Source organism: Streptomyces sp. ERV7 (assembly GCF_001653515.1).
Classification (GTDB): domain Bacteria; phylum Actinomycetota; class Actinomycetes; order Streptomycetales; family Streptomycetaceae; genus Streptomyces.
The window spans coordinates 1,237,331-1,348,227 of the sequence record NZ_LYOY01000051.1 but is presented as its reverse complement, the minus strand read 5'-3'; the positions used below and the strand labels follow the sequence as shown (position 1 = coordinate 1,348,227).

At 72.4% G+C, this 110,897-nt stretch carries 106 protein-coding genes, 2 tRNA genes, 5 pseudogenes and 1 riboswitch (2 of these 114 running past the window's edge); of the genes and pseudogenes, 45 read left to right on the top strand and 68 right to left on the bottom strand.

What is annotated here, in order from left to right; translation table 11 throughout:
• A protein-coding gene (lysX, locus tag A8W25_RS28925) for a bifunctional lysylphosphatidylglycerol synthetase/lysine--tRNA ligase LysX (protein WP_067166854.1) crosses the window boundary here: on the bottom strand, window positions 1-1,505 show its beginning. The gene continues 1,783 nt to the left of window position 1, outside the view; only the first 1,505 of its 3,288 coding nucleotides appear in the window; the start codon lies at window positions 1,503-1,505; its stop codon lies off the left edge, out of view.
• On the opposite strand from lysX, the gene A8W25_RS28920 reads away from it, so the two are divergent.
• Window positions 1,504-2,028, top strand: a complete 525-nt coding sequence (locus tag A8W25_RS28920) for a universal stress protein (RefSeq protein ID WP_079126506.1) — start codon at window positions 1,504-1,506, stop codon at window positions 2,026-2,028. The two genes, lysX and A8W25_RS28920, sit on opposite strands and share 2 nt — an antisense overlap.
• Before the next feature lie 233 nt (window positions 2,029-2,261).
• On the opposite strand, the gene A8W25_RS28915 is transcribed toward A8W25_RS28920, so the two are convergent.
• The gene (locus A8W25_RS28915; protein WP_067166850.1) at window positions 2,262-3,473 is read right to left on the bottom strand and encodes a CapA family protein; all 1,212 of its coding nucleotides are present in this window, start codon (window positions 3,471-3,473) and stop codon (window positions 2,262-2,264) included.
• 211 nt (window positions 3,474-3,684) lie between these two features.
• Between A8W25_RS28915 and A8W25_RS28910 the strand changes: the two genes are divergently transcribed.
• Complete coding sequence (locus A8W25_RS28910) at window positions 3,685-4,314, top strand: sigma-70 family RNA polymerase sigma factor (RefSeq protein WP_067166847.1); 630 nt, start codon at window positions 3,685-3,687, stop codon at window positions 4,312-4,314.
• Here the strand turns inward: A8W25_RS28910 and A8W25_RS28905 are convergent.
• Window positions 4,233-4,421 (bottom strand): zf-HC2 domain-containing protein, encoded by a 189-nt coding sequence (locus tag A8W25_RS28905; protein ID WP_067166844.1) that lies wholly within the window; start codon window positions 4,419-4,421, stop codon window positions 4,233-4,235. The genes A8W25_RS28910 and A8W25_RS28905 overlap by 82 nt on opposite strands.
• A gap of 121 nt (window positions 4,422-4,542) precedes the next feature.
• Here A8W25_RS28905 and A8W25_RS28900 point away from each other — a divergent pair, with 121 nt between their 5' ends.
• Window positions 4,543-5,034, top strand: a complete 492-nt coding sequence (locus A8W25_RS28900) for a hypothetical protein (protein ID WP_067166842.1) — start codon at window positions 4,543-4,545, stop codon at window positions 5,032-5,034.
• Window positions 5,035-5,065: 31 nt separating this feature from the next.
• On the opposite strand, the gene A8W25_RS28895 is transcribed toward A8W25_RS28900, so the two are convergent.
• Complete coding sequence (locus A8W25_RS28895; RefSeq protein ID WP_067166839.1) at window positions 5,066-5,818, bottom strand: LytR/AlgR family response regulator transcription factor; 753 nt, start codon at window positions 5,816-5,818, stop codon at window positions 5,066-5,068.
• An 86-nt stretch (window positions 5,819-5,904) separates the two neighbouring features.
• On the opposite strand from A8W25_RS28895, the gene A8W25_RS28890 reads away from it, so the two are divergent.
• A complete protein-coding gene (locus A8W25_RS28890) occupies window positions 5,905-6,552 on the top strand; it encodes a zf-HC2 domain-containing protein (RefSeq protein WP_067166837.1) in 648 nt (215 codons plus the stop codon).
• 27 nt (window positions 6,553-6,579) lie between these two features.
• Here the strand turns inward: A8W25_RS28890 and A8W25_RS28885 are convergent, their stop codons facing one another.
• From A8W25_RS28885 to A8W25_RS34580, 4 genes are all read right to left on the bottom strand, one after another.
• The gene (locus A8W25_RS28885) at window positions 6,580-7,440 is read right to left on the bottom strand and encodes an Fpg/Nei family DNA glycosylase (RefSeq protein WP_067166835.1); all 861 of its coding nucleotides are present in this window, start codon (window positions 7,438-7,440) and stop codon (window positions 6,580-6,582) included.
• 87 nt (window positions 7,441-7,527) lie between these two features.
• The gene (locus A8W25_RS28880; RefSeq protein WP_067166832.1) at window positions 7,528-9,579 is read right to left on the bottom strand and encodes a SpoIIE family protein phosphatase; all 2,052 of its coding nucleotides are present in this window, start codon (window positions 9,577-9,579) and stop codon (window positions 7,528-7,530) included.
• A 36-nt stretch (window positions 9,580-9,615) separates the two neighbouring features.
• Window positions 9,616-10,824, bottom strand: a complete 1,209-nt coding sequence (locus A8W25_RS28875) for a DUF6777 domain-containing protein (protein ID WP_067166829.1) — start codon at window positions 10,822-10,824, stop codon at window positions 9,616-9,618.
• A 169-nt stretch (window positions 10,825-10,993) separates the two neighbouring features.
• A complete protein-coding gene (locus tag A8W25_RS34580; RefSeq protein WP_199831852.1) occupies window positions 10,994-11,164 on the bottom strand; it encodes a hypothetical protein in 171 nt (56 codons plus the stop codon).
• 344 nt (window positions 11,165-11,508) lie between these two features.
• Here A8W25_RS34580 and A8W25_RS28870 point away from each other — a divergent pair, with 344 nt between their 5' ends.
• Window positions 11,509-12,078, top strand: coding sequence for an inositol oxygenase family protein (locus A8W25_RS28870; protein ID WP_067166827.1), 570 nt, complete (start codon window positions 11,509-11,511; stop codon window positions 12,076-12,078).
• Between the two features lie 60 nt (window positions 12,079-12,138).
• Here A8W25_RS28870 and A8W25_RS28865 read toward each other — a convergent pair whose 3' ends face one another.
• Complete coding sequence (locus tag A8W25_RS28865; protein WP_067166825.1) at window positions 12,139-13,665, bottom strand: SDR family NAD(P)-dependent oxidoreductase; 1,527 nt, start codon at window positions 13,663-13,665, stop codon at window positions 12,139-12,141.
• Window positions 13,666-13,782: 117 nt separating this feature from the next.
• The gene (locus A8W25_RS28860; RefSeq protein ID WP_067166823.1) at window positions 13,783-14,475 is read right to left on the bottom strand and encodes a (2Fe-2S)-binding protein; all 693 of its coding nucleotides are present in this window, start codon (window positions 14,473-14,475) and stop codon (window positions 13,783-13,785) included.
• 345 nt (window positions 14,476-14,820) lie between these two features.
• Between A8W25_RS28860 and A8W25_RS34575 the strand changes: the two are divergent.
• The 4 genes and pseudogenes from A8W25_RS34575 to A8W25_RS28845 form a co-directional block, all read left to right on the top strand.
• Window positions 14,821-15,639, top strand: a pseudogene (locus tag A8W25_RS34575) (DMT family transporter); the annotation flags it as partial.
• 84 nt (window positions 15,640-15,723) lie between these two features.
• Window positions 15,724-17,745 carry an NADPH-dependent 2,4-dienoyl-CoA reductase gene (locus tag A8W25_RS28855; protein ID WP_067167367.1) on the top strand — a complete coding sequence of 674 codons (2,022 nt, stop codon included), beginning with the start codon at window positions 15,724-15,726 and terminating at the stop codon, window positions 17,743-17,745.
• 48 nt (window positions 17,746-17,793) lie between these two features.
• Complete coding sequence (locus tag A8W25_RS28850) at window positions 17,794-18,330, top strand: PadR family transcriptional regulator (RefSeq protein WP_067166820.1); 537 nt, start codon at window positions 17,794-17,796, stop codon at window positions 18,328-18,330.
• A gap of 101 nt (window positions 18,331-18,431) precedes the next feature.
• On the top strand, window positions 18,432-18,866 hold the full coding sequence (locus tag A8W25_RS28845) for a MarR family winged helix-turn-helix transcriptional regulator (RefSeq protein WP_067166818.1): 435 nt from the start codon (window positions 18,432-18,434) through the stop codon (window positions 18,864-18,866).
• A gap of 12 nt (window positions 18,867-18,878) precedes the next feature.
• Here A8W25_RS28845 and A8W25_RS28840 read toward each other — a convergent pair whose 3' ends face one another.
• Window positions 18,879-19,547: a response regulator gene (locus A8W25_RS28840; protein WP_067166815.1), complete on the bottom strand. Its 669-nt coding sequence runs from the start codon at window positions 19,545-19,547 to the stop codon at window positions 18,879-18,881.
• A gap of 36 nt (window positions 19,548-19,583) precedes the next feature.
• Window positions 19,584-20,717: a sensor histidine kinase gene (locus A8W25_RS28835; protein ID WP_067166812.1), complete on the bottom strand. Its 1,134-nt coding sequence runs from the start codon at window positions 20,715-20,717 to the stop codon at window positions 19,584-19,586.
• Window positions 20,718-20,862: 145 nt separating this feature from the next.
• On the opposite strand from A8W25_RS28835, the gene A8W25_RS34185 reads away from it, so the two are divergent.
• Both A8W25_RS34185 and A8W25_RS28825 read left to right on the top strand, forming a co-directional pair.
• Complete coding sequence (locus A8W25_RS34185; RefSeq protein ID WP_067166809.1) at window positions 20,863-21,639, top strand: GNAT family N-acetyltransferase; 777 nt, start codon at window positions 20,863-20,865, stop codon at window positions 21,637-21,639.
• Between the two features lie 94 nt (window positions 21,640-21,733).
• Window positions 21,734-22,213 (top strand): NUDIX domain-containing protein, encoded by a 480-nt coding sequence (locus tag A8W25_RS28825; protein WP_067166806.1) that lies wholly within the window; start codon window positions 21,734-21,736, stop codon window positions 22,211-22,213.
• Between the two features lie 96 nt (window positions 22,214-22,309).
• Here A8W25_RS28825 and A8W25_RS28820 read toward each other — a convergent pair whose 3' ends face one another.
• The 5 genes from A8W25_RS28820 to A8W25_RS28800 form a co-directional block, all read right to left on the bottom strand.
• Window positions 22,310-23,674, bottom strand: coding sequence for a GH1 family beta-glucosidase (locus tag A8W25_RS28820; RefSeq protein WP_067166804.1), 1,365 nt, complete (start codon window positions 23,672-23,674; stop codon window positions 22,310-22,312).
• Between the two features lie 35 nt (window positions 23,675-23,709).
• Window positions 23,710-24,567: a carbohydrate ABC transporter permease gene (locus A8W25_RS28815; RefSeq protein WP_067166801.1), complete on the bottom strand. Its 858-nt coding sequence runs from the start codon at window positions 24,565-24,567 to the stop codon at window positions 23,710-23,712.
• A complete protein-coding gene (locus A8W25_RS28810) occupies window positions 24,554-25,390 on the bottom strand; it encodes a carbohydrate ABC transporter permease (RefSeq protein WP_420708533.1) in 837 nt (278 codons plus the stop codon). Before A8W25_RS28810 ends, A8W25_RS28815 begins: the two co-directional genes overlap by 14 nt.
• Before the next feature lie 181 nt (window positions 25,391-25,571).
• Complete coding sequence (locus A8W25_RS28805) at window positions 25,572-26,423, bottom strand: class II fructose-bisphosphate aldolase (RefSeq protein ID WP_067166800.1); 852 nt, start codon at window positions 26,421-26,423, stop codon at window positions 25,572-25,574.
• A gap of 63 nt (window positions 26,424-26,486) precedes the next feature.
• Complete coding sequence (locus tag A8W25_RS28800; RefSeq protein ID WP_067166797.1) at window positions 26,487-27,371, bottom strand: SIS domain-containing protein; 885 nt, start codon at window positions 27,369-27,371, stop codon at window positions 26,487-26,489.
• Window positions 27,372-27,565: 194 nt separating this feature from the next.
• Between A8W25_RS28800 and A8W25_RS28795 the strand changes: the two genes are divergently transcribed.
• Entirely contained in the window at window positions 27,566-28,345 is a 780-nt protein-coding gene (locus tag A8W25_RS28795) for a DeoR/GlpR family DNA-binding transcription regulator (protein ID WP_067166794.1), read from the top strand.
• Window positions 28,346-28,401: 56 nt separating this feature from the next.
• Here the strand turns inward: A8W25_RS28795 and A8W25_RS28790 are convergent, their stop codons facing one another.
• Entirely contained in the window at window positions 28,402-29,001 is a 600-nt protein-coding gene (locus tag A8W25_RS28790) for a TetR/AcrR family transcriptional regulator (RefSeq protein WP_067166791.1), read from the bottom strand.
• 175 nt (window positions 29,002-29,176) lie between these two features.
• Here A8W25_RS28790 and A8W25_RS28785 point away from each other — a divergent pair, with 175 nt between their 5' ends.
• On the top strand, window positions 29,177-30,079 hold the full coding sequence (locus tag A8W25_RS28785) for a phosphatase PAP2 family protein (RefSeq protein ID WP_067166789.1): 903 nt from the start codon (window positions 29,177-29,179) through the stop codon (window positions 30,077-30,079).
• Window positions 30,076-30,960, top strand: coding sequence for a DMT family transporter (locus A8W25_RS28780; protein WP_199831851.1), 885 nt, complete (start codon window positions 30,076-30,078; stop codon window positions 30,958-30,960). Before A8W25_RS28785 ends, A8W25_RS28780 begins: the two co-directional genes overlap by 4 nt.
• A gap of 28 nt (window positions 30,961-30,988) precedes the next feature.
• Here A8W25_RS28780 and A8W25_RS28775 read toward each other — a convergent pair whose 3' ends face one another.
• Both A8W25_RS28775 and A8W25_RS28770 read right to left on the bottom strand, forming a co-directional pair.
• Window positions 30,989-31,297, bottom strand: a complete 309-nt coding sequence (locus A8W25_RS28775) for an AzlD domain-containing protein (protein ID WP_067166786.1) — start codon at window positions 31,295-31,297, stop codon at window positions 30,989-30,991.
• Window positions 31,294-32,001, bottom strand: a complete 708-nt coding sequence (locus A8W25_RS28770) for an AzlC family ABC transporter permease (RefSeq protein ID WP_067166784.1) — start codon at window positions 31,999-32,001, stop codon at window positions 31,294-31,296. Before A8W25_RS28770 ends, A8W25_RS28775 begins: the two co-directional genes overlap by 4 nt.
• Before the next feature lie 68 nt (window positions 32,002-32,069).
• Here A8W25_RS28770 and A8W25_RS35275 point away from each other — a divergent pair, with 68 nt between their 5' ends.
• A complete protein-coding gene (locus tag A8W25_RS35275; protein ID WP_067166781.1) occupies window positions 32,070-32,654 on the top strand; it encodes a CGNR zinc finger domain-containing protein in 585 nt (194 codons plus the stop codon).
• A gap of 52 nt (window positions 32,655-32,706) precedes the next feature.
• On the opposite strand, the gene A8W25_RS28760 is transcribed toward A8W25_RS35275, so the two are convergent.
• On the bottom strand, window positions 32,707-35,367 hold the full coding sequence (locus A8W25_RS28760) for a TIM-barrel domain-containing protein (RefSeq protein ID WP_234386606.1): 2,661 nt from the start codon (window positions 35,365-35,367) through the stop codon (window positions 32,707-32,709).
• 273 nt (window positions 35,368-35,640) lie between these two features.
• Between A8W25_RS28760 and A8W25_RS28755 the strand changes: the two genes are divergently transcribed.
• The 3 genes from A8W25_RS28755 (at window position 35,641) to A8W25_RS28745 (ending at window position 38,537) form a co-directional block, all read left to right on the top strand.
• The gene (locus A8W25_RS28755; protein ID WP_067166776.1) at window positions 35,641-36,651 is read left to right on the top strand and encodes an SPFH domain-containing protein; all 1,011 of its coding nucleotides are present in this window, start codon (window positions 35,641-35,643) and stop codon (window positions 36,649-36,651) included.
• Window positions 36,648-37,541 carry a hypothetical protein gene (locus A8W25_RS28750; protein ID WP_067166774.1) on the top strand — a complete coding sequence of 298 codons (894 nt, stop codon included), beginning with the start codon at window positions 36,648-36,650 and terminating at the stop codon, window positions 37,539-37,541. The genes A8W25_RS28755 and A8W25_RS28750 overlap by 4 nt, the downstream gene beginning before the upstream one ends.
• Window positions 37,542-37,742: 201 nt before the next feature.
• Window positions 37,743-38,537, top strand: coding sequence for an AfsR/SARP family transcriptional regulator (locus A8W25_RS28745; RefSeq protein ID WP_324616353.1), 795 nt, complete (start codon window positions 37,743-37,745; stop codon window positions 38,535-38,537).
• 11 nt (window positions 38,538-38,548) lie between these two features.
• Here A8W25_RS28745 and A8W25_RS28740 read toward each other — a convergent pair whose 3' ends face one another.
• Window positions 38,549-39,469 (bottom strand): phosphatidylglycerol lysyltransferase domain-containing protein, encoded by a 921-nt coding sequence (locus tag A8W25_RS28740; protein WP_067166769.1) that lies wholly within the window; start codon window positions 39,467-39,469, stop codon window positions 38,549-38,551.
• Between the two features lie 171 nt (window positions 39,470-39,640).
• On the opposite strand from A8W25_RS28740, the gene A8W25_RS28735 reads away from it, so the two are divergent.
• Window positions 39,641-40,867, top strand: a complete 1,227-nt coding sequence (locus A8W25_RS28735) for an aminotransferase class III-fold pyridoxal phosphate-dependent enzyme (protein ID WP_067166768.1) — start codon at window positions 39,641-39,643, stop codon at window positions 40,865-40,867.
• Between the two features lie 20 nt (window positions 40,868-40,887).
• On the opposite strand, the gene A8W25_RS28730 is transcribed toward A8W25_RS28735, so the two are convergent.
• Window positions 40,888-41,637 (bottom strand): GDSL-type esterase/lipase family protein, encoded by a 750-nt coding sequence (locus A8W25_RS28730; protein WP_158942762.1) that lies wholly within the window; start codon window positions 41,635-41,637, stop codon window positions 40,888-40,890.
• Window positions 41,638-41,781: 144 nt separating this feature from the next.
• On the opposite strand from A8W25_RS28730, the gene A8W25_RS34180 reads away from it, so the two are divergent.
• Window positions 41,782-41,876: transfer RNA gene (locus A8W25_RS34180), tRNA-OTHER, on the top strand.
• Window positions 41,877-41,913: 37 nt separating this feature from the next.
• Entirely contained in the window at window positions 41,914-43,668 is a 1,755-nt protein-coding gene (locus A8W25_RS35850; protein WP_158942760.1) for a diacylglycerol kinase family protein, read from the top strand.
• A gap of 202 nt (window positions 43,669-43,870) precedes the next feature.
• Here the strand turns inward: A8W25_RS35850 and A8W25_RS28720 are convergent, their stop codons facing one another.
• A complete protein-coding gene (locus A8W25_RS28720) occupies window positions 43,871-45,064 on the bottom strand; it encodes an MBL fold metallo-hydrolase (protein WP_067166760.1) in 1,194 nt (397 codons plus the stop codon).
• Between the two features lie 98 nt (window positions 45,065-45,162).
• The gene (locus A8W25_RS28715) at window positions 45,163-45,603 is read right to left on the bottom strand and encodes a PPOX class F420-dependent oxidoreductase (RefSeq protein ID WP_067166757.1); all 441 of its coding nucleotides are present in this window, start codon (window positions 45,601-45,603) and stop codon (window positions 45,163-45,165) included.
• Between the two features lie 148 nt (window positions 45,604-45,751).
• Between A8W25_RS28715 and A8W25_RS28710 the strand changes: the two genes are divergently transcribed.
• The 4 genes and pseudogenes from A8W25_RS28710 (at window position 45,752) to A8W25_RS28695 (ending at window position 49,140) form a co-directional block, all read left to right on the top strand.
• Complete coding sequence (locus A8W25_RS28710) at window positions 45,752-45,931, top strand: hypothetical protein (RefSeq protein WP_067166755.1); 180 nt, start codon at window positions 45,752-45,754, stop codon at window positions 45,929-45,931.
• Window positions 45,932-46,105: 174 nt separating this feature from the next.
• Window positions 46,106-46,963: pseudogene (locus tag A8W25_RS28705) on the top strand (pentapeptide repeat-containing protein); the annotation flags it as partial.
• A gap of 294 nt (window positions 46,964-47,257) precedes the next feature.
• Window positions 47,258-48,055 carry a polysaccharide deacetylase family protein gene (locus A8W25_RS28700; RefSeq protein ID WP_079126457.1) on the top strand — a complete coding sequence of 266 codons (798 nt, stop codon included), beginning with the start codon at window positions 47,258-47,260 and terminating at the stop codon, window positions 48,053-48,055.
• 92 nt (window positions 48,056-48,147) lie between these two features.
• Window positions 48,148-49,140, top strand: coding sequence for an NAD-dependent epimerase/dehydratase family protein (locus A8W25_RS28695; protein WP_199831850.1), 993 nt, complete (start codon window positions 48,148-48,150; stop codon window positions 49,138-49,140).
• Between the two features lie 84 nt (window positions 49,141-49,224).
• On the opposite strand, the gene A8W25_RS28690 is transcribed toward A8W25_RS28695, so the two are convergent.
• Complete coding sequence (locus tag A8W25_RS28690) at window positions 49,225-50,016, bottom strand: SGNH/GDSL hydrolase family protein (protein WP_067166750.1); 792 nt, start codon at window positions 50,014-50,016, stop codon at window positions 49,225-49,227.
• A 131-nt stretch (window positions 50,017-50,147) separates the two neighbouring features.
• Window positions 50,148-50,528, bottom strand: a complete 381-nt coding sequence (locus tag A8W25_RS35845; RefSeq protein ID WP_420708532.1) for a M23 family metallopeptidase — start codon at window positions 50,526-50,528, stop codon at window positions 50,148-50,150.
• Between A8W25_RS35845 and A8W25_RS35840 the strand changes: the two genes are divergently transcribed.
• The 9 genes and pseudogenes from A8W25_RS35840 to A8W25_RS28650 all read left to right on the top strand — a co-directional run bounded on the left by A8W25_RS35840 (window position 50,521) and on the right by A8W25_RS28650 (window position 58,075).
• Window positions 50,521-50,802 (top strand): hypothetical protein, encoded by a 282-nt coding sequence (locus A8W25_RS35840; RefSeq protein ID WP_420708531.1) that lies wholly within the window; start codon window positions 50,521-50,523, stop codon window positions 50,800-50,802. The two genes, A8W25_RS35845 and A8W25_RS35840, sit on opposite strands and share 8 nt — an antisense overlap.
• Window positions 50,803-50,929: 127 nt before the next feature.
• Window positions 50,930-53,020 (top strand): annotated as a pseudogene (gene kdpB, locus A8W25_RS28680) (potassium-transporting ATPase subunit KdpB); the annotation flags it as partial.
• A 22-nt stretch (window positions 53,021-53,042) separates the two neighbouring features.
• Entirely contained in the window at window positions 53,043-53,717 is a 675-nt protein-coding gene (locus tag A8W25_RS28675; RefSeq protein WP_067166748.1) for a potassium-transporting ATPase subunit C, read from the top strand.
• 53 nt (window positions 53,718-53,770) lie between these two features.
• Complete coding sequence (locus A8W25_RS28670) at window positions 53,771-54,469, top strand: response regulator (protein WP_067166745.1); 699 nt, start codon at window positions 53,771-53,773, stop codon at window positions 54,467-54,469.
• An 86-nt stretch (window positions 54,470-54,555) separates the two neighbouring features.
• Window positions 54,556-54,630 (top strand): 50S ribosomal protein bL37, encoded by a 75-nt coding sequence (locus tag A8W25_RS35835; RefSeq protein ID WP_371657075.1) that lies wholly within the window; start codon window positions 54,556-54,558, stop codon window positions 54,628-54,630.
• 95 nt (window positions 54,631-54,725) lie between these two features.
• Entirely contained in the window at window positions 54,726-55,205 is a 480-nt protein-coding gene (locus A8W25_RS28665; protein ID WP_067167362.1) for a nucleoside deaminase, read from the top strand.
• Between the two features lie 78 nt (window positions 55,206-55,283).
• On the top strand, window positions 55,284-55,736 hold the full coding sequence (locus tag A8W25_RS28660) for a type VII secretion target (protein WP_067166744.1): 453 nt from the start codon (window positions 55,284-55,286) through the stop codon (window positions 55,734-55,736).
• A gap of 3 nt (window positions 55,737-55,739) precedes the next feature.
• Window positions 55,740-57,458, top strand: a complete 1,719-nt coding sequence (locus A8W25_RS28655) for an alpha/beta hydrolase (protein WP_234386604.1) — start codon at window positions 55,740-55,742, stop codon at window positions 57,456-57,458.
• A 26-nt stretch (window positions 57,459-57,484) separates the two neighbouring features.
• Window positions 57,485-58,075: a hypothetical protein gene (locus tag A8W25_RS28650; protein WP_234386634.1), complete on the top strand. Its 591-nt coding sequence runs from the start codon at window positions 57,485-57,487 to the stop codon at window positions 58,073-58,075.
• 16 nt (window positions 58,076-58,091) lie between these two features.
• On the opposite strand, the gene A8W25_RS28645 is transcribed toward A8W25_RS28650, so the two are convergent.
• The 5 genes from A8W25_RS28645 to A8W25_RS28625 form a co-directional block, all read right to left on the bottom strand.
• On the bottom strand, window positions 58,092-58,505 hold the full coding sequence (locus A8W25_RS28645; RefSeq protein ID WP_067166738.1) for a PIN domain-containing protein: 414 nt from the start codon (window positions 58,503-58,505) through the stop codon (window positions 58,092-58,094).
• Complete coding sequence (locus A8W25_RS28640) at window positions 58,502-58,765, bottom strand: CopG family transcriptional regulator (RefSeq protein ID WP_067166736.1); 264 nt, start codon at window positions 58,763-58,765, stop codon at window positions 58,502-58,504. The genes A8W25_RS28645 and A8W25_RS28640 overlap by 4 nt, the downstream gene beginning before the upstream one ends.
• Window positions 58,766-59,291: 526 nt before the next feature.
• Window positions 59,292-59,717 (bottom strand): type II toxin-antitoxin system VapC family toxin, encoded by a 426-nt coding sequence (locus tag A8W25_RS28635; RefSeq protein WP_067166734.1) that lies wholly within the window; start codon window positions 59,715-59,717, stop codon window positions 59,292-59,294.
• The gene (locus tag A8W25_RS28630; RefSeq protein WP_067166731.1) at window positions 59,714-59,917 is read right to left on the bottom strand and encodes a hypothetical protein; all 204 of its coding nucleotides are present in this window, start codon (window positions 59,915-59,917) and stop codon (window positions 59,714-59,716) included. The genes A8W25_RS28635 and A8W25_RS28630 overlap by 4 nt, the downstream gene beginning before the upstream one ends.
• 385 nt (window positions 59,918-60,302) lie before the next feature.
• Window positions 60,303-61,553: a hypothetical protein gene (locus tag A8W25_RS28625; protein ID WP_067166728.1), complete on the bottom strand. Its 1,251-nt coding sequence runs from the start codon at window positions 61,551-61,553 to the stop codon at window positions 60,303-60,305.
• 282 nt (window positions 61,554-61,835) lie between these two features.
• Here A8W25_RS28625 and A8W25_RS28620 point away from each other — a divergent pair, with 282 nt between their 5' ends.
• The gene (locus A8W25_RS28620; RefSeq protein ID WP_079126455.1) at window positions 61,836-62,840 is read left to right on the top strand and encodes an AraC family transcriptional regulator; all 1,005 of its coding nucleotides are present in this window, start codon (window positions 61,836-61,838) and stop codon (window positions 62,838-62,840) included.
• Between the two features lie 429 nt (window positions 62,841-63,269).
• Entirely contained in the window at window positions 63,270-64,781 is a 1,512-nt protein-coding gene (locus tag A8W25_RS28615) for a SulP family inorganic anion transporter (protein ID WP_067166722.1), read from the top strand.
• Between the two features lie 131 nt (window positions 64,782-64,912).
• On the opposite strand, the gene A8W25_RS28610 is transcribed toward A8W25_RS28615, so the two are convergent.
• Window positions 64,913-64,986 (bottom strand) — tRNA-Pro (locus A8W25_RS28610).
• A 106-nt stretch (window positions 64,987-65,092) separates the two neighbouring features.
• Between A8W25_RS28610 and A8W25_RS28605 the strand changes: the two genes are divergently transcribed.
• Window positions 65,093-65,569, top strand: coding sequence for a DUF309 domain-containing protein (locus tag A8W25_RS28605; protein WP_067166720.1), 477 nt, complete (start codon window positions 65,093-65,095; stop codon window positions 65,567-65,569).
• Between the two features lie 44 nt (window positions 65,570-65,613).
• On the opposite strand, the gene A8W25_RS28600 is transcribed toward A8W25_RS28605, so the two are convergent.
• Genes A8W25_RS28600 through A8W25_RS28590 form a run of 3 tightly spaced genes read right to left on the bottom strand, consistent with a single transcriptional unit; the run spans window position 65,614 to window position 68,410 of the window.
• Window positions 65,614-66,243, bottom strand: a complete 630-nt coding sequence (locus tag A8W25_RS28600) for a LutC/YkgG family protein (protein WP_067166718.1) — start codon at window positions 66,241-66,243, stop codon at window positions 65,614-65,616.
• A complete protein-coding gene (locus A8W25_RS28595; RefSeq protein ID WP_067166715.1) occupies window positions 66,240-67,658 on the bottom strand; it encodes a LutB/LldF family L-lactate oxidation iron-sulfur protein in 1,419 nt (472 codons plus the stop codon). Before A8W25_RS28595 ends, A8W25_RS28600 begins: the two co-directional genes overlap by 4 nt.
• Window positions 67,655-68,410 (bottom strand): (Fe-S)-binding protein, encoded by a 756-nt coding sequence (locus tag A8W25_RS28590; protein ID WP_067166713.1) that lies wholly within the window; start codon window positions 68,408-68,410, stop codon window positions 67,655-67,657. Before A8W25_RS28590 ends, A8W25_RS28595 begins: the two co-directional genes overlap by 4 nt.
• A gap of 81 nt (window positions 68,411-68,491) precedes the next feature.
• Between A8W25_RS28590 and cobF the strand changes: the two genes are divergently transcribed.
• A complete protein-coding gene (cobF, locus tag A8W25_RS28585; RefSeq protein WP_067166711.1) occupies window positions 68,492-69,247 on the top strand; it encodes a precorrin-6A synthase (deacetylating) in 756 nt (251 codons plus the stop codon).
• Here cobF and A8W25_RS35830 read toward each other — a convergent pair.
• Together A8W25_RS35830 and A8W25_RS28575 are read right to left on the bottom strand one after the other, a co-directional pair.
• Window positions 69,216-69,647 carry a precorrin-6A/cobalt-precorrin-6A reductase gene (locus tag A8W25_RS35830; protein ID WP_420708529.1) on the bottom strand — a complete coding sequence of 144 codons (432 nt, stop codon included), beginning with the start codon at window positions 69,645-69,647 and terminating at the stop codon, window positions 69,216-69,218. The two genes, cobF and A8W25_RS35830, sit on opposite strands and share 32 nt — an antisense overlap.
• A 4-nt stretch (window positions 69,648-69,651) precedes the next feature.
• Window positions 69,652-69,817, bottom strand: a riboswitch (cyclic di-AMP (ydaO/yuaA leader).
• A 387-nt stretch (window positions 69,818-70,204) separates the two neighbouring features.
• Window positions 70,205-72,337 carry an alpha-galactosidase gene (locus tag A8W25_RS28575; RefSeq protein ID WP_067166709.1) on the bottom strand — a complete coding sequence of 711 codons (2,133 nt, stop codon included), beginning with the start codon at window positions 72,335-72,337 and terminating at the stop codon, window positions 70,205-70,207.
• A 197-nt stretch (window positions 72,338-72,534) separates the two neighbouring features.
• Between A8W25_RS28575 and A8W25_RS28570 the strand changes: the two genes are divergently transcribed.
• The gene (locus A8W25_RS28570; RefSeq protein WP_067166706.1) at window positions 72,535-73,350 is read left to right on the top strand and encodes a tyrosine-protein phosphatase; all 816 of its coding nucleotides are present in this window, start codon (window positions 72,535-72,537) and stop codon (window positions 73,348-73,350) included.
• Window positions 73,351-73,365: 15 nt separating this feature from the next.
• On the opposite strand, the gene A8W25_RS34565 is transcribed toward A8W25_RS28570, so the two are convergent.
• The 20 genes and pseudogenes from A8W25_RS34565 to A8W25_RS28485 all read right to left on the bottom strand — a co-directional run bounded on the left by A8W25_RS34565 (window position 73,366) and on the right by A8W25_RS28485 (window position 93,578).
• On the bottom strand, window positions 73,366-73,512 hold the full coding sequence (locus A8W25_RS34565) for a DUF6126 family protein (RefSeq protein ID WP_199831849.1): 147 nt from the start codon (window positions 73,510-73,512) through the stop codon (window positions 73,366-73,368).
• Between the two features lie 11 nt (window positions 73,513-73,523).
• Window positions 73,524-74,132 carry a helix-turn-helix domain-containing protein gene (locus A8W25_RS28565; RefSeq protein WP_067166704.1) on the bottom strand — a complete coding sequence of 203 codons (609 nt, stop codon included), beginning with the start codon at window positions 74,130-74,132 and terminating at the stop codon, window positions 73,524-73,526.
• Between the two features lie 66 nt (window positions 74,133-74,198).
• Entirely contained in the window at window positions 74,199-75,596 is a 1,398-nt protein-coding gene (locus A8W25_RS28560) for an aspartate aminotransferase family protein (RefSeq protein ID WP_067166701.1), read from the bottom strand.
• Window positions 75,593-77,500 carry a 1-deoxy-D-xylulose-5-phosphate synthase gene (dxs, locus tag A8W25_RS28555; RefSeq protein ID WP_067166699.1) on the bottom strand — a complete coding sequence of 636 codons (1,908 nt, stop codon included), beginning with the start codon at window positions 77,498-77,500 and terminating at the stop codon, window positions 75,593-75,595. The genes A8W25_RS28560 and dxs overlap by 4 nt, the downstream gene beginning before the upstream one ends.
• Window positions 77,501-77,544: 44 nt before the next feature.
• Window positions 77,545-77,679, bottom strand: a pseudogene (locus A8W25_RS33050) (4-hydroxy-3-methylbut-2-en-1-yl diphosphate synthase); the annotation flags it as partial.
• A pseudogene (locus tag A8W25_RS33705) lies at window positions 77,678-77,845 on the bottom strand (4-hydroxy-3-methylbut-2-en-1-yl diphosphate synthase); the annotation flags it as partial. The pseudogenes A8W25_RS33705 and A8W25_RS33050, both read right to left, overlap by 2 nt.
• A gap of 4 nt (window positions 77,846-77,849) precedes the next feature.
• Complete coding sequence (hpnH, locus tag A8W25_RS28550; RefSeq protein ID WP_067166697.1) at window positions 77,850-78,872, bottom strand: adenosyl-hopene transferase HpnH; 1,023 nt, start codon at window positions 78,870-78,872, stop codon at window positions 77,850-77,852.
• A gap of 5 nt (window positions 78,873-78,877) precedes the next feature.
• Window positions 78,878-79,531: a 1-hydroxy-2-methyl-2-butenyl 4-diphosphate reductase gene (locus A8W25_RS28545; RefSeq protein ID WP_067166695.1), complete on the bottom strand. Its 654-nt coding sequence runs from the start codon at window positions 79,529-79,531 to the stop codon at window positions 78,878-78,880.
• Window positions 79,531-81,525 carry a squalene--hopene cyclase gene (shc, locus tag A8W25_RS28540; RefSeq protein WP_067166692.1) on the bottom strand — a complete coding sequence of 665 codons (1,995 nt, stop codon included), beginning with the start codon at window positions 81,523-81,525 and terminating at the stop codon, window positions 79,531-79,533. Before shc ends, A8W25_RS28545 begins: the two co-directional genes overlap by 1 nt.
• 112 nt (window positions 81,526-81,637) lie before the next feature.
• Window positions 81,638-82,741: a polyprenyl synthetase family protein gene (locus A8W25_RS28535; RefSeq protein ID WP_107470810.1), complete on the bottom strand. Its 1,104-nt coding sequence runs from the start codon at window positions 82,739-82,741 to the stop codon at window positions 81,638-81,640.
• The gene (hpnE, locus tag A8W25_RS28530) at window positions 82,738-84,120 is read right to left on the bottom strand and encodes a hydroxysqualene dehydroxylase HpnE (protein WP_067166688.1); all 1,383 of its coding nucleotides are present in this window, start codon (window positions 84,118-84,120) and stop codon (window positions 82,738-82,740) included. The genes A8W25_RS28535 and hpnE overlap by 4 nt, the downstream gene beginning before the upstream one ends.
• Before the next feature lie 136 nt (window positions 84,121-84,256).
• Window positions 84,257-85,207 (bottom strand): presqualene diphosphate synthase HpnD, encoded by a 951-nt coding sequence (gene hpnD / locus A8W25_RS28525; RefSeq protein WP_067166685.1) that lies wholly within the window; start codon window positions 85,205-85,207, stop codon window positions 84,257-84,259.
• Window positions 85,204-86,097 carry a squalene synthase HpnC gene (gene hpnC, locus A8W25_RS28520; protein WP_199831848.1) on the bottom strand — a complete coding sequence of 298 codons (894 nt, stop codon included), beginning with the start codon at window positions 86,095-86,097 and terminating at the stop codon, window positions 85,204-85,206. The genes hpnD and hpnC overlap by 4 nt, the downstream gene beginning before the upstream one ends.
• Before the next feature lie 429 nt (window positions 86,098-86,526).
• Complete coding sequence (locus A8W25_RS28515; protein ID WP_067166669.1) at window positions 86,527-87,327, bottom strand: ABC transporter ATP-binding protein; 801 nt, start codon at window positions 87,325-87,327, stop codon at window positions 86,527-86,529.
• Window positions 87,320-88,201 carry an ABC transporter permease gene (locus tag A8W25_RS28510; RefSeq protein WP_067166666.1) on the bottom strand — a complete coding sequence of 294 codons (882 nt, stop codon included), beginning with the start codon at window positions 88,199-88,201 and terminating at the stop codon, window positions 87,320-87,322. Before A8W25_RS28510 ends, A8W25_RS28515 begins: the two co-directional genes overlap by 8 nt.
• A 117-nt stretch (window positions 88,202-88,318) precedes the next feature.
• Window positions 88,319-89,203, bottom strand: coding sequence for a glycosyltransferase family 2 protein (locus tag A8W25_RS28505; RefSeq protein ID WP_067166664.1), 885 nt, complete (start codon window positions 89,201-89,203; stop codon window positions 88,319-88,321).
• Window positions 89,200-89,979, bottom strand: coding sequence for a CDP-alcohol phosphatidyltransferase family protein (locus A8W25_RS28500; protein ID WP_067167359.1), 780 nt, complete (start codon window positions 89,977-89,979; stop codon window positions 89,200-89,202). Before A8W25_RS28500 ends, A8W25_RS28505 begins: the two co-directional genes overlap by 4 nt.
• A complete protein-coding gene (locus A8W25_RS28495) occupies window positions 89,957-91,018 on the bottom strand; it encodes an iron-containing alcohol dehydrogenase family protein (RefSeq protein ID WP_067166663.1) in 1,062 nt (353 codons plus the stop codon). Before A8W25_RS28495 ends, A8W25_RS28500 begins: the two co-directional genes overlap by 23 nt.
• Window positions 91,006-91,743 carry a sugar phosphate nucleotidyltransferase gene (locus tag A8W25_RS28490; protein ID WP_067166660.1) on the bottom strand — a complete coding sequence of 246 codons (738 nt, stop codon included), beginning with the start codon at window positions 91,741-91,743 and terminating at the stop codon, window positions 91,006-91,008. Before A8W25_RS28490 ends, A8W25_RS28495 begins: the two co-directional genes overlap by 13 nt.
• A complete protein-coding gene (locus tag A8W25_RS28485) occupies window positions 91,740-93,578 on the bottom strand; it encodes a DUF5941 domain-containing protein (RefSeq protein WP_067166659.1) in 1,839 nt (612 codons plus the stop codon). Before A8W25_RS28485 ends, A8W25_RS28490 begins: the two co-directional genes overlap by 4 nt.
• A 440-nt stretch (window positions 93,579-94,018) precedes the next feature.
• Here A8W25_RS28485 and A8W25_RS28480 point away from each other — a divergent pair, with 440 nt between their 5' ends.
• Together A8W25_RS28480 and idi are read left to right on the top strand one after the other, a co-directional pair.
• Window positions 94,019-94,960, top strand: a complete 942-nt coding sequence (locus tag A8W25_RS28480; RefSeq protein WP_067166657.1) for a cation diffusion facilitator family transporter — start codon at window positions 94,019-94,021, stop codon at window positions 94,958-94,960.
• 191 nt (window positions 94,961-95,151) lie between these two features.
• On the top strand, window positions 95,152-95,745 hold the full coding sequence (gene idi, locus A8W25_RS28475; protein WP_067166656.1) for an isopentenyl-diphosphate Delta-isomerase: 594 nt from the start codon (window positions 95,152-95,154) through the stop codon (window positions 95,743-95,745).
• On the opposite strand, the gene A8W25_RS28470 is transcribed toward idi, so the two are convergent.
• Window positions 95,720-96,220 (bottom strand): ATP-binding protein, encoded by a 501-nt coding sequence (locus A8W25_RS28470; protein WP_067166655.1) that lies wholly within the window; start codon window positions 96,218-96,220, stop codon window positions 95,720-95,722. The two genes, idi and A8W25_RS28470, sit on opposite strands and share 26 nt — an antisense overlap.
• A gap of 132 nt (window positions 96,221-96,352) precedes the next feature.
• On the bottom strand, window positions 96,353-97,021 hold the full coding sequence (locus tag A8W25_RS28465; RefSeq protein ID WP_067166654.1) for an HdeD family acid-resistance protein: 669 nt from the start codon (window positions 97,019-97,021) through the stop codon (window positions 96,353-96,355).
• Window positions 97,022-97,096: 75 nt separating this feature from the next.
• Between A8W25_RS28465 and A8W25_RS28460 the strand changes: the two genes are divergently transcribed.
• Window positions 97,097-97,852, top strand: a complete 756-nt coding sequence (locus tag A8W25_RS28460; RefSeq protein WP_067166653.1) for an enoyl-CoA hydratase/isomerase family protein — start codon at window positions 97,097-97,099, stop codon at window positions 97,850-97,852.
• A 6-nt stretch (window positions 97,853-97,858) separates the two neighbouring features.
• Here the strand turns inward: A8W25_RS28460 and A8W25_RS28455 are convergent, their stop codons facing one another.
• Together A8W25_RS28455 and A8W25_RS28450 are read right to left on the bottom strand one after the other, a co-directional pair.
• Window positions 97,859-98,497, bottom strand: coding sequence for a DJ-1/PfpI family protein (locus A8W25_RS28455; RefSeq protein WP_067166651.1), 639 nt, complete (start codon window positions 98,495-98,497; stop codon window positions 97,859-97,861).
• 32 nt (window positions 98,498-98,529) lie between these two features.
• Window positions 98,530-99,492 carry a GlxA family transcriptional regulator gene (locus tag A8W25_RS28450; protein WP_067166648.1) on the bottom strand — a complete coding sequence of 321 codons (963 nt, stop codon included), beginning with the start codon at window positions 99,490-99,492 and terminating at the stop codon, window positions 98,530-98,532.
• A 117-nt stretch (window positions 99,493-99,609) separates the two neighbouring features.
• Here A8W25_RS28450 and A8W25_RS28445 point away from each other — a divergent pair, with 117 nt between their 5' ends.
• Both A8W25_RS28445 and A8W25_RS28440 read left to right on the top strand, forming a co-directional pair.
• Window positions 99,610-100,473, top strand: coding sequence for an SCO6745 family protein (locus tag A8W25_RS28445; protein WP_067166647.1), 864 nt, complete (start codon window positions 99,610-99,612; stop codon window positions 100,471-100,473).
• Window positions 100,474-100,501: 28 nt separating this feature from the next.
• Window positions 100,502-102,895, top strand: coding sequence for a Tex family protein (locus tag A8W25_RS28440; RefSeq protein ID WP_199831847.1), 2,394 nt, complete (start codon window positions 100,502-100,504; stop codon window positions 102,893-102,895).
• A gap of 86 nt (window positions 102,896-102,981) precedes the next feature.
• On the opposite strand, the gene A8W25_RS28435 is transcribed toward A8W25_RS28440, so the two are convergent.
• From A8W25_RS28435 to A8W25_RS28410, 6 genes are all read right to left on the bottom strand, one after another.
• Window positions 102,982-104,310, bottom strand: a complete 1,329-nt coding sequence (locus A8W25_RS28435; RefSeq protein ID WP_067166645.1) for a glycosyltransferase family 2 protein — start codon at window positions 104,308-104,310, stop codon at window positions 102,982-102,984.
• 202 nt (window positions 104,311-104,512) lie between these two features.
• On the bottom strand, window positions 104,513-105,658 hold the full coding sequence (gene wecB / locus A8W25_RS28430; RefSeq protein ID WP_067166641.1) for a non-hydrolyzing UDP-N-acetylglucosamine 2-epimerase: 1,146 nt from the start codon (window positions 105,656-105,658) through the stop codon (window positions 104,513-104,515).
• A gap of 136 nt (window positions 105,659-105,794) precedes the next feature.
• Window positions 105,795-106,487, bottom strand: coding sequence for a response regulator transcription factor (locus A8W25_RS28425; RefSeq protein WP_067166638.1), 693 nt, complete (start codon window positions 106,485-106,487; stop codon window positions 105,795-105,797).
• Entirely contained in the window at window positions 106,484-107,617 is a 1,134-nt protein-coding gene (locus tag A8W25_RS28420) for a PAS domain-containing sensor histidine kinase (RefSeq protein WP_067166637.1), read from the bottom strand. Before A8W25_RS28420 ends, A8W25_RS28425 begins: the two co-directional genes overlap by 4 nt.
• 51 nt (window positions 107,618-107,668) lie before the next feature.
• Window positions 107,669-109,306, bottom strand: a complete 1,638-nt coding sequence (locus tag A8W25_RS28415; protein ID WP_067166632.1) for an ABC-F family ATP-binding cassette domain-containing protein — start codon at window positions 109,304-109,306, stop codon at window positions 107,669-107,671.
• 115 nt (window positions 109,307-109,421) lie between these two features.
• Window positions 109,422-110,438 (bottom strand): oxidoreductase, encoded by a 1,017-nt coding sequence (locus tag A8W25_RS28410; RefSeq protein WP_067166627.1) that lies wholly within the window; start codon window positions 110,436-110,438, stop codon window positions 109,422-109,424.
• A gap of 65 nt (window positions 110,439-110,503) precedes the next feature.
• Here A8W25_RS28410 and A8W25_RS28405 point away from each other — a divergent pair, with 65 nt between their 5' ends.
• Window positions 110,504-110,897 carry the 5' portion of an FAD-dependent oxidoreductase gene (locus A8W25_RS28405; protein WP_199831846.1) on the top strand. 539 nt of this gene lie beyond the right edge of the window, so 394 of the gene's 933 nt are visible here — the first part of the coding sequence; its start codon is at window positions 110,504-110,506; its stop codon lies beyond the right edge, outside the window.

Here is a 110,897-nt window from a genome sequence, read left to right as displayed (position 1 = left end):
CCGATCCGGGCGCCCTCCTCGAAGGCCGAGCGGAAGACGGCGAAGTTGAGCGAGATCCGCCGTACGCCCAGCTTCGGCGCGTACGCGCAGAGCTCGGCCACCATGAACTCCATCACGCCGTTGGGCGCGCTGCGGTCGCGCCGCATCAGGTCCAGCGAGATGCCGTCGGGGCCCCAGGGCACGAACGAGAGCAGCGCGATGAGCTTGCCCTCGGCGTCGAAGGCCTCCACGAGCAGGCAGTCCCCGTCGGCGGGGTCGCCGAGGCGGTCGAGCGCCATGGAGAAGCCGCGTTCGGTCTCGGTGTCGCGCCAGGCGTCGGCCCGGTCGACGATCTGCCCCATCTCCTCGTCGGTGAGCGCCGAGTGGCGGCGGATGCGGGTGGTGGCGCCGGTGCGGGCGACGCGGCGGACGGCCTGGCGGGTCACCCGCATCTCGCGGCCGTCCAGGTCGAACCTGGCGACCTGCAGGATCGCCTCGTCGCCCAGTTGCATGGCGCCCAGACCGTGCCGGGCGTAGACGGTGGCGCCCTCCTCGGAGGCGCCCATCACGGCGGGCGCCCAGGCGTACTTCCTGGCCACGTCCAGCCAGGCGGCGATGGCGGGCCCCCACGCCTCGGGGTCGCCCACCGGGTCGCCGCTGGCCAGCGCCACCCCGGCCTCCACCCGATAGGTGACGGCGGCCTTGCCGCTCGGCGAGAACACGACCGCCTTGTCGCGGCGGGTGGCGAAGTAGCCGAGCGAGTCGTCGCGGCCGTAGGCGCGCAGCAGGGCCCGGATGCGCGGCTCCTCGTCGCCGTGCAGCGCGGCCTCCATGCGCTGTGAGCGGAAGAGCGTGGTGGCCGCGCTGAGCAGGGCGATCGCGCCGAACAGGCCGAGGAAGAAGAAGAGCGGGCGGGGTGGGCGGCCGTCGAACTGGCCGCCGGAGGCGAGGCCGCCGAGCACCCGGTTGCTGGCCCACAGCAGCCGCTGGCCGCGCGGGAGCGTACCGGGGAAGATCTCCACCAGCGCCCAGCCGGCCAGGACGCCCGCGGCGAGCCCCAGGAGCAGGACGAGCAGCGCCCGGCGGACGGCGCCGCGCCGGGTCTCGGCGTAGAACTCGCCGCGCGCCAGGATCAGCACGAGCAGCGCGGCCCCGCACACGACGCCGTTGGCGGCCCACATCCACTCGGTGACGGCGACGAGCAGCACATCGGCGAGGAAGAGCAGCCCGAGGTAGCCGACCACCAGCCACCAGGCGACCTTCTTGCGGGCGCCGATGGCGGCGGCGAGCAGCAGCAGGAAGACGGCGTAGGCGAGGTTGGCGCTGACGGGGACGGTGACCCGGTCGAGGAACCAGGAGACCGGCCGCAGCAGCCGGCGCAGGGCGGGCACCAGCGCGATGACCCCGCAGTAGAGCCCGAGGCAGGCGAAGAACATCGCGAAGGCCTCCGGCACCCGGCTCAGGAACCGGGATCGCGCGGCCGTCGGGACCCGTGCCGGTATGGGCGTCTCCTCGCTGACACTCATGCCTTGCACTCTAGGGAGCGCCGCGCCGGGCCGCCTGTCGGACGCGCCTCGCCGCGGGGCTAGCCTCTTTTGTGTGACAGCACCATTCGAACGTGGTACGGACGGTCCGAAGGTCATCGTCGTCGGGGTGGACGGCTCCGACTCCTCGCTGCGGGCGGCGGCGTACGCGAGCGGTCTCGCGCGGCGGCAGAACGCGCTCCTCGCGGTGGTCTACGTCCAGCCGCTGGTGCCCGCGGGCGCCGCGATGGGGGCGCCGATCGCCGACACCACCGGGGAGATCGCCGAGGGCCTCGCCGAGGAGATCCGCACGGCGGCGGAACGGGTGAGGGACATCTGGACCGTGCGCTGGGAGTTCCACACCCTGCGCGGCGACGCGTACGGGGGCCTGGTGACGGCCGCCGACGACCTCAAGGCGGACGCGGTGGTGGTGGGCGCCTCGGAGTCGGCGGGCCACCGCATCATCGGCTCGGTGGCGGTCCGCCTGGTGAAGGCGGGCCGCTGGCCGGTGACGGTGGTGCCGTAGGTCTGGCCCGGCCTTTGTCTGCGGCTGCGTGGTGGGTTGCTCGCGCAGTTCCCCGCGCCCCTGGAAGCCCTCGTTCAGCCGCGGGCCGTGGGTGGCTGGTCGCGCAGGTCCCCGCGCCCCTAAACCCGTGTTCGACTGCGGGCCGGTGGGGGCTGGTCGCGCAGTTCCCCGCGCCCCCAGGGCACCTGGGGCCGGTGGGAACTGCGCGGGCAACCCACCACCGGGCCGCGGATCTAGCGCTCCGCCATCGTCAAGCCGTCCCGCGCCGCCCCGCGCCCCAGCACCGCCTCCCGGATCTCGGACTGGGCCGTGCGGTAGTCCTCCCGGTCCGGGGAGGTGCGCAGGGCCTCGGGCAAAGCCACCACACGGCCGCGGTCCGCGTCGACCCACTGCGGGATGAACTCCGCCTTGGTGACCTCCCAGCGCGCCCCCGGCCCCGTGGGCGGCGCGAAGGTGAAGCGGGCGATGGAGCTCATGTTGCCGCGCGCGTCGCGCGCGCCGCTGTTGTTGAACATCTCCCCCGCGATCTGGTCGCCCTCGCCGTAGACGATCCAGGTGCCGTTGACCTTCTCGTACGCCTGCGGGATGTGCGCGTGCGTGCCCAGGATCAGGTCGATGTCGGGTCGGCCGCCGGTGCGCGCGGCGGTCAGCGCCTTACCGAGCCGGAGCTGCTGCTCGTCGGGGTCGGTCTGCCACTCGGTGCCCCAGTGGAGGCTGACGACGACCACGTCGGCCCCGGCCCCGCGCGCCGCGCGCGCGTCCGCGACGATCTTCTGCTCGTCGATGAGGTGGACGGCCCAGGGCTGTCCATCGGGCAGGGGATAGCCGTTGGTGTCGTACGTGTACGCCAGCTGGGCGACCTTCGCGCCGCCCGCCTCCATGAGCGCGGGCGTGGCGGACTCGGTGGCCGTGCGGGCCGACCCGGTGTGCTTGAGGCCCGCCTTGTCGAAGGCCCGCAGGGTCCGGGCGATCCCGTCGGCCCCGTCGTCCAGGCTGTGGTTGGACGCGGTGGAGCAGGAGTCGTACCCGGCGTCCCTGAGCGCCGCGGCCACCTGCGGCGGCGACTTGAACGCCGGATAGCCGGTGAAGGGCCCGCCGTCCTGCCCGTACACCGTCTCCATGTGGCAGATCGCCAGGTCCGCCCGGGAGATCACCGGCTTGACGCCGGCGAGCATCGGCCGGAAGTCGTAGCCGTCCCCGGACGCGTCGGTCGAGGCGCGCTCGATGGTCGAGGAGTGCGGCAGGACATCACCGGTGGCGACCAGCGTGAACGGGCGTGCGGCCGCCGTCGCCGCACCGCCGGCCGGCGAGGGCGTGCCGGGCCGCTCGGAGTCCTGGTGGTGCGGCAGGCGCGCGGGGGCGGGGTGCTCCGCCGCGCACCCGGCGGTCGCGGCGAGGGCGAGGGCCGCGACGGCCGCCCTCCGCCGGCTCGTTCTGCTGGTCATGGCACCGGGCTCCATGGGTCGACATTGCCTGATGGATTATCAGATATCCATATAGTGCCTATTCCGCCCGAATCCCTAACCGTTCGCCGCACCATTCGCCGCTTCATTCGACCGTTCGTCGCATGTCGCGGTCCGGCGGCTGTCCCTTCGCGTCCGACTGCGCTCGGATACGGGCTGCGGCCTGCGGACTTCTCGGGAAGGGAGCACCACGGTGAGCACGGGATTCTCGGATGCGGCCCCACGAGGCGCGGCGCCGCCGCGGCGCTACACCCGCGAGCCCGATCTCGCGGCGCTCCAGCGCGAGCACGGCCCCGCCCTGATGCACTTCCTGCTCGGCCTCACCTACGGCGACCGCCAGCGCGCCGAGGACCTGCTCCAGGAGACGCTGGTACGGGCCTGGCAGCACCCGGAGGCGTTCGAGGGCCCGTACGCCTCGATGCGGCCGTGGCTGTTCACCGTCGGGCGGCGCCTCGCGATCGATGCCCGCAGGAACCGGCAGGCGCGGCCGTTCGAGGTCCACGACGCCGTCCTGGACGCGCGCGTGGAGGCGGAGGACGACCACGCCGAGCGGTCGACGGCGGCGCTCGACGTGCGGGACGCGGTGCGCACCCTGAGCCCCGAGCACCGCGCGGTGCTCACGCAGATCTACTTCCGGGGACTGAGCGTGGCCGAGGCGGCCGAGGTCCTGGGGGTGCCGTGCGGCACCGTCAAGTCCCGTTCGTACTATGCTCTGCGGGCCCTGGCGCGGGTCCTGCCGGGCTACTCGTCCGGTGGCCCGTCCGCCAGGTCCTCCTCGGAGAGCAGGGCCAGCATCGAGGGCGTCTCCGCGACCTCCAGGTAGGCCGCGCGGCAGCCCGGGCAGGTGCGCAGATGACCGGCGACCCGGCGGTCCTCGTCCGGTGCGAGGGCGCCGAGGACGTACGCGCCGAGCAGCTGCCGCACATGCATGGGCACCTCGTGTGGGACGACGGATCCTGCCCTTCTGGCCACGGCGGGCGCGCGCCCCCGGTTCAATGCTCCCTGGAGCTCCCTGGAGCGCCTGGACAGTCGATGAAAGAGGCGAGACGGAATGCGTCCGGAGGGTACGAACGGGACCAGTGGTGGCGAGCTGCTGGTGCCGATGGCTTGGATGTACGCGGAGTACATCGCCGACGAATTACTGCGCACCGGCGATCTCATGCCGCCGACGACGCTCGAATTCAGGGCCGGACGCAACGCCTTGGCGTTGACGATCTTCCTGTCGGACGGCGCGGTCGGCGGCGCACGGGTGGTGGCCCGGCTCGACGAGTGGAGCTCGCTGACCGCGGCCGGCCGGCCGTGGCACGGCTGGGTCCGCGAGCGGCTGGAGGAGCGGGAGGCGGCCGGGTCCGGCCCCGACCTGGCACTGGCGCGGGACGCGTGGCGATGGCTGGAGGAGACCGAGCTGCTGGCCGCGGACCTGGACGCGGTGGTGCCGGGCGGAGTGGACCCGCGCGCCGAGACCGAGGACGAGCCGCGGGTGTGGACCCCGGCGTGGGAACTCGGCCTGCCGCTCGGGCATCTGGCGATCCATCTGTTCTGACGAACCACCAGAACGTGGAGTGGGCGGATCGTCAGCGGCCGCCGCGACGCAGCAGCTGGTCGCGGAGGGTACGCGCATGGCGGCGGCTGACGGGGAGCTCGGCCCCGCCGATGCGGACGGTCATGCTGCCCGCGTCCAGGCGCAGTTCGTCGATCCTGGCGAGCGCCACGAGACGGCTGCGGTGGATGCGGACGAACCCGTGGGCGCGCCAGCGGTCCTCCAGCGTCGAGAGCGGCACGCGCACCAGGTGGCTGCCCGCGTCGGTGTGCAGCCGGGCGTAGTCGCCCTGCGCCTCGGCGTACGCGATGTCGGCGACGGCCAGGAACCGGGTGACGCCGCCGCGCTCGACGGGGATGTGGCCCGCCGCGGTCTCCGGGAGCGCCGGGGCGCGCTCGCCCCTCATCTCGGCCACCCGGCGCACCGCCTCGGCCAGCCGCTCCCGGCGGACGGGCTTGAGCACGTAGTCGACCGCCTTCAGGTCGAAGGCCTGGACCGCGAAGCCCTCGTGCGCGGTGACGAAGACGATCAGCGGCGGCCGGGCGAACCCGGCGAGCAGCCGGGCGATGTCGAGGCCGGTGAGCCCCGCCATGTGGATGTCGAGGAAGACGACGTCCACGCCCTGCTCGCCGTCGTGCCCGGCGTCGAGCGCGCCCCCGATCAGGCGCAGCGCGTCGGTGGCCCCGGTGGCGCCCTCGGCACTGCGGATCCGCGGATCGGAGCGCAGCAGGTACAGGAGCTCTTCGAGGGCGGGGGCTTCGTCGTCTACCGCCAGTACGCGCAGCATGCGGTCGGATTGTAGGTGCGCCGACTCCTTACTGTCCCTTCCCGTGTGACTTGAGTGATTGGGCCCTCGTCTGCGTACCAGACGGCATGAGGCCGCTGGAACTCCACCGGGACGTCGGGGCGTACGCGCTCGGTGTGCTCGGTGTCGCCGACACCTTCCGCTTCGAGGAGCACCTGGCGGGGTGCGCGCACTGCGCGCGCCTGCTGGAGGAGCTCGGGAGCGTGGAGGCGCTGCTCGCCGCGTACGTCCGCTGGACGCCTCCCGGGGTGGATCCGGTGGCCACGCCGTCGCCCGCGCTGCTGCACTCGGCGCTGGGCGCGGTGGGCGGGCGGCTGCGGGCGCAGCGCAGAAGGCGGCTCGGACTGCTGGTGGCCGCGGCGGCGCTGGTGGTGGGCGCGCCGTTCGGGGTGCTGAGCCTGGTGGCGGACCCCGCCGCACCGCACTGGACGGCGACCGCTTCGGCGCCCGGGGTGACGGCGACCCTCGCGGCGGCGCCCACCGGGTTCGGCACCGATGTGGGGCTCGACGTGGGCGGGGTGCGCGGCCCGGCGGTGTGCACGCTGGTCGCGGTGGGGCGCGGCGGCGAGGAGAACACGGTGGCGACCTGGGCGGTACGGGACGGGGCCCAGGTGACGATGCGGGGGGCGGCGGCGCTGGCGCCCGCCGACATCTCCCGCTTCGAGGTGCGCACCCAGGACGGGGCGCGGCTCGCGACGCTGACGAGATCCGGGTGAGCGGCGGCCACCCTCTTGTGACGGCCTCTACTTGAGGAGCCTGGACATCCGGCGGTCGGCGAGGATCTTGCCGCCGGTCTGGCAGGTGGCGCAGTACTGGAGCGAGGAGTCCGCGAAGGAGACCTCGCGGACGGTGTCGCCGCAGACCGGGCAGGGTTCGCCGGTCCGGCCGTGCACCCGCATGGCGCTCTTCTTCTCCGCCTTGAGACGGCCCGCCGCGAGCCCGTGCGAGCGCTCCACGGCCTCGGTGAGGGTGGCGCGGACCGCCTCGTACAGCGTGGTGACCTCCTCCTCGGTCAGCCGGTCCACCGGCTTGAACGGCGACAGCCGTGCCACGTGCAGGATCTCGTCGCTGTAGGCGTTGCCGATCCCGGCGATCAGCGACTGGTCGCGCAGCGCGCCCTTGAGCCGGCGCCGCTCCCCCGCGAGCAGCTCGGCGAGCCGGTCGCGGCCGAAGTCCGGGGCGAGCGGGTCGGGTCCGAGCCGGGCGATGCCGGGCACCTCCCGCGGGTCGTGCACCAGGTGGGCGGCGAGGCCCTTGCGGGTGCCCGCCTCGGTCAGGTCGAACCCGGCCCCGCCCTCCAGCGCGACCCGCAGCGCCAGCGGCCCCTTGCCGGGGCGCGGCGGGTCGGCGGGCAGGGCGTCGTGCCAGCGCAGCCAGCCGGCGCGGGCCAGATGGACCGCCAGATGAAGGCCGCCGGCGTCGATGTCGAGGAACTTGCCGTACCGCCCGACGCCGGTGACCGTCCGCCCGTCGAGGGCGCTCAGCGGCGGGTCGTACGTCTTGAGGACGCTGATCGCGACGGGCAGCGCGCGGGCGATCCGCTGGCCGACGAGATGGGTGGCGAGGAAGTCACGGAGCGCTTCAACCTCGGGCAATTCCGGCATACCTCACAGATTAACCGGGTGGAAGCGCGGATTCCGGCCGGCCGACGTCCGGGGCGGCCATCCGTCGTACGCGCCACCGGCGGCGCGTCACGCGTCGGTGGCGGCGCTGCGTTCCGGGACGACGAACTCGCACCACACGCATTTTCCGCTGCCCCTGGACTCCACGCCCCACACATCGGCGAGCCGGTCCACCAGCATCAGGCCGCGCCCCGACACCCCGGAGTCGCCCGCCTCCCGGCGGCGCGGCAGGGCGCTGGAGCGGTCCTCGACCTCGACCCGCATCCGCCGCTCGGGCCCGGCCAGGACCCGTACGGTGACGATGGCGCCGCCATCGGTGTGCATCAGCGCGTTGGTGATCAGCTCGTCGGCGGCCAGCTCGATCTCGTCGGCCCGCTCCCTCGCGCCCCAGGCCCGTACCGCGGCCCGGATCATATGGCGCGAGGAGCTCAGCGCCTCCGGGTCGTTCTGCGCCACGTGCTGCTGGAGCCGGCCGCCGCTCTGCGGGGCCTCCAGGGCGCGCCGGCGCAGGAGCAGCAGCGCCACGTCGTCGTCGCCCGCCCGGTCGTCGACCACGTCGCACAGCCGGTCGGCGAGCTCCTGGAGGTCGCCGGGCCCCGAGCGCACCAGCGCGGCGAGCAGCTGCATCCCGTCGTCGAGGTCCGCGCCTGGCTGCTCGACCAGGCCGTCGGTGTAGAGCAGCAGGGTCTGGCCGGGGTCCAGCTCGACGGTGGAGACGGGGTACTCCAGGCGCCCGAACTCCGCCGACAGGCCCAGCGGGAGGCCGCCCTCGACCGGCAGTCTGCGGCAGCTGCCGTCGGCGTACCGCAGCAGCGGGTCGACGTGCCCGGCCCGCACCAGCTGGACGACTCCGGTCGACAGGTCGGCCTCGGCGTAGGTGCAGGTGGCGAAGCGGTCGGTGTCCAGCTCGTGCAGGAACACCGAGGCGCGGGCCATCACGGTGGCCGGGGTGTGCCCCTCGGCGGCGTACGCGCGCAGCACGATCCGCAGCTGGCCCATCACGGCGGCGGCGTGCGTGTCGTGGCCCTGGACGTCGCCGATGACCGCGCCGACGCGGCCTCCGGGCAGCGGGATGACGTCGTACCAGTCGCCGCCGATGTCCCGGCCGAGCCGGGCCGAGCGGTAGCGCACGGCGATCTGGGCGCCGGGCACCTCGGGGATGCGGCGCGGCAGCATGGCCTGCTGGAGCCCCTCGGCGAGGTCGTGCTCCTGCTCGTAGAGCACCGCCCGCTGGAGGCTCTGCGCGATGGAACTGCCGAGCGCCACCAGGAGGTTGCGCTCGTCGGCGGTGAACCCGGTCTTGTCGCTGTACAGCAGCCCGAGGGCGCCGATCGGGCGGGCCTGGGCGATCAGCGGCAGATAGGCGGCGGCGGTGATGCCGAGACCGCTGATGTGCGGCCAGAGGCGGGGGTAGGAGCGGGCGAAGTCGTCGGCGGTCTGGATGAACCGGGGGGCCAGGGTGCGCACGACCTCGCTCATCGGGTACTGCTCGTCGACCCGGGTCCAGCGGGTGCCGGGCACGAAGCTGTCCTCGGGACCCTCGGCCACCAGATGGATCCGGCCCGCCTCCAGGAGCCCCATCACCAGGCTGGTGGCGCCCAGGTGCTCCAGGCCGTGCGAGCCCTTGAGCACGTCGATGACGTCCTGGACGGTACGGGCGTGTGCCAGGGCCGCCGTGGTGCTGTCCACCACGCTGGTACTGCGGCGGCGGTCCTCGTCGTCGGCGGCGGGGCGGTCGGAGTACTCGGTGAGCTCCTGGGTGGCGTCGCGGACCACGCCGATGATGCGCTGCGGCAGGCCGGTGTCGTTGCGGACCACGTACCCCTGGGTGTGCGTCCAGCGCGCGGTGCCGTCGCGCAGCCGGACGCGGAAGTAGGCGCCGTAGTGGACGCTGCCGTTCTTCAGCGCCTGTGAGACCAGGGCGTCGAGCCGGGCCGCCTCGGCCGGGGTCACCCGGCTGCCCAGCGTCTCGGGCCGGCCGTCGTACTCCTCGGGCACCATGTCGAAGACGGCGAGCGCCGACCGGTCCATGTGCATCTGCCCGCTGGTGAGGTCCCAGTCGAAGGTGCCCATGCGGTTGAGGGCGAGGCCGAGACCGGGGGCCGCGGGCCACTCGTCCATCGTCACTCCGATCCTCGGTCCGATCGGCGGCGTCCGTCAGGAGAATCGGGCGTCCAGCGGCGGCTCGGTGTCGAAGTCGGAGGTGCCCGTGGGTACCTCGCCGCCGCCCGACGGCTCCGGCGGGAAGACCGGCGGCGGCTCGGAGGGCAGCGTGGGCAGCTCGGTGGACGGGGTCGGCACGATCTGCTGGCTCGGGGCCGTCGGTGGCTTCGTGGTCAGCTTGGGGCTGACGGTGACGGTGGCCGTCGGGCAGCCCGAGGGCGGGGGCGTGATCGGCGTGTTGCCGCCCGGCGGCACCGACGGGGGCGACTTCGTCACGGTGACGGTCGGGGCCGGGCTCGGGCAGTTGGTGCTCGGGGAGGTGCTGGACGTGGACGGCGTGGACTCGCTCGGCGAGACGGCCGGGCTGGACTGGTCCGGGCTCACCGGCACGCTCGGCGAGTCGGTGACCACCGGCGCCGTCGGGTCGATCTGGATGTCGGGCCGCTCGCGGTCGTGCTTGCCGTGGTCACCGGTCGGCCGCTCGATCCAGGTGTTGTTGACGACGTTCACGATGATCAGGCTGTTGATGACCGTGGTGGTGCGGTTGATGACGACGGTCCGCTGCGGCTGGTAGCCGGGCCAGGACTGGCCCCGGGAGGCGGCGCCCCGGGTTGCCACCGGCGGCTTGAGCGGATTGCCGCAGGCGCAGCGCACGCGCGGGGAGCCGTGGTCGTCGACCATGACGGCGGTACCGGCCTGGAGCACGGACTGGAAGGCGGTGGCGTGGCCGTCCTTGAAGCCGTGGTTGGTGACCCGGGTGTCGGCCCGCAGCACCACCGGGGTCAGCCCGCGCAGGAACGTCGGGAGGTCGTCCGGGTTGATCCCGGCGGTCTCCGAGAACGCGCGCGCCTTCACCCGGTCGGCGTTGAGGAAGCGGATCTGCTGCTCCACGTCACAGCTGGCCACCGACTGGGTGCCGCCGTAGAGGCCGGGCGTGGAACCCGAGACGGCCCGGACGGTCTGCACGGTCGCCGTGGGGCTGCTGGGGGCGCTGGGCGGCGCCTGGGAGGGCGTGAGCGGCTTGGCGGACTTGGCGGACGACTCCGTGAAGGGGTCGGGGCCGGAGGCCGCGACCGGCTGCAGGAACAGCTCCTTCTGGTCGGAGGCGCTGGTGCCGCTGCTGTCGCCGCCGCAGGCCGCGACGAGCACTCCGAAGGACATGACGACTGCCGCCAGGGTGAACCGGCGCGGGGTCGGGCGCACGTAGATCTCCCACCTGTTCGCCCCGAGTTGTCCCTCATTGTCTGTCGGAGGTCCGCCCGTCCCGCAAGCGGACCGCCGCCGTACGGGAGCCGCCTCCCCGTGTCGCGGGCGCCACCGGACACACGCGTGCCCCCTGCCGGAACAGGGGGCACGCGTCGCGCGACTTCGGTCAGTCGATACCAGGCAGGATGTGCGGCTCGGCCAGGTCGTCCTCGTAACCGGCCAGCCGGATCGGGGCCGAACGGGCCCAGACCTCAAGGTTGCGGAGCTTTTCGGGCCGGCCCGGCCGGTCGCCGCGTTCCGGCGTCCGCTGTTCGCGTTCTGTCGTCTCTGGTGTCACCGCGCACTCCTCTGTGTCGCGTAACCCTGGGCGTACTGGCGGCTCCGGTCTCTTCCCGGTCGCCGGCCGTCCAAGGGGGCAGGGGGCAGGGGCAGTTCTGACGCGGTGGCGCCGGCACTCTGTCGGAAGCTCGGCCCAGTGTGCGGGCCGGTTCCGGAACGGGCATCGAGGACTGGTCGATCCTTTGATGGCTTCCGTCGGGGTCAGAGTAACCAAATGAGCGGGGCCCCGCTCGATGGGGCCATTTCCTTTGCGTCAACTTTCCTTCGCCGCCCGTTCAGCACGGAGTTCATCCAGCCATGATCTGCTGACCCGCGACGACCGCCACCCGGGGAGGAGTTCACATGGACCTGCCGAGCCGGCCCCGGTCCGTCGGGGAACTGATGGACCTGCTGCACGCCTGCCGGGACGCCTGGGACACACCGGACCGCAGCGGCGATCCGGTCGATCTGCACGACCACGCCCTGCAGACCGCCCATCTGCTGCGCCGCGCCCATCCGAGCGACAAGGAGCTCCAGGTCGCGGGGCTCGTCCACGACCTGGGGCATCTACTCCGTCCGGGTGATGACGCCGGGCACGCGGACCGCGCGGCGGAGGCGGTGCGTCCGCTGCTGGGAGCGCGGGTGGCCCGGCTGGTGCGGCTGCACGTTCCGGCCAAGCGCTACCTCGCGGCGGTCGAGCCGGACCGGACGCTGTCGCGGCAGAGCGAGCTGACCCTGCGGGCGCAGGGCGGGGTGATGACGCCCGAAGAGGCGGACGCCTTCGCGCTCGACCCGGAGGCCGAGGCGGCGCTCACCCTGCGCCAGGCCGACGACGCCGGAAAGGTCGTGGGGCTCGACGTGGGCGTGATGGAGGACTGGCGGCCGGTCCTGGAGCTGGTGGCCGCACGGCACGGCAGCGCTCGGAGCGTCTGAACACACCGGTGGCCGGACTCCCCGGGGGAGTCCGGCCACCGTTCGCGTATCCGGCGCGGTCTACCAGTTGCCGGGCGCGTAGTCCTTGAGGAAGACGCTGTGCAGGTCCTCGCCCGACTCGCCGCGCACGATCGGGTCGTAGACGCGCGCGGCGCCGTCGACCAGGTCGAGCGGGGCGTGGAAGCCCTCCTCGGCGAGGCGCAGCTTGTCGTGGTGCGGGCGCTCGTCGGTGATCCAGCCGGTGTCGACCGAGGTCATCAGGATCTTGTCGGTCTCGAACATCTCCTGGCCGCTGGTGCGGGTCACCATGTTCATGGCGGCCTTGGCGGCGTTGGTGTTGGGGTGGCCGGCGCCCTTGTAGCCGCGGCTGAACACGCCCTCCATCGCCGAGACGTTCACCACGTAGGCGCGGCCGTTGGGCGCCTTGCGGGCGGCCTCGGCCATCACCGGGCGGAGCATGCTGATCAGGATGAACGGCGCCGTGTAGTTGCACAGCTGGGTCTCCAGCAGTTCGACCGGGGAGATCTGGTCGATGGACTGCACCCAGGTGTTGGTGTCGACGACGTCCGGGAGCAGGCCGCCCGCGTCGATGGCGGTGCCGTCGTGGTGCCGGGCGATGCTGGCGTTGCCCGCGACCAGGGCGAGGTCGGCGACCCGCTGGGCGTCGAGGCCGGAGGTGCCGAGCGGAAGCGCGGCCAGGCCGTCCACCGCGCCGGAGTTGAAGGCGCCGATGACGTGGTGGGCGGGGAGCTCGCCGGCGGGCAGCGGGGCGCCCTCGCCGTCGACCAGGGCCGCGTAGGCGGAGGGCAGCCGGCGCACGGTCTGGGTGGCGTTGTTGATCAGGATGTCCAGCGGGCCCTGCTCCGCGGTCTGCTCGGCCAGGGCGACCGCCTGCGCCGGGTCGCGCAGGTCGATGCCGACGACTTCGAGACGGTGCATCCACTCCGCCGAGTCGTCCATGGCCTTGAAGCGGCGGATGGCGTCCTTGGGGAAGCGGGTGGTGATGGTCGTGTGGGCGCCGTCGCGCAGCAGCCGCAGCGCGATGTACATGCCGATCTTGGCCCGGCCGCCGGTGAGCAGCGCGCGCTTGCCGCTCAGGTCGGTGCGGGCCTCGCGGCGGAACCGGTTCTCGGCCGCGCACTTCTGGCAGAGCTGGTGGTAGAAGTAGTCGACCTCGACGTACCGCGACTTGCAGATGTAGCAGGAGCGCGGGCGCTGGAGTATCCCCGCGATCTCTCCGGTGGGGGTCGCGGAGGACGGCAGGATGCCCTCGGTCTCGTCGTCGATGCGCTCGGCGGAGCCGGTGGCGGTGGCGTGGGTGACGGCCCGGTCGTGGGCGGTCTTGGCGGCCCGGCGCTCCTGGCGGCGGCGCTGCTTCACGGTCCGGTAGATAGCGGCGGTGGCGCGGCGCACGGCGATCGCGTCCGGGTGGTCGACCTCGATGGTGTCGAGCTCGGCCAGCACGCCGAGGCAGAGGGCGAGCCGCTCCGGGTCGATGCCGGGGCCGTACTCCATGTCGGGTTCGCCGGGCTCCTGGCCGATGCCGGGACCGTACTCCTGGTCCTGGATGTCCTCTGTCACCGTCATCGCCGTCGCCGTTCCTCGGTCATGTGTGCGGTCTCGCCCGCGCGTGGAAGTTCCCAAAAGCGCAATCGTACGGATCGAGGGCGCCGCACACCAAACCGCGAGCCCGGGGACCGGTGGTCAGGCGCGGGCCGGCGGCCGGTCGAAGACGCAGTCACCGCACAGTCCCGCGCCCGGGCAGCGGTAGTAGAGGCAGCAGCTGCGGCGCCGGAAGGCCGGGCCGGGAAGCAGGGTGCCGGTGCCCGCCAGATCGGGGTGGGCGAAGAGCTCGGCGCCGAGCTCCAGGGCCCGCCGGGCCGCGTCGGGACGCCCGCCGCGCAGCGCCCAGCGGTGCAGCTCGCGGACGGCCCCGGCGAGCGCGGAGCCCGCGTTCCCCCACAGCAGGCCGGAGGAGACGGGGGTGTCGCGCCGGAAGGCCTCGGCGAGCGGGACGAGGTGGCCGTACTGGACGCTCTCGCGGATCCGCTCGGCGGTGCCGGGCAGCGCCCGGACCCCGTCGAGCAGCAGGTCGTCTGGGGCGCCGCTGCCGCCGTCCCAGGACAGGGCCCCCGGATCGAGGTCGGGCAGCTCGCCGTGGAGCACGGCGGACCCCAGGGCGATCGACCAGAGCCGGGCGACGAGTCCCAGGTGGGCGATGGAGGCGCCGGTCCGGCGGTCGGGGGCGCGCAGGGCGGCCGTGACGGTGTCGATCCGGGCCGTCAGGGGGGCGTCCTCGCCCGCGTACAGCCGCGCCAGCGGGCGGTGCTCGCCGTCCGCCGGTCCGGTGCGGAGCGCGAAGAACCCGCCCACCGATGACAGCGCCGCCAGATCCACCACTCGTCCCCTTGGTTCGCACCTGCGGGCGACGCCGTGCGCCCCGGACCGCCACCCCCTGGAAGACACCGCGGACACGGCAGGCAGAGCCAGACGTGGCGTGTCCGCGCCAGGATCGGCGCAATTCTTCCAGATTTTCGATCGAACTCACATGCGACTACTACCGGACATCCTAGGTCGTACGGCTGGCCGAAATAACCCGATCCCACCCACCCCCACCAGCAGTTGTACCGAATGTCCGATGTATGGACGACTTCTGGAGTAGGCGCGTACTCCTATGGCAGTACGTGTCAATGCGGTCTCAAGGACGACGACGGAAGGCGATTCGCGAGAGATCGTGGATGCATGAGTGCCCTTGCCCTGTCCGTGCTGCTCTCCCTGGTCTCCGCCGTCGCCTACGCGGCCGCGGCGATCGTCCAGGAGCGCGTGGCCGCGGCCACCCCCGACAGCACCTACCTCCGCCAGAGCGCCTGGTGGGTCTCCGTGGCACTCAACGGTCTCGGCGCCCTGCTGCACGTCGTGGCACTCGCGTGCGGACCGCTGACCCTCGTCCAGCCGCTGGGCGCGCTGACCATAGTCTTCGCGCTGCCGATGGCCGCCGTCTTCGTGCGCCGCAAGGCGGGCGCGGCGGCCTGGCGCGGCGCGGTCATGGCGACGGCCGGCCTCGCCGGGCTGCTGGCCCTCACCACCGACGCGGACGCCGACTCGGTGGGCGGCGGACAGCGCACGCTGCTCGCGGCCGTCACCTTCGGCGGGATGGCGGTGCTCTTCCTCGCCTCGCGCGCGGTGCACCGGCCGGTGGTGCGCAGCGTGCTGCTCGCCGCCGCGGCGGGTGTCTCCTTCGGTATGGCGTCGGTCTTCACCAAGCTGGTGGCCGAGGACTGGGACGCGGGCCTCCAACTGAGCGAGGTGCCCAGCCTGCTGGCCATAGCGGTGCTCGCCGCCGCCGGACTGCTGCTCTCCCAGGCCTCCTACCGGGGCGCCGGGCTCGCGGCGCCGCTGGCGACCGTCACCGTCGTCAACCCGGTGGTCGCGGCGACCGTCGGGCTCACCATGTTCGGCGAGGAGTTCCGCTACGGCACGGCCGGTCTGGTCCTCGCCCTCGCCAGCGGCGTCGTGGCGGCGGGCGGACTGATCCTGCTCACCACGCCTGCCGTGCGCCGACCGCCTTTATGCAACTTGTTGCACAACCGCGTCCCGTGCTCTACAACTGGAGCTGACGACACCGCCGTATCCGGAGGCCCCCCGATGAGCGACTACCCCCACCTGCTGAGCCCCCTCGACCTCGGCTTCACCACCCTCCCCAACCGGGTGCTGATGGGGTCCATGCACATCGGGCTCGAAGAGGCCGAGAACGGGTTCGAGCGGATGGCGGCGTTCTACGCCGAGCGCGCCCGCGGCGGGGTCGGCCTCATGGTCACCGGCGGCATCTCCCCGAACGACGCGGGCCGCCCGTACGAGGGCGGCGCCAAGCTCACCACCGAGGCGGAGGCCGCCCAGCACCGCACGGTCACCGACGCGGTGCACGCGGCGGGCGGGCGGATCGCGATGCAGATCCTGCACTTCGGCCGGTACGCCTACCACCAGGACCTGGTGGCGCCCAGCGCGCTGCAGGCCCCGATCAGCCCCTTCGTGCCGCACGCCCTGACCGACGACGAGGTCGAGCAGACCGTCGAGGACTTCGTGCGCGCGGCCCACCTCGCCAAGTCCGCCGGGTACGACGGCGTCGAGATCATGGGCTCCGAGGGCTATCTGATCAACGAGTTCATCGCGGGCGCCGTGAACCGGCGCACCGACCGCTGGGGCGGCTCGTACGAGAACCGGATGCGCTTCCCTGTCGAGATCGTCCGCCGTACCCGGGAGCGGGTCGGCGCGGACTTCATCCTGATCTACCGGCTCTCCATGCTGGACCTGGTGCCCGGCGGCTCCACCCTGGAGGAGGTCGTCACGCTCGCGAAGGCCATCGAGGCGGCCGGGGCGACCCTCATCAACACCGGCATCGGCTGGCACGAGGCCCGTATCCCGACCATCGCGACCTCGGTGCCGCGCGGCGCGTACACCTGGGTGACCAAGAAGCTGATGGGATCCGTCTCCATCCCGCTGATCACCAGCAACCGCATCAACACCCCCGAAGTGGCCGAGCGGCTGCTCGCCGAGGGCCGGGCGGACATGGTGTCGATGGCGCGGCCGTTCCTCGCCGACCCCGAGTTCGTCGCCAAGGCGGCCGCGGGCCGCTCGGAGACCATCAACACCTGCATCGGCTGCAACCAGGCCTGTCTGGACCACACCTTCAGCGGGAAGATCACCTCCTGCCTGGTGAACCCGCGCGCCTGCAACGAGACCGAGCTGGTGCTCTCCCCCACCAAGCGCCGCAAGAGCCTCGCCGTGGTCGGCGCGGGCCCGGCCGGGCTGGCCTTCGCGGTCTCGGCGGCCGAGCGCGGCCACGCGGTCACCCTCTTCGACGCGGCGGCGGAGATCGGCGGCCAGCTGAACATCGCCAAGCGCGTCCCCGGCAAGGAGGAGTTCGACGAGACCCTGCGCTACTACCGTACGCAGCTCGAACTGCGCGGCGTGGACGTCCGGTTGAACACCAGCGCGACCGCCGACGAGCTCACCGCGGGCGGCTACGACGAGGTCGTCGTCGCCACCGGCGTGATGCCCCGTACCCCGGAGATCCCCGGCTCCGACCACCCCAGCGTCGTCACCTACCTGGACGTGCTGCGCGACGGCGCGCCGGTCGGCGAGCGCGTGGCGATCGTCGGCGCGGGCGGCATCGGCTTCGACGTCGCCGAGTACCTCACCGACGGCGGCGACGCGGCGAGCCTGGACCCCGAGACGTACTTCCGGCAGTGGGGCGTCGACACCAGCTACAGCGAGCGCGGCGGGCTGCGCGCGCCCGAGCGGCCCAAGCCCCCGCGCGCGGTGCACCTGCTCCAGCGCAAGGCCTCCAAGGTCGGCGCGGGCCTCGGCAAGACCACGGGGTGGATCCACCGCACCGAGCTCAAGCACCGGGGCGTGACGATGGTGCCGGGCGTCAGCTACGACCGCATCGACGACGCCGGGCTGCACATCACCGTCGACGGCACCTCCACCGTGCTGCCGGTGGACACCGTCGTCCTGTGCGCGGGGCAGGAGCCGCGCCGCGACCTGTTCGAGGAGCTGACGGCGGCGGGCGCCACCGTGCACCTGATCGGTGGCGCGGACGTCGCCGCCGAGCTGGACGCCAAGCGCGCCATCGACCAGGGCACCAGGCTGGCGGCGACCCTCTGAGAGCCTGTCTTTGAACCCGGCGGGAGAGGCGGAATCTAGGATGCGCTCATGTCCCTCCCGCACGCGATCCTGACCGCTCTGCTCGAAAAGCCCTCGTCGGGGCTTGAGCTGACCCGCCGGTTCGACAAGTCGTTCGGCTTCTTCTGGTCCGCGACGCACCAGCAGATCTACCGCGAGCTGGGCAAGCTGGAGCAGTCCGGGGCCATCCGCGCGCTGCCGGCCCAGACCCCGGCGCGCGGCCAGAAGAAGGAGTACGAGGTCCTGCCCGCCGGCCGCGCGGAGCTCGCCGCGTGGGCCGCCGCAGGGCAGGACCCGCGTGCGATGCGGGACCCGCTGCTGCTGCGGGTGCGGGCGGCGGCGGTGGTCGGCACGGAGGGGCTCACCGCCGAGCTGCACCGCCATCTCGCTCTGCACGAGCGGCAGTTGGAGCTGTACACGGGCATCGAGCAGCGGGACTTCCCGCCGGAGCGGGACAGCGAGCAGGACCGGCTGCGCCATCTCGTGCTGCGCGGCGGCATCGAGCTGGAAACGTTCTGGATCCGCTGGCTGACACAGGCGCTCGACACCGTGGACGGGGAGGAGTGAGCGCGGGCGCCCGCCACGGATCCCGGCGCGGCCCCGAGTGGCGCGGGAGCGCCGCCCCCATTGGCGTTGTATTGTACAACTAGCCAGTGAGAGGACCAGCCGTGCCCAGCCGAGACCAGTCGGTCACCACCATCCAGCGGGAGCTGACCGCGTTCGCCCGCCGCGCCCGGGCCGCCGCCGCCCGGATGCACCCGGAGCTGTCGCTGGTCTCCTTCACCCTGCTGTCCCATATGGAGGACCAGCAGGGGTGCCGGGCGACCGACCTCGCCGCGTACTACATGCTCGACAAGTCGACGATCAGTCGGCAGATCTCGGCCCTGGAGAAGCTGGGGTTCATCGAGCGCCGCACCGACCCGGCCGACCACCGCATCCAGCTGCTGCATCTGACCGCGGCCGGCACCGAGAAGCTCGCCGAGGCGGCGGTGCTGCGCAGGCACGCCTTCCACGAGCGCCTCGCGGACTGGGAAGAGGCCGACCTCGACCGCTTCGCCGCATACCTCCTCCGCTACAACAGCTCGGCCTCCGACTTCAGTTGACGCCCGGCGGCGCTACCGTGCCCCCTGGCCGGGGGTGACCAGCCCCGACTCATACGCCAGCACCACCGCCTGGGCCCGGCTGGCCAGGTCCAGTTTGCTCATGGCCCGGTTCAGATGGGTCTTGACCGTCGCCTCGCTGATGAAGAGGTGATCGGAGATCTCCAGGTTCGACAGTCCGCGCGCGGTGAGTTTGAGGACCTCGGTCTCGCGGGCGGTGAGCGCCTCCAGGTCCGAGGACAGGTGCGGGGAGCACTCGGCGGGCCGCGCGAAGGCCTCCACCAGGCGCCGGGTGACGCTCGGCGCGAAGAGGGTGTCGCCGCCGCCGACCGCCGCGACCGCGGTGAGCAGCCGCTCCGGCCCCGAGTCCTTGAGCAGGAACCCCGAGGCACCGGCCCGCAGCGCGGAGTACACGTACTCGTCGAGGTCGAACGTGGTGAGGATCAGGACGCGCGGCGCCGGGTCCTCGGCGTCCGCGAGGATCCGCTCGGTGGCGGCGATCCCGTTCATCCCGGGCATCCGGATGTCCATGAGGATCACATCGGGGCGCGTCCGCGCCGCCTGGGCGACGGCCTCCTCGCCGTCGCTCGCCTCGCCGACGACGTCGATGCCCGCCGCCCGCAGCAGCGCGACCAGACCGGCCCGTACGAGGAACTGGTCGTCGACCACGAGTGCCCTGGTCATCGCAGCGCGTCTTCCCCCTGTGTCATACGGTCCCGGTCAGGCGGTCGGCTGGGCCGAGGTCGGCAGGAGCAGCCGGACCTCGAAGCCTCCCTCGCTCCTCGGGCCGGTACTGATCGTGCCGCCGTAGAGCTTGGCCCGTTCCCGCATGCCGATCAACCCGTGTCCGCCACCCGATCGGTTTCTGACCGGATTCACTCCCGTACTCTCGTTCACGACGGCGAGCGAGACATGGTTCCGCCGGTAACAGACTTCCACGGCCGTCCGCGCGCCGGGCGCGTGTTTCAGGACATTGGTGAGCGCCTCCTGTGCCACCCGGTACGCGCACAGATCGACACCGGGCGCGAGCTTCCGGGCCTCCCCCAGCACCCTCAGCTCGACCGGCAGACCGCCGGCCCGCAGCCGCTCCACCATCTCCGACAGGCGCGCGAGGCCCGGCATCGGGGCCGACGGCTCGCCGTCCAGATCCTCGGCGCGCAGGACGTGCAGCATACGCCGCAGCTCCTCCAGCGCCTCCTGGCTCGTGGCCGAGATGGTGCCCAACGCCCCGCGTGCGGTGGGCGGATCGGATTCGAAGACGAACCGGGCCAGACCCGACTGGACGGATATCACCGACATGTGGTGGGCGATGATGTCGTGCAACTCCCGTGCGATGCGGCCGCGTTCCTCGGCCACCTCGCGCCGGGCCCGGGCCTCCTGCTCCTTGGCGAGCTGGTCGGCGAGCTTGGTGGAGCGGCGCGCCACGCGCCCGAACCGCCAGATCACGGCGGGTACGGCGAGGGCCTGGACGGCCACGGACGGCATGGAGTTGCTGCCGACGCGCAATCCCGCGAACAGCCAGACGGCGCCGAGGAGCGCGGCGCAGATCCCGGAGGTGCGGGCGGGACGGGTGGCGGCCACCGTGTAGCACGCGATCATCCCGCCGTAGCTGCCGACGACCGGCCAGTTTCCCAGGGCGACATAGAGCGTCCACGTCGCGACGACGAAGAGGCAGACCCCCACCGGCGCCTTGGAGCGGAACGCGCACGCCATGTTGATGACCACGGCGAGCACATATCCGGCCAGGTCGAGCGGGGGCTGCCCCTGGCTGGACGCCTCCCGTCCCAACAGCACGGCGACACACGTCTGTGCCAGCGCGATGAACACATCGGCGGCAACGGGGCGGATCCGCATTCCCGCAGCTTAGATGCAGGTCAGACGCGCGGCGTCAACCAGTTGCGGTGCACGGACTACCGCAGAAGTTGTAGACGGACCCACTCCTTCCGCAGCGGTCCGAAACTCGTTTGTCCCAGCCGCCCGCCGATGCTGGAGTGGGCGCATGGACAACGACGAAGTGCTGGCCCTGTTCGACCGGCAGATGCGCGAGACCTCGCCGCCCGACGGCCCCGCCGCCCGGGTCGAACGCGCGGGCCGGGTCGTGCGCCAGACAGGACCCGATCCCGCCTGGAACGGGATCCTCTGGTCCGGCCTCGACGAGGCGTGCGCCGACCGCGAGATCGCCGAGCAGGTGCGGCACTTCACGACGCTGGGGCGCGAGTTCGAGTGGAAGCTGTACGCGCACGACACCCCGGGCGACCTCGGCGGGCGGCTGCGCGCGGCCGGGTTCACGGCCGAGCCCGCCGAGGCCCTGATGGTGGCGGAGACCAAGGACCAGCTGGGCACGACGGAACTCCCCGACGGCGTCGAGCTGGTGCCGGTGACCGACACGGCCGGGGTCGCGCTGATGGCGGCCGTCCACGAGCAGGCGTTCGGCGACGACGCCTCCAGGATCGCCCGGCGCATGGAGCTCCAGCTCGCCGAGGCCCCCGACACCCTGGTCGCGGTGATGGCGGTGGCGGACGGGGTGCCGGTGTGCGCGGCCCGGATGGAGCTGATCCCCGGTACCGAGTTCGCCGGGCTGTGGGGCGGCGGCACCGCCGAGGCCTGGCGCGGCAGGGGCATCTACCGGGCGCTGGTCTCCTACCGCGCCCGCGTCGCCGCCGAGCGCGGCTACCGCTTCCTCCAGGTCGACGCCTCCGACCGGAGCGAGCCGATCCTGCGCCGCCTGGGCTTCGCCCGGCTGAGCACGACCACGCCGTACGTGTACCAGCCGTAGGCGGCGGGCGGCGGGGGCGCCCGGCTCGTGCCCACGGGCCGGCCCGCCGCGCGCCCCCTCGCCGAGGGTCTGATCAGCCAGCACACTGGTCGCCATGGCCGTGAAACGCAGCGCGGGGCTCCTCCTCCACCGGTCCGCACCGACCGGCGTCGAAGTGCTGATCGGGCACATGGGCGGTCCGTTCTGGGCCGGCCGGGAGGACGCCGCCTGGTCGATCCCCAAGGGCGAGTACGGCCCCGAGGAGCTGCCGCAGGCGGCGGCCCTGCGCGAGTTCGAGGAGGAGCTGGGTCTGCCCGCCCCCGAGGGCGACCGGGTGCCGCTCGGCGAGGCACGGCAGGCCAACGGGAAGGTGGTGACGGTCTGGGCGGTCGAGGCCGACCTCGACCTCGACCGCGTCGTGCCCGGCACCTTCACCATGGAGTGGCCCCGGGGCTCCGGCGTGCAGCAGGAGTTCCCCGAGATGGACCGCTTCGCCTGGCTCGCGCCCGCAGAGGCGTCGGTCAGGCTGGTGGCGGGGCAGCGGGTCTTCCTCGACCGGCTGACCGCCCATCTGCGGGACTCCGGGCGGATCTGACGGGTCAGAGTCTGTCTTTGAACCCCCGCCTGCGCAGCGGCGCCCGGTGCGTGCGATCGGCGTGCGGGCGGACAACGGGGGTTCAAAGACAGGCTCTCAGGCCGCGCGCGGGACGCGGCGGCGGTGGCCCGCGATGATCTCGGCGTAGTGGCGTCCGCTGCCCTTGACCGTGCGCTTCTGGGTCGCGTAGTCGACGTGCACCAGGCCGAACCTCTTGTCGTAGCCGTACGCCCACTCGAAGTTGTCCAGGAGCGACCAGGCGTAGTACCCGGCGAGCGGGGCGCCCCTGCGGGCGGCGCGGGCACAGGCCGCCAGGTGTTCGCGCAGGTACCGCACGCGCTCGGGGTCGTGGACGGTGCCGTCGGGCCGTACGGCGTCGGGGTAGGCCGAGCCGTTCTCAGTGACGTGGATGCGGCGGGCCCCGTAGTCCTCGGTCAGCCGCATCAGCAGGGTCTCGATGCCGCTCGCGTCGATCTCCCAGTCCATGCCGGTGCGCGGCAGCCGGGCGCGCGGGACCTGGCGGGCGAAGGGGTACGGGCCGTGCGGGTCGTCGGCGACGCGCACTCCGAAGTAGTAGTTGAGGCCCAGCCAGTCGAGCGGCTCGGCGATGGCGTCCAGGTCGCCGGGGCGCTCGGGCAGGTCGACCCCGTACACCTCCCTCATGTCGGCGGGGAAGCCTCGGCCGTGCACCGGGTCCAGCCACCAGCGGTTGGTGTGCCCGTCCACCCGGCGGGCGGCGGCGAGGTCGGCCTCCGCCCCGGAGGCGGGCTCGACGGTCGAGAGGTTGTTGACGATGCCGACCTGGGCGCCGGGGGCGGCGGCACGCAGCGCCCGGGTGGCCAGGCCGTGGCCGAGCAGCAGGTGGTAGGAGGCGCGGACGGCGGCCGTGATGTCGGTGAGGCCGGGTGCCATCCGCCCTTCGAGGTGGCCGATCCAGGACGAGCACAGCGGCTCGTTGAGGGTGGCCCACAGCGGGACGCGGTCGCCGAGCGCCCCGGCCGCGACGGCCGCGTACGCGGCGAAGTGCTCGGCGGTGTCCCGCGCGGGCCAGCCGCCCCGGTCCTGGAGGGCCTGGGGCAGGTCCCAGTGGTAGAGCGTGGCGTTGGGGGTGATCCCGGCCTCCAGGAGGGCGTCGACGAGGCGGGAGTAGAAGTCGAGCCCGGCCCGGTTGACCGGCCCGTCGCCGCCCGGCAGGATGCGCGGCCAGGCGAGCGAGAAGCGGTACGAGGTGACGCCGAGCTCCTTCATCAGCGCGATGTCCTCGCGCCAGCGGTGGTAGTGGTCGCAGGCGATGTCGCCGTGGTGGCCGCCGTCGACCTTCCCGGGGGTGTGCGCGAAGGTGTCCCAGATCGAGGGGGCTCGGCCGTCCTCGGCCACGGCCCCCTCGATCTGGTACGCGGAGGTGGCCACGCCCCAGGCGAAGTCCTTCGGGAGGGCGGCGAGGTCGATGGGCTCGGTCACGGATGTCCTTTCGGGAAAGGGTGGCTGACGGCTCGTCACTTCACTGCGCCGGCGGTCAGCCCGGCCACGAGATAGCGCTGGAGCAGCAGGAACCCGGCGACCACCGGCACACTGACGACCAGCGAGGCGGCCATGACCTGGTTCCAGTACACGTCGTTCTGGGTGGCGTAGCCCTGCAGGCCCACGGAGAGGGTGCGGGTGCTGTCGTTCGTCATCACGGAGGCGAACAGGACCTCGCCCCACGCCGTCATGAACGCGTACACCGCGACCGCCACGATGCCGGGGACCGCCGCCGGGACCACCACCCGCAGCAGCGCGCCCAGCGGCCCGCAGCCGTCCACCATCGCCGCCTCGTCGAGGTCGCGCGGGACCGAGTCGAGGTAGCCGATGAGCATCCAGATGGAGAAGGGCAGCGAGAAGGTGAGATAGGTGAGGATGAGCCCGCCGCGCGAACCGTAGAGGGCGACTCCGGTGGTGTTGCCGACGTTGACGAAGATCAGGAACAGCGGCAGCAGGAAGAGGATGCCCGGGAACATCTGCGTGGACAGCACGGTCACGGTGAACACGCGCCTGCCCCGGAAGCGGTAACGGCTCACCGCGTACGCCGCGAGGATCGCCACCACGACGGACAGGACGGTCGCCGAGCCCGCCACGATCAGGGAGTTCATGAAGTACTCGGCGAGCGGGACGGTCTTCCAGATGTCGAGGTAGGGGCGGACGGTCAGCCCGCTGGGCAGCCAGCGGAACCGCCCCGACACGTCCTGCAGCGGCTTCAGGGAGCTGCTGGCCATCACGTACACCGGCAGCAGGACGAAGGCGGTGAGCAGGGTGAGGAAGACGCGGCGGGCCAGGACGAAGGAGCGGGGCAGAGCGGTGGGGCTAGCGCCGGCCATCGGTGGACTTCCTTCCCGTTGAGGTCAGGAGCAGATAGAGGGCCGTCACCACGAGCAGGAAGAGCAGCAGCAGGACCGACATCGCGGCGCCGGTGCCGAAGTTCCAGGTGACGAACGACGACTGGTAGATGTGGATCGAGATCAGGTCCGCGGCCTTCGGTGCCGAGCGTCCGAACAGCACGTACGGCGTGTTGAAGTCGTTGAACGTCCACAGGAACAGGACCAGGACGAGGACCTGGTTGACCGGGCGGAGCGAGGGCAGGGTGATCCGGCGGATCCGCTGCCACATCCCGGCGCCGTCGATGGCCGCGGCCTCGTACAGCTCCTTGGGGATGTTCTGCAGCCCGGCCGTCACGATGAGGAACGCGAACGGCCAGCCCTTCCAGACCGAGACGGTGAGCAGCGCGTAGAAGCTGTTGTCGCCGATCAGCCAGAAGGCGCGGTCGCCGCCGAGTCCCAGCTGGTCGTGCAGGACGTGGTTGACCAGCCCGTTGTCGCGCTGGAACATGAACGCCCAGGTGATGACGGCCGCGTAGACCGGCAGGGCGTACGGGACGAGGAAGAGGGCGCGCAGCAGGCCCCGGCCGGGGAAGCTCTCCTGCATGAAGATCGCCGCCGCCGTGCCGAGCAGCCAGCACAGCGCCACCGAGGCCACGGTGAACAGGCAGGTGGTGACGAAGGAGTCGAGCAGGTCCCTGCCGACGGGTGCGGAGAAGTCGACGGAGATCCGGTAGTTGTCGAATCCGGCCCAGGGCGCGGTGGACCAGTCGCGGATGAAGAACTGGGTGAGCGTCTTGAAGCTCATCACGGTGCCGATGACCATCGGCACCAGGTGGACGAGGAGTTCGAGGGCGAGGGCCGGGAGCAGGAGCAGATACGGCAGGCTCGCCTTGCGGATCCGGCCGGGGGCGCGGGGGCCTCGGCGGCGGGCCTTCGGCGGCCCGGACCGCCCGTCGGCACCGCCGCCCCCCGCCCCCCGCGGCGCGCGGCGCGCGGCGCGCGCGTCAGGCTCTCAGCACCCCGATGAGCCGGGTGACCGCCTGCACCATCGCCTGTCGCCCGACCGTCAGATAGCTGCGGGCGTCCACCGCCTCCGGATGGGCGGCGAGATACGCGCGGATCGCGTCGGTCATGGCGATGTTCAGCGCCGTACCGATATTGATCTTGGACATTCCGCCCGCGACCGCCGCCGCCAGCTCGTCGTCGGGGACGCCCGAGGAGCCGTGCAGCACCAGCGGGACGTGCAGCGCCGAGTCGAGGCGGGCGAGCAGACCGTGGTCGAGCGCGGCCGTACGGGTGGTCATGGCGTGCGTGTTGCCGATGGCGACGGCGAGCGCGTCGACCCCCGACTCGGCGACGAAGGAGCGCGCCTCCTCGGGGTCGGTCCGGGCGCCGGGCGCGTGCGCGTCCAGCGGCGGCTGCCCGTTCTTGCCGCCGACCTCACCCAGCTCGGCCTCGATCCACAGGCCCTGGGTGTGCGCCCAATCAGCGGCGGCACGCGTCGCGGCGAGGTTCTGGTCGTACGGCAGATGGCCGCCGTCGTACATCACCGAGCTGAATCCGGCGTCGGCCGCCTGGCGCAGCAGGTCGTCGCGCTTGACGTGGTCGAGGTGGAGCGCCACGGGTACGGCGGCGGCCTCGGCGGCCGCGACGGCGGCGCGGGCGAGCGGCAGCACCCGGCCGTAGCGGAACTTCACCGCGTTCTCGCTGATCTGCAGGACGACCGGCGAGTGCGCGGCCTCGGCGCCGGCGATGACGGCCTCGGCGTGTTCGAGCGTGATGATGTTGAAGGCGGCGACGGCGCTGCGCTTGGCGGCGGCTTCGGTGACCAGGGCCCCGGTCTGGGCGAGTGGCATCGTGCTTCCCCTGTCCTCTTTCTCTTCCGTACGTCGGGCTCTGCCGGATGCGTCGGGCTCGGGTCAGGAGCCGTCGAGGATCACCGAGCGGGTGAGGTGGCGCGGGCGGTCCGGGTCGAGGCCCCGGGCGGCCGCGACGGCGACCGCGAGCCGCTGCGCCCGTACGAGCTCGGCCAGCGGGTCGAGGTGCCCGGCCACCCACTGGGCGCCGGTGGCCCGCACCTGTTCGGCGAGGCCGTCCGGGGCCTCGCCGAACATCCAGGTGGCCGTGGTGTGGGTGGAGATGCTGATCGGGCCGTGGCGGTACTCCATGGCGGGGTACGCCTCGGTCCAGGACAGCGACGCCTCGCGCATCTTCAGCGCGGCCTCCTGGGCGAGCCCGACGGTCCAGCCGCGCCCCAGGAACGTGAACTGGGTCCGCCCGACGAGCCCTTCGGGCAGCGGCTCGGCCAGCGCGGTGCGCGCGTCGGCGACGGCCTGCTCGGTGTGGAGGCCGAGGTGGGCGCGGAGCAGGGTGAGCGCGGTGGTGGCGAAGCGGGTCTGGACGACCGACTCCTCGTCCGCGAACTCCAGGACCACGATGTCGTCGGCGGCCCGCATCACCGGGGTCTCCGGGTCGGCGGTGATCGCGGTGGTACGGGCGCCGCCGCGCACCTTCGCGAGGAGTTCGAGGACCTCGGTGGTGGTGCCGGAGCGGGTGAGGGCGACGACCCGGTCGTAGGCGCGGCCGGCCGGGTACTCGGACGCGGCGAAGGCGTCGGTCTCGCCCTGGCCCGCGCCCTCGCGCAGGGCGGCGACGGCCTGCGCCATGAACAGCGAGGTGCCGCAGCCGACGATCGCGACCCGCTCGCCCGGCGCGGGAAGGGCGTCCTTGTGGTGCACCGCCAGCTCGGCGGCGCGCTTCCAGCACTCGGGCTGGCTGCTGAGTTCGTTCTCGACATGGCTCATGCCGGGCTCCCACTCACTCTGGTCACTCTGAATCCAGGACTGGATCCATGGACTGCTACATGGACTGGATGCATGTTTGTGCAAAATATAGCGAGCTTTCGAGCACAATCAAGCATCTCGGGGTGGGTTAAAGTCATCACCGACGGTGACGACGGCGAGATGTGCGAGAGAGCACGGGAGAGAAGAGGATCCGGATGTCGCGCGACGCCCGCTGGCAGGCACTCCTTGAACTGCTCGTGGAGCAGGGCCGCCTCGACGTCGAGGAGGCGGCGACGGCGCTCGGCGTGTCGGCCGCGACCATCCGCCGCGACTTCGACCAGCTCGCCGAGCAGCAGATGCTGGTGCGCACCCGAGGGGGCGCCGTCGTCCACGGCGTCTCGTACGAGCTGCCGCTGCGCTACAAGACGGCGCGGCAGGCCTCGGAGAAGCAGCGCATCGCGAAGGCCGTGGCGGATCTCATCGCGCCCGGCGAGGCGGTGGGGCTCACCGGCGGCACCACGACCACCGAGGTGGCTCGGGCCCTCGCGGTACGGCCCGAACTCGCCTCGGGGTCACCGGCGTTGACGATCGTGACCAATGCGCTGAACATCGCCAACGAGCTGGCGGTGCGGCCCCAGTTCAAGATCGTGGTGACCGGCGGGGTCGCCCGGCCCCAGTCGTACGAGCTCACCGGGCCGCTGGCCGGGGGCGTACTGAACCAGATCACCATGGACGTGGCCGTGCTCGGCGTCGGCGCGTTCGATGTCGCGCACGGGGCGACGGCGCACGACGAGGACGAGGCGGGGATCAACCGCCTGCTGTGCGAGCGGGCGGAGCGGGTCGTCGTGGCGGCGGATGCGACGAAGCTGGGGCGGCGGACTTTCGCCCGGATCTGCGCGACGGATCAGGTGGGGACGCTCGTGACGGACGCGAGCGTCTCCGAGGAGACGGTGGCGCGGTTCGCCGACGCGGGCGTCGTGGTGCTCGCGGTGTGAGCGCGGCCGTTCGGCTGAGGTTCAAAGACAGGCTCCGAGGGGCCTCTGACGTGCCCTCAGTTCAGACCCAGCGCCGGAAGGATCACCGCTTCCAGGAACTCCGGCAGGGTCTCCGTCTCCGCGAAGCGGTCCTCGAAGAGGCGTTCCACTCGTAGGACGCCCATGAACGCGGGGGCGACGAAGGCGATCGCCCGGTTGTCCGCGTCCACCTCCCCCCGCTCGGCCCCGCGCCGCAGCATCGCGTCGAGCGCGGCGATCTCCGGGTTCAGGACGGTCTCGCGCAGCGCCTCGCGCAGGTCGGGGTGCATCACATAGGCCTGCCCGACGGCCTCCATCAGCTCGGTGTCGCGGCCCTTGCGGCGCGACGCGGCGCGGGCCGCCTCCCGTAGGTCGCCCGCCAGCGTGCCCGTGTCGATCCCGGTGAAGAACGAGCAGCGGCTCGCCCCGAGCGCCGCCGTGACCAGGACCGGCTTGGACTTCCACTGGCGGTAGAGCGTGGCCTTGCCGCACTTGGTGCGCGCGGCGACGCCCTCCATGGTCACGGAGTCGTACCCGCCCTCGCGCAGCAGGTCGAGCACTGCCTCGTACAGCTCCAGCTCCCGCTCGGGGCTGATCTTGCTGCGGCGTGCTGCGGCCGTCGCGGCCTGCGTGGACATCGCGTCCCTCCGGTGCGTGGGGCAGTGCTTCTGCACATACGAGAGTAGGCCCCGCTCAACCGAGACGCAAACGTATCGAGACGTTTGCGTCTCGATGAAATCCGATCTAGCCTTCCTACGTTTGCTTGTCCGATTTTTGATTTCCGCTCGATTTCTTGCTCAGAGGGGCCGGAGAATGGCTGCCGGTATACGTCCAGGGACCCGGCGTCCCACCGGACCGGAGACGACGGGTACCTCCCGGCCGCCCCTGGTGCGCGAGCTGCTGCTCGTGACCGCGCTCTTCGTCGTGTACAAGTTCGGCCGGCAGCTGGCGAACGGCCACGAGACGCGCGCCTTCCACAACGCCGACCGCGTCTGGGACTGGGAGCGCGCGCTCCATCTGCCCGGCGAGGGCGCGGTGCAGAGCCTCCTGCTCCACAACGACGACCTGATCCGCGTCGCCAACGCGTTCTACGCCACCGTCCACTTCCCCGCGACGGTCGCCTTCCTGGTCTGGCTGTACGTCCGCAGGCCCGCCCACTACCTCTGGTCCCGCCGGGTGCTGGCGCTGGTGACCACGGCCGCGCTCGCCCTGCACATCCTGCTGCCGCTGGCGCCGCCCCGGATGCTGGCGAGCGCCGGACTCGTCGACACCGCGCAGGTGTACGGGCCGTCGGTGTACGCGGCGACGCCGGACACGGACACCATGGCCAACCAGTTCGCGGCGATGCCGTCGCTGCACTTCGGGTGGGCGCTGATGGTGGCGATCGGCCTGATCGCGGCGACCCGGGGCCGCCTGCGCCGGCTCTGGCTGCTGCACCCGGTGCTCACCCTGTTCGTGATCGTCGGCACCGCCAACCACTACTGGCTGGACGCGCTCGTCGCGACCGCGCTGCTCGGCGCCGCCCTGTACCTGGTGCCGCGTCCGCAGCCGGTACGCGGTGGCCGCACGGTCGCCGTACACCTGCGGCCGAACCCCACGCCACGGCCCGCCGTGGCCCCCGAACCCGTCCGTGCCCCGGAATCTGCCCTGACCTCCGGGCGCACGGGCGCTCCCACGTCCGCTGACGCTTCCCGGCTCGCGGAGGCGCTGCGATGAACGAGTCCGCCGTCCTCGCCGTCCTGCTCTCACTCGCCTCGGCCGCCGGCTACGCCCTGGCCGCCGTCGCCCAGTCCCGGCTGGCCACCGCGAACGGGGGCGGCGGACTCGCCGCCCTGCTCGCCCGGCCGCAGTGGTGGTGGGCCGTCGGGCTCAACGCGGCGGGCGCGCTGATGCACGTCGCCGCGCTCCACTACGGCCCCCTCACCCTGGTCCAGCCGCTGGGCGCGCTCACCCTGGTCGCGGCGCTGCCGATCGGCGCGTACTACCAGCACCGCCGGGTCACCCGGCGCGAATGGCGCGGCGCCGCCTGGACGCTGGCCGGGCTGACCGGCCTGATCGCGCTGACCGGGCCCGCGACGCCCGGTGACGCGTTGAGTCTGCGCGAGGGGCTCGCCGTCGCGGCGGTCACCGCGCTCCTGATCGCGGCCGCCTCCCGGGCCGGTTCGGGCTCGGGCCGCGTCGGCCGCGGCCACGCCACCGCGTCCGGTGTCGCCTCGGGCGTGGCCTCCGCGCTCACCCAGACCGTCACCGCCTCGCTCGCCCGGGAACTGCCGGGCGGGCCGATGGCCTGGTGGCAGACGACCCTGCTGGCCGTGCTCGTGGCGGCGTTCGCGGTGGGCGGGCTGCTGCTCTCGCAGGCCGCGTTCCGGGGCGGGCTCGCGGCGCCGCTCGCCGTGGTGAACCTCGCCAACCCGGCGGCCGCCTCCGTGATCGGCGTGGCACTGCTCGGCGAGCGGTTCCACGGCGGGCCGCTCGGCTGGCTCACGGCGGCGGTGGCGGCGGTGGTCGCCGCCCGCGGCGTCCTCATGCTGACCGGCGCGGAGCCCCCGCAGGTCCCGGCCCCGCGCGCCCCGGAACCGACCCACGTGCCGGTCTAACACTCCTGTTCGGCGCTACGTCGGACGCCTATCCCGTCAGCACCCTCAGCAGGGCCGTCGCCAGCACCGCGCCCAGCATGGCCACCAGTAGCGGGGCCCGGCCCAGCCGCAGGACCAGGGCGACGGCGAGGCCCCCGAGGACCGTGCCGTCGACGGCCGCCCAGTCCCGGCCCGCGACCGCCACGACCACGAACCCGGCGAGCAGCGCGGGCGCCAGCTGGGCGAGCATCGAGCGGGTGCGCGGCGGAAGTTCACGCCCGCCGAGCAGGGCGGGTCCGATTCCCTTGAGCGCGAATCCGAGCACCGCGACGGCGCCGACCGCTGTCCAGACGGTCATCGCACGGCCTCCCGGGTGGTGCGCAGGGCGAGCAGCGCCGCGGCCGCCGCGCCGATCAGGGCCGGGCCGGTCGGCAGGATCAGGAGCAGTGCCCCGGCGACGGCCCCGCCGAGGGCGGCGGGCAGTCGGCCCGCGCGCTCGCGGCGCACCTCGTCGAAGAGCAGGATCAGGAACAGCCCGGGCGTCAGCACATCGAGGCCGAGCGTGTGCATGAGTCCGGGGTCCGGGGCCACGACGACGCCCAGCGCGGTGCCCGCCACCCAGGCGGGCCACTGGACGGCGGTCGCACCGAACAGGAACGCCCGGTCGAAGCGTCCGCCGCCGAGATGCGCGGCCGCCCAGGAGCCGTCGACCACGGCCTGCCCCTCCACCGCCCGGCGCAGCGGGCCGCCCCGCAGATCCCGGGCCACGGCTATGCCCATCGGCACATACCGCACATTGACCAGGGCCGCCGCGACGACGGCCGCCACGACTCCGCCGCCCGCGCCCAGCGTCCCGGCCAGCGCGAACTGCGCCGAGCCGGAGAAGACGACCAGCGAGCAGACCACCGGGGCGAGGGAACCCCAGCCCTGCGCCTGGCTGATCGCCCCGAAGCTGATGGCCATCAGGAAGGCGCCCGCGGCGAGCCCGGCTCCGGCCCTGAGTCCCGCGTGGAAGCGGTCGCGGGGCAGCGCGCCGCCCCGGTCCGGCAGTTGAGTGTCCATGCGGGCACACTAACAATCATGAGGCATTTAGCTCGTTAGTTTTTCTGCTCCATGCCTACGATGGGCCGGTGAGCGAGAAACAGCCCTCCTTCATCGGCGGCCATCCGGTGCTCGACTTCGTCAACACCGTGGCCTGGCGCACGGACGCGGACCGCCGCGTCGACCGCGTGACCGACGCGCCGGGCTGGCTGCGCTGGGCCGTCGCGGCGAAGGTCTTCCCGGCCGCACCGGAGGGTGAACTCCCTTCCGGGGAAGGCGCGTTGGCCGGACTGCTCGCACTTCGTGGCGCGCTCGAAGCCGTCCTGGACGCCGTCACCGACGGGCAGCCGCCGCCCGCTCCCGCCTGGGGGAGACTGCGCTTGGCGCTGCTGGAGGCCCGCGAAGCGGCCGCGCTGCCGCCCGGGCTGCCACTGCGGTGGGAGGCGGACGCCCGGAACCTGGCGGATCTGCGCCACGCCCTCGCCCTGCGCGCCGAGGAGTTGCTCGCCGGACCCGGCGCCTCGCGGGTGCGGCGCTGCGCGGGACCCGGCTGCGGCTGGTTCTTCCTGGACCGTACGCGCGGGAGCACCCGCCGCTGGTGCAGCTCCGGCGACTGCGGCAACCGCGACCGCGCCCGCCGCCACTACGCGCGCACCCACCCGGCGGCCCACTGACGGCGAAGGGCCGCACCGGGATGTCCGGTGCGGCCCCCTGCTGCCCGTCGGGTCAGCCGAGCGTGACCGTGAAGCCGTGCGCGGTCGGGACCGAGGCGGTCTTCACCTCCGTCACACCCGTCCTGGCGTCGTGGAACCAGCCCGACCCCGCCGCCGCCAGCTCCTGCGCGGAGCCGTAGCGGTGCAGCCGTCCGCCGCCCGCGGTGACGGCGCCGGGCGCGGACTCGGTGTGCACCGTGAAGCGGTACGCGCGCGCCGAGGGCTTGCCCGCGTAGCTGCCCACGCTGGGACCGACCTCGATGACCGAGGCGCCGCCCGCCGAGCGCACCTGGACCTTCTGCGTGGCCGAGGAGCCCTGCGCGAACTGCCGGGTCACGCCGTCGTCCTCGTACAGCGTGTACGAGGACTTCCCCGCCTGCGGATAGATGTCGTAGTCCAGCTCGCCCTTGTCCCGGGTCTGCCAGGACAGGGTGCCCTTGGGCCACATCGGCACGATGGAGCCGCCCTTGACGAACAGGGGAAGCGTGTCGAGCGGGGCCTTGTAGCCGTTGACGGTGGTCGGGCCCTGGTAGGTCCTGCCGGTCCAGTAGTCCGTCCAGGTGCCCTTGGGCAGATAGATGCCGTCGCGTACGTCCGTGTCGCTGTAGACCGGGGCGACCAGGAAGTCCGGGCCCGCCAGGAACTCGTACTTGGCGTTCGGGCCGAGCGTTTCCGGGTCGTCCGGGTACTCCAGGGAGAGCGGCCGGACCGCGCCGACGCCGGTCTTCGTCGCCTCCTTGGAGAGCCCGTACATGTACGGGATGAGCCGCTCCTTCAGCTGGAGGTACTTGCGGTTGATGGAGGTGTAGGGCTCGCCGTCCAGCCACGGCTGCTGGTCGTGCGGCTTGTGCGTGGTGAGGTCGCTGGACCAGCCGTCCATGGTCATGATGGCGGGCAGGAACGCCTTCCACTGGAGGTCGCGGGCGTACATCTTCGGGTCGTGCGCGTAGATGCTGCCGACGTCACCGGTGTTGTACGCGATGCCGGAGAGGGTGGCGCCCGCGTAGGTGGGGATCTGCCAGCGGATGTAGTCCCAGCTCAGCTTCTGGTCGCCGCTCCACAGGACGCCGCAGCGCTGGGCGCCCGCCCAGGAGACCGGCAGCCAGACGAAGCCGCGGGCGTCGCTGTTGTCCTCGATGCCGGACTTCGCCTGGTCGCAGGCGTTCAGGGCGAAGCCGTAGCCGTTGCCGACCCAGGCGACGTCGAGCTTGGCGACCCGCTGGCCCGCCTTGACCTGCTCGGCCAGCTTGTCGAGGCCGTCCTGGGTCCACAGGCCCAGCTGGGCGTTGTGCGCGTTGAGGCCCTGGCCGGTCTCGGCGAGGTTCTCGTAGCCGCAGCCGTAGCCGTCGTTGACGAGCATCCAGCCGAGCGGCATCTGGTTCTGCGTGTACCCGTCGGCGACCTTGAGCGCGTCCAGGGTGTGCCGCTCGCCCCGGTTGGCGTTGTGCAGATAGCAGTCGGAGTCGCCGGGTTCGAGCCCGTACACCGGCGGCATGAACGGCTTGCCCACCAGGGAGGTGTACTTGCCGATCACGGACTTCACATCACCGGTGAAGTAGTAGGCGTCCAGGCGCCGTTCCTGCTGGCCGGTGCGGACCCGGGGGCCGAAGTCGTAGACGCCGGGCGCGAAGGTGTTGCGGAAGACTCCGTAGCCGGCCGAGGAGACGTAGAACGGCTGGGAGTTGTTGTAGCCGCCCTCGTTCCAGTTGGTGTTGTTGCCGACGTTCCTCACCTGGTCGCGGTGCGAGAAGCTGCCGTTCTGCTCGCCGCCGCCGAAGAACTGCTCGGTGGCGCCGCGCACCAGGCTCTGGCGCAGCCCGCCGGTGGTCCAGCGCAGCGGGTCGGCCTCCTGCCAGATCGCGGTGCGGTTGTCGGCCTTGTAGAGCCCGAACCGCAGGGGCTTCTTGTAGACGCGCAGGACGGTGTCCTTGGCGCGGATCCCGTAGTAGGCGCCCGCGTCGAAGGTACTGGTGGCCCGGCGCGGCTTCGGCTGCTGCTGGATCATGCGGCTGCCGGGCGGGTCCGCGAGGACGCCGTCGGGGGACGCCTGAAGCCGCAGGGTGTCGTCCTCGAAGAACTCGGCGCGGGCCTTGAGCGCGCCCGCCGCGATCTCGTACGTACCGTGTCCGCCGCCGAAGCCGGTCAGGTTCCCGGCGTCGCTCGCCTCGGGCAGATAGGCCTTGCCCGTGAAGGAGTTGTCGTGCACGTCGTACGGGACGACGACCACGTGGTACGTGCCCGAGGCCTTGGGGATGACCGTCGCCTCGGGGTCGGCGGTCCCGGCGCTCTCGGCGACCTTCTTGCCCGCCGAGTCGTAGATGTAGAGGTCGAAGTCGTCGGTGGGCCTCTCCCACTGGATGGAGACGGGGACGCCGCCCTCGGGGTTGTCGTCCCACTCGCCGGACGGCGGGTTCACCGTCAGGTCGAAGCGGGCGCAGACGGCGTTGGCCGGGTCCTCGGCGGGGGTGCCGCACTTGTCGGGCGAGCCGACCGTGCCCTTGGGGTAGACCGGGCTCTGCCAGGTGACGCTCTTGGTGGCACCGTCGAGGGTGCCGGAGGGCGGGGTGGCGTCGGCCGCCGTGGCGGCCGGGACCGTGAGCGCGGTGAGGGTGAGCGCGGCCGCCGCGAGCACGGCGGCGGCCACTCTCCCCCGGCGGTGTCGAAGATTCCGCAAGGAGTGTTCTCCGTTCGTACCGAGCCGCTTCCGAGCCTCTTCCGAGCTGCTGCCGAAGCCGCTTTCGAACAACAGGGGGGCAGTGCTTGCGCATTCATGCTTGGAACAGTGGAGTTTCGAGCATCAAGATTCATGACGCGGCCGGTACATGTCAACGGCTGCGCGGATACCGGACAGGTAAAACCATGCGCGGCGAAGACCGCTCTCGTCACCTTGACGATATCCAGGGGACCCCATATCGTCGTGGTGACGAAAACAGGGAGGTCCCCCACCATGGCCGATATCGACCGCCGCCTGGGCTGGCGCCATCTGCGCTCCGCCCCCACCGCCCACATCCGCCACCACAAGCGCGGCCGGCTCGCCCACGACGGGCCCGGGCTCAGCTTCTGGTTCCGGCCGCTGGCCGCCGCGCTCTCCGAAGTGCCGGTCGACGACCGCGAGTTGGCGATGGCCTTCCACGCCCGGACCTCCGACTTCCAGGACGTCACCGTGCAGGCCACCGTCACCTACCGGATCAGCGACCCGGCCGTCGCCGCCGCCCGGCTCGACTTCTCGATCGACCCGGACAGCGGCGCCTGGCGCGGCACCCCGCTGGAGCAGCTGTCCACGCTGCTCACCGAGACCGCCCAGCAGCACGCGCTCGACGTGCTCGCCCGCACCCCGCTCGCGGCGGCCCTCGTCGACGGCGTGGCCTCGGTGCGGGAGAGGATCTCCGACGGGCTCGCGGCCGAGCCCCGGCTGCCCGCCACCGGTATCGAGGTGGTGGCGGTCCGGGTGGTCGCCATCCGCCCCGAGCCGGAGGTGGAGCGGGCGCTGCGCACCCCCGCGCGCGAGCAGATCCAGCAGGAGGCCGACCGGGCCACCTACGAGCGCCGGGCCGTGGCCGTCGAGCGCGAGCGCGCGATCGCCGAGAACGAACTCGCCAGCCGTATCGAACTCGCCCGCAGGGAGGAGCAGTTGGTCGAGCAGCGCGGCACCAACGCCCGCCGCGAAGCCGAGGAGAACGCGGCCGCCGACGGCGTACGCGCGCAGGCCGAGGCCGCCCGTACGGTCCGGCTCGCCCAGGCCGAGGCCGAGGCCGCCCGCGCGACCGGCGAGGCCCGTGCCCAGGCGCAGGCCGCCTGGCTGGGCGTCCACGCGGAGGCCGACACGGCGACGCTCCACGCGCTCACCGCGGCCCGGCTGGCCGAGAACCTGCCCCGGATCGACAGCCTCACCCTCTCCCCCGACGTGCTCACCGGGCTGCTCGCCAAGCTGGCCCGCCCGGCCGGGGAGGAGCGGTGAGCCTCGCGCCGCGCGCGGTGCTCGTCCACCGCACCACGGAGTACGAGGAGTTGCTCGCCCGGCACGGCACCCACGGCCAGGCCGCGTTCTTCCTCGCCTCGCGCGGGCGTTCCCTGGACGAGGTGGCCGAACGCCACCACCGCACCCGGCGGGCGCTCGCCGAAGTGGCGGCGGCCGTGCCCCTCCAGTGGCGCCGGTCGCGGGTGGAGCGCGCCGATCTGGACCGGTTCCTGTTCGCCCCGGAGGACGTGGTCGTGGTGGTCGGGCAGGACGGGCTGGTCGCGAACGCCGCCAAGTACCTCTCGGGCCAGCCCGTGGTCGGCATCGACACCGACCCGGGCCGCAACCCGGGCGTGCTGGTGCGCCACCGCCCCTCCGAGGCGGGCACGTTGCTGGTGTCCGCCGCCTCGGCCCGCGCCGACGAGCTCACCATGGTGGAGGCGGTCGCGGACGACACCCAGCGGCTGCTCGCCCTGAACGAGATCTATCTGGGCCCGCCCGGCCACCAGACCGCCCGCTACCGCCTGGGCCCGGACGACCCGGACGCCGCCCCGGAGCCGCAGGCCTCCTCCGGCCTGCTGGTGGGCACCGGGACCGGGTCCACGGGCTGGCTGCGCTCGCTCTGGCAGCAGCGTGGCAGCGCTCTCGCACTGCCGGGCCCGGCCGACCCCCGGCTCATCTGGTTCGTACGGGAGGCCTGGCCCTCGCCGACGACCGGAACGGCCTTGGTGGAAGGGGTCCTTGAGCACACTGAGCGTCTGCGGTTGACCGTCGAGTCGGACCGGCTCGTGGCGTTCGGCGACGGAATCGAGTCGGACGCACTGGAGTTGACATGGGGTCAGACGGTGAGCGTGGGCCGGTCGGACACCGCATTGCGGCTGGTCGGCTGAGCCTCGCCGGGCGCCGGGCGCACTCCCGCGTGAGCCCCCTCACAGTGGGTCACTGGACTTTAAATGGCGTTGACCCTGCCAGAAGCGACAAATACTCTTCATCCATGTTCGTTACGGGGTAAGATCACCGCTCTTCGGAGCGGAGATCATCAATATCCACCGGCGCTGCCGGAAGATCCCTTCAGGGCGTCGGCGGAGTCATTGGATTCCAGCACGAAGCACGGGGGAAGCACGTTGAAAGTTCGTCTGCTCGGATCTCTGGAAATCACCGACGGCCATCTCACCTTCCGGATTCCCGGTGAGAAGTTACGGGCGATCGTGGCAGCACTCGCCCTCTCGCCCAACCGGCCCGTCTCACGTCACGATCTCATCGACGAGCTGTGGGGAGAGGAACTCCCCCGCAACGCCGAGAACTCACTCCAGGGCCATGTCGCCCGGCTGCGCCGCATCATCGAGTCCCGCACGGGGCGCGACGGGCTGCGCGGCCTGATCCAGACGTCCAGCTTCGGCTATGCGCTGTCGCTGCCCGAACGGGACGTCGACGCCATGCTGTTCACCGCTCTGGTGCGGCAGGCCACCGCCGCGCGCCGGGCGTCCCCGGAGCGGGTGGTCCGGCTGCTCACCGAAGCCCTGGCCCTGTGGCGCGGTCCCGCGCTCCTCGACACCGGCCAGGGCATGATCAGCCGGCTCGCCTACACCCGGCTCACCGAGGTGCGGCTGATGGCGTACGAGCACCTCTTCGACGCCGGACTCGACCTCGGCAGGCACCGCGAGGTGATCACCGAACTCCAGCAGCTGCACGCCCAGTACCCGCTGCGCGAACGGTTCTGCGAGCAGCTCATCACCGCGCTCTACCGGTCGGGGCGCCAGGCCGAGGCGCTCGACGCCTACCACCGCACCCGGCAGCGGCTCTCGCACAACCTCGGCCTGGAGCCGGGGGACGCGCTGCGCGCCCGCTTCCAGGACATCCTGCGAAGGGAGCCCGTCGCCCTCTGACCCGGTGGCCGTCAGGGCGACTTGGCCAGCCGCAGCAGCTGGCCCAGCGCCCCGGCGGCCGCCCGGCCCCGCCACGCCAGATAGCCGGGCTGCACCAGATGCGGATCCCAGATCCGCTGGTAGGCGAGCCGCCCGGCCGTCGCGCGGCGCCACTCACCGCGTTCGGCGGCCAGCCGCAGCAGCCTCGCCGCCGCCGTACTGGCGGACCCGAGCTCGTACTGCGCGCAGAGTCCGGCGAACGGGGTGAATCCGAGGTGCAGCCACTGCGCCTGTTCGGCCGTGAAGACCCGCACGGCCTCCAGGTTGACCGCTTCCAGGGCGCCCTCCGGCGCGCCCGGCGCCCGGTGGGCGGTGTGGTGCAGCCAGCCCGGGCGGGTGCCGAAGACCGGCAGACAGGTGAGGGACGCGACGGTCTCGTCCCCGATCCGGCCGGTGAACACCCGCCGCCCGTCGGCCGCTTCGGATCCGGCCGCGCTGTCCTCGTACGCCGCTTCGGCCGCCTCCACCCCCGCCGCCCACGCCCGCGACACCGCGAGCCGCAGATCGGCCAGGCGCGGGCCGCCGAGCCGGAATTCGGGAAGATAGACGGAATAGGACGAGCCCGCCTGGTTCACCGTGAATCCGCAGCGCTGGAAGAGTTCGGCTTCCGGGCGCCGCAGCCGGGTCGCCACCACTTTGCGGCGGCGTTCCGCGGCGAATTCCGTGAAGGCGCGCAGCAAGGGCTCCCGGCCGTCGTCGGGCGCGATCACTCCGGCGCACTGGTGCAGATGGCCGCCGGTATCCCGATAAGGGATCACTCCGTTCCGGCCCGCCACGGTGAAGTACTCCTCTCCCTCACTCATCGCCAGAATCGCGCTGGGATTGTCGCCGTAGGCGCGTAATGCCCCGAAACCCGTGTCGCCGCTGCCCACGGCGAAGGTGTCGATACTCATGACATTCCCCCCTGTCCTGAGCATCGTCGCAGCCGCGCGCCCCAATTCCCTGACACGCCCGTCTCAGTACCGTCTCAGAGTTCTCTCGGCGGGCGGTGGCAGTTTTCCCCTGTTCGCGGGGAAAGGGGCCTTGGGGAGAAGGGCCCTCGGGGCGAGGGGGCGAACCGGGAGATGACGGTGGCGGCGGTGGTCCGGCAGCGGACCGGCCGCGAGGCACTGCGCAGGCTGTACCGCTCCCGGACGGGCGAGGGGCGCGCCCTCGGCGAACTGCTCGGCGGCCGGCTGGAAGGGGTCTCCCAGGGCGCCTGGATCACCACCGACGCGGGCGGCCGGTTCCTGGACTGCGGCGGCCTCGGCATCCCGCTGACCGGCGCGCGCCACCCGACCGTACTGCGCCATGTCCGCGAGCAGTTGGAGCACCGGCCGGTGGCGAGCGGCCACTGCCCCGAACCGCAGTCCGCGCTCGCCGCCGACGCGCTCCTCTCGGTCGCCCCGCCCGGTCTGGAGCGGGTCCACTTCACGGGTTCGGCCGTCCAGGCCCTGACGCCGGCGGCCCGGATGGCCCGAGCCCGCGGCCGGACCCGGCTCGTTTCCCTGACCGGCAGCCGACACGGCCTGCTGCTCGACGAACTGACACCCGGCGACAGCTCCACCGTCCCGTACGGCGACGCGGCCGCCCTGCGGCGGGTGCTCGCGGATGCGGCCGGGCGGGCCTGTGTGTTCGTCGAGCCCCTCCAGGACGAGGCGGGGGTGGCTCTGCCGCCGCCGGGCCGGCTGCGTGCGGTCGCCGCGCTGTGCCGGGAGTACGGGGCGCTGCTCGCCCTGGACGAGACCGCGACCGGGCTCGGGCGGCTCGGGGCCTGGTGGGGTGCGGGCATCGAGGAGGTCGCACCGGATCTCCTCGTCGTCGGCGGCGCGCTGGGCGCCGGGGTGGTCCCGCTGGCGGCGGTGGTGGCGACGGCCGGGGTCTCCGCCGCCTTCGACCACGCCCCCTGCCCCGACCCGTACCCCTGCTCCGGCGCGCCGCTGGCGATGGCGGCCGCGCGCGGGGCCCTCGCCGCGCTCCGCGAGGACAACCTGGTCGGACGGGCCCGGGTGCTGGGCGAGGAGATCCTGCGGGTGGGCGGCCGGATCGTGCGCGGGCACTACGGACCGGAGGTGCGCGAGGTGCGCGGGCGGGGGCTGCTCCTCGGCATCGAGTTCACCGGCCCAAAGGCGGCCACGGGGCTGCTGATCGAGCTGGTCCGGCGCGGCGTGATCACCGGTCGCGCGCCGAGGGCCCCGCACGTCCTGCGCCTGGCCCCGCCCGCCGTGCTCACCCGCGCCGATCTGGACCATCTGTACGAGGCGCTGGACCGCTCCTGCCGGGCCCGGGCGGGACGCCGCCGGAGACGCTGAGAGCCTGCCCTTGAAGGCCCCTAGGGTGCCAGGCAGGCCGCCAGGGTCCGTACCACCGCCGCCGCGGCCACCGCGTGGCCCCGGCTGTTCAGCCGGCCCGGCTGCGGGCCCCACAGGGTGCGGGGGTCGGTGTCCGGCTGCTTCATCAGGTCGATGTGCAGGGCTCCATGACGAAGGGTCACTATCGTCAGCCGCTCCACCAGGAGGCGCTGGCGGGACCGCACCCGCTCGCGCTGGGCCGGGGTCACCTGGCCGGAGACGGACCAGTCGAAGGGGCTGACCACCACGGTGTGGCGGCAGGCCGTCTCCTTCAACGAGGCCAGAATTCGGCTGAGTTCGGTCTCCACCACATCCACGTCGAAGCGGCGCGCCCGTACGTCCGGCCCGCCGCACGCGATCAGGGCGAGGTCGGCCCGGAAGGCCAGCGCCTGGGCCAGCTGGCGGGAGCGCACCTCGGCGAGTACGAGTTCACGCCGCGCCTGCACCAGCAGACAGGCGAGGCCGGGGCGGGCCTCGCGCAGCGCCCGGGCCACCCGGTCGGGCCAGACCCGGGGCCGGTAGCCGGGGACCACGGCGCCCCGGGCGAGCCGGCCCTCCTGCCCGCTGAGCACCACGGCGCGCCGCCACGGGAGGCCGCCGAGCAGGGTCGGGGCCTCGCCCGGCCGCAGACAGCGCGGATCGTCGTCCTCCATCGCACGGCCCAGCCTTTCGCTCGCCCCCGCGCTGCCGTCGTAATGACCGGCGGGCCCGTAGTCAACTGCCCGTGGCACCGGGACAGTTGTGCTGCGGGCAGTTCGGGCCACCCCCGCTGCCCTGCGGCGGGTACCGCGGGGCACGGCGGGTAAGACACGCGTCTCAGTGTCGTCTCAGTGGGGTCTCAGCGACCCCGGCGAGGATCCATGCGTACGACGATGGGAGAGGTACCCGAAGAGGTCCAACGGGGGTTCCGGGTGTGCTCCGGACCGGGCACGAGCAGCCCGCGCAGGTTCGAATCCTGTCCTCTCCGCCACAGCACTGCTTCGCCGAGCGCGCCGAGGTGTCCGTCGATGAGTCCGTCCCCCAAGTCCGTTCTGGTGGTGGCCAATCCAGCCGCGGGAACGTACTCGCGGGAGATGGCTCATGAGGTCGCGCGACGGATCGCGGGGGCCGGTGTGCCCGTCGAGCTTGCTGTGACAGAGCGGCCGGGCCATGCCCAGCAGCTCGCCCGCACCGCGGGCGGGCCGGGCGGCCCGGCCGTCCTGGTCTGCGTGGGCGGCGACGGCACCGCTCACGAGATCATGACGGGGCTGCTCGCCGGGCGGGAGGAGCGGCGCGCCGCCCTGCTCGTCCTGCCCGGCGGCCGCGGCAACTCCTTCTACCGCGAGCTCTGGTCCGACCGACCGTGGCCCGCCGCCCTGGAGGCCGCGCTCTCGGCGCCGCGGGTGCGCCACGTCGATCTGGCGCGGATCGCCGAGACCGGGGAACTGGCCCTGCTCGGCGCCTCGTCGGGGCTGGCCGCGCAGGCGCTCACCAGTGTGCGGGACGCGCTGGGAACGGGCCGGCGGCGCTATCAGACGGCGGTGGCGCGCACGATGCTCGCCTTCCGGCCGTACCGGGGCCGGGTGAGCGTGGACGGGGTCGTCGTGCAGTCCGGGGAGACCGTCTCGGTCCTGGTGGGCGGCGGACGGCGGCGGGGCGGGCAGTTCATGCCGCTGCCGCGCTCGGTGCTCGACGACGGGCTGCTCGACATCTGTGTGGCGGGCGCCGAACTGCCGCTGCGGGAGATGGTGCGGCTGGCCCGGGACGGCAGCCATGTGGGGCACGAGGGGGTGGTGTACACATGGGGGCGGGTGCCGCACCCGCCTACGGCCCGTCACCATGGAGTCATGACACAGCCGACCGAGACCCCCGTCGCGCCGCCGGACCCGGATCCGGGCCCGGTGCCCGCTGCGCCGCAGCTGCGCCGCAGCGGGCACAACAAGGTGATCGGCGGCGTCTGCGGCGGGCTCGGGCGGTACTGCGACATCGACCCGGTGATCTTCCGGGTCGCGCTCGGCGTGCTCACCGTCACCGGTGGCCTCGGCCTGGTCTTCTACGGGTTCGGCTGGCTGCTGCTCCCGCTGGACGACGAGGACGAGAACGAGGCGCGGCGGCTGCTGTCCGGGCGGGTGGAGGGCCCGGCGCTGGCCGCCGTGCTGATGGCGCTGGCCGGCTGCGGGATCTTCCTGTCCATGCTCAACAACGGCTCGGTGATGAGCTTCGCGGGGCTGCTGACGGTGGCCGTCGCGGGCATCGGCGTGTGGTCGCAGCGCCGCTCGGTCATGCCCCCGGACGCCCCGCCGGACGCGGTGACCGCCCAGACGGTGGGCGGCACCCCCTCGCCGCGGCGCAGTCCGTCGACCACGGTGCGCAGGTCGGCGGCCGAGCGGGCGCTGCCCCTGCGCAGCCCGTTGGCGCGGCCGAGCACGGTCCTGGCGGCCCGGTCGGCGCCCACCGCGGCGGCCGCCACCGACCCGAGGGCGAGGACCGCCATCCCGCCGAGCGCGGCCCAGAGCATCTTCGAGGGGTGGGCGTGGGTGGTGTGGAGGGTGAAGACGACGGCGGCCGTGCCGCACAGCACGGCGGCCACGGCGGGCAGCACCGCGGTGCGCAGCAGCTGGGGTCGTATGCGGCCCTCGGTGGACGGCGGCTGCCCGCTCGGCGGACGTCCCGCCGGAGCCGGGGCGCTCGCGGGTGCGGCCGGGGGCTGCGGCCGGTGTGCCGTACGTCCGTGCCGCCCGCCCTCGCGGCGGTCGGACCGCGCGGCGGGTGCGCGAAGATGAGACATCTGCGTCCTCGGTACGTGGGGTCCCAGAGATCGTGGTCCCGGGCCCAACTCAACCGCTGTGGGCCCGCGTTGATCGTCGGCCACTCACAGTAGTGGTCAACCCCTCACCCTCGGTACGCAGTTGGGAAAGTCCCCCCTACCGTGTCCCGCTCTGGTATGACGCCTCGTACGGCAGCGCGAAATGCCGTGGATCCCCGCTAGGAGACGACCGGTGCCGTCTCCTGTTCCCCCGCCTTGGCGGGCATGCGGATGTGCGTCGGCCAGCCGCCCTCCGGGGTGGGCGCGACGGGGCGCCACCATGGCGCGGACGGCACGTTTTCCGAGGTGGGTTCGAAGGGTTCCCCCGGGATGGGCAGCGCGATCCCGGCGCCGGTGGCCGCCGCGGCGGCCATCGTCCCCTCGCCCGGCTCGGCCCACGGGTGCGGGGCGAGGTTGAAGGTGCCCCAGTGGATCGGGAGCATCACGCCGTGCGGCCGGCCGCCCTGGAGGTCGAGGTGCGCCCGCATGCCTTCGGCCGGAGTCATATGAATGTCCGGCCAGAACTCGCTGTAGGCGCCGATCTGGATCATCGTGGCGTCGAACGGGCCGTGCTCGGCGCCGATGTCCTTGAATCCCCCGAAGTAGCCGGTGTCACCGCTGTGGTAGATCCGGTGCTCGGGACCGGCGACCACCCAGGACGCCCAGAGCGTGTGCTGCTGGTTGCGCAGGCCCCGGCCGCAGAAGTGGCGGGCGGGGGTGGCGGTGAGGGTGAGCCCGTTGACCTTCGTCGACTCGTTCCAGTCGAGCTCGTGGACGCGGTCGGCGGGGACGCCCCAGTGCTCCAGGTGGGCGCCGACGCCGAGGGGGACCGCGAAGACCGTCTCCGTACCCGCGAGGGCGCGGATGGTGGGCAGGTCCAGGTGGTCGTAGTGGTCGTGCGAGATGACGATGACGTCCACCGGGCCGAGAGAGGCCAGCGGGACGGGCACCGGGTGCAGCCGCTTGGGACCGGCGAAGGCGAAGGGGGAGCAGCGCTCGCCCCACACCGGGTCGAAGAGCACCCGGCGGCCGTCGATCTCGGCGAGCACGCTGGAGTGCCCCATCCAGGTGAGCCGCAGTCCGGTGGCGGGCGGCTTGGCGAGGTCGGCGAGGGTCGTCGCGTGCACCGGGATGTTGCCCACCGGGGCGCGCAGGGCCCGCTGCTCCTTCTGGAAGTAGATCTTGGCGAACTCCACCATGGAACCGGACGGCCGCGTCCGCGCGCCCTCCGGGTTCTGGAAGACCCCGTCCGCGAAGTTCGGCGAGCGGCGGATCCGCTCCAGGCGCTCGCCCGCCGGGTCGGCCCCGAACGCGGCGGGGCGCAGCTCGCGCAGCCGGGAGCGGAGTGGGAGCAGAGAACCAGCGCCGGTCACGGCACCTCCTGGGGCTCGGGGGGTCAATCCATTATGTGCGGCGGGTACGACAACGCGGGAACAGCGCCGTTACGCGGCAGCGACCCGCCGGGGACGGCTCAGGCGCGCGGCTGTCCGTAGGCGCGCTCGACCCGCAGCCGGAGCACGACGCGCCGGTCGCGGACCATGGCCCGCCGGTAGTCCTCCCAGTCCGGATGCTCGCCCTGGACGTCCCGGTAGAGCTGGATCAGCTCCTCGACGGTCGCGTCGTGGGGGTCTGCGGCCACCGGGGAGAGGTCGGCGACGCCCTCGGCCACGGTCCAGGCCCAGCGGTCGGCGCTGGTGACGTGGTAGCTGGCGCGCGGGTCGCGGCGCAGGTTCTTCGTCTTCGCCCGGTCGTCGGTGAGGGAGACCTTGATCACGCCCTCCTCCGGGTAGTAGGCGTGGTTCACGTTGGAGAGCTGCGGCCGGCCGTCGCGCTTGAGCGTGGCGAGGACGCCGCCCTTCTCCGCCGCGACCAGCTTGAGCAGTGCTTCCTCGGTTCCGTCGAATGCCGTCATGGCCACTGGAACAGCGCGCGCGTACGTCCGATTCCCGCGCCCTCGCGCGCGTGGTGGAGGACATGTGGGGAAGGACTGATGACGGTGTGATGGACCCCGCAGTGCCGGTTCGGGGCCGATTGTCGGACCCTGCGCTTAGTCTGGACACATGTCCACTACCGCCGACCTCCCTGGTTCCGTACTGCCGGACGCCGAAGCCGCCAACGCGGCGATCCGCGACCTCGTCGACAGCACGGACCCGGACGGCGGCTGGCCCGCGGAGGAGTACGAGCGGCTGCTCGCGCTGTGGGCGGCGGCCACCACCGCCGATCTCGACGAGGCCGCGTAGCGCCTGGCGCCGCTCCGGCGGGTCCGGGAGGCCTCGGGCCGGTCTCCGGTCGGCTTCGGTCCGGGCGACAGCTCGACGGTAGGCTCGGCCTGCCCTTATGTCCGTGCGGGGCCCGCGGCACACCCGTCGGCGGCACCCGCCCGGGCCACCAGTCACCACAGGAGAGCGCCCGCCTTGTCCGAGACATCCGAGAACCGCGTACGTCAGCAGGCCGCCACGGCGCCCGGTCCGGCGGACGACCGCTCCGGGCTGCGGGCCGACTGCGCCAACTGCTTCGGTCTGTGCTGTGTCGCGCTGGCGTTCTCGCGGTCCACGGACTTCGCCGTCGACAAGGCCGCCGGGGAGCCCTGCGGCAACCTCGGGCAGGACTTCCGCTGCGGCATCCACGACAAGCTGCGCCCCAAGGGCTTCCAGGGCTGCACGGTGTATGACTGCTTCGGCGCGGGCCAGAAGATCTCCCAGGTCACCTTTGCCGGGCGGAACTGGCGGGAGTCGCCGGACGGGTCGCGGCAGATGTTCGCGGCGCTCCCCGTGATGCGCCAGCTCCACGAGCTGCTCTGGTATCTCGCCGAGGCCCAGGCCCGCCCGGCCGCGCGCCCGGTCCACCGGCAGCTGGCGGCCGAGCGGGAGAGGATCGAGCGGCTCTCGCTCAGCGATGTGGACACACTCCTGGAGCTGGACGTCGCCGCGCTGCGCGCCGGGGTGAACACGCTGCTGCTGCGCACCAGCGAGCTGGTGCGCGCCGAGGTCAAGGGGAAGAAGAAGGACCGCAGGGGCGCCGATCTGTTCGGGGCCCGGCTCAGGGGCGCCGATCTGCGCGGCGCTGACCTGCGGGGCGCGTATCTCATCGCGGCCGATCTGAGCGGGGCGGACCTTCGGCTCGCCGATGTGATCGGCGCGGACTTCCGCGACGCCGACCTCGCCGGGGCGGACCTCACCGACTGCCTCTTCCTCACCCAGACACAGGTCAACGCGGCACGGGGTGACGGCGGCACGGTCCTGCCGGCGGGCCTCGACCGCCCCTCGCACTGGCCCGCGGGCACGACCACTCCTGCGGCGCCGTCCGGCGGCGGGGATGCGGCGCAGGCCGCCGCCGGCCGCAAGGGCGCGGCCCCCGAGGCCGCCTCGGGCCGCAGGGGTGGCCCGGCCCGCAAGCCCGGCACCTCCCGGCGCAAGGGCTCCGGCCCCGCCGGATCCCGCCGCAAGTAGCCGTTTCCCGCTCTCCGCATGTCCTGTCCGGCTTGGAGCCACCCCACTATGCATGCGGTGTATACACCTCGCGTATAGTCCGGCGTGTTCTGGTCCAGACCGAAGGGGAGACGCGCCATGCGCAGCAGTAATTCCGAAGTCCGCCGGTCCCGGGTGCGGGCCGCGGCCGCGCTGGTCGCGGTGGCCGCGCTCGGTCTGACGCTGACCGGATGCTCCGACGGCGCCGTCTCACCCCGCTCGGCCCGCAACGACGCGCTCGACAGCAAGGCCGCGGCGGGCGCCGACGCGGGCACCGCGGGCGGGGCGGACTGCCGCAAGGCCAAGTGCATAGCCCTGACCTTCGACGCCGGGCCGGGCCCCAAGACGCCCCAACTGCTCGACACCCTCAAGGAGAAGAAGGTGCCCGCCACCTTCTTCCTGCTCGGCAGCAACCACGTCGAGAAGTACCCCGACACCGTGCGCCGGATCGCCGCCGAGGGCCACGAGGTCGCCAACCACACCTGGTCGCACGAGCGTCTGGACAAGCTGAAGCCCGCCGAGATACGCACCGAGCTCAACCGCACCCAGGAGGCGGTGGCGAAGCTGACCGGCCGCAAGCCGGTCCTGATGCGGCCGCCGCAGGGCCGTACCAACAAGGAGGTCACCAAGGTCAGCAAGGAGCTGGGGCTCTCGCAGATCCTCTGGAGCGCGACCGCCAAGGACTACTCCACCAACGACTCGGCCCTGATCACCGAGCGCATCCTCGACCAGGCCGACCGCGACGGCATCATCCTGCTGCACGACATCTACGACGGCACCGTGCCCGCCGTGCCCGGGATCATCGACGCCCTCAAGGCGCGCGGCTTCACCTTCGTGACCGTGCCCCAACTGCTCTCCCCCGCCGCCCCGAAGCCCGGCCAGCTCTACCGCCCCTGACGCTCCCCCGGCCGCGTCCGCCCGGCCGCCGCGATTTCGCCCTCAGCATGCAACGGTTCTCAGAAGCCGTTCCGGCGGGCAGAGTTGCGGCCATGAAGCTGTTGATACTGGGTGGTACGGAGTTCGTCGGCCGCGCCGTGGCCGAGGCCGCGGTGGCGCGCGGACACGAGGTGACGGTCTTCCACCGGGGCCGCCACGAGCCGCCCGCGGGGGTGAAGGCGCTGCTCGGCGACCGGACGGCCGAGGACGGTCTGGCGGCGCTCGCCGACGGCCGGTGGGACGTGGTGGTGGACACCTGGTCGGGGGCGCCCTCCCTGGTGCGCGACGCCGCACGGCTGCTCGCCGAGGGGCGCGCCGCCCGGTACGTGTACGTGTCGAGCCGGTCCGTGTACCAGGACCCGGTCCCGGCCGGAGCGGACGAGACCGCTCCGCTGGTCGACGGTTCGCCCGACGCCTCGGGCGAGGTGGCCTATCCGCAGGCCAAGCGCGGCGGCGAGCTGGCCGTCGTCCGGGAGTTCGGCCCGGACCGCTCGCTGCTGGTGCGCGCGGGGCTGATCCTCGGCCCGTACGAGAACATCGGGCGGCTGCCGTGGTGGCTGGGGCGCATGGCGCGCGGCGGCAAGGTGCTCGCGCCGGGGCCGCGTGACCTGCCGGTCCAGTTCATCGACGTCCGGGACCTGGCGGAGTGGATCGTGAGCGCCGCCGACTTCGGGCTCTGCGGCCCGTACAACCTGGTCTCCCCACCCGAGCACACCACCATGGGCGAGCTGCTGGAGGCCTGTGCGCGGGTCACCGGCGGCGGCGCCGAGCTGCGCTGGACGGACCCGGAGCCGATCCTGGCCGCCGGGGTGGAGCCGTGGAACCACCTGCCGGTGTGGATTCCGCCGGGCGAGCTGCACACCACGATGCACGGCTCGAACGTGTGGAAGGCGGTGCTGTCGGGGCTGAACTGCCGTCCGGTCGAGGAGACGGTCGCCGACACCTGGGCGTGGCTCCAGTCGATCGGCGGCGAGCCGCCGCAGCGGCCGGACCGCCCCCGGGTCGGACTCGACCCGGAGACGGAGCGGAAGCTGCTGCACGGCTGAGCCGCGCGTGCGGCGCCGCCGCCCGTACGACGGTCCGTCAGTGATGCCGCCGGTCCCGAGCGGACCAGCGGGCCTGATGGGCCGTCAGAGGGGCAGCAGATCGGGGCGCTTGGGCTCCACGTGGTCGCCCGAGCTCTCCCCGCGCAGCCGGCGCCCGATCCACGGCACCAGGTGCTCACGCGCCCAGTGGATGTCGTCGCGCCGCACCTCAAGGGTGTTGCGCGGCGGCATCGGGGGCCACTCCTGGTCCGGGTCGGCCGGAATCTCCAGGCCGAGCACCTGGGCCGCGCGCAGCGCCACCCGGGTGTGCCCCTCCGGCGACAGGTGCAGCCGGTCGTCGTCCCACGCCCGCCGGTCCTGGACGGACCGGAGCGACCACAGGTCGAGCACCGGGCACCCGTAGCGGTCCGCGATGGAGCGCACATGCGCGGTGTACGTCGCCACCTTGCCCCGCAGATGCTTGAAGACCGGCACCCCGCGCGTATCGAACCCGGTGGTCACCATGACCGTCGGGATCGCGCTCTTCAAGTCGGCCACAGCGCGCTCGAAGCGCTCGGCCACGTCGTCCGGGTCGCTGCCCGGCCGGATGATGTCATTGCCCCCCGCACAGAAGCTCACCAGGTCGGGTGCGAGCTCCTTGGCCCGCGGCACCTGCTCCTCGACGATCTGGTCGAGGAGCCTGCCGCGAACCGCGAGATTGGCGTAGCGAAAGGCCCCCTCCGGTCGCTGGTCTGCCAGTAGCACGGCGAACCGGTCCGCCCAGCCGACGAACGCCCCGTCCGGGCCGGGGTCGCCGACGCCTTCCGTGAAGCTGTCGCCGATCGCCGTGTACGACCCGAACGTACCGCTGTTGAATGATCTCGAATCGTCTGCCACGGGACCATATCTTTCCCTTACGGATGTGACCTACGCGACCGTAAGGAGGGGTTGACGGTGGGTGATATAGACCACCCGGTCAGTTGTCCCCAGCGGGAATACGCCCGGCTTCCCGGACGGGGCCCGGAATGTCAGAGGTTCGCGCCCTGCTGGCGGAGGTAGGCGACCGGGTCGACGTCCGAGCCGTAGTCCGGCGTGGTGCGGATCTCGAAGTGCAGATGCGGGCCGGTGACATTGCCGGTGGCGCCGGAGAACCCGAGCTGCTGGCCCTCGGTCACGGTCTGCCCGGCCGAGACGGAGAGCTGCGAGAAGTGGGCGTACTGGGAGTACATGCCGTCGGCGTGCCGGATGACGACCTGGTTGCCGTACGCGCCGCCCCAGCCGGCCGAGACGACCGTGCCCGCGCCGACGGCCTTCACCTCGGTGCCGGTCTCGGCCGCGAAGTCGACGCCCGTGTGGTAGCCGCTGGACCACATGGATCCGGCCATGCGGTACGGGGTGCCGATGCTCACGCTGTCGAGCGGCGCGCGGAAGCCGGTGGCGGAGCCCTGGTTCTCGGTGGTGGCGGACGCGTTCGAGGCCGTGGAGGTCGAGGCGGACGACGACGTCGACGTGTGGGTCCGGGGGGCCGCCTTCTTCGTCCCGGACGCGTGCGAGCCGCTCGTCTCGGCGGAGCCGTGCGACGTGCCGGAGGCGTTCGCGGAGGCCTTCGCCCCGAGGACGAGCTTCATGCCCGGGCGGATCAGCGCCGGGTCGGAGCCGACGACCTCGCGGTTGTCCTGGTAGAGCCGCTGCCAGCCGCCGAGCCGGTGGTCCTCGGCGATCCGCGACAGGCAGTCGCCGCTCTTGACCTTGTACGTGGTGGGCGCGGCGGCCGGAGCGGCGGCGCGGGCCTGCTGGGGCGCGGTGGCGGACCCCCACCAGCGCCCCGCACAGCGACGTCCCCACCGGTCACCAGGACCAGGGGAAGGTCGGCGGCGGCCTGTTCGACCCGAAGCTGCTGGTCAAGTCGTTCCCGGACGCGATCAGGAAGCTCGACCCCCGGGTGATGGTCAAGTCCCCGGTGATGTTCGTCGTCGAGATCGGGTCCGTACTGACGACCGCCCTCGCGATCAAGGACCCGGGTGACGGGTTCGGCTGGGCGATCGCGGGCTGGCTCTGGCTGACCACGATCTTCGCCAATCTGGCGGAGGCGGTCGCGGAGGGCCGGGGCAAGGCGCAGGCCGACACCCTGCGCAAGGCCAAGACCGACACCGTCGCCCGCCGGCTGTCCGCGGACGGCCGGAGCGAGGAGCAGGTCCCGGGCACCGAGCTGCGCATCGGCGACCTGGTCGTCTGCGAGGCGGGCGACATCATCCCGGGCGACGGCGATGTCGTCGAGGGCGTCGCCTCGGTCGACGAGTCCGCGATCACGGGCGAGTCCGCACCGGTGATCCGCGAGTCCGGCGGCGACCGCTCGGCCGTCACCGGCGGCACCAAGGTGCTCTCCGACCGGGTCGTCATCAAGATCACGACGAAGCCGGGCGAGACGTTCATCGACCGGATGATCAACCTGGTCGAGGGCGCGGCACGGCAGAAGACGCCGAACGAGATCGCCCTCAACATCCTGCTGGCGTCCCTCACCATCGTCTTCCTGCTCGCCGTCGTCACCCTCCAGCCCTTCGCGAAGTACGCGAACGCCGAGCAGTCGATGATCGTCCTCGCGGCCCTGCTGGTCTGTCTGATCCCGACCACGATCGGCGCACTGCTCTCCGCGATCGGCATCGCGGGAATGGACCGCCTGGTCCAGCGCAATGTGCTGGCCATGTCCGGCCGGGCCGTGGAGGCGGCGGGCGACGTGTCGACGCTGCTCCTGGACAAGACCGGCACCATCACCCTGGGCAACCGCCAGGCATCGGAGTTCGTCCCCGTACGCGGCACCACCGAGGCGGAGGTCGCGGACGCCGCCCAGCTCTCCTCGCTGGCCGACGAGACCCCCGAGGGCCGCTCGATCGTGGTCCTGGCCAAGGAGAGGTACGGGCTGCGCGAGCGCCACCAGGGCGAGCTGACGAACGCGGAGTGGATCGCCTTCACCGCCCAGACCCGGATGTCGGGCGTGGACGTGGACGGGCGCAAGGTCCGCAAGGGAGCGACCGGTTCGGTCGCGGCGTGGGTGAAGGAGCGGGGCGGACGTGTCGCGGAGGACACCCAGCGGCTCACCGACGGGATTTCCCAGGCTGGTGGCACGCCGCTGCTGGTGGCTGTGGAAGACGCGGACGGGGCCCGTGTCCTGGGTGTCATCCACCTCAAGGACGTGGTGAAGGAGGGCATGCGGGAGCGGTTCGACGAGCTGCGCCGGATGGGCATCAAGACGGTCATGATCACGGGTGACAACCCGCTGACCGCCAAAGCCATCGCGGAGGAGGCGGGCGTGGACGACTTCCTCGCCGAGGCCACCCCCGAGGACAAGATGGCGCTGATCAAGCGCGAGCAGGCCGGCGGCAAGCTGGTCGCGATGACGGGCGACGGCACCAACGACGCCCCCGCGCTCGCCCAGGCGGACGTCGGCGTCGCGATGAACACCGGCACGTCGGCCGCCAAGGAGGCCGGCAACATGGTCGACCTCGACTCCAACCCGACCAAGCTGATCGAGATCGTGGAGATCGGCAAGCAGCTCCTGATCACCCGGGGCGCGCTGACGACGTTCTCCATCGCCAACGACGTGGCGAAGTACTTCGCGATCATCCCGGCGATGTTCGCGGTGGTCTACCCGGGCCTGGACAAGCTCAACATCATGAGCCTGCACAGCCCCGAGTCGGCGATCCTCTCGGCGGTCGTCTTCAACGCGCTGATCATCGTCGCGCTCGTACCGCTCGCCCTCAAGGGCGTCCAGTACCGCCCGACCAGCGCCGACAAGATGCTCCGCCGCAACCTCGCCGTCTACGGCCTCGGCGGCCTCATCGCCCCCTTCGTCGGCATCAAGCTCATCGACCTGGTCGTCTCCCTCATCCCCGGGCTGCATTAACTCGAAAGCGTGCTGATCCGTCATGAACAACTCGGTAACCAACACAGCCCGGTTGATCGGTGCGGGCCTGCGGGCTCTGCTGGTCCTCACGGTGATCTGCGGCGTCCTGTACCCGCTCGCCGTCACCGGCATCGCCCAGGCGGCCCTCGGCGGCAAGGCGAACGGCTCGGAGATCAAGTCGCAGGGAAAGGTGGTCGGTTCGGAGCTGATCGGCCAGCGCTACGACCTTCCCAAGAAGGACCCGGACGACCCCGAGGAGGCGGCCCGTCCGGACCTGCACTGGTTCCAGCCGCGCCCCTCCAACGGCCTGGGCGCCAACAGCCTCAACACCCGGTACCAGCTGCTCCTGTCCGGCGCGACCAACCTCTCCGGTGACAACGAGAAGTTGATCCAGCAGGTCAAGGACGCCAAGGCGGCGGTGGTCAAGGACAACTCCACGCCCACGTACCGGGTGGACCCCTCGGACGTCCCCGCCGAGGCGGTCACGTCCTCGGGCTCGGGCCTGGACCCCGACATCTCCCCGGCGTACGCGAAGCTCCAGGTCCACCGGGTGGCGCGGATCAACGGGCTGCCGGTGGCCGAGGTGGACAAGCTGGTCGCCGACCACACGACCGGCCGCGTCCTCGGCTTCATCGGCGAGCCCCGGGTCAACGTCCTGAAGCTGAACATCGCGCTGAAGGAACTCGTGGGGAAGTGACGGGGTTAGCGACGGGCCGGGTGCTCCCCGGCGCCGGGGGAGGAGGTGCGCCCGTGACCAGGGTGCTGGTGGTGGAGGACGAGCCGCAGCTCGTACGGGCGCTGGAGATCAACCTCAGAGCGCGGCGGTACGACGTGGACGCGGCCCCCGACGGCGGGACGGCCCTCGTCCTGGCCGCGGCGAACCCGCCGGACGCGGTGCTGCTCGACCTGGGCCTGCCGGACATGGACGGCATCGAGGTGATGCGGACGCTGCGCCGCTGGTCACGGGCCCCGATCCTGGTGGTCTCGGCCCGCAGTACCTCCGACGAGAAGGTCGAGGCGCTGGACGCGGGGGCGGACGACTACATCACCAAGCCGTTCAGCATGGCCGAGCTCCTGGCGCGGCTGCGGGTGGTGACCCGTCGTACGGACGCCCCGAGGGAGCCGGCCGCCGGGTCGGAGGGGGCCCCGGGGGTGGTGCGGACGCCGGGGTTCACCCTCGACCTGGCGGCGAAGAAGGCGACGCGGGACGGGGCCGCCGTCCGCCTCACACCGACGGAATGGCACGTCCTGGAGGTCCTGATCCGCAACAGGGGCCGCCTGGTCACCCAGCGCCAGCTGCTCCAGGAGGTCTGGGGCCCGACGTACCGGACGCAGAGCAACTATCTGCGGGTGTACATGGCCCAGTTGAGACGAAAGCTGGAGGCGGACCCCTCGCACCCGAGGTATCTGGTGACGGCGCCGGGGATGGGCTACCGGTTCGAGGAGTGAGCGGCCGCGATGCGGGGGGAGAGGGCGGCTCATAGACTGACCGTGACGATATGTCCCTGTTGGTACGGATAAGGGAGATGCGGTCCATGTCCAAGCGAGGCAACAAGCGACGCGCACGGAAGAAGAAGAGCGCGAACCACGGAAAGCGCCCGAACACCTGATCCCGTAGGTCGATGGGCCCCTGGGCCGAGAGGCCCCGGCTGCCGCCATGGTCGTGGCGCAGGCCGGGGCCGCCGACGTGTCCCACAATGCCCCTATGGACCTGGAAGCGGCACGCGCCCTGCTCCCCGTCGCGCTGGAGGAGGCCCGGGCCGGACGGGCCGAGGGCGGGATCCCCATCGGCGCGGCGCTCTTCGACGCCGCCGGCACCCTCCTCGGCCGCGGCCGCAACCGCCGCGTCCAGGACGACGACCCGTCCACGCACGCCGAGACGGCGGCGTTCCGCGCCGCCGGCCGCCAGACCACGTACCTCGGTACGACGATGGTCACGACCCTCGCCCCCTGCTGGTACTGCAGCGGCCTGATCCGGCAGTTCGGCATCTCCCGGGTGGTGATCGGCGAGGCGCGGACGTTCGACGGCGGACAGGACTGGCTGGCCGGGCACGGGGTGGAGGTCGTGGTGCTCGACGACGCGGAATGCCGGTCGCTGATGCGGGAGTTCATCGCTTCGGAGCCGGGGCTGTGGTTCGAGGACATCGGGGAGCCGCCCCCGAACGCGAGCCGGTCCGGGGACTGAGTACGCGTACTCATGGCTGGCCGGAATTCGCCCCGTAGCCTGCCGGAAGGAAGATCAGCGAACGAGGGGCGCAACGGCATGTCCACACCGATCGGCGGTCCCACCACGGGCTTCTGGATCACGCCAGGCGAAGTCCAGAAGGCCGGCGAATCGGCCCGCAAGGTGGCCAAGGACATCCCCGACGAGATCAAGACGCTGTACACGCCGACGGACGCGGCGGTGGCGGGTCTCGCCGGGTTCGAGACCGCCAAGGCCATCGACGACTGCCTGGAGGCGTGGGCGAAGGCGCTGCGCTCGCTGGCCGGCATGGTGGAGGGGGCGGCGGACGCGGTCGGATCCTCCAGCACGAGCTTCGTCCGGGAGGACCACGCGCGCGGGAAGTCGTTCCAGGGCTTCGGCCCGTACGCGCCGTACGCTCCGGGTGTCACGGCCCCGACGCCGCACGGCCCGTACGCACCGGGCGTCACTCCCACCCCCGGGCTCTTCGGCCCGACGGTCACCGTCCCGCCGGCGTCGAACGGGGGGCACTGACACATGCGGGTCTCACAACTGCGCGACGCCAAACCGCTGCTGCTGACGGACGCGGGCGACGCCTGGGACAAGCTGGCGGAGAAGTTCGCCACGCACACGAGCGACTGCGGCAAGTATCTGCACGCACCCCTCCAGCAGGGGAACTGGGGCGGGCTCGCCGCCGAGTCCGCCGCCGACCGGCTCGCCCGGATGCAGCGCGACCTGGTGGTGGCCAAGAGGGAACTCGACGCCGTGGGAACGGTGTTGAGGGCGTGCGGCGAGGAGTTCGCCGCGCAGCAGGGCAAGCTGACGAACGCGATCGCGGACGCGACGGGCGCCGGGTACAGCGTCGCGGACGACGGCAAGGTCACCGCGCCGAGTGTGGACACCGGCGGGATGAAGCCCGGCGACGTGGCGATGATGCAGCGCGACCAGGCCACCCGCGCCCAGGGGTACGCCGACCGCATAGGCGACGCCCTGTCGGCGGCGCAGACCGCCGACAAGGAGTACGCGAAGGCGGTCAAGCTCTTCACCGACGCGGCCAACCGGTGCGCCAAGGGCGACTGGAGCATGGGCTTCGTGGAGCTGGCGAAGGCGGACGAGCTCAACCGCGAGCTGCTGCACGAGCTCGGCATGCCGGACGCCAAGGGCTCACCCGCCGCCGTACAGCAGTGGTGGGCGCAGCTTTCCCCCAGCCTCCAGGCCGAGCTGATCCAGGACTACCCGCAGCAGATCGGCAACCGCGACGGCATCCCGGCCGTCGACCGCGACAAGGCCAACCGGACGTATCTGCCGATGCTGCTGAACAGCCTGGAGGGGCAGTACGCGGCGGCGGACGGGGACGAGGCGAAGGCGCTCAAGGACAAGGTCGAGGGGCTGAAGGGCATCCAGAAGCAGCTGTCGGCGTCCGGCGAGCCGCGCCCGTACCTGCTGGGCCTCGGTTCGGAGGGCAAGGGCCGGGCCATCGTCGCCTTCGGCAACCCGGACACGTCGAAGAACGTCTCCGCGTACGTACCGGGCCTGAACACCAAGCTCAGCGGCCACTTCGCGTCGGCGGACGTGGACCGGGCCCGGAACGTGGCGACCATGGCGAACAAGATGTACCCCGACACCACGACCTCCTCGGTGGTGTGGCTGGGCTACGACTGCCCGCAGCTCGACAGCTTCTCGTGGTCGGCGACGGACGTCATGAGCAAGGACGACGCGAAGGCGGGCGCGCCGGCGTACGACCGGTTCCTGAGCGGGATCCGGGCCACCCATGAGTCCGGCTCCCCGCATGTGACGGCGATCGGCCACTCGTACGGCTCGCTCACGGTGGGCCAGGCGAGCCAGCAGCCCGGCGGCATCCCGGCGGACGACGTGGTGCTGGTGGGCAGCCCCGGGGTGGGCGTGGACAAGGCGTCGGACCTGGGCGTGGGCGCGAACCACGTATACGTGGGAGCGGCGGAGAACGACCAGGTCACCTATCTGCCGTCGCCCAACCTGCTGGAGTACGTGGCACCGGGAAGCGAATACGGCCCGAAGAAGAACTGGTTCGGCACGGACCCCGCGGACAACCACTTCGGCGGCCACCACTTCGCCGTCGCCCCCGGCAAGGACACCGGCCTGATGGGCCTGACGAGGGGCGACCTGCCCGCGCACTCGCTCTACTTCGACCCCGACGCGGGCGGCGACTCCCTCCCCAACATAGCGAGCGTGGTCACGGGCCACGGCGACCAGATCAAGACGGCGGCACCGCGATGAGGCGGAGGGTGGGTTGCGTGTTCGTGATGACAGTCCTGGCGGCGCTGACGGCGTGCGAGCCGGACGGGGCCGGGCAGACGAAGAGCGACCAGTCGGTACGCCAGTCGGTACGACAGACCCAGAAGGCATCGAAGATGAACATGCAGCAGGCGGGCGAGGGCTCGGAGACGATCCTGGACGGCACGCTGGCGGCGATCCGGCCGCCGGTGAAGTGGGCGTACGGAGCCCCCATGCGGCAGGCGTGCACCACCGACCTCAACGAGCCGACGGGCAGGACGACGGTCACCCGCAGCCGCAACATCCTGACGATCGTCTCCCCCCAGCGCCGAGGCAGCCTCCTGGGCGTGGTCCAGCGCCACTGGGAGCGCGAGGGCTTCAAGGTGACGAGCGTCCGCGACGGCTCGATGCCATGGGTACGAGCCAGCCGCCCGGACGGCTTCAGCGTGTCGCTGCAGGTGGGGAGCGTGGGGAACGTATTCATCAGCGCGAGCTTCGGCTGCGCGGAGGATGCGCCGATGACGTATCCGAAGGGGACGCCGGGGCAGCCCGGGGGGCCTCGGGGGGAGGAGCTCCGGCCGAGCGAGCGGTCGGAGTTCTGGTCGGCGACGGAGGGGTAACGGCAACGCTGGCGAGTCAGACTTTGATGACGGTGAGGCGCCCGCCGCACAGCGCTGCGATGTCCTCGGGATCGGAGGTCAGCACGGTCACGGGCCCGGGGGAGGCCAGGGCGGTGGCGCCGAGCATGGCGTCGATGGCGTACTTGTGGCCGTGCAGACCGGCATCGGCGAGCAGGGCAGCGGCGTGCCGGGCGACGGCTTCGGTGACCGGCTCGACGACGAGGCGGGACAGGGTCCACTCCAAGGCCGGGCGGTTGATGCGGGGGTGGACCACTTCGACCAAGGTCGCCGCGGATGTGATCACCCGCAGGTCGTCGGCGCGGGCGAGCGCGAGCCAGGTGGTGACCGCGCGGTCGCGCAGGACGGCCTTGGCCAACCCTTCACTGTCGAGCACGAGCGTGCCACCCGGGGCGGCTGGGGAAGGGCTCACGCGGCGTTCGCTCCACCACTGGCCTGCTGCTGACGGGCCTGATGGAGCTGGTCGCGCAGAGCCTGGATCTCCTCTTCGGTGATGGATCCGTGCTCGGCCTCGGCGACCTGGATGAGCTCGTTGAGGTTGTCGCGCTCGATCTGCCGGGCGACGGCGGCGGCGACGTAGGCGGACAGCCCCGAAGGGCCACCGCGAGCGCGGGCGGCTTCGGCGATGTCACGCGGCATGGTGATCGAGTATTTGCCGGTAGGCTCGGTCATGCTACCTATCCTACCTCTTATGCTCCGCCAGTGAGGGCGGGAAGGCAGGCCCGCTCGCGCCGACTATCCGCCTGCCCGGCGGAGCGGAGCGCAGCCGCGTGCTTGATGAAGTAGAGAAAGCCTGAGCCAGACGCGGTGTCAGGGCGTGTATGGGAGCGCCCAGTTGTCCCCCGGGGGGCAGAACCCCTCCAAGGTGCGACGCTCCAAGGTCATCACGCCCGCACAACGTGATCACCGCTGTCCGGCTGCTGTCGCGGGCATCCACCCCCACGCACACGCAAGAAGACCCCGCACCCAGCGAAGTGGCTGGTGGCGGGGTCTTTAGGCACCTACTAACAGGTGCCCCCGGCAGGATTCGAACCTGCGCACACGGCTCCGGAGCACAATCAGAGTTCGGCTTGCGAATGGTCTCCGACCAGCAGGTTTCATGATCACGGGTGCCATGCGGAGCCTTCCTGTATCGCAGATAGTGCGTAGAAGGGGCAACTATGGCCGTGTGTGGTCGGAGAGAGCCCACCGCACGGGGCTACAGGTCGTACGGCAGCAGCTCGAACGCGGGCACGTGGTTGGGCCGCACCACGCTGAAATGCCGCCGGTCGACGGTGGCCACCTGCTTGGCCTGCCAGCGTTCCGCGATGGCGACGACGCATGCGTCCGTGCCCCCGAGCGGCAGACTGGCGTACTGCCGCACGAGGTGGGCCATGCGCTCGATGTCGTCGGGCATGACGCCTGTGACGGTGCCGAGTTGGCCGGCCGCGAGGGCGTCCAGGAACGCGGCCTCGACCTGGGCTCCGCAGCGCGTGCCGATCAGGTGGCAGGCTTCCGCGATGACCGGCGCCGGGATCACGAGGTTGCGGGGGTGGACGCTGTCGTACCAGCGCGCGCACGCCGTGTGGTGGGCGTCGTCAGCGTCCGCCAGGGCCACGAGCGGGCCCGTGTCGACCACGATCACTCGCCGAACCCTGTCTCCCTCAGAATCTCGTCCGCGCGGGCGGACGTGTCGGAGTGCCCGGACCGGCCCATGCCGATGAACGAGGGCCGCGTCCGACGGGACGTGGGCCCTATGAACGGCCGCAGGGTCTGTACCACGGCGTCGAGGTCGTCATCCGGCACGCGGTCGATGAGCGCGTGGAGCTCTTCCCGTGTCGTCATGGTCCCAGGGTAGCCATGGGGCCCGCTCGGGAGGGGCGGGGAGAACTCCCTGAGACCCGCCCTCCAACATTCCGCTTAGAGCCTGAACAGCAATGAGGACCGGCCTGCGGCCGGGCGACCTTCGAGCGCCCATGCGTCTGGAGCTCCCGGACAGACGGCGGCTGCGGCCGGGGGAGACGAGAAGAGGCCACCTCGCGGCGGGCGTGGTCTCTTCCATCCTTAGACGCCGAGTGACGGAGCGTGGCGGGGAACCCCCTTCGGCCCCGGATGCCAGAGCAGGGCGGCCCGGCCCGCCGCCCCGGCCCCGCCGGGGTCCCGCTCGGCTCTCATCTCGTGCACGGCAGCGGCCCTTTCGTTCGGACGTGTTCAGTTCGTACGGGGTCGTTCACGCGGTCTTGAAGTACGCGTTCCAGCCGCCCGTCGGCGCCTGGCCGACGTCCAGCGCACGCAGCTTGTCCAGCACCCGGGGGTCCTGGGCGTCGAGCCAGTCCACGAACTGGCGGAAGGACACGAGCCGTACGTCCTTCTTCCCGGCCATCCCCTTCAGGGCCTCCTCGACGGCGTCCATGTAGATGCCGCCGTTCCACTCCTCGAAGTGGTTGCCGATGCAGAAGGGCGCGCGGTTCGTCTCGTACGCACGCTGGAACCCGGCGAGATAGGCGCGGGTCGCCTGCTCCCGCCAGCCCGGGTGGCGCGAGGGCATGCCCCGGGTGGTGTTCTTCGACTGGTTGGCCAGGATGTTGTAGTCCATCGACAGCACCTCGAAGGAGTGGCCGGGGAAGGGCACGCCCTGGAGCGGCAGGTCCCAGACGCCCTGGCGCTTGTCGGGCCACACCTGGCGTCCGCCGGGCGAGGAGGCGTCGTAGCGCCAGCCGAGCTGCCGGGCGGTGGGCAGCAGGTTGCCCTGCCCGAGCAGACACGGGGTACGACCTCCGATCAGCTCCTTGCGGTAGTCGAAGGGCAGCGGTGGGAGGTCGTGCCAGCCGGTGTTGGTCCGCCATTCGGTGACGAAGGAGACGGCCTGCTCGATCTCGCTGCGCCATTGGCCGGGCGACCAGTTGGCCACCGACCCCGAGCCGCCGCAGAAGTGCCCGTTGAAATGCGTTCCGATCTCATGGCCGTCGTACCACGCTTCGCTCACGTATTTGAGCGTCTCGCGCACATGTGCGTCGGTCAGATAGCCGATGTCGGAGGCGCCGACCGGATTGTTCGGCGGCCGGTAGCGCGACTTGCCCGATTCGGGCAGGAGATAGATTCCGGAGAGGAAGAACGTCATCGAGGCGCCATGGTCGCGGGCGAGTTCCAGAAAGCGCGGGAAGAGCCCGTTGCCCACTTCTCCGGCGCCGTCCCAGGAGAAGATCACGAACTGCGGCGGGGTCTCGCCCGGTTCGAGCGGCCGGGGCTTGGCGGGCTGGTGCGGCTGCTGGCCGGTATCGGCCGTCGAACCATCACCGAGCAGTCTGACCTGGGAGTTCGCCGGTGCATTGGGTGCGGCCGGATGGCCGGGTCCATTCCCCGGCGCATACGGTCGGCCCCCGGCGCCCTCCTGGCCCTCGGTGCCGCATCCGGCGGCTCCGGCCGCCGCGACGGCACCAAGTCCGGCCCCGAGCAGCCCCCTTCGGGTGATCTCGCGCATCGTCTCTCCCGTCAGTCGTCCCACGGACCCCTGAGGTACGGACCGGAGAGTTCTGAATTAACCCGATAGCCGATAACCGCCTCAGCGTACGACGTGTTCAACGCCATTCACGGTAAACACAGAGGGGCCGCACCGGATTTCTCCACGACGGCGTCAATTTCCGCGGCGCCGGACTCCCGGCCGGTCGAGCGAAGGACCCGTACGCCGTGTTGCGCACTCACCCCCGAATCGGCCCGCCGGCAGTGGTGACGGCCGGGCCCGCCCACCGGGAAGATGTGGGCCATGCAGGCAACTTCCCACTCGGGCACGCGGGGTGCCTCACCCGCGTCGCGACTCTCGTTCCGGACCGGGGACCTCGACGAGGCACGCCAGGTGATCGGTGAGACGTACTACGCCAACTCCATCGACGTACTGGACCGCGAGCACCGGCTCGACGCCTCCTTCGAAGTGGTGCGGCTGGGGCCGCTGACCCTGGGGGACCTGCGCTGCGGCACCGATGTGCACATGCGCTTCGGCGACTTGGGGGCCTACCACGTCGACGTCCCGCTCTCGGGCGAGCTCGTCTGGCGGCAGGGGACGCGGACGCCCGCCGTCGCGAACGCCCGGCGCGCGGCGGTCTTCCAGCCGGAGGGCGCGACGACCCTGGAGCGGTGGAACCGGGACTGCCGCCTCCTCGCCGTCAAGATCTGCGCCCAGGACCTGCTGCGCCATCTGGAGGTGCTGCTGGACCGCTCGGTGCCGACCGGGATGCGGCTCGCGCCGGAACTCGACATCAGCCAGGGGCCGGGCCTGAGCTGGTCGCGGGCGGTGGCGCTGGTCGTCCAGGAGATGGACAACGAGCACGGGGCGCTCGCCCAGCCGCTGATGGCGGCCCGGCTCCAGGACGCCCTGCTCACGGGGTTGCTCCTGGCCACCGGCCACCGCTACCGGGAGGAGCTCGACAAGCCGGTCGGGGCCGCGCTGCCCGGCCCGGTCAAACGGGTCGTGGACGCGATCCACGCCCACCCCGAGCGCCCGTACACCACCACCGAGCTCGCCGGCATCGGCCAAGTCGGCACCCGCTGGCTCCAGGAGGGCTTCCGCCGCCATACGGGCATGTCCCCGATGGCGTATCTGCGCGACGTCCGGATGACCCGGGTCCATACCGAGCTGCGCCAGGCCGACCCCGCCCAACTGACCGTCGGGGAGGCGGCCTACCGCTGGGGCTTCACCCACCTGGGCCGCTTCGCCGACAGCTATCGCACACGCTTCGGCGAACTGCCCTCCCAGACGCTGAACACCCCCTGACCGGCGACGCGGCCCCCCGGGCTGCGTGAAACGGCCACGCATCCCGGATCGGCCGACGGAGATCCCGGCGATACGTTGTGCCCACCGTGCCCGGGACCCGGCACGGCGTCGGCACCCTCGTCGACGGCAGCATGCGGGCTGTTCCTGGGCCAGATCAGCTCCCCCCGCTGAGCCGGGGACAGCCCGCGGTCCCGGGGGGACAGACGGAGCCCGCGCCCCGGCGTCAGGGCCCCGGACGCCCTCACGCCACGCCGCCCGGGGCCCGCAAAAACCTCGACCGGGCCCGGAGGGCTCCCCGTGGCCCCGGAACGGGCCGGGCTGTACGGGCCGGGCTGTACGGGACCGGGCTGTACCCTGGAGGGTCCCTCAATCCTCCGTTTCGCTCGCCTGCCGGTTGGCGGTGTGCCCGCCCTGACAGGTCTGCTTCCCTTGCCTGAATCGCCTGACTCCGCTCTGCCCGCTTCAGCGCGGCTGCGCGGCTTCCGCCCGTCCTGGCTGTCCCCGAAGGTGCTGCGCACCGAGGTGCTGGCCGGGCTGGTGGTCGCGCTCGCGCTGATCCCGGAGGCGATCTCGTTCTCGATCATCGCCGGGGTGGATCCGGCGATCGGCCTGTTCGCCTCGTTCACCATGGCGGTCACGATCGCGGTCGTCGGCGGCCGGCCCGCGATGATCTCCGCGGCCACCGGGGCGGTGGCCCTGGTCATCGCCCCGCTCAACCGCCAGCACGGCTTCGGCTACCTGGTGGCCGCGGTCATCCTGGCCGGGGTCTTCCAGATCGCGCTGGGCGCGCTGGGCGTGGGCAAGCTGATGCGCTTCCTCCCGCGCTCGGTGATGGTCGGCTTCGTGAACTCCCTGGCGATCCTGGTCTTCATCGCCCAGGTGCCGCAGCTGCGGAACGTGCCGTGGGCGGTGTATCCGCTCTTCGCGGCCGGTCTTGGACTGATGGTCGCCCTCCCGAGGATCACCACCGCGGTCCCGGCTCCGCTGGTCTCGATCGCGGTCCTCACTTTGGTCACCGTCGCCGCGGGGATCGCCGTGCCGACCGTCGGGGACATGGGCGCGCTGCCGTCCTCGCTGCCCGTTCCCGGACTGCCCGACGTGCCCTTCACGCTCGGCACGCTGACCACCGTCGCCCCGTACGCGCTGGCCATGGCGCTCGTCGGGCTGATGGAGTCGCTGATGACGGCGAAGCTGGTCGACGAGATCACCGACACCCGCTCGTCGAAGACCCGGGAGTCCATCGGGCAGGGCATCGCGAACATCGTCACCGGCTTCCTCGGCGGCATGGGCGGCTGCGCGATGATCGGCCAGACCATGGTCAACGTGAAGGTCTCGGGAGCCCGGACCCGGCTGTCGACCTTCCTCGCGGGCGTGTTCCTGATGGTGCTCTGCGTGGCCTTCGGGCCGGTCGTGTCCGACATCCCGATGGCCGCGCTGGTCGCGGTCATGGTGATGGTCTGCTTCGCCACCTTCGACTGGCACTCCCTCGCACCCAGGACGCTGAAGCGGATGCCCGCGGGCGAGATCACCGTCATGGCCGTCACCGTGGCGGGCGTCGTCGCCACCCACAACCTCGCCGTCGGCGTCGTCGCGGGGTCGGTGACCGCGATGGCCGTCTTCGCGAAGCGCGTCGCCCGGCACGCCGACGTCACCGCGGTCACCGACCCCGACGGCGGCCGGGTCGTCTACGCCGTGACCGGCCAGCTGTTCTTCGCCTCCGCCAACGAGCTCGCCGGCCGCTTCGACTACGCCGGAGACCCCGACAAGGTGGTCATCGACCTCTCCGCCGCCCACATCTGGGACGCCTCCTCGGTCGCGGCGCTCGACGCGATCGAGCACCGGTACCGCCTGCGCGGCAAGACCGTCGAGATCACCGGCCTGAACGGGCCCAGCGCCCGCCTGCACGACTCCCTCAGCGGCGAACTCACCGCGACGGGCTGACCCGGTGCGCGGCCGGCGGGCTCAACTCGCCCCCGGCCACGGCAACACCGTCGGGCACACGAGGTCGGGCATACGAGAAAGGCCGCCCTCTCACGGATGAGAGAACGGCCTCCGACCTGCGTGAAGCAGAGTCGGGACGACAGGATTTGAACCTGCGACCCCTTGACCCCCAGTCAAGTGCGCTACCAAGCTGCGCCACGTCCCGGTGCCCGTCTGACCTGGGGTTTCCCCTGGCCGGTCGTGCATGAGAACCATACCTCACTCAGGGCGGTGTTCCGGTACGGGGAGCGACCGCGGGGGACAATGGGCGCATGGAGACTTCTTCGCGCCGGGACCGGGACGCCGAGGGACGGGCGCGCAACGCGCGGCCCAGGGACGGGCTCGGGCGGCCGCTGCCCTATGGGGCACCCGGAGTGGAGCGGCAGCCGGAGGGTGTGGCGCGCACCCCGGACGAGACCGTGCGGGAGGCGCAGCGGCTGCTCGACGCGGGGATGCCGTTCCATGCGCACGAGGTCTTCGAGGACGCCTGGAAGTCGGGGCCCCAGAGCGAGCGCGAGCTGTGGCGGGGGCTCGCGCAGCTCGCCGTCGGGCTCACCCACGCCGCGCGCGGCAACGCCAGGGGCGGCGCCGCGCTGCTCGCGCGGGGCGCGGACTCACTGGGGCGGTATGTGGGGATACCGCTGTACGGGATCGATCTGACCGGGCTCATGACGTGGGCCCATGAGCTGACCGACCGGCTGCCCGGGCCGGTGGACGCGGCGGCCGAGGCACCCCGGCTGACCCGCTGACGCCGCTGACCCGGCGCCTGGTGCCCCGCCGACTCCAGGGGGCCTCACTCGCTGAGGAGCACCACTTCCAGGGTGCGCGGGCCGTGCACGCCCTCCACCCGGTCCAGTTCGATGTCGCTCGTCGCGGACGGGCCGGAGATCCAGGTCAGCGGGCGTGCCGGGTCCAGGCGCGCCATCGCCTGCGGGACCGACGCCACGACCTGGTCCGGCACCCGTACGACGCAGATGTGGTGGTCCGGGATCAGGGTGATCCGGCGGCGGCCCTGGTCCGGGCCGCCGTCCAGGACGAGGGTGCCGGTCTCGGCGATGGCGAGCGCGCAGCCGGTCACCACGCTGTCCGCCACGTCGAGTTCGGCCGGGGTGGACGCGGCCCGGTCGTGGACGCGTACGGGGTCGGCCGCGCTCAGCCAGTACGGGGGCAGCGCGGGCGGCACCAGGATCGTGGCCGCGCCCCGCTCGGCGAGCAGGCGCATGAGCAGCATCGGCAGATCGTCGGCGTCCGTGCGGTGCACGATCGCCCGGTAGTCGGCCAGGTTCTCGTGCAACAGGTCGACCATGGCCCCGGGGTCGTCCGGGGTGTGGCTCGTGAGGTAGTCGCGGGTGGGCCCGGGGGCCTCGTGGGCGTCGGCCACGGCCGCGCGGACGCGGGCCAGGACGCGGTCGCGGGAGTTCATCGGCTGCGCTTCTTCCACCAGTCGCGGAACGGTTCCCCGGGCATCTCGGGCAGGGCGCGGCTCTCGGTCCACGCACCGGCGCCCGGCGGGTTCTTCGGGTGGAGTCCGCGGGTCCGTGTCGCCGCGCGCTCGGCCGCCGCCAAAACCGCCGGCCGGTCCATGGCCCAACTCGCCGCCTTCATGGCCGCCTTCTCCAGCCGGTGCCCCTTGCCACCCTGCTCCGCCACCCGCTCGCGCAGATGCACCAGCACCTCGGGGATGTCGATGGCGACCGGGCACACCTCGTAACACGCCCCGCAGAGGGAGGAGGCGTACGGCAGTGAGGCGTCGATCTCGCTTGCGGTGCCCCGTAGTTGGGGGCTGAGGATGGCGCCGATGGGGCCGGGGTAGACCGAGCCGTAGGCGTGGCCGCCGGCGCGTTCGTACACCGGGCAGACGTTGAGGCAGGCCGAGCAGCGGATGCAGCGCAGCGCCTGGCGGCCCACCTCGTCGGCGAGCGTGTCGGTGCGGCCGTTGTCGAGCAGGACCAGGTGGAACACGGAGGGGCCGTCGCCGTCCGTGGTGCCCGTCCACATGCTGGTGTACGGGTTCATCCGCTCGGCCGTGGAGGAGCGCGGCAGCGTCTGGAGGAAGACCTCCAGGTCCTGCCAGGTGGGGATCACCTTCTCGATGCCGACGACGGAGATCAGCGTCTCGGGGAGGGTCAGACACATCCGGCCGTTGCCCTCGGACTCCAGGACGACGAGGGTGCCGGTCTCGGCCACCATGAAGTTGGCGCCGGAGATCCCGACCTTGGCGCGCAGGAACTTCTCGCGCAGATGCAGTCGGGCCGCCTCGGCCAGCTCGGCGGGGCTGTCCGTCAGACCGTCCGGGGCGGGGCGGCCCCAGCTGCCCATCTCCTCGCGGAAGATGTCGCGGATCTCGCCCCGGTTGCGGTGGATCGCGGGGACCAGGATGTGGGAGGGACGGTCGTGGCCGAGCTGCACGATCAGTTCGGCGAGGTCGGTCTCGTACGCGGAGATGCCCTCGGCGGCCAGTGCCTCGTTGAGGCCGATCTCCTGTGTGGCCATGGACTTGACCTTCACGACCTCGCGCTCGCCGGTCGCCTTGACCAGGTCCGCGACGATGCGGTTGGCCTCGTCGGCGTCGGCGGCCCAGTGGACGGTGCCCCCGGCCCGTACGACGGACTCCTCCAACCGCACCAGATGGCGGTCGAGATGGCGCAGGGTGTGGTCCTTGATCTGCTTTCCCGCTTCGCGCAGCTGCTGCCAGTCGGAGAGCTCGGCGACCGCTTTGGCGCGTTTGTCGCGGATGGTGTGGGTGGCGTGCCGCAGGTTGGCGCGCAGGGTCGTGTCGTGGACCGCCTCCTTGGCCGCCACGGGGAACGACGGCATGCCGACGAACGTCGCGCTCATACGAGGGGCTCCGCTTCCGTACTGGCCAGGATCTCGGCGAGGTGCAGGGCCCGCAGCGAGTCGCCCCGGCGGCGCAGGATGCCGCCCAGGTGCATCAGACAGGAGCTGTCGGCGCCGCACAGCACCTCGGCGCCGGTGCTGAGCGCACTGTCCGCCTTGTCGGTGCCCATGGCCGCCGAGACGTCCGGGTTCTTGAGGGCGAAGGTGCCGCCGAAGCCGCAGCACTCCTCGGCGCCGGGCAGTTCGCGCAGCTCCAGGCCCTTGACGGCCTCCAGCAACCTGCGCGGCCGCTCCCCGAGACCCAGCATCCGCAGACCGTGACAAGAGGGGTGATAGGTGACGGTGTGCGGGAAGTAGGCGCCGACGTCCGTGACGCCGAGGACGTCGACGAGGAACTCGGACAGCTCGTACAGGCGCGGCACGAGCGATCCCGCGATCTCAGCGAGCTCCGCACCCCGGCCCTCGGAGGCGGCCTTGCGGGCGATACGGGGGTAGTTGTCGCGGACCATCGCCGCGCAGGATCCGGACGGGGTGACCACATGGTCGTACCCCTCGAACACCGCGCCCATCCGGCGCACCAGCGGCTCGGTCTCACGGCGGTAGCCGGTGTTGAACTGGGCCTGTCCGCAGCACGTCTGGCCGGGTGGGAAGTCGACCTCGACGCCGAGACGTTCGAGGAGTCTCACCGTCGCGATGCCCGTGGCCGGGTACACCGCGTCATTGACGCAGGTGACGAAGAGTGCGACACGCATGGTCGGAGGATAGGCGGTAGTTCCCGGCCCCGGTAGGCCTCGCTGTTCGCGCCCTCGCATGGATGCGGCAGACTCGGGGCCGTGAGAAAGATCTATGTGATCGGCATCGGGGCGGGCGACCCCGACCATCTGACGCTCCAGGCCGTCAAGGCGCTGAACAAGGCGGATGCCTTCTTCATCATGGAGAAGGGCGAGGAGAAGTCCGATCTGACCGGGCTGCGCAGGGACATTCTCGACACCCATGTCACCGGCCGCCCGTACCGCCTCGTCGAGGCGCGCGACCCCGAGCGCGACCGCAAGACATCGGACTACTCGCCCGCCGTCGACGACTGGCGCCGCCGCCGGGCCGACCTCTACGAGCGCTTCATCGTGGACGAGCTGGCCGACGACGAGTGCGGGGCGTTCCTGGTGTGGGGCGATCCCGCGCTGTACGACTCCACGCTCGGCATCCTGGAGGAGATCCTGGAGCGGGGCGGGGCCGCCTTCACCTACGAGGTGGTGCCGGGCATCAGCAGCGTCTCGGCGCTGCTCGCCAAGCACCGGACGGGGCTGAACCGGGTGGCCCGGCCCGTGCAGATCACCACCGGCCGACGGCTCGCGGAGGGCTGGCCGGAGGGGGTCGACGACGTGGTGGTGATGCTGGACGCCCGCCAGGCCTTCACCCGCCATCTCGACCAGGATCTGTACATCTACTGGGGTGCCTACGTCGGCACGCCGGACGAGATCCTGGTGCAGGGGCGGCTGTCCGAGGTCTCCGACCGCATCGAGGAGCTGCGGGCCCGGGCCCGGGAGCGCAAGGGGTGGATCATGGACACGTATCTGCTGCGGCGGCACTGAGCAGCGCGAGCACGCTCTGCACGTCCGGGGCCGTACGCACCCCGGCGGGCGGTTCGGGCCGGCGCACCACCACGACCGGCAGCCCGAGCTCGCGGGCGGCGGTGAGCTTGGCGGCGGTGGCGGGGCCGCCGCTGTCCTTGGTGACGAGCACGTCGACGCGGTGCTCGCGCAGCAGCCGCCGCTCCCCTTCCAGGGTGAACGGGCCCCGGTCGAGGAGGACTTCGCAGTGGCGGGGGGCCTGCTGGGGCGCGGTGGCGGGGGCGGCGGTCTGCACCGCGGCGTGCGCGCCGGTGGCGCCCAGCAGCGGGATGGCCAGCGCGGCGCCGCCCGTGCCGGCGGCGACCATGCCCCGGGATATCGGGCTGGACTTGGGACGGCGGTGCTTACCCTTCGCGGGCATGGCGGATTCCTCTCCGGCGCCTGCGAGGTGAGCTGTCGGGTTCGGGCTGGAGCTGCCCGGCCGGGCACCGCGTGCGGTGCTCCGGCTTCACCCCGAGCCGTGCCGGAATTCCGGACGGCGCTTACCTGGGTCCCCCGCTCCTGCCACGCGTGGATGGGTGCGGATTCCGAGCGGTGGCAGGATTCGGCGGTCCACCCGGATTGCGGTGACCGTAAGCGAGCCCGGCGTGCCACGACAAGTGCCCATTCGTCATCCGTATTCCCGGCCGGGAATTCATCCGGGAATTGCGGTCACCCTGCGTCGACCGGAATTCCCAACAGGCCCCGCCGGACGGGGGAATTCATTCGGGGCCGCCACCACGGAACGTCACGGGTATGACGCTGCTCACGGGCAACCTCCCCTTCCCGTCGGGGAGATGGACAGTGACCACCAAATCACCCAATCCGGGCGAAAGTTCCACCCGCATTCACCCTCCTGGACACCTATCGCCCCACTCTGTCCACTTTTAGGCAGTCCCTCCTTATGGGGCAATTCACCGCGCCGGGATCGCGCATTCCTTATGCCTCGCCCCCGCCATCAGCCTCGCCCTCGCCCGTCCGCCGGAAACGGAACACCGCCGCATCAAGATCACCCCGAAGCCCGGTGTCCAGACCCCGGTGCAGCAAGAGCGCTCCCCTGTGCACGGCTCCGGTGTCCAGGCACCGATAGGCCGCCGCCGGGTCCAGGCCGCGCAGCCGCACGGCCGGGGGCCGCTCCCCGTAGTGCTGGGCCTGGAGGTGGGCCAGGACCACGGTGTCGTCGCCGCGCACGTACTGGACGGCGCTGAGCCCGCCGCTCGGCGGCCGCAGCCGGTACTGGGCCCCGAGCTGCACCACCGGCCGGATCGCCTTGTACAGCTCCACCCACCCGCGCGCCTCGGCCAGTTCGGCCTCGCTCCACCGGGCGAGGTCCCCGCCGATGCCGAGCACCCCGGCCATCGCGCTCACGAAGCGGAAGCGCAGGCTGCTGCGGCGGCCGTTGAGCTGGGTGTTGGGGCTGTCGGTGACCCAGGCGGCCATCACCCGGGCCGGGTGCAGCTGACTGAAGCCGTGCTGGATGGCGAGCCGGTCCAGCGGGTCGGTGTTGTCGGAGGTCCACACCTGGTCGGTACGGGAAAGGATGCCGAGGTCGATCCGGCCGCCGCCGCCCGAGCAGGACTCGAAGTCGACCGAGGGGTGGGCGGCCCGCAGCCGGTCCACCAGCCCGTACAGCGCCCGGACGTGCTCGGTCCAGAGCCGCTGCGGATACTCCTCACCGGGCCAGCCCGCGTCGCTGAAGCAGCGGTTGAAGTCCCACTTCACATAGTCGACGGGCACGCCGGCGAGCAGCCCGTCCAACTGCTCCCAGAGGTGGTCCTGGACGTCCGGGCGGGCGAGGTTGAGCACGAGCTGGTTGCGGAACTCGGTGCGCCGGCGGCCGCTCTGGTGCTGCACCCACTCCGGGTGCGCCCGGTACAGCGCGCTGTCGGGGTTGACCATCTCCGGCTCGACCCAGATCCCGAACCGCATACCCAGCGCGTGCACTTCGTCCGCGAGCGGCTTCAGCCCGCCCGGGAAGCGCACGGGGCTGGGCGTCCAGTCGCCGAGCCCGGCCGCGTCGTGGGTCCGGTCCCCGAACCAGCCGTCGTCGACGACGAACAGCTCCACGCCCAGCCCGGCCGCCCGCCGCGCCAGCGCGCGCTGCTGCTCCTCGCCGATGTCGAACCCGGTGGCCTCCCAGGAGTTGAAGAGCACCGGCCGCGGCCGCCCGGCGTCCGGGATCACCCGGGCCAGCTGCCAGGCGTGCCACTCCCGGCTGGCCCCGCCGAAGCCGTCGGGGCTCCACAGCCCGGCGAAGACGGGAGTGGTGTACGACTCGCCGGGCGCGAGCGGGAGCAGCCCGGAGTCGTCGTACCCGGCGCCGCCGCTGATCTGCACCCGGCCGTCCGGCAGCTGCGCCACGGCGATGCGCCAGGACCCGGACCAGCCGAGCGCGCACCCGTACACCTCGCCGCTCTCCTCGGTGGCGGCGCCCTCGGCGTCCAGGGCGACCCAGGGCAGGTGCTGGTGGCCGGTGTGGCCGCGGCGGCTGCCGAGGACCTTGTCGCCCGGGGTGAGCGGGGCCCGTACCAGCCGGGACTCGGCCGCCCAGCGGCCGTGCAGCTGGCTGATCCGCCAGCCGTCGCGCAGCGGCAGCGTCCACACGGCCGCGTCGGCGCGCAGCAGCTCCAGGTCCGGGTCGCCGGCCGTGCCCTCGTGGGCGACGGTGGCCCAGCGCTCGACGACGTCGGCGTCGTCGCGCATCCGGTAGTGCAGGGTGAGCCCGAGGCGGTGCACGGCGTCGGCGAACCGCAGCCGCAGCTCGTCGCCCCCGGTCGCGGCGCCCACGAAGGTCCACTCGGTACCGCGCACTTGAGGGGTCCGTACGGAGAGCGCGGGGCGCGCGAAACGGGGCCCGCCCTCCACCACGTACTCCTCCTGACCATCCAGTGGTGACTCGAAGGGCCAGTAGGGCGGCAGGGGCTGGGCTGCCAGTGCCTCGGCGTCGGCGAGGGCCAGGCGCGGGCCCCAGTGCAGATGCAGGAGCTCCCCGTGGTCCGTGAGGTGCAGCGCATAGCCGCTGGTGCGGCCGGAGAGCAGCCACACCCGTCCGTCGTCCGCGGTCTCGATCATCCCGACTCCCCAGTTCCGCACAGGTACGCACAGGCATGAACAACCGCACCAGGATCGGGGCAGCGCACCCGTGAGGGCAACGGGTGCGCGGGGGTCGCATTCCGGTCGGGCCATCGAGATGATTGCCCCGGGAATCCATGTCGTATCGTCGGATCGAGGCGGCGTGATCTTTCTTTCGAACCACATCAGGAGCCAACGTGACACAGCAGACTCCGCAGATCCCTTCGACCGAACCCGAGCTCTCCGGGGTGCGCAACTTCCGTGATGTGGGCGGACTGCCGACCGTGGACGGCCGCCGGCTGCGGCACGGGCGGCTCTTCCGCAGTGGCCACCTGGCACACGCGACCGAGCAGGACGCGGCCTTCCTCGCCACCCTCGGGCTGCACACCATCTTCGACTTCCGCAACGCGGCGGACCAGAGGCTGGAGGGGCCGGACGTGGAGCTGCCGGGGGTACGCAACGTGAACATACCGCTGACGGACCCCGCCGACGGGGCCGAGTTCTGGAAGATGGTCCGCGACGGCGACATCAACCAGCTGCGGTCGGTCCTCTCCGACGGCCGGGGCGCCGACCGGATGGCCCGCTCGTACCGGACGATCATCCAGCAGCGCACGGCCGAGCACAGCCGGGTGCTGCACGCGCTCGCCGAGGACAGCGTCCCGGCCCTGATGCACTGCGCGGCGGGCAAGGACCGCGCGGGCCTGTCCATCGCGGTGTCGCTGCTGGCGGTGGGTGTGGAGCGGGAGGCCATCGAGGCCGACTACCTCAAGTCCAACGACCCGCACCGCCGCTACAAGATGCACCGCAGCGACAGCTCCCCGGCCGGGCTGAGCGCCGAGGTGGTGGAGCTGCTCAACCCCCTCTTCGACGCCCGCGCCGGCTATCTGCACGCGGCCTTCGAGACGATCGAGGAGACCTGGGGCACCACCGAGCGCTACCTCTCCGAAGGCCTCGGGCTCTCCCCCGAGACCCGCGAGCGGCTGCGCGAGCGCCTCGTGGAGGACGCGGCGTAGCCGGCCTCCGGACGGTCACTTCCCGACGGTGAACAGGAGATAGAGGAAGGCCGCGAAGATGTGGCCCGCGATCAGATAGGCGAAGAGCCGGATCACCAGGCCCCGGGGGAACTTCGTCTCCTGGGTGCTCGCTCCGGACCGTCCCGAGGATTTCTGCGACATGTTCGTGCCTCTCAGCCGTGCGGGTGGTGCGGATGCGGATCGGGGCTCTGGAGCAGGGTGTGGACGAACAGGAACTCGGCCCCGCCGTGCGACACGGCGGAGATCCGGTGCGGGGTGAGCGAGTCGAAGTGCGCGCTGTCACCGGGGTCGAGTTCGTGGGTGGCGTCGCCGAGGGTGAGCCGCAGCCGCCCGGACAGGACGTGCAGCCACTCCTCGCCCGGGTGGACGCGGACGAGCTCGCGCTGGGTGCCGTACGGGACCTCGACGCGCAGGGCCTGCATGGCCCGGCCGGGGTGGCCGGCGCGGTGGTAGGTCCAGCCGTCGGCCTCGGCGGGCTCGGCGCGGCCGCCCCGGATCACGGGTTCACGCTCGGGCGGCATCTCGCCCAGCAGCTCGGAGACCGTCGTACCGTAGGTACGGGCGAGCGCGAGCAGCATCGGCAGCGAGGGCTGGCGGGCGCCCGTCTCCAGCCGGGAGAGGTGCGCCGGTGAGAGACCGGCCCGCGGGGCGGCGGCCTCCAGGGTGAGGCCCCGGCGGCGCCGCAGGTCGCGCAGGCGCGGGGCGACATCGGGGAGCGCGGGGCCGGACGGCTCCCCGGCGCCTTCGGCGGGAGTGCTCATGCACTCCATTCAGTCAGCGGCTTGCCTCTGGGGCAAATTTTTTGCCCCAGAGGCAAAAACACCCGCCTACCGGTTGGCGACCGCCTGCTTGACCAGGGTCCGTCCGAAGTCCCACATCAGGCCTCCCCCGCCGTGCGCGTCCTCCATCACGGCGGTGAAGGCGTCGACGAACCGGTCCACCTCGCGCTCGCCGATCGTCAGTGGCGGGATCAGCTTGATGACCTCAAGATGGTCGCCGGAGACCTGGGTGAGGATGCGGTGCTTCTGGAGCAGCGGCACCACGACCATCTGCGCGAAGAGGCCCTTGCGGGCGGCCTGGAGCATGGTCCAGCGCCCGCGCAGCCGGATCGAGGAGGGCTTGCCGAACTCGATGCCGATCATCAGGCCTCGGCCGCGCACGTCGTGCAGCAGCTCGTAGCGGTCGACCAGCGCGGCGAGCCGGGACCTCAGGAGCTCGCCGGTGACGCGCGCGTTGGCGACGACGGCCTCGTCCTCCATCACCGCGAGCACGGCGAGCCCCGCCGCCATCGCCTGGGCGTTGGAGCCGAAGCTCGCGGAGTGGACCAGGACCCGGTCCATCGACGAGTAGACCTTCTTGAAGATCCACTCCTTGCCGAGGGTCGCCCCGACGGGCACATAGCCGCCGGAGAGCGCCTTGGCGACGCAGACCAGGTCCGGCTCGACGCCCTTGTCGTGCTGGTACGCGTAGAAGTCGCCGGTCCGGCCGAGACCGGTCTGCACCTCGTCCGCGATGAGCAGCGCCTTGTGCCGGTGGAGCAGCTCCTGGGCGGCGAGCAGATAGCCGGGCGGCGCCTCGTGGACGCCCTTGCCCTGGATCGGCTCGACGATCAGCGCGGCCACGTCGCCCCGCTTCAGCTCCCGTTCCAGGGCGGCGAGATCGCCGAGCGGGACCGCCGTGTCGGGCAGCAGCGGGGCGAAGCCGTCGCGGAAGCCCGACTCGCCGTTGACCGAGAGCGAGCCGGTCGTCAGCCCGTGGAAGGCGTGGGAGCAGTACAGGACCCTGGGCTTCCCGGTGGCGTACCGGGCGAACTTCAGGGCGGTCTCCACCGCCTCCGTACCGCTGTTGCCGAAGAACACCCGGTCCAGGTGCGGGCTGTGGGCGAGCAGCTTCTCGGCGAGCAGACCGGGCAGCGGCTGGCAGTCGAAGCGGGTGAGGTCGGCGAGCGAGGCGTCGAGCACGTCGTGGAGCGCCTTGCGCACGACGGGGTGGTGGCGGCCCAGGCCCATCACCCCGAACCCGGCGAGCATGTCCAGGTAGTCCTGGCCGTCCGCGTCCCAGAAGTACGCGCCCTCGGCCCGCTCGTAGACCTTGTCGAAGCCGATGGTGTGCAGCATCCGCGGCAGCTGGTGGTTGAGGTACTTGGCGTGCAGCTCGTAGCGCTCGCCGCCGCGTTCGGCGAGGAGCCGGGCCAGGTCGAAGCCCGAGGGTCCGCCGTCGGTCATCCGTCGTTCTCCTTCTCGGCCGCCGCGGCGGCGTCCTGGCGCGCCGCGAGCGCGGCGCTGATCCGTCCCGCGATCTCCACCGGGGTGAGCCCGATGTCGGCGAGGACCTCGGCGCGCTTGGCGTGCGCGAGGAACTGCTCGGGGATGCCGAAGGTGCGCAGCGGCGTGTCCACCCCGGCGTCCCGCAGCGCCTGCCCGACGGCCCAGCCGACGCCCCCGGTACGGCTGTTGTCCTCCACGACCGCGACCAGCGCGTGCCGCTCCGCCAGCGGCGCCAGCTGCTCGTCGACGGGCTTGACCCAGCGGGGGTCGACCACCGTGCACCGGATGCCGCGCCCGGCGAGCAGGTCGGCGGCCTGGAGGCAGACGGGCGCGAGCACCCCGACCGCGAGGAGCAGCACCTCGGCGTCCTCGTCCCGGCGCAGCACGTCCATGGCCCCGACGCGGGCGAGCGCCGGGATGTCCGGGCCGACCGACTCCTTGGGGAAGCGGAGCACCGTGGGCGCGTCGTCGACCTCGACCGCCTCGCGCAGCTGGGCCCGCAGCTGGGCGGCGTCGCGCGGGGCGGCGATCCGCAGCCCGGGCACGACCTGGAGGACGGAGAGGTCCCACATGCCGTTGTGCGAGGCGCCGTCGACCCCGGTGACCCCGGCCCGGTCCAGGACGAAGGTGACCCCGCACCTGTGGAGGGCGACGTCCATCAGGACCTGGTCGAAGGCGCGGTTGAGGAAGGTGGCGTAGACCGCGACCACCGGGTGCAGCCCGCCGGTGGCGAGCCCGGCCGCCGAGACGGCGGCGTGCTGCTCGGCGATCCCGACGTCCCAGACCCGGTCGGGGAAGCGCGCGGCGAACTCGGTGAGCCCGGTGGGGTGGAGCATCGCGGCGGTGATCGCCACGATGTCGTCGCGCTCCTCGCCGAGGGCGGCCAGCTCCTTGCCGAACACCGACGTCCAGGAAGGGCCGTTGGACGGGGTCAGCGGTTCGCAGGTCAGCGGGTCCATCGCGCCGACGGCGTGGAAGCGGTCGGCCTCGTCGTCCAGGGCGGGCTGGTAGCCGCGCCCCTTCTCGGTGAGGCAGTGCACCAGGACGGGGCCGTGGAAGCGCTTGGCGCGCCGCAGCGCCGACTCGACGGCCTCGATGTCGTGGCCGTCGATCGGCCCCACGTACTTCAGCCCCAGGTCCTCGAACATCCCCTGCGGCGCGAACGCGTCCTTGAACCCCTTCTTGGCGCCGTGCAGCGACTCGTACAGCGGTCGCCCCACCACCGGCGTCTGCTGGAGCACCTGCTTGCCCCAGGCCAGGAAGCGCTCGTAGCCGTCGGTGGTGCGCAGGGTGGCCAGGTGGTCGGCTAGGCCGCCGATGGTCGGGCCGTAGGAGCGCTCGTTGTCGTTGACGACGATGATCAGGGGCCGGTCCTTGGCGGCGGCGATGTTGTTCAGCGCCTCCCAGGCCATGCCGCCGGTGAGCGCGCCGTCGCCGATGACCGCGACGACATGGGCGGACCTGCCGCGTACCTGGTTGGCCTTGGCGAGGCCGTCGGCCCAGCCGAGCACGGTCGAGGCGTGCGAGTTCTCGATGACGTCGTGCTCGGACTCGGCGCGCGAGGGGTAGCCGGAGAGCCCGCCCTTGGAGCGCAGCTTCGAGAAGTCCTGCCGCCCGGTGAGCAGTTTGTGTACGTAGCTCTGGTGGCCGGTGTCCCACAGGATGCGGTCGATGGGTGAGTCGAAGGTGCGGTGGAGCGCGATGGAGAGCTCCACCACCCCCAGGTTGGGCCCCAGATGGCCCCCGGTGCGCGCCACCGCGTGGATCAGGAACTCCCTGATCTCCTGGGACAGCGCGGCGAGTTCGGCGCCGTCCAGCGCCTTCAGGTCGTGCGGCCCCCGAACATTCTCCAAGATCGTCACGCTGGAGCCCCCTTCGGATCCCGTTCAGCTCTCGGTGGTGCCGGTCAGCCCCGCGCGGTGACGCTCGGGGCGCCGGAGGCGACGCCCTCCCCCTCCATCTCCTCGGCGATCTTCATCGCCTCTTCGATGAGGGTCTCGACGATCTTCGACTCGGGCACCGTCTTGATGACCGCTGCCCGCCCCGATGTCCGACGTACGCGTCGTCGTCATCGACTGCACCGAGACAGGGGCATCCCCGCCGACCGCCACCGACCCGACCTGGATGCGCCGCGAGGGGCGGCGCATCGCCGGCGGCCGGGCCGGCAGCGCGGGGAGGCCCAGGGAGACGGGCTCTCCGGTCCTCATCACGTCACCCGCGGTTTCCCTGCACGGTCTCGCGGACCGCGCGCAGCGACTCCTTGAGCGACCCCATGGTCGCGAGGACGGCGGTGGGCTCGTAGCCGCAGTGCGCCATGCAGTTGGCGCAGCGGTCGTCCTTGCCCCGGCCGTACTTGTCCCAGTCGGTCTCCTCGACGAGCTGCCGGTACGTCGGTACGTACCCGTCGCTCATCAGATAGCAGGGCCGCTGCCAGCCGAAGAGCGAGTAGTTGGGGATCGCCCAGGCCGTGCACGGGAAGTCCGCCTTGCCCTCCAGGAAGTCCAGGAAGAGCGGCGAGTGGTTGAGCCGCCAGCGCCGCCGGTTGCCCCCGGAGAACGCCTTCTTGAAGAGCTCGCGGGTCTGCTCGACGCCCAGGAAGTGCTCCTGGTCGGGCGCCTTCTCATAGGCGTACGCGGGCGAGATCATCATCTCGTCGACCTGGAGGTCGTCGTTGAGGAAGTTGAGCACCTCGATGATCGTCTGCGGGGTGTCGGTGTTGAAGAACGTGGAGTTGGTGGTGACCCGGAAGCCGTGGCGCTTGGCCTCCTTGATCGCCGCCACCGCCTCGTCGAACACGCCCTCCTTGGCCACCGACTCGTCGTGCCGCTCGCGCAGCCCGTCGATGTGCACGGCGAACGCGAAGTACGGGGACGGGGTGAACTTCTCCAGCTTCTTGCGCAGCAGCAGGGCGTTGGTGCAGAGGAAGACGTACTTCTTCTTCGCCACCAACTGCCGCACGATCTCATCGATCTGAGGGTGCATCAGGGGCTCGCCGCCCGCGATGGAGACCATCGGGGCGCCCGACTCCAGGACGGCGCCCACGGCCTGGGCGACCGGCATGCGCTGCTTCAGGATCCCGGCCGGATGCTGGATCTTCCCGCAGCCCTCGCACTTCAGATTGCACGCGAAGAGCGGCTCCAGCTCGACGATCAGCGGGAACTTCTCACGCCTGCGGAGCTTCTGTTCAAAAAGATAGGTCCCGACCCTGATGGACTGGCGAAGCGGCATGGCCATCTGGCTCACCTCCTGGGGAGCGGCAAAGAACGGTGCCATTCAAAGAAAGCGGGAAGGACGGCACGAAGAACACGGAAAGCTGATATTCCACCGCGTACCGTGCCGATCCGGACGAGTTCATGTTCTGGAGCGTCCACGACCACCCGTACGGCCGCAACCGGACGCTCTCCGGCCCCGACGGCGCTCCACAGCGTCGCCGCGGACTCCATGTCCACGGCGATCGCCCCGGTCGCGCGCAGCTCGGCCCGTTCGTGGCCACGGACCACGTGGTCGGAGCCGATGAGCGGACCGGTGTGCACGGTGCGGCCGGGCAGCGCCGCGCTCAGCGCCTTGGCCAGCACCTCCGTACCCACGCAAGGAGTCGTGCCGCGTGGGTCGCGGGTCTCTTCGGCGACGACCAGGTCCCCGGGGTGCATCCCGGGGGCGAGGCCGGCGCAGAACCCGGAGGCGATCACGGCCGCCTCCCGGTTGGTCGCCGTGCCCAGGCCGCGCAGCACGGCCCGCTCGGCGGCCCTGGGCCCCATGCCGCTGCGCAGCACGGTCACCACCTGCCCGGGCGCCCGGCCCCGGCCGCCGCTGCGCAGCGCCAGCTCCTCGATGGTGAGCGCACAGGCGACCAGCAGCGGTACGGGTTCCGGGGCGGGGGGGCGTACCTCCATCACTTCCCCTTGCGGGCGTTGGGGGAGAACGGTTCTCCATGGACATAGCGGCCGAGCGCGGTGAGCGGGAACACCTGCCGGTAGAGGTGGTAGTTGATCGAGAAGTCCCAGGGGAACCCGGTGCCGGTGAAGTACGGCTCGTCCCAGGAGCCGTCCGCCAGCTGGGTCCCGGCGAGCCAGGCGACGCCCCGCTCGACGGCCTTGCCCTCCCGCTCCCCCGCCGCGAGCAGCGCCAGCAGCGCCCAGGCGGTCTGGGAGGCGGTCGAGGTGCCGTGCCCGATCCACTCCTGTTCGCGGTAGGAGCGCAGGTCCTCGCCCCAGCCGCCGTCCTCGTTCTGCACCGACTCCAGCCAGGCGACGGCCCGGCGGACCGCCGGGTGCGAGGCGGGGATCCCGGCGGCCGTCAGCGCCGGCACCACCGAGCCGGTGCCGTAGACGTAGTTGACGCCCCAGCGCCCGAACCAGGCGCCGCTCGCCTCCTGTTCGGCGAGCAGCCACTCGATGCCGCGCCGGGCGCGCGGCTCATGGGCCCGGCCCTCGACGGCCAGCATCTCCACGACGTGCGCGGTGACATCGGCCGACGGCGGGTCGATGACCTCGCCGAAGTCGCAGAACGGCAGCCGGTTGGGGAACGGGCTGGTGTTGTCGGCGTCGAAGGCGCCCCAGGCCCCGTTCCTCGACTGCATGCCGAGCGTCCAGCGCGCGGCCCGGCCGATCGCCCCCTCGACCCGCTCGGGGTCGGGGTGGCGCACCCGGCGCAGCGCGAGGATCACTTCGGCGGTGTCGTCGATGTCCGGGTAGTTGTCGTTGTGGAACTCGAACGCCCAGCCGCCCGGCGCCAGTTGGGGCTTCTTCACCGCCCAGTCGCCCGGCCGGACGATCTCCTCGTCGAGCATCCAGTCGACGGCCTTGACCAGGGCCGGGTGGTCGGCGGGCAGGCCCGCGTCGGCGAGCGCGATGGTGGCGAGGCAGGTGTCCCAGACCGGGGACTGGCAGGCCTCGATCATCCGGGCGCCGTCCTCGCGCCACACCGCGAACCGGTCGAGGGATTCGAGCCCGGCCCGCATCACCGGGTGCTGGAGGTCGTAGCCCAGCAGATGCAGGGCGATCACCGAGTAGACGGCGGGTGGCTGGATACCGCCCCAGCAGCCGTCGTTCTCCTGGCGCTCGACGATCCAGCGGGCGGCGGTGTTCATCGCGGCCCGGCGCAGTCGGCGCGGGGCGAGGCGGTGGTAGACGTGCAGCGCCTTGTCCAGCCGCTGGAAGGCGCCGTCCCAGCTGGCGGCCGGGGCGAGCGGCTTGGCGGGGTTGGGGTCGCGCGCGTCGGTGTGCAGCTCGTCGAGCGCGAAGGGCGCGGGCCGCACCGGCCGCTTGGCGGAGACCACCGTGAGCGGCACGATCGTCTGCCGGGCCCAGCAGCCGAAGTCGTAGATGTTGAGCGGGAACCACTTGGGCAGGAAGAGCAGCTCCGGCGGCAGCTCCGGCAGGTCCTCCCACTTCCACCAGCCGAACAGGGCCAGCCAGATCCGGGTGAAGACCCGGCAGGCGGCGATGCCGCCCTGGCTCCTGACCCACGCCGAGGCCCGCGCCATGTGCGGGTCGTCCGGCCGGTCCCCGGCGAGCCGCAGCGCCACATACGCCTCGACGGTGGCGGAGAGCTCGGAGGGGCCGCCGTAGAAGGTGGCCCAGGTGCCGTCCTCGCGCTGCTCGCCCCGGATGAAGAGCGCGGCGGCCCGGACGGTCTTCTCGTCCTGGATGCCGAGGAACTGACGGAGCAGCAGGTCCTCGGCGTCCATGGTGACGTTGGTCTCCAGGTCGCCCTTCCACCAGCCGAGGGCGTCCTGCCTGCCGAGCAGGTGCTCGACCGAGCGGTCCGCCGCCCGCCGGGCGGCGCCGAGCACCTCGTCCGCGCCCGGTGGTGGCGCCGTCGTACCGGTGACCGCGGCGGCCGGGGGCCGCGTGGCCCCGGCGCTCGGGTCGGTCGTCGCTGTCATGGCTTCCCCTTAATGCAAGTGCAGTGCTACTTCTGCTGTGCTGGGGTCTCCGTCGGACGCGGGCCCCCTGGCGGGCCCGCTCCGGCGACGTCACGTCATATGCGAATGGTGATCATCTCTTCCGTACGACGACGAAGTCGGCAAGTGCGGTCAGCTGTGCCCGCACCCGCTCGGGCATGTCGACGCGGCCCAGCGCCTCGATCGCCACGGCGTGCTGCCTGCGGGCCTCCTGCGAGGTCCACTCCCGGCCGCCCGCCTCCTCGATGAGGGCCGCCCGGGTGGCGAACTCCGCCTCGGAGAAGCTGTCGAAGTCGTTGCTCTTGGCGTCGGCGGCGAGCAGCTCGCCCAGGCGCTCCGAGGCCGGGCCGCCGGCCGCGAGCGCGGCCACCACCGGCAGGGACTTCTTGCGCTGGCGCAGATCGCTCCAGGTCTGCTTGCCGGTGGCCTCCGGGTCGCCCCAGATGCCGAGCAGGTCGTCGATGGCCTGGAAGGCGAGGCCGAGGTGGTAGCCGTACGCCTCCAGCGTGTCGGCCGTGCGGTCGTCCGCGCCGCCGAGCACCGCGCCGATGGAGCAGGCGCAGGCGAGCAGCGCGCCCGTCTTGTTGCCCTCCATCTCCAGGCACTCCTCGACGGTGACCCGCTCGCGGTGCTCGTAGGAGATGTCCTGGGCCTGGCCGTCGATGAGCTTGCGGCTCGCGGTGGTCAGCCGGCGGGTGGCGCGCCCGGCCTCGACCGTGCCGAGCTCCAGGAGGACCTCGTTGGCCAGCGCGAAGAGCGCGTCGCCGACGAGGATCGCCTGCGCCGGACCGTGCACCTTCCACACCGTGTCGCGGTGGCGGCGCTGCTCGTCGCCGTCCATCAGGTCGTCGTGGAGCAGCGAGAAGTTGTGGACCAGCTCGACCGCGACCGCGCCGGGCACGCCGACCTCGGGCCGGGCTCCGGCCGCCTCGGCGGAGAGGAGGGCGAGCGCGGGCCGTACGGCCTTGCCGCCGTCGCCGTCCGCCGGGTTGCCCTGGGCGTCGATCCACCCGAAGTGGTAGGCCGCGACGGTGTCCATGGGAGCGGCGAGCCGCTCCACGGCCGTGCGCAGCACCGGCGTGGACAGCGTCCGCCCGCGCTCAAGCAGCGCGGCGACGTCCACGGTGTCGACAGCCGAGTCAGCCGAAGGCACAGTCGGCACGGTCTCTCCTCTTGTTCCAGTGCTGCTAAGGGTCATGCCGCCTCCTGAAGCGGATGGGCGTGGGAGCGGCCGAGTACGGCGAGAGCCGCGCCCGCGGCGCTGAATCCGCTGCGTACGGCGCTCTCCATCGTCGCGGGCCAGCCGGTGGCGGTCCACGCGCCGGCCAGGTAGAGGCCGGGCGCATTGGTGTGCGCGCCCGGGCGCAGCCGTCCGACGCCGGGGGTGGGGGCGAACGTCGCTGTGCGCTCCCGGGTCACGAAGAAGTCCCGTACGCCCGCGCCGCGCGCGGCGGGCAGCAGCCGTTCGAGCTCGGGCAGATAGCGCGCGCGCAGCGCGGCCACCGGCTCGTCGATCTCGTCCTCGGCGGCCGACTGCGAGACCGCCAGGTACTGGCCGCCGCCGGTGAGCCCGGAGGACTCGGTGCGGTCGAAGACCCACTGCACGGGCGAGCCGAGGGCGGCGAAGAACGGCTGCCGCAGCACCTTGCGGTCGTAGACGACATGGAGGTTGAGGATGGGCGCGGTGCCGATGTCGAGCAGTTTGCCCGGGTCGTCGAGCGCGCCGTAGGGCAGCAGGTCGTGCGCCTCGCGCTGCGGGACGGCCAGCACGACCACCTCGGCGTCCAGCGTCTCGCCGCCCGTCTCGACCCGCCAGGCGCCGCTCTCGGTACGGGAGACGGATTCGGCCTTGGTGCGGGTCTCGACGCGGACCCCGGCCGAGGCCAGCGCCTTGCGGGCCAGCGTGTCGTGCAGCTCGCCCAGCGGTACGTGTGCCCAGCCGATGTCGGCGGCGCCCGGCTCGGAGAGCAGACCGGTCTTGAAGACCATCGCGGCGAGCCCCAGCGAGGCGTGCGGCGCGGTCGCGTTCAGGGTCGCCACGCCGACCAGGTCCCACAGGGCCTCGACGGTGCGGGCGGACTGGCCGTGGCGGCCGAGCCAGGTGGCGAAGTCCACCCCGTCGAGCGCCGGGTCGGCCGGGTCGAGGCCCTTGAGCGCGAGTGCGGCGCGCCCGACGGAGGCCCGCTCGGCGAGCGAGAGGTGCGGATAGGTGGCGAGGCTGGCGGCCAGGTGCAGCGGGACCGGCAGGGCGGTGCGGCGCAGCCGGCCGAGCCGGGGTCCGCGCGGGTGCGCCACGTCCAGGACCGGCACGTCGAGGCGGTGCTGGAGGGGGGCGAGGTCGGCGCCGCCGACCCGGTCGAGGAACCAGCGGTAGGCCGTGCAGCAGCGCAGATACACGTGCTGTCCGTTGTCGACGGTGAGCTCGCCGCGCCGGAAGGAGAAGGCGAGGCCGCCCAGCCGGGGGCGGCCCTCGATCAGGGTCACGCCGAGGCCGGCGCCGGCGAGTTCGAGCGCGGCGGTGATGCCGGCCAGGCCGCCGCCGACGACCACCGCGCGTTCGGGCTGCGGGGTTGTCATGCGCCCTCCCCTTCGGCCGTGCCGGTGTCGTGCGCACGCCCGGCCGTCGAAGTCAGGGACGCCCCGGCCGGAGCGGGGGTTGCACACCCTGTGCGCGTAATGCTCCTCGGCCGCACGTCCAGGTGCCCATGGGCCATCAGGCGCGCCTCCTGGCGGTCTGCCGGGAGACGGTACGGGTGTCGAGCCCGGACAGTCCGCGTACCGCCACGTACGCCTTCTCCCTGCCGGGCAGCGAGACCCGGCCGCGCAGCACGGCCTCCGGGTCGCGCTCGATGCGGTCGAGCAGCCGGCGGTAGATTCCGGCCATCGCGGCGACGCAGGCGCCGCTGCGCCGGTCGAGCATCGGCAGCAGCCGGTAGCCCTCGGCGAACAGGGCTCTGGCGCGGCGCACTTCGAAGTGGACCAGGCCCGCGAAGTCGGAGCCGGCCGGCGGCACCGGGGTGTGGAAGCCCGTGGCGCACCCGAACTTCGCCAGGTCGTCGGCGGGCAGATAGGTCCGCCCGTTGCCCGCGTCCTCGCGAACATCTCTGAGGATGTTGGTGAGTTGCAGCGCCAGGCCCAGCGTGTCGGCGTACTCCGCGGCGCGCTCGGTGCCCGGTGCGCCCGGTTGTGTACCGAACACGCCCAGGGAGAGCCGCCCGATGGCGCCCGCGACACACCGGCAGTAGACCTTCAGGTCGTCCCAGGTCTCATAGGTCTCGCCGTGCACGTCCATCAGGACGCCGTCGATGAGCTCGTCGAGCCCGTCCAGCGGGATCGGGAAGCGGCGCGCCGCGTCGGCGAGCGCCACGGCCACCGGGTCGGTGTCGTCCTCCTCGACCGTGCCCTCGGCGATCCGGCCGAGCAGCGCCCGGGTGTCCTCCAGGCGCTGCTTCTTGGCCTCGCCGGGCAGGGTGCCGTCGCCGATGTCGTCGACGCGCCGCGAGAACGCGTAGAGCGCGGACATCGCCTGGCGCTTGTCGGTCGGCAGCAGCCGGATGCCGTACGCGAAATTGCGCGCCTGCTGTCCGGTCACCGCCTCGCAGTAGCTGTACGCGGCCTGTACCGGCGCGGACACATGTGCGTGTGGTTCCACGGTCCGGCTCACCCCTCTCTACGCGCTCTACGCAACACGGCTCCCACTTCGCGCAGCAGACTGGACTTGGTGGGCTTGGGAGGTCCAGGGAGTACGTCGTGGCCGGCGGCAGCGACCGCGTCGAGCGCGGCGCGTCCCCCGGCCACGAATCCGGCCAGCAGCAGTCTGAGTCTGCCGTGGACGCTACCCACCAGGGAGGTGCCTTCATTCAGCAGCTGTGCGGCGCGTTCCGCTTCGAACGCGACCAGGGCGCGCACCGACGCGCCCCCGCGCGGCGCGGCCAGATCGGCCTCCGTGACATGGAACCGCCTCATGTCCTCGGCGGGCAGGTAGATCCGGTCCCGGCCGAGGTCCTCGGTGACGTCCTGGAGGTGTTCGACGATCTGGAGCGCCGTGCAGACGGCGTCCGAGCGGCGGACGCGCTCGGGGCTCTCGGTGCCGGTGATCGCGAGCACCAGGCGCCCGACGGGATTGGCCGACAGCTCGCAGTACGCGACCAGGTCCTCATAGGTCTCGTACCGCCTGACCTGCTGGTCCTGCCGGTTCGCCGCGATCAGCCCGAGGAACGGGCCGGGGGTGAGCGAGCGGCGGCGGACGGTGGGCTGCAGGGCCCGAAGCAGCGGGTGGTGCGGGGTGGAGTCGAAGACGCGGCGCAGATCGGCCTCGAAGGCGTCGAGCATCACGAGCCGGTCGTCCGCGTCGGCGGGGGCCACCCCCAGGTGCCGGGCGTCGGCGCCGCCGGGGGCGAGGTCGCCGTCGCCGATGTCGTCGACCAGGCGTGCGTAGCCGTACACGGCCATCAGGTCGTCGCGCCAGGCGCGCGGCAGAAAGAAGGGGGCCACCGGGAAGTTCTCCTCCGTGGCCTTGTCGAGCGTGGTGCGCGAGGGGGAGTCGGTGCGCACGTCCCGGACACCTGTCACCGGGGGCCGCCCGGTACGGGAACGGCGGAGGTCTCTCGTAGCTGGAGATTTCCCGTAGCCATTGCCGTCACATCTCCCGTTCTACACCGCCGACCCAAAACATCCCATTTCGGACACGCCGCCGAGCCTCCCGAGTGGAGGACGGCTCCCGCGCGGGGTGCCCGGGGCGGTACCGCCCGTCCGTCACGATCAACACCGGTACAGCTTACGTTGTACAACGCCTGACAACACGTCGGGGTGTTGCGCGCATTACAAGAACACTTCAATCCACGCCAACCTTCCCCCGACACGGGCGACTTGACGGAGCCTTGACAGCCGGGTCCGCCGTGACCACCGCCCCGGAGGACGCGAAGGCCCCCGCCGGGGTTGATCGACGGGGGCTTTCGGCGGCGCACGGCCAGTGATCGGGTGTCAGCGACCCGTTTCCTTCTGGTACGCCTTGACGACCTCGTCGGTGGGGCCGTCCATCAGGAGCTCGCCCCGCTCCAGCCAGAGCACCCGGTTGCAGGTGTCCCGGATGGACCCGATGCTGTGGCTGACCAGGAAGACCGTGCCCGCGTGCTTGCGCAGCTCGCGGATCCGCTCCTCGGAGCGGATCTGGAACTTGCGGTCACCGGTGGCGAGCGCCTCGTCGATCATCAGTACGTCGTGGTCCTTGGCGGCGGCGATGGAGAACCGCAGCCGGGCCGCCATGCCCGAGGAGTACGTCCGCATCGGCAGGGTGATGAAGTCGCCCTTTTCGTTGATGCCGGAGAAGTCGACGATGTCCTCGTACCGCTCCTTGATCTCCTCGCGCGACATGCCCATGGCCAGGCCGCCCAGGACCACGTTGCGCTCGCCGGTCAGCTCGTTCATCAGCGCGGCGTTGACGCCGAGCAGCGACGGCTGGCCGTTGGTGTACACCCGGCCCTTGGCGGGCGGCAGCAGTCCGGCGATCGCCCGCAGCAGCGTCGACTTGCCCGAGCCGTTGGTGCCGATCAGGCCGATCGCCTCGCCGCGGTACGCGGTGAAGGAGACACCCCGTACGGCGTGCACCTTGCGCATGCCGCGCGACTCGCCGGTGTCCCGCCTCACTATCCGGCTCAGCGCGGCGGTGGCGCTGCCCCGGCCGCCCCCGCCGTTGACCGTGTACACGATGTGCACATCGTCGGCGATGACGGTCGGGATGCGCTCGCCGCTCGCGTCGGCGATACGGATGTTGTCCTCAGCCACGGCCGTACTGCTCCTCTGCCTTCCAGAAGTACACGAAGCCCGCGACGCCCACGACGAGGGCCCAGCCGACCGCCGCCGCCCACACGTGCGGCGGCAGGTTGCTGGCACCGTACCCGTCGATCATGGAGTACCGGGCCAGGTCCATGTAGACCGCAGCCGGGTTCACCTGGAGGACCTGGGCGAGCCAGTGCGGCTTGCCCTGGAGGACCACCTTGATGCTGAACATGACGCCCGACGCGTACATCCAGGTACGCAGGATGAACGGCATCAGCTGGGCCAGGTCGGGGGTCTTGCTGCCGAGCCGCGCCATGATCATGGCCAGTCCGGTGTTGAAGACGAACTGGAGCGCCAGGACCGGCACCATCAGCAGCCACGACGCCATCGGCATGGTGCCCGAGGCGACCACCACGAGGACCAGGACGATCAGCGAGAACAGCAGCTGCTGGAGCTGCTGGAGCGCGAAGGAGATGGGCAGCGAGGCGCGCGGGAAGTGCAGCGCGCGCACCAGGCCGAGGTTGCCGGAGATCGCCTTGACGCCCGCCATCACCGAGTTCTGGGTGAAGGTGAACACGAACACGCCCGTCACCAGGAACGGGATGTACACGTCCGACGGGATGCCCCGCTTGGCGTTCATCAGCACGCCGAAGATGAAGTAGTAGACCAGCGCGTTGAGCAGCGGGGTGGCCACCTGCCAGATCTGGCCGAGCTTCGCCTGGCTGTACTGGGCGGTCAGCTTCGCCTGCGAGAACGACAGGATGAAGTGGCGCCGCCCCCAGAGCTGGCGGCAGTAGTCGAGCAGCCCCGGCCGGGCGCCGCTCACCGCCAGGCCGTGCTTGGCGGCGAGGTCCGCCGGGGACAGAGTTGTGTCACTCACAAGAGGAAACTTTCGCTTTCAAAGAAGTACGCCCGATGACCGATGACACGAAGTGCCCGGGACCCGACGGCCCACACCCGATGTGCTCAGACCCGATGCAGCTCAGACCCGAGAGTGTCAGATGACGGGCGGTCGGCCCAGCCGGGTCAGCCGCCAGACCGTGCGCCACTTCATCGGACGGCGCGGTCCGCAGGGAGTGGTCCAGCCCTCCTTGAAGCCGCCGAACCACGCCTTGAGGGCGGGCCCGGAGGGCTTCCTGGCGAGCGTGAGCAGCATCCAGACCCCCAGATAGACGGGGACCAGCAGGGCCGGCAGGTTCCGCCGGGCCAGCCAGACCCGGTTGCGGGCCACCATCCGGTGGTAGACCGCGTGCCGGGACGGCGCCGTGGTGGGGTGGTACAGGACCATGTCCGCGCGGTAGTCGATCATCCAGCCGGCGTCCAGCGCCCGCCAGGCCAGATCGGTCTCCTCGTGGGCGTAGAAGAACTCGTCCGGCAGCCCGCCGACCTCCGCGACGACCTTCGTCCGTACGGCGTTGGCGCCGCCCAGGAAGGTCGTCACGCGCGAGGAGCGCATCGGGTCGGAGGCGCGCAGCCGCGGCACGTGGCGGCGCTGGGTGACCCCGGTCTCCGGGTCGGCGATGCGGAAGCTGACGATGCCGAGCTCGGGGTCGGCGGCGAACGCCCGGCGGCACAGCTCGGCCGTGTCGCTGTTCGCCAGCAGACCGTCGTCGTCGAGGAACATCAGGATGTCGACCTCGGCGCCGGACGGGCCGAACGCCTCGATGCCGACGTTGCGCCCGCCGGGGATGCCCAGGTTCTCGGGCAGCTCCACGGTCCGTACACCCGCCGGGACGTCCGGGACCGGAGCGCCGTTGCCGACCACCACGACCTGGACCGGGTCGCCGTCCTGCTTGGCGACCGAGTCGAGCAGCGCGCGCAGCTCCTCGGGGCGGTTGCCCATGGTGATGACGACCGCGCCGACCTTCAGCGGGGCACTCATTTGAGCCTGCTGGAGGCGAGGATGGACACCAGGTGCAGCACGCTCTGCAGCAGCGCGATGCCCGCGAGCACGGCGACGCCGAGCCGGGAGAAGTACAGGTCGCCGCGGACGTGGTCGACGATCGCCAGGACCAGGATCAGCAGCGTCGCCTCGATCCCCATGACGAGCCGGTGGAACTTGAGCGCTCCGGCGGCCCGGCGGGCCAGCGCCATGCCGGAGGAGCGCGGCTCGGCCGCCGCCTCCTTGACGGGCGGCATGCCCTGCTGGTGGCGGGCGACGCCGACCAGGTCCGTCTCGGACTTGATCAGTATGGCGCCGAGCGCGGCCAGGGTGCCGAGGAAGGCCCACAGCCAGTCGATGCGGCCGGTGCCCCAGATGTCGGCGGCGCGCAGCCCGAAGCCGACCAGGACCGCGGCGTCGAGGACGTAGGCGGCGACCCGGTCCACGTAGACGCCGACCATCGAGTACTGCTTCTTCCAGCGGGCGACCTCGCCGTCGACGCAGTCGAGCAGCAGATAGACCTGGGCCATCACCACGCCGAGCACGGCGCCCCAGATCCCGGGCACCAGCAGGGCCGGGGCCGCGAAGGCGGCGGCGACGGTCATCACATAGGTCAGCTGGTTGGGCGTGACCCGGGTGGTCACCAGGTGCCGGTCGACGCGCAGGGAGACCTCGCGCATGTAGAGCCGGCCGCCCCAGTGCTCGCCGCTCCGCCGGTCCTTGACGCCCGGAGGGTGCACGACCGGGCGGAGTTCAGCTACCGATGGCTTTTGCATAGTCGGCGTAAGCGTCCTTGATCTGGTCTGCGGACAGGTTGAGGTGTTCCAGGATCGTGAAACGGCCCGGCCGGGTCTGCGGGGCGTAGGCCACCGCCCGGACGAACTCGTCGGCGGAGAAGCCGATCTCCTGCGGAAGCACCGGCAGGCCGTGCCGCCGCAGCACCTCCGTGAAGAGACCGGACTGCTCCGCGGCGCCGCGCAGATGCATCGCGAAGGCGGCGCCGAGGCCGACCTGCTCGCCGTGGAGCGCGGAGCGCTTGGGGTAGAGCAGGTCGAAGGCGTGGCTGATCTCGTGGCAGGCGCCGGACGAGGGGCGGGTGTCGCCGCTGATCGACATGGCGATGCCGGAGAGCACCAGCGCCTCGGACAGGACGGTGAGGAACTCGTCGCCGCCGACCCCGCCGGGGTGGCGCAGCACGGACTCGCCCGCGGTACGGGCCATGGCCGCGGCCAGACCGTCCACCGGCTCGCCGTTGACCTGGTGCGAGAGCTCCCAGTCCGCGATCGCGGAGATGTTGGAGATCGCGTCGCCGATGCCCGAGCGGACGAACCGGACCGGGGCCTCGCGGATCACGTCGAGGTCGATGACCATGGCGATGGGCGTGGGCACGCCGTAGGAGCCGCGGCCGTTGTCGTTGTCCAGGATCGAGACCGGCGAGCAGATGCCGTCGTGCGAGAGGTTGGTGGCGACCGCGACCATGGGGAGGCCGACCCGCGCCGCGGCGTACTTCGCCACGTCGATGATCTTGCCGCCGCCGAGGCCGACGACCGCGTCGTACCGCTTGCCCTTGATGTCGTCGCCGAGCTGCACGGCCGAGTCGATGGTGCCGTCCGCGACCGGGTACCAGTCGGCGCCCGGCAGCACCGGCGCCAGCTTCTCGCTCAGCGCCTGGCCCGAGCCGCCGCTGACCGCGATCGCCAGCTTGCCGGAGGCCGAGATCCGCTGGTCGGCCAGGAGGCCCGCCAGATCGTCCAGGGCGCCCCGGCTGATGTCGACGACGACCGGCGACGGGATGAGCCGGGTCAGTACTGGCACGCGATCTCACGGCCCTTCGCGAGGTCGTCGTGGTTGTCGATCTCGACCCACGAGACCTCTCCGATGGGGGCCACGTCGACGGTGAAGCCGCGGTCGACGAGCTCCTGGTAGCCGTCCTCGTAGTAGAGGTCGGGGTCGCGCTCGAAGGTGGCCTTGAGGGCGTCCGCGAGCTCCTCGGCGGCCTCGGGCTCGATGAGGGTGACGCCGATGTACTCGCCGGAGGCGGTGGCCGGGTCCATCAGCTTGGTGATGCGCCGCACGCCCTTGCCGGGCTCGGTGATCACCTTCATCTCCTCGTCCGCGAGCCGCTTGACCGCGTCCAGGGCGAGGATGATCTTCTTGCCCTCGCCGCGCGCGGCGAGCAGCGTCCGCTCGACGGAGACCGGGTGCACGGTGTCGCCGTTGGCGAGGATGACGCCCTGCTTCAGGACCTCACGCGCGCACCACAGGGAGTAGGCGTTGTTCCACTCCTCGGCCTTGTCGTTGTCGATCAGCGTGAGCTTGACGCCGTACTTCGCCTCAAGGGCTTCCTTGCGGTCGTACACGGCTTCCTTGCGGTAGCCGACGACGATCGCGACCTCGGTGAGACCCACCTCGGCGAAGTTGCCGAGCGTGAGGTCGAGGACGGTGGTGTCGCCGTCGACGGGCACGAGGGCCTTCGGGAGCGTGTCGGTGTAGGGGCGCAGACGCCGTCCTGCACCGGCTGCGAGTACGAGGCCGATCATGCCGTTTCTCCTTCGTCATGTACTGCGGGTGCTCCGGAGGACACCCAGAAGCGGATGGACTCCACGACCACCAGGAGCGCGAGGGCCACCGCGAGGGCGGTGAGCGCCAGGGTGAGGTCCGTGCCGCGGGTGGCGAGGGCCGCGGCGAGCACCGCGACCACCAGCGTCCGCCCCTCGTGGCCGCCGGTCAGGCGCACCAGCCAGCGCGGCGGCGCGCCGGAGCCGCCCTTGATGCGGTAGACCGTGTCGTAGTGATGGTAGGCGACCGCCGCCACCAGTCCGAAGGCCGCGGGCAAGGCCCCGTTCACTTCGGAGCGGGCCGCGAGGGCCAGGACCGTGCCGTATTCGGCGGCCCGGAAGAAGGGCGGCACCAGCCAGTCGAGGGCGCCCTTGAGGGGGCGGCTCACGGCGGCTCCCGCGAACACGGCGTACAGCGCCGCGCCCACCACGACGTACGGGCCGTCGAGGTCCTGGGTGAGGGCCGCGCCCACCACCGCCGCCGCGCCGAGCAGGGCGAGGACGGGCGCGGTCCAGGCGCCCTTCCTGATCGGCGCCACCTTGGCGAAGACCTCCGCCAGCGGCCCGCTGTCGGCGAGCTCCGCGAGCGCCTGAGCGGCCCGGTCGGTACGGGTCGCCCGGCGGCTCAGCGAGCGCAGCACGCGGCCGGCCGTGGTGTAGGTCGCCGCGAACGCGCACCCGATGAGCAGCACGTAGAAGACGGTGCGGGGGGTGGTGACGGCGGTCAGGACCGCGATCATCGCCCAGCGCTCACCGATCGGCAGCACGATCATCCGGCGCACCCAGACCGTCCAGCCGACCGAGTCGAGCCTGCCGGAGAGGGCGGCGGTGGGGCTGGTGTTGGCGGTGGCATCAGTGCCCACGACGTGCGCCTCGTTGAACGAGAAGTCCACGACGTGGCGGCAGGTCTGGAGCACCATCGCGCCGAGCGCGAGCGCCCACACGTCATCGCCGCCGCGCGCCGCGCCGAGCGCCAGGCCCGCGTAGTACGCGTACTCCTTGGCCCGGTCGAAGGTCGCGTCCAGCCAGGCGCCGAGCGTGGAGTACTGGAGCGAGTAGCGGGCGAGCTGCCCGTCGGTGCAGTCCAGCACGAAGGAGAAGAGCAGCAGCGCGCCGGCCGCGACGAAGCCGCCCCGGGTGCCGGTCGCCGCGCAGCCGGCCGCGATCAGCGCGGTGAGCAGCGAGGCGGTGGTGACCTGGTTGGGGGTGAGGCCCCGGCGCGCGCACCAGCGGGCGAGGTAGCGCGAGTACGGGCTGATGCAGAAGGTGGTGAAGAACCCGTCGCGGGACTTCACGGCCGTACGCAGCCGCACCGCCTCGTCGTCCACCGCGTCCACGGCCTTGCGGGCGGCGAAGGCGGCCTCGGGCCCGGCGGGCACGGTGGCCACCAGCGAGCCGAGCTCGGGGCGGTGCACGGCGACGCCGCCGTCCGCCAGGGCGGCGGCGACGCGGTCGGTGAGGGCGCCGGTGGCGGTGGCCGGGGCGTCCACGGCGACCGCGCCGGCGGGCGCGGCGGGCCCGGCGAGGTCCGCGAGCGTGCGCGCGAGCGCGGGGCGGGCCTCCGCCTGGACCGCCAGGGCACCGGTGACCGCCGCCGCCGGGAAGCGGGGGTCGGTCAGTGCGAGGCGCAGGGCGTGGGTGTGGCCCACGAAGGACGGGTCGACCAGGGCGACCCGCTCACCGGGCGGGACCTCGGCGAGCAGGCCGGGCAGGTCCTCGGGCCGCTGGGCGGACCGTACGTCGAAGCCCAGCGAGCGCAGCTCGGGCCCGAGCTGCGACCCGGGGACCGGCAGGCCGGTCAGGATGGCGGTCGACAGACGAACTCACTCCTTGGAGCTGGCATGGCTGATGTCCGAGGCCGGCCCGGAATCAAGCGGCGGGCGGCGCGTCGGCAGAGGCTATCGGGAGGCTATCGGATGCGTGGAACCGGGAGTTCACCGCCTGTTTACGCCCCGAACGGGCCCGTGCGGCAGGGGCTGCCGCGTGGATCATCATCGTCGATCAAGGCCGCGCCCCACAAACCGCCCCCCGTCCGGCGGGCCCGGGGCTCCACGCCGCCGCGGCCGGTCGCGCACCGCCCTGACCTGCGACGCCTGTACGAATGGCGCACGCGCGTCGCATCAAGGACGTTTCCGCAGGTCAGGGCACATGACAACGGTGTTCAGTGCCGTGTTGCCCGATACCCCCCGCCCGTAGTTCACTGACCCCTCGTACGCAGATCGCACAACCATGCCAAGAGTCTGAGAGGTGGCCTTCCATGGGGGCTGGGCACGACCACGGACACACGCACGGCGGGCCGCCGCCCACCGGGACGGCTGCCGCGGCGTACAAGGGGCGGCTGCGGGTGGCCCTGGGCATCACGCTGGGCGTGATGGTGGTCGAGATCGTCGGCGGGCTGCTCGCGGACTCGCTGGCGCTGGTCGCGGACGCGGCGCACATGGCGACGGACGCCCTCGGGCTCGCGATGGCGCTGCTCGCCATCCACTTCGCCAACCGCCCGGCCGGCCACAACCGGACGTTCGGCTACGCCCGGGCCGAGATCCTGGCCGCGCTCGCCAACTGTCTGCTGCTGCTCGGCGTCGGTGGATACGTCCTGTACGAGGCGGTCCAGCGGTTCGTCGAGCCGGCCGCCACCTCGGGTCCGACGACGATCGTTTTCGGCCTGATCGGCCTGGTCGCCAACATGGTCTCGCTCTCGCTCCTGGTCGGCGGCCAGCAGGAGAGCCTGAACGTGCGCGGCGCCTTCCTGGAGGTGGTCGCGGACGCGCTCGGCTCGGTGGCCGTGCTGCTCTCGGCCGCGATCATCATGACGACCGGCTGGCAGGCAGCCGACCCGATCGCCTCGCTGGTGATCGGCCTCATGATCGTCCCGCGTACGGTGAAGCTACTGCGGGAGACGCTGAACGTGCTCCTGGAGGCCGCGCCCAAGGGCGTCGACATGGGCGAGGTGCGGGCGCACATCGTGGCCCTGCCGGGCGTGGAGGACGTCCATGACCTGCACGCCTGGACGATCACCTCGGGGATGCCGGTGCTCTCGGCCCATGTGGTGGTCAGCCAGGAGGCCCTGGACTCGGTGGGCCACGAGAAGCTGCTGCACGACCTGCAGGGCTGCCTGGGTGACCACTTCGACGTGGAGCACTGCACCTTCCAGCTGGAGCCGAGCGGCCACGCGGCCCACGAGGCCGGGCTCTGCCACTGACCGGCGTGGGGTCCGAACACTTCTTATCGCTCACACGTTCGATGATTCCGGGCCGGTGAGGCTGGGCACGATCCCTGCTTCGGTGGTGTCGCGCACCCGACGCATTACGGACATGCGCCGCCCGTCGAAGTGCGGACACGCCGCTTTTGTACGGCAGACTTGGCAGCCGAGGACCGAAGCGAAGGATGGTTATGCCGACCACACCAGCCACTACGGCGAACAGCTCGTCGAACGGGACCGCCGAAGAGATCTTGCTCGAACTGGTCGACGAGAGCGGCAATACCATCGGCACCGCGGAGAAGCTCTCCGCCCACCAGGCCCCCGGCAGACTGCACCGGGCGTTCTCCGTCTTCCTCTTCGACCCGGCGGGCAAGCTGCTGCTCCAGCGCCGCGCGCTCGGCAAGTACCACTCCCCCGGCGTCTGGTCCAACACCTGCTGCGGGCACCCCTACCCCGGCGAGTCCCCCTTCGCGGCCGCCGCCCGGCGCACCTACGAGGAGCTGGGCGTCTCGCCCTCGCTGCTCGCCGAGGCGGGCACGGTCCGCTACAACCACCCGGACCCGGACTCGGGCCTGGTGGAGCAGGAGTACAACCACCTCTTCGTCGGTCTGGTGCAGTCGCCGGTGCGGCCGGACCCGGAGGAGGTCTACGAGACCGCCTTCGTCTCGCCGCAGGAGCTGACCGCGCTGCACGAGCGGGCCACCTTCTCCGCGTGGTTCATGACGGTCCTGGACGCGGCCCGGCCCGCGGTCAGAGAGCTCACAGGGCCTGCCGCGGGCTGGTGACCGCGCCGGAGACCGGGGCCAGCGGCAGGGCCACCCAGATGATCTTGCCGCCGCTCGCGGTCTGCTCGACGTCGCAGGCCCCGCCCGCCTCACAGGTGATCTCCCGTACCAGCAGCAGCCCGCGCCCGCCGGTCTGCGCGTAGTCGGTCTCCAGCGCCTTGGGGCGGTAGGGGTGGTTGTCCTCCACCGAGACCCGGATCCACTCGGCGCCGATGGCGACCTCCACGGCCACCTGCGGGGAGAGCAGGGCCGCGTGCTTGACCGCGTTGGTCACCAGCTCGGAGACGATCAGGAGCAGGCCCTGGACGAGGTCGTCGTGGACCGGCACGCCCTGCCGGCGGAGCAGGTCGCGTACGGCGTGCCGGGCCTGTGGGACCGAGGCGTCCACCGCGGGGGCGGTGAAGCGCCAGACTCCCTCGTACGGGAACGGCCTGGCCGGCGCGGCGTCGGGTGGCACGCTCCCGCGGATCTCCATGTTCCGGCACCACCCTCGCACTCGGCTGTCAGGCTCTTGGTAACGAGAGTGGGGAGTGGGATGGTCCGGACCGGGCGACTGAACAGAAGTCAGCGCGTATCGACGCCTTCTGATCACAATCGTCCGCCGATGTCACTTCGCCAGACGCCCCTGATCGCTATCTGACGGCTTTGCCACGGCTTGCGGGGGTGTCTGCGGTACGGTTTCGGCCTCCCGGAGGTCGTTCTCCGCCGCCGCCTCCGTGACCAGGCCCACGATGCGCCGCCCGCCGACGCCCAGCGCGATCAGGCCGAGGCCGTCGAAGAGCAGGCCGAGCGAGAAGAAGCAGCCGATCACATAGCGGCTGCTGCTCGGCCAGCTCGCCAGCACCAGCACCCCGAGCAGCACGCCGAAGGCGCCCTGCACCAGCGTCCAGCCCATCTGCGGCCCGCGCACCACCACGCTTCCCGCGAGCCGGAACACCCCGCCGGTGAGGAAGAGCAGCGCGGCGAACATCGTCAGCGCCTCGGCCGAGCCCTCGGGACGGCGGATGACCACCACACCGGCCGCGATGTTCAGGGCCGCGACCACCACGCCGAGCCAGAAGAAGTTGGCGCCGCGCGACTGGATCGCGTGCGCGAGACCGACCACACCGCCCACCAGCAGCAGCCAGCCGAACAGGAGCATCGAGGTGAGGGTCGCCACGCCTGTGTAGACGAGACCGACCAGGCCCGCGAGCGCGAGGACCGCGCCGAGGACGGTCAGCCGTCCGAAACTGCGCCGGAGCTTCCTGCTGTCGCGTGCGGACGCGGGTGCGGCCATCAGCGTCTCCCAGTGGTCTCGCCGGTCGGCCCCCTCTTGATCATAGGAGCGGCCCGCCCGGATAGCATCCGGCGCATGGAGCCGCAGCTGGAGCACACCGTGGCGGACGGGGTGGCCACCGTCGTCATCAGCAACCCCGCCAAGCGCAACGCGATGACGGCCGGGATGTGGCGGGCGCTGCCGCCGCTGCTGGACGAGCTGGCCGCCGACCGGGGCGTACGGGCCCTGGTGCTGACCGGCGCCGGGCCGACGTTCTGTGCGGGCGCCGACATCTCCTCGCTGCGCGCGCCCGGGCCGGGCGAGGACCCCCAGGCGCTCGCGGTGGCGGCCGAGGAGGCGCTCGCCGCCTTCCCCAAGCCGACGCTGGCCGCCGTGCGCGGCTACTGCGTAGGCGGCGGCTGCCAGCTCGCGGCCGCCTGTGACCTGCGCTTCGCGGAGGAGGGCGCCTCGTTCGGGATCACGCCCGCCAAGCTGGGGATCGTCTACGCCTCCTCCTCCACCCGGCGCCTGACCGCCCTGGTGGGGCCGTCGACCGCCAAGTACCTGCTGTTCTCGGCCGAGTTGATCGACTCGGCGCGGGCGCTGCGGACCGGCCTGGTGGACGAGGTGCTCCCGGCCGGTGAACTGGACAAGCGGGTCGCCGAGTTCACCCGGGTCCTCACCACCCGCTCCCAGCTGACCCAGGCGGCGGCCAAGGAGTTCGCCGACGGCCGCACCGACCGGGACGCGCACTGGGGGGAGCAGGCGCGCGGCAGCGGCGACACCGCCGAGGGCGTCGCCGCGTTCCTGGAGCGCAGGACCCCGCGCTTCGGCTGGACCGCGTCGGGCTGACCCGGGCTAGTCGCTCACGACGGGGTGGCCCCCGGACCTCAGCCGGGCCACCAGCTCGGCCGGGGCCTTGCTGGTGGAGCCCGCGTCGTAGGGCGGCTGCGGGTCGTACTCCGTCAGCAGCTGCACGGCCTGCGCGAACTCGTCGCCCGCGAGGCGGCCGACCAGGGTGAGCCCCATGTCGATGCCGGAGGAGACCCCGGCGGCGGTGAGGTACTTGCCGTCGGTGACCACCCGCTCGCCGGTCGGCTCGGCGCCCAGCGCGGCCAGGGCGTCGTAGCCGAGCCAGTGCGTGGTGGCGCGCCGGCCCTTCAGCAGCCCGGCCGCCGCCAGCAGCATCGAGCCGGTGCACACCGACGTCGTCCAGGTGGTGGTGGCGTCGACGGCGCGCAGCCAGCCGGTCAGGGCCTCGTTGCCGAGGGCCTCCCGGGTGCCGGGGCCGCCCGGGACGACCACGACGTCCGGGGTGCGCACCTCGTCGAGGCTCTTCTGCGCCACGACGTGCAGACCGCCCCTGTCGTTGATCACGGGCCCGGCCTGCTCGGCGACGAAGACCGTCTCGGTGTCGGGAAGGCGGCAGAGCATCTCGTACGGGCCGATGGCGTCCAGGGCGGTGAAGCGGTCGTAGAGCAGGATGGCGATCTGCATCGGGTTCCTCTCGGGGTGGTGCGGACGGTGGGTCAGCCGGCGGGGTGGAACCGGCGCCGGTACTCGGTGGGAGGCGTTCCCAGGGACTTGAGGAAGGCACGGCGCATGGCTTCCGGGGTGCCGTAGCCGCAGGCGCGGGAGATCTCCTCGACTCCGTCGGCGGTGTCCTCCAGCAGACGCCGGGCGTGTTCGACGCGGACGCGCTCGACATAGCGGCCGGGCGTGGTGCCGGTCTCGGCCTGGAAGGCGCGGGCGAAGTGGCGCGGCGAGAGCCGGGCGCGGGCCGCCAGCGCCTCCACCGAGAGGTCCCCGCCGGGGTGCTCGGTGATCCAGTGCTGGACCTCGCGCAGCGGCTCGCGCTGAGCGGTCTGGGCCGAGAGCTGGGCGCTGAACTGGGCCTGGTTGCCCGGGCGGCGCAGGAACACCACCAGGTGCCGGGCCACGGTGAGCGCGGCCTCGCGCCCCAGGTCCTCCTCGACGAGCGCGAGCGAGAGGTCGATGCCGGCCGTCACGCCCGCCGAGGTAGCCACGTTCCCGTCGCGTACGTAGATGGGGTCGGGCTCGACGGTGACCTTCGGGTGCCGGCGCGCCAGGGACTCGCAGTACGCCCAGTGGGTGGTCGCGCGGCGCCCGTCGAGGAGCCCGGCCGCCGCGAGGAGCTCGGCCCCGGTGCAGACCGAGACCAGCCGCTCGGCCCGGGGCCCGTGCTCGCGCAGCCAGCCGATCAGGGCCGGGTCCGGGGCGCGGGTGCCGCGGCCTCCCGGCACCAGCAGGGTGTGCGGCCCGGGCGCCCGCACCAGTGCGAAGTCGGGGACCAGGACGAGCCCGCTGGAGCTGCGGACCGGGCCGCCGTCCAGCGAGGCGGTGCGGACGCGGTACTCCTCGCCGACCGCCTCGGCGAGCTGGCCGGCTCCGGTGAAGACCTCCATGGGGCCGGTGACGTCCAGGCTCTGGACGCCCTCGAAGAGGACGATGAGGACGGTTCGCTGTGCCATGTCCACGATTCTTCGGGGCGCCCGCGGTGTCCGCAATGACGAGCACCCCACCTTTCCTGCCATGGCGCGTCCGTCCCGGGGCTTCACGCCGTACCGACCAGTCGGTAACCTGCGGGTATGACGTCTCTCCCGCCGCGCGCCGGCCGCCGCTGCCACAACTCCGTCAACCCGTTGCACTCGACCGTCTACTTCTCCCCCGACTACACCGAGGAGCTCAAGGCGCTCGGCGTCGAGGACGAGCGGGCCGCCTACTTCGCCGGGCGCGCCGCCGCGTTCGGCGCGGTCGGCCCCGGCACGATCACCGCCACGTTCTACAACTTCAACCACGAGCTGGTCGCCCGGCACGTGCCCGCCGTCTGGGACATCGTCTCCCCCGAGGCGGTCCTCGACGCCCGGCTGCGGGCCGCCGACCGCACCCTGCGGCGACTGCTCGGCGACGCCGCCGTGGCCTCGCCGGAGATGGCCGAGGCGGCCCGGCTCGCGCTGCGGGCCACCGAGGGCTGCACCCGGCACGCCCGGCCGCTGTACGCCGCCCACGCCGACCTGCCGGTGCCCGAGGAGCCGCACCTGGCGTACTGGCACGCGGCGACGCTGCTGCGCGAGCACCGGGGCGACGGCCACCTCATGGCGCTGCTCGACGCCGGCCTCGACCCGCTGGAGGCGCTGGTCAGCCACACCGCCACCGGCAAGGGCATGGCGCCGCGCTGGGTCCTGGGCTCGCGCGGCTGGCGGCGCGCGGACTGGGAGGCGGCCTCCGCACGGCTGCGGGAGCGCGGGATCCTGGACGCCGAGGGCGAGTTGACCGAGGCGGGCACCGCCCTGCGCGCCGAGGTCGAGGACCGCACCGACCGGCTCGACCTCGCCCCGTACGAACTGCTCGGTGCGGAGGGCGTGGACCGGCTGACCGAATTGGCCCGGGGCTTCCTGATGGCGGCGGTGGCGGCGGGCGCCTTCCCGGCCGACCTCACCGGCAAGGCCTGACCGCCGGTTGTCGGTGCCGCCTGCCACAATGGCGCCTTCAGGCTCTGCGAGAAGGCGGTACGGGATCGTGACGACGTCCATCGAAGGCAGGATCGCCGAGGAACTCGGCGTACGGGAGCGGCAGGTGAAGGCCGCCGTCGAGCTGCTCGACGGCGGGTCGACCGTGCCGTTCATCGCGCGCTACCGCAAGGAAGCGACCGAGATGCTCGACGACGCCCAGCTGCGCACCCTGGAGGAGCGGCTGCGGTATCTGCGCGAGCTGGAGGACCGCCGCACGGCGGTCCTCGACTCCGTACGCGAGCAGGGCAAGCTCACCGAGGAGCTGGAGCGGCAGATCCGCGCCGCCGACACCAAGGCGCGCCTTGAGGACATCTATCTGCCCTTCAAGCCCAAGCGGCGCACCAAGGCGCAGATCGCGCGCGAGGCGGGCCTGGAGCCGCTGGCGCAGGGGCTGCTCACCGACCCGTCGGTGGAGCCCCTCGCCGCCGCGGCCGCGTTCGTCGACGCGGACAAGGGCGTCGCCGATCCGGCGGCGGCCCTGGAGGGCGCCCGCGCCATCCTCACCGAGCGGTTCTCGGAGGACGCCGACCTGATCGGCGAGGCGCGCGAGCGGATGTGGACCAAGGGCCGCCTCGCGGCGAAGGTGCGCGAGGGCAAGGAGGAGGCGGGCGCCAAGTTCGCCGACTACTTCGACTTCGCCGAGCCGTTCACCGCGCTCCCCTCGCACCGGGCCCTGGCGATGCTGCGCGGCGAGAAGGAGGACGTCCTCGACCTCGTCCTGGAGCCCGAGGGCTCCCCGGAGGAGGCGGCCGCCCCCGGCCCCTCGGCGTACGAGAACATGGTGGCGCGCCGCTTCGGCATCGCGGACCGGGGCCGCCCGGGCGACAAGTGGCTGGCGGACACCGTCCGTTGGGCCTGGCGCACCCGGATCCTGGTCCACCTCGGCATCGACCTGCGGCTGCGGCTGCGCACGGCCGCCGAGGACGAGGCGGTGCGGGTCTTCGCGTCGAACCTGCGCGACCTGCTGCTCGCCGCCCCGGCCGGCACGCGCGCGACCCTCGGGCTCGACCCCGGGTTCCGTACGGGCGTGAAGGTCGCCGTCGTGGACGCCACGGGCAAGGTCGTCGCGACGGACGTGATCTACCCGCACGTCCCGGCGAACAAGTGGGACCAGGCGCTCGCCAAGCTGGCGGCGCTCGCCAAGGAGCACGCGGTCGAGTTGGTCGCCATCGGCAACGGCACGGCGTCCCGCGAGACCGACAAGCTGGCCGGTGAACTGATCACCAAGCACCCCGAGTTGAAGCTCACCAAGGTGATGGTCTCCGAGGCGGGCGCTTCGGTGTACTCGGCGTCGGCGTTCGCCTCGCAGGAGCTGCCGGACATGGACGTGTCGCTGCGCGGCGCGGTCTCCATCGCCCGCCGCCTCCAGGACCCGCTCGCCGAGCTGGTGAAGATCGACCCCAAGTCGATCGGCGTCGGCCAGTACCAGCACGACCTCTCCGAGGTGAAGCTCTCGCGCTCCCTCGACGCGGTCGTGGAGGACTGTGTGAACGGGGTGGGGGTGGACGTCAACACCGCGTCCGCGCCGCTGCTCTCGCGCGTCTCCGGCATCGGTGCCGGACTCGCCGAGAACATCGTGGCGCACCGCGACGCCAACGGCCCCTTCCGCTCCCGCAAGGCGCTCAAGGACGTGGCACGCCTTGGCCCGAAGGCGTACGAGCAGTGCGCGGGCTTCCTGCGGATCCGCGGCGGCGACGACCCGCTGGACTCGTCGAGTGTGCACCCCGAGGCGTATCCGGTGGTGCGGCGGATGGTGAAGACGGCGGGCAGCGAGGTCGCGGCGCTGGTCGGCAACACGTCGGTGCTGCGGTCGCTGCGGCCGGACGACTTCGTGGACGAGACCTTCGGTCTGCCGACGGTCACCGACATCCTGCGCGAGCTGGAGAAGCCGGGGCGCGACCCGCGGCCCGCCTTCAAGACGGCGACCTTCAAGGAGGGCGTCGAGAAGATCGGCGACCTGGAGCCCGGGATGGTCCTGGAGGGCGTGGTCACGAACGTGGCGGCGTTCGGCGCGTTCATCGACGTCGGCGTGCACCAGGACGGGCTGGCGCATGTCTCGGCGCTGTCGAACAAGTTCGTGAAGGACCCGCGCGAGGTGGTCAAGCCGGGCGACATCGTCAAGGTGAAGGTCATGGACGTCGATGTGCCGCGCAAGCGGATCTCGCTGACGCTGCGGCTGGACGACGACACCTCGGGCGGTGGGCCGAAGCGGGAGGGGCGGCCGCCTCAGCAGCGCCAGCAGCAGCGGGGCGGTGGCGACCGCAATCGTGGTGGCCGCCAGTCGCCGCCGCCCCCGGCGAACGGGGCGATGGCGGACGCCCTGCGCAAGGCGGGACTGCTGGACCCGAAGGGTCGCCGGTGACCGCCTGCGTGCGGTGACTTCGGCCGCGGGTCCGCTGTGGCTGGTCGCACCGTTCCCCGCGCCCCTCTGGGGCGCGGGGGCATGGGTTACGCCTCCAGGGCCACCGGGCCCGTCGTGAGGGGTTCCGCGTTGCGGCGGGTCTTGGCCCAGCCGTTGCGGCCTCGGGCCATGCGGACGAAGGCGCGGGCCGAGACGATGAACAGGTGGTACGCGTACAGCCACAGCGCCACCCCCCACAGCACCGCCGTCAGCCGGGACGCGTCCGGGGCGTGGTCGCGCCGGTACACCGGCCCCCACAGCACGAACGGGCAGATGGCCAGGGCCGCGAGCACCAGCGTGAGCGGCCACAGGACGAGCGAGCCGACTCCGCCCAGGACCAGCATCGCCACGCTCAGCGCGAGCGTCAGCAGATGCGCGACCGGCTGGCAGAAGGTGTACAGCGTCTCCAGCACGCCCCGGCCGCTGTAGTGGCGGGACGAGACTATGCGCGGGGCGTAGCGCACGCACTGGAAGTTGCCCTGCGCCCAGCGGGTGCGCTGGGTGAGCAGCCGGCGGGCGTGCGGCAGGCCCTCCTGGGAGACCCAGGTGTCGGCCATGTGCGTGATGCGGAAGCCCGCGAGGATCATGTGGAGGCCGAGCTCGTAGTCCTCCAGGAGCGCGCCGCGCTGCCACGGGCGGCGCTCGGCGTCCGCGATCCGGTCGAGCGCGGAGAGCCGGGTGAACTGGCCGTTGCCGCCCAGGCCGACCGAGCCGGTACGGCCGCGCAGCAGCTGCATCCCGGCGTTGGAGACGGCGAACTCCATGTCCTGGACGCGGACCAGGAGCCGCGCGAACGCGTTGGCGAGACGGCCGCGCTCGGGCAGCGGGCGCGGGTCGTCCACGTTCCGCATCCGCACGCTGACCTGCACCCCGCCGACCTCCGGGTCCCCGAACGCGGTCGGGCCCGAGACCACGTCCAGGGCGCGCGGGTCGAGCCGCCCGTCGGCGTCCACGACGCACACCACGACCCGGTCGCGGTCGGCGCCCCGCGAAAGGAACTCCCCGAGCTGGTCGTACGCGGCGTTCAGCGCGTCGCCCTTGCCGGTACGGGCCTCGGGGCGCACCCGGCGTACGAGGTGGACCCGGCGGTCGTCCTCCGCGAGCGCGGCGACGATCAGCCCGGTCCGGTCGTCGCTGTCGTCGTCGACGACCCACACGTGCGCGGCCGGGAAGTCGGCGCGCAGCTGCCCGACGGTGGCCCCGACGACGGCCTCCTCGTCCCGGCACGGCACGAAGAAGTGCCAGTCGAGGGCGGCGGGGTCACCGGCCTCGGCCTGCGGCCGACGCAGATAGGCGTGCCGGGCCCCGGCCCAGTAGAGCAGGAAGCAGGCGAGGAGGAGGAAGGGGAAGAGGAGGATGAGCAGGCTGTCGAGCATGCGGCTTTCCGGTGGTTCGGTGAGGTGAGGAAGTGGGGGGCGCAGCCCCCTGAAGGGGCGCGGGGAACGGCGCGACCAGCCGACGACGGCCCGCGGGCAAGGCACGAGCGCGCCCGCCGGCGCGCTTGCGCTCCGGGCGTCGCAGGCCCCCGCTGGGAAGTGGGTGGCCGGTCGGCGACGGCCCGCGGACGGACGACCGCGGCTACGCCGCCGCGTACAAGGCGGGCCCTGCGAGGGACCCGCTGGGCGCGGCCAGATCCGCCAGCAGCTCCACGATCCGTCGCGACGCGAGACCGTCCCCGAACGGGCTCGGCAGCGCCGCGAGCCGTGCGCGGCCTGCGGGCCCCAGGGCCAGCCCGTCCCGCGCGGCGCGCCCGAGCTCGGGTCCCGGCGCCACCAGCGTGGCGAAGTCGGCCATCGCCTCCGGCCGCTCCGTGGAGTTGCGGACGACCACCAGCGGGCGGCCGAGCACGGTGACCTCTTCCTGGACGCCCCCGGAGTCGGAGACGAGCAGCGCCGCGTGCCGCGCCAGGGCGAGGAACTCGCGGTAGCCGAGCGGCCGGGTCACCCGCAGCGTCCCGAGCAGCTCGGCCGGCCCCGCCGCCTCGATACGGGCCCGGGTGCGCGGATGCAGCGGAAGGACCACCGGCAGGTCGGCCGCGAGCGCGGCCAGCTCGGTGAGGATCGCGCGCAGGGCGGCCGGGTCGTCGGTGTTCTCGGGGCGGTGGACCGTGGCCAGGACGAAGCCGTCGGGAGCCAGCCCGAGCTTCTCCAGGTGCGCGGAACGCTCGTCCGCGTCCGGCAGCTGGCTGTGGACCGCCTCGACCACGGTGTTGCCGGTGACCTGCACGCGCTCCGGGGCGACGCCCTCCGCCAGCAGGTTGGCGCGGTTCTCCGGGGTCGCCGCGCACAGCACGTCCGCGAGTCGGTCGATCAGGACGCGGTTGTGCTCCTCCGGCATGTTCCGGTCGTGGCTGCGCAGCCCGGCCTCGACGTGGACGAGCGGGACCGACCGGGCGTTGGCGGCGAGGGCGCCGGCGAGCGCGGCGTTGGTGTCGCCCTGGACGACCGCGGCGAGCGGCGGCCGCGCCAGGAACAGCGCGTCGAGCTGGGCCAGGGCCGCCGAGATCTGCACGGCGCGGGGGTGGCCGCCGATGCCGGTGAGGTAGGTGGGCTCGGGTATGCCGAGGTCGGTGAGGAAGCGGCCGGAGAGCTCCTCGTCGTAGTGCTGCCCCGTGTGCACGACGTGCGCGGCGGGTCCGAGCAGCCGGATCAGCTCGGTGAGCTTGACCAGCTCGGGACGGGTGCCGAGGACGACGGCGATGCTGCGGGGCGGCAGAGCGGACACGTGGACTCCAGGGACGGACCGACGGGGACGTCCCAAAAGGTCGCCTTCGTCCGTTGCCCGGACGGATAACGCTCGGTTGCCCAAAGGTTGCGGAAGCCCGTATCTCAGGAATTCGGGACTTTCGGCCCGCCCCGGATCAGGGACTTTGGTCCCCGCGATAGCGGTAGCCCATCCCCCGCACCGCCTCGATCGGGTCGGACTCCGGGCTGCCCGCCCCCTGCTGCAACTTCCGCCGCAGTCTCAGTACCGCGAACTTCACCCGGTCGCGGCCGATGCCCTGGGGGTCGTCCCAGACCTGGTCGAGGAGCTGGTCCGTGGTGACCACCCGGCCCCGGTTGCGGACCAGGAGCTGGAGCAGGCGGTACTCGATGTCGCTGAGGCGGACCTCCTCTCCGTGCCAGATCGCCGAGCGGCGCTCGGGGACCAGGCGCAGGGCCTCGTCCTGGGCGGCTCCCGCCCAGCGCGCGGGCGCGGCACGGCGCAGCAGGGCCTCGACCCGGGCCAGCAGTTCCTCGTTGCCGAAGGGCTTGGGGAGGTAGTCGTCGGCCCCGGCCCGCAGGCCCCGCACCCGGTCGCTCTCGGCGCCGCGCGCGGTGAGGAGCAGGACGGGCAGATCGGTCATGTCCCGGGTGCGCTCCAGGACCTGCCAGCCGTCGAGCCCGGGCAGCCCGATGTCGAGCAGCATCAGGTCGGGGGCGTCGGCGAAGAGGCGGCGCAGGCCGTCGCGGCCGTCGGCGGCGGCCACCACCTCGTACCCGGCCCGGGTCAGCAGCACCCGTAGCGCGGTCGCCACGTCGGGGTCGTCCTCGACGACGAGGATCCGTGTCACGGCGCCTCCCCGGGGCGCGCGGGCCCGGCGACCGGCAGGCGCAGGGTGAAGACCGCTCCCCCGCCCGGCGCGTCCGCGACGGAGAGCTCACCGCCGTGGCGGCGCACGATGTCCCGGCTGAAGGTGAGGCCGAGGCCGGTGCCGGGGAAGCCGCCGCTCTCGGCGTTGGGGGCCCGGACGAAACCGGAGAAGATCTCTTCGCGGTAGTCCTCGGGCACCCCGATGCCCGTGTCCGAGACCGCGATGCGCCAGCTGTCGTCCTCCGGCGCGGCCTCGATCGCGACCCGGCCGCCGGGCGGGGTGTACTTCGCCGCGTTCTCCAGCAGATTGGCGAGGACGTGTTCGAGCCGGTGCTCGTCGCCGTACAGCAGCGGGCCGGGCGCGCAGTCGAGGACGGTGAAGAGGCCGGCTTCGGTGAGCGCCGGCATACGGTCGTGCACGGCGTGCTCCAGCATCCGCGCGATGTCCACCTCGCCGAACTCCAGGCGCAGTCGGGGCTCGCGCATCCGGGTGGTGTCCATCAGCGTGGTGATCACGGTCGCCATCCGCAGGGCGTTGCGGCGGATGGCTTCGAGGAACTCCCGCCGGTCCGCGTCCAGCGGGCCCGACGCGGGGTCCGCAAGCAGGTCGCAGAAGCTGATGATGGAGGTCAGCGGGGTGCGCAGGTTGTGAGACGCGGAGGCGAGGAACTCGTTGCGCTGACTGGCCAGCTCCGCGAGCGCCTCGTTGTCGCGCCGCAGCGCGTGCTCACGGCGCTTGTCCTCGGTGATGTCCTCGGCGGTCCACAGCGACCCGAAGGGCCGCCCGCCGGCGTCGTGGAGCGGCTCCACGTCGCGGCGGATGACCCGGCCGTCGGTGAGGTCGATCTCGGCGGCGCGGTGGATCCGGCGGGCGGCGATCGTGTGGGTGCTCTCGACGGCCCAGGCGGGGCGGTCCGCGAAGGTGTCGCAGACCGCCTCGACGACGGGCCCCAGCGGCGCGCCGGGCTCGTACGGGACCCGCCCGGCCAGGCCGAACATCTCGACGAAACGGCGGTTGACGGCGACCACGTGCTCGTCGCCGCCTTGCACGATCGCCGCCCGGGGCAGCGCCTCCAGAACGGCCTGCAGTCGGTCGCGCTCGCGGTCCACGCGCTCACCGTACGCGCGGACCGGCCGCCGCTCACGTAACGCGGGCGCGTCCTACTGCTCGGTGACCTTGCCGTCGGCGACCTCGATGCGCCGGGTGGTGTGCACCGCGTCCAGCATCCGGCGGTCGTGGGTGACCAGGAGCAGGGTGCCGGTGTACGAGTCGAGGGCGGACTCCAGCTGCTCGATCGCGGGGAGGTCGAGGTGGTTGGTCGGCTCGTCGAGGACGAGCAGGTTGACGCCCCGGCCCTGGAGCAGCGCGAGCGCGGCCCGGGTGCGCTCGCCGGGCGAGAGCGAGGCGGCGGGGCGCAGTACGTGGTCGGCGCGCAGACCGAACTTGGCAAGCAGCGTGCGCACCTCGGCCGGCTCGGTGTCGGGGACGGCCGCGCAGAACGCTTCGAGCAGGGACTCCTCGCCGACGAAGAGCCCCCGGGCCTGGTCGACCTCGCCGACGATCACGCCGGAGCCGAGCGCGGCCTGCCCCGAGTCGAGCGTGAGGCGGCCGAGCAGGGCGGCGAGCAGGGTGGACTTGCCCGCGCCGTTGGCGCCGGTGATCGCCACGCGGTCGGCCCAGTCGATCTGGAGGGAGGCGGGGCCGAAGGTGTAGTCGCCGCGCCGGATCTCGGCCTGGTTGAGGGTGGCGACGACCGCGCCCGAGCGGGGGGCGGACGCGATCTCCATCCGCAGCTCCCACTCCTTGCGGGGCTCCTCGACGACGTCCAGGCGCTCGATCATGCGCTGCGTCTGGCGGGCCTTGGCGGCCTGCTTCTCGCTGGAGTCGCTGCGGAACTTCTTGCCCATCTTGTCGTTGTCACCCGCCTTGCGGCGGGCGTTCTTGACGCCCTTGTCCATCCAGCCGCGCTGCATCTGGGCCCGGCCCTCCAGGGCCGACTTCTTGTCCGCGTACTCGTCGTAGTCCTCGCGGGCGTGCCTGCGGGCGGTCTCCCGCTCCTCCAGATACGCCTCGTAGCCGCCGCCGTAGAGCGTGATCTGCTGCTGGGCGAGGTCGAGTTCGAGGACCTTGGTGACGGTACGGGTGAGGAACTCGCGGTCGTGGCTGATCACGACCGTGCCCGCGCGCAGGCCCTTGACGAAGGACTCCAGGCGCTCCAGACCGTCCAGGTCGAGGTCGTTGGTGGGCTCGTCGAGCAGGAAGACGTCGTAGCGCGAGAGCAGCAGCGAGGCCAGTCCCGCGCGGGCCGCCTGACCGCCGGAGAGGGCCGTCATCGGCTGGTCGAGGCCGATGGTCAGGCCGAGGGCGGCCGCCACCTCCTCGGCGCGCTCGTCCAGGTCGGCGCCGCCGAGGTCGAGCCAGCGCTCCAGGCTCTCCGCGTACGCGTCGTCGCTGCCGGGGGCTCCGTCGACCAGGGCCTGGGTGGCGGCGTCCATGGCCTCCTGGGCGGCGGCCACACCGGTGCGGCGGGCCAGGAAGGCGCGCACGGTCTCACCGGGGCGCCGGTCCGGCTCCTGCGGCAGATGCCCCACGGTCGCGCCGGGCGGGGAGAGCCGCAGCTCGCCGTCCTCCGGCGTGTCGAGTCCGGCGAGCAGGCGGAGCAGGGAGGACTTCCCCGCCCCGTTCGCCCCGACGAGGCCGATGACGTCGCCGGGGGCGACGACGAGGTCGAGCCCGGCGAAGAGCGTGCGGTCGCCGTGGCCGGCGGCGAGGTCCTTGGCGACGAGAGTGGCAGTCATGAGGACATAGATCCTACTGGGGCGTGCGGACACCCACCGACGAAATACCGGCCGGGCCCGCGCCGGGCCCTGCTCCCCGGCGGAGCGGTTCCGCACTCGGCTCCAGCGGACCGTTTCAGCGCACGACCGCCGCCGTGATCACTCCGCCGGTGGTGCGGGCCACCAGGAAGGACTCTCCGCGCAGGGCGCGCTCGTCCAGCGGGATCCGGTGCGGGCCGGGGTCGAGGACCGCGTCCAGGACCTGCTGGGTGCGGACGCGGTGCAGCCGGTCCAGGCGGTACGCGGTGAGCCGGACGCGGCAGGTCGCGCCGACCGCGAGCCGGGCCTCGTCCGGGGAGGCGGAGAGGTAGGTGAGCCGGCGCTGGGCCGGCGGGGTGCGGTCCAGGGCCTGTTCCAGCTGGGCCACCAGGAGCGGGGTGACCGGGGCCAGGCCCGTCACGTACACGGGGTGCGCGCGGGCGCGGGCGAACGCGGCGCGCACCGCCGCGCGTTCGGCCTCCGGGACCGCGCGGCCGAAGGCGACCGCCCCGTAGGCCAGCAGCTCCTCGGGGATCGCGTCGGTGACGTCGTGCGCGATGTCCGCGCCGATGCCGATCGAGCGCAGGGCCGCCGCGAGCTTGCCGAGGACGGCCGCGCGGGCCCCCACGAGCAGGACCCGGCGCCGGGGCGGCTCGTCGCAGAGCAGCCGTTCCAGGGCGGCTCTGTACTCCTCGGCACGGAAGCGGAACGGCCCTATCCCGTGGTAGCCGTTGAGCATCAGATCGGGCACGGGCTCGGTCTGCCAGGCGAAGTCCCGCCAGATGATGTCGTCGCCGCAGCGCTCGATGACGGCGGTGACCGCGCCGCACGCAAGGTCCTCGCACTCCGGGCAGGCATAGACCACGTACCGCCCGTCGGCCAGCGGCGGTGCGGTCTCCAGGAGCAGGCTGCGCACCTGGGCCCCGAGGATGGCGGGCGGCACGTCGGCCGCGAGCGGGGAGACGGCGTCCAGGTCGGCGAGTTGGAGCAGCAGCGGCCGTCCGTCGACGACGAAGTCCATGAAGTCGCGGTGCAGCTGGGGAGAACCGGCCCCCGCGACATCGCCTGCCCGCATCGCGGGGGCGAGTGAGAAGGTCGCGTACGCGGCTGACATGTCCTGAGTATTCCCCTCTGTGGCGGATCCGAGCACGGCGTCACCCATTCCGCTACCGTCCCGCCATGAGCGAGCAGATGATCGTGCTGGGTGGCGGAGTCATCGGTCTGACCACGGCGGTGGTCCTTGCGGAGTCGGGCCGGCAGGTGCGGGTGTGGAGCCGGGATCCGGTCGGGGAGACGACGTCGGCGGTGGCGGGGGCGCTGTGGTGGCCTTACCGCATCGAGCCCGCCGGGCGCGTCGGCGACTGGGCGCTGGCCTCCCTGCGGGTGTACGAGGAGCTGGCCGCCGATCCCGGGCGGACCGGGGTCCGGCTCGTCGAGGGGCTGCAGTCGGGCGTCCGGCTCGGCGAACTGGGGCCGTGGGCGGCCGAGGTGGACGGGTTGCGCGCATCGGCGCAGGGGGTGCGCGCCCGGATACCGCTGATCGACATGCCGGTGCACCTGGCCTGGCTGCGAC

Excerpts from the sequence above, each read along its gene's own strand:
- A8W25_RS28920 (WP_079126506.1), top strand. The coding sequence starts at position 1,504 with ATGCCTTGCACTCTAGGGAGCGCCGCGCCGGGCCGCCTGTCGGACGCG.
- A8W25_RS28915 (WP_067166850.1), bottom strand. The coding sequence starts at position 3,473 with ATGACCAGCAGAACGAGCCGGCGGAGGGCGGCCGTCGCGGCCCTCGCC.
- A8W25_RS28905 (WP_067166844.1), bottom strand. The coding sequence starts at position 4,421 with ATGCATGTGCGGCAGCTGCTCGGCGCGTACGTCCTCGGCGCCCTCGCA.
- A8W25_RS28900 (WP_067166842.1), top strand. The coding sequence starts at position 4,543 with ATGCGTCCGGAGGGTACGAACGGGACCAGTGGTGGCGAGCTGCTGGTG.
- A8W25_RS28895 (WP_067166839.1), bottom strand. The coding sequence starts at position 5,818 with ATGCTGCGCGTACTGGCGGTAGACGACGAAGCCCCCGCCCTCGAAGAG.
- A8W25_RS28890 (WP_067166837.1), top strand. The coding sequence starts at position 5,905 with ATGAGGCCGCTGGAACTCCACCGGGACGTCGGGGCGTACGCGCTCGGT.
- A8W25_RS28885 (WP_067166835.1), bottom strand. The coding sequence starts at position 7,440 with ATGCCGGAATTGCCCGAGGTTGAAGCGCTCCGTGACTTCCTCGCCACC.
- A8W25_RS28880 (WP_067166832.1), bottom strand. The coding sequence starts at position 9,579 with ATGGACGAGTGGCCCGCGGCCCCCGGTCTCGGCCTCGCCCTCAACCGC.
- A8W25_RS28870 (WP_067166827.1), top strand. The coding sequence starts at position 11,509 with ATGGACCTGCCGAGCCGGCCCCGGTCCGTCGGGGAACTGATGGACCTG.
- A8W25_RS28865 (WP_067166825.1), bottom strand. The coding sequence starts at position 13,665 with ATGACGGTGACAGAGGACATCCAGGACCAGGAGTACGGTCCCGGCATC.
- A8W25_RS28855 (WP_067167367.1), top strand. The coding sequence starts at position 15,724 with ATGAGCGACTACCCCCACCTGCTGAGCCCCCTCGACCTCGGCTTCACC.
- A8W25_RS28850 (WP_067166820.1), top strand. The coding sequence starts at position 17,794 with ATGTCCCTCCCGCACGCGATCCTGACCGCTCTGCTCGAAAAGCCCTCG.
- A8W25_RS28840 (WP_067166815.1), bottom strand. The coding sequence starts at position 19,547 with ATGACCAGGGCACTCGTGGTCGACGACCAGTTCCTCGTACGGGCCGGT.
- A8W25_RS28835 (WP_067166812.1), bottom strand. The coding sequence starts at position 20,717 with ATGCGGATCCGCCCCGTTGCCGCCGATGTGTTCATCGCGCTGGCACAG.
- A8W25_RS34185 (WP_067166809.1), top strand. The coding sequence starts at position 20,863 with ATGGACAACGACGAAGTGCTGGCCCTGTTCGACCGGCAGATGCGCGAG.
- A8W25_RS28825 (WP_067166806.1), top strand. The coding sequence starts at position 21,734 with ATGGCCGTGAAACGCAGCGCGGGGCTCCTCCTCCACCGGTCCGCACCG.
- A8W25_RS28815 (WP_067166801.1), bottom strand. The coding sequence starts at position 24,567 with ATGGCCGGCGCTAGCCCCACCGCTCTGCCCCGCTCCTTCGTCCTGGCC.
- A8W25_RS28810 (WP_420708533.1), bottom strand. The coding sequence starts at position 25,390 with ATGGTCATCGGCACCGTGATGAGCTTCAAGACGCTCACCCAGTTCTTC.
- A8W25_RS28805 (WP_067166800.1), bottom strand. The coding sequence starts at position 26,423 with ATGCCACTCGCCCAGACCGGGGCCCTGGTCACCGAAGCCGCCGCCAAG.
- A8W25_RS28800 (WP_067166797.1), bottom strand. The coding sequence starts at position 27,371 with ATGAGCCATGTCGAGAACGAACTCAGCAGCCAGCCCGAGTGCTGGAAG.
- A8W25_RS28795 (WP_067166794.1), top strand. The coding sequence starts at position 27,566 with ATGTCGCGCGACGCCCGCTGGCAGGCACTCCTTGAACTGCTCGTGGAG.
- A8W25_RS28790 (WP_067166791.1), bottom strand. The coding sequence starts at position 29,001 with ATGTCCACGCAGGCCGCGACGGCCGCAGCACGCCGCAGCAAGATCAGC.
- A8W25_RS28785 (WP_067166789.1), top strand. The coding sequence starts at position 29,177 with ATGGCTGCCGGTATACGTCCAGGGACCCGGCGTCCCACCGGACCGGAG.
- A8W25_RS28780 (WP_199831851.1), top strand. The coding sequence starts at position 30,076 with ATGAACGAGTCCGCCGTCCTCGCCGTCCTGCTCTCACTCGCCTCGGCC.
- A8W25_RS28775 (WP_067166786.1), bottom strand. The coding sequence starts at position 31,297 with ATGACCGTCTGGACAGCGGTCGGCGCCGTCGCGGTGCTCGGATTCGCG.
- A8W25_RS28770 (WP_067166784.1), bottom strand. The coding sequence starts at position 32,001 with ATGGACACTCAACTGCCGGACCGGGGCGGCGCGCTGCCCCGCGACCGC.
- A8W25_RS28755 (WP_067166776.1), top strand. The coding sequence starts at position 35,641 with ATGGCCGATATCGACCGCCGCCTGGGCTGGCGCCATCTGCGCTCCGCC.
- A8W25_RS28740 (WP_067166769.1), bottom strand. The coding sequence starts at position 39,469 with ATGAGTATCGACACCTTCGCCGTGGGCAGCGGCGACACGGGTTTCGGG.
- A8W25_RS28735 (WP_067166768.1), top strand. The coding sequence starts at position 39,641 with ATGACGGTGGCGGCGGTGGTCCGGCAGCGGACCGGCCGCGAGGCACTG.
- A8W25_RS35850 (WP_158942760.1), top strand. The coding sequence starts at position 41,914 with ATGAGTCCGTCCCCCAAGTCCGTTCTGGTGGTGGCCAATCCAGCCGCG.
- A8W25_RS28715 (WP_067166757.1), bottom strand. The coding sequence starts at position 45,603 with ATGACGGCATTCGACGGAACCGAGGAAGCACTGCTCAAGCTGGTCGCG.
- A8W25_RS28710 (WP_067166755.1), top strand. The coding sequence starts at position 45,752 with ATGTCCACTACCGCCGACCTCCCTGGTTCCGTACTGCCGGACGCCGAA.
- A8W25_RS28700 (WP_079126457.1), top strand. The coding sequence starts at position 47,258 with ATGCGCAGCAGTAATTCCGAAGTCCGCCGGTCCCGGGTGCGGGCCGCG.
- A8W25_RS28695 (WP_199831850.1), top strand. The coding sequence starts at position 48,148 with ATGAAGCTGTTGATACTGGGTGGTACGGAGTTCGTCGGCCGCGCCGTG.
- A8W25_RS35840 (WP_420708531.1), top strand. The coding sequence starts at position 50,521 with ATGCTCACGCTGTCGAGCGGCGCGCGGAAGCCGGTGGCGGAGCCCTGG.
- A8W25_RS28675 (WP_067166748.1), top strand. The coding sequence starts at position 53,043 with ATGAACAACTCGGTAACCAACACAGCCCGGTTGATCGGTGCGGGCCTG.
- A8W25_RS28665 (WP_067167362.1), top strand. The coding sequence starts at position 54,726 with ATGGACCTGGAAGCGGCACGCGCCCTGCTCCCCGTCGCGCTGGAGGAG.
- A8W25_RS28660 (WP_067166744.1), top strand. The coding sequence starts at position 55,284 with ATGTCCACACCGATCGGCGGTCCCACCACGGGCTTCTGGATCACGCCA.
- A8W25_RS28655 (WP_234386604.1), top strand. The coding sequence starts at position 55,740 with ATGCGGGTCTCACAACTGCGCGACGCCAAACCGCTGCTGCTGACGGAC.
- A8W25_RS28650 (WP_234386634.1), top strand. The coding sequence starts at position 57,485 with ATGACAGTCCTGGCGGCGCTGACGGCGTGCGAGCCGGACGGGGCCGGG.
- A8W25_RS28640 (WP_067166736.1), bottom strand. The coding sequence starts at position 58,765 with ATGACCGAGCCTACCGGCAAATACTCGATCACCATGCCGCGTGACATC.
- A8W25_RS28630 (WP_067166731.1), bottom strand. The coding sequence starts at position 59,917 with ATGACGACACGGGAAGAGCTCCACGCGCTCATCGACCGCGTGCCGGAT.
- A8W25_RS28625 (WP_067166728.1), bottom strand. The coding sequence starts at position 61,553 with ATGCGCGAGATCACCCGAAGGGGGCTGCTCGGGGCCGGACTTGGTGCC.
- A8W25_RS28620 (WP_079126455.1), top strand. The coding sequence starts at position 61,836 with ATGCAGGCAACTTCCCACTCGGGCACGCGGGGTGCCTCACCCGCGTCG.
- A8W25_RS28605 (WP_067166720.1), top strand. The coding sequence starts at position 65,093 with ATGGAGACTTCTTCGCGCCGGGACCGGGACGCCGAGGGACGGGCGCGC.
- A8W25_RS28600 (WP_067166718.1), bottom strand. The coding sequence starts at position 66,243 with ATGAACTCCCGCGACCGCGTCCTGGCCCGCGTCCGCGCGGCCGTGGCC.
- A8W25_RS28595 (WP_067166715.1), bottom strand. The coding sequence starts at position 67,658 with ATGAGCGCGACGTTCGTCGGCATGCCGTCGTTCCCCGTGGCGGCCAAG.
- A8W25_RS28590 (WP_067166713.1), bottom strand. The coding sequence starts at position 68,410 with ATGCGTGTCGCACTCTTCGTCACCTGCGTCAATGACGCGGTGTACCCG.
- A8W25_RS35830 (WP_420708529.1), bottom strand. The coding sequence starts at position 69,647 with ATGCCCGCGAAGGGTAAGCACCGCCGTCCCAAGTCCAGCCCGATATCC.
- A8W25_RS28575 (WP_067166709.1), bottom strand. The coding sequence starts at position 72,337 with ATGATCGAGACCGCGGACGACGGACGGGTGTGGCTGCTCTCCGGCCGC.
- A8W25_RS34565 (WP_199831849.1), bottom strand. The coding sequence starts at position 73,512 with ATGTCGCAGAAATCCTCGGGACGGTCCGGAGCGAGCACCCAGGAGACG.
- A8W25_RS28565 (WP_067166704.1), bottom strand. The coding sequence starts at position 74,132 with ATGAGCACTCCCGCCGAAGGCGCCGGGGAGCCGTCCGGCCCCGCGCTC.
- A8W25_RS28560 (WP_067166701.1), bottom strand. The coding sequence starts at position 75,596 with ATGACCGACGGCGGACCCTCGGGCTTCGACCTGGCCCGGCTCCTCGCC.
- hpnH (WP_067166697.1), bottom strand. The coding sequence starts at position 78,872 with ATGGCCATGCCGCTTCGCCAGTCCATCAGGGTCGGGACCTATCTTTTT.
- A8W25_RS28545 (WP_067166695.1), bottom strand. The coding sequence starts at position 79,531 with ATGGAGGTACGCCCCCCCGCCCCGGAACCCGTACCGCTGCTGGTCGCC.
- shc (WP_067166692.1), bottom strand. The coding sequence starts at position 81,525 with ATGACAGCGACGACCGACCCGAGCGCCGGGGCCACGCGGCCCCCGGCC.
- A8W25_RS28535 (WP_107470810.1), bottom strand. The coding sequence starts at position 82,741 with ATGACCCTTAGCAGCACTGGAACAAGAGGAGAGACCGTGCCGACTGTG.
- hpnE (WP_067166688.1), bottom strand. The coding sequence starts at position 84,120 with ATGACAACCCCGCAGCCCGAACGCGCGGTGGTCGTCGGCGGCGGCCTG.
- A8W25_RS28505 (WP_067166664.1), bottom strand. The coding sequence starts at position 89,203 with ATGAGTGCCCCGCTGAAGGTCGGCGCGGTCGTCATCACCATGGGCAAC.
- A8W25_RS28500 (WP_067167359.1), bottom strand. The coding sequence starts at position 89,979 with ATGCAAAAGCCATCGGTAGCTGAACTCCGCCCGGTCGTGCACCCTCCG.
- A8W25_RS28490 (WP_067166660.1), bottom strand. The coding sequence starts at position 91,743 with ATGATCGGCCTCGTACTCGCAGCCGGTGCAGGACGGCGTCTGCGCCCC.
- A8W25_RS28480 (WP_067166657.1), top strand. The coding sequence starts at position 94,019 with ATGGGGGCTGGGCACGACCACGGACACACGCACGGCGGGCCGCCGCCC.
- idi (WP_067166656.1), top strand. The coding sequence starts at position 95,152 with ATGCCGACCACACCAGCCACTACGGCGAACAGCTCGTCGAACGGGACC.
- A8W25_RS28470 (WP_067166655.1), bottom strand. The coding sequence starts at position 96,220 with ATGGAGATCCGCGGGAGCGTGCCACCCGACGCCGCGCCGGCCAGGCCG.
- A8W25_RS28465 (WP_067166654.1), bottom strand. The coding sequence starts at position 97,021 with ATGGCCGCACCCGCGTCCGCACGCGACAGCAGGAAGCTCCGGCGCAGT.
- A8W25_RS28460 (WP_067166653.1), top strand. The coding sequence starts at position 97,097 with ATGGAGCCGCAGCTGGAGCACACCGTGGCGGACGGGGTGGCCACCGTC.
- A8W25_RS28455 (WP_067166651.1), bottom strand. The coding sequence starts at position 98,497 with ATGCAGATCGCCATCCTGCTCTACGACCGCTTCACCGCCCTGGACGCC.
- A8W25_RS28450 (WP_067166648.1), bottom strand. The coding sequence starts at position 99,492 with ATGGCACAGCGAACCGTCCTCATCGTCCTCTTCGAGGGCGTCCAGAGC.
- A8W25_RS28445 (WP_067166647.1), top strand. The coding sequence starts at position 99,610 with ATGACGTCTCTCCCGCCGCGCGCCGGCCGCCGCTGCCACAACTCCGTC.
- A8W25_RS28440 (WP_199831847.1), top strand. The coding sequence starts at position 100,502 with ATGGCGCCTTCAGGCTCTGCGAGAAGGCGGTACGGGATCGTGACGACG.
- A8W25_RS28435 (WP_067166645.1), bottom strand. The coding sequence starts at position 104,310 with ATGCTCGACAGCCTGCTCATCCTCCTCTTCCCCTTCCTCCTCCTCGCC.
- A8W25_RS28415 (WP_067166632.1), bottom strand. The coding sequence starts at position 109,306 with ATGACTGCCACTCTCGTCGCCAAGGACCTCGCCGCCGGCCACGGCGAC.
- A8W25_RS28410 (WP_067166627.1), bottom strand. The coding sequence starts at position 110,438 with ATGTCAGCCGCGTACGCGACCTTCTCACTCGCCCCCGCGATGCGGGCA.